The 81,395-nt window shown below is 70.0% G+C and carries 82 protein-coding genes, 2 tRNA genes, 1 other RNA gene and 1 pseudogene; 45 read left to right on the top strand and 41 right to left on the bottom strand.

Features of this window, described 5'->3' with window-relative positions; genetic code table 11:
* Together KXR53_RS31360 and KXR53_RS31355 are read right to left on the bottom strand one after the other, a co-directional pair.
* The coding region (locus KXR53_RS31360) for a hypothetical protein (RefSeq protein WP_437379544.1) at window positions 1–690 on the bottom strand (690 nt) is incomplete at its 3' end.
* A gap of 229 nt (window positions 691–919) precedes the next feature.
* Window positions 920–1,891, bottom strand: a complete 972-nt coding sequence (locus KXR53_RS31355) for a GlxA family transcriptional regulator (protein WP_437379543.1) — start codon at window positions 1,889–1,891, stop codon at window positions 920–922.
* A 186-nt stretch (window positions 1,892–2,077) separates the two neighbouring features.
* Here KXR53_RS31355 and KXR53_RS31350 point away from each other — a divergent pair, with 186 nt between their 5' ends.
* The 3 genes from KXR53_RS31350 to KXR53_RS31340 all read left to right on the top strand — a co-directional run bounded on the left by KXR53_RS31350 (window position 2,078) and on the right by KXR53_RS31340 (window position 4,714).
* Window positions 2,078–2,719 (top strand): HD domain-containing protein, encoded by a 642-nt coding sequence (locus KXR53_RS31350; RefSeq protein ID WP_437379542.1) that lies wholly within the window; start codon window positions 2,078–2,080, stop codon window positions 2,717–2,719.
* 167 nt (window positions 2,720–2,886) lie between these two features.
* Window positions 2,887–3,453, top strand: coding sequence for a helix-turn-helix domain-containing protein (locus tag KXR53_RS31345; RefSeq protein ID WP_437379541.1), 567 nt, complete (start codon window positions 2,887–2,889; stop codon window positions 3,451–3,453).
* Between the two features lie 67 nt (window positions 3,454–3,520).
* On the top strand, window positions 3,521–4,714 hold the full coding sequence (locus KXR53_RS31340) for an MFS transporter (protein WP_437379540.1): 1,194 nt from the start codon (window positions 3,521–3,523) through the stop codon (window positions 4,712–4,714).
* Here KXR53_RS31340 and KXR53_RS31335 read toward each other — a convergent pair.
* The 4 genes from KXR53_RS31335 to KXR53_RS31320 form a co-directional block, all read right to left on the bottom strand.
* Window positions 4,701–5,000 (bottom strand): MoaD/ThiS family protein, encoded by a 300-nt coding sequence (locus tag KXR53_RS31335; protein ID WP_437379539.1) that lies wholly within the window; start codon window positions 4,998–5,000, stop codon window positions 4,701–4,703. The genes KXR53_RS31340 and KXR53_RS31335 overlap by 14 nt on opposite strands.
* 2 nt (window positions 5,001–5,002) lie before the next feature.
* The gene (locus KXR53_RS31330; RefSeq protein WP_437379538.1) at window positions 5,003–6,085 is read right to left on the bottom strand and encodes a WD40/YVTN/BNR-like repeat-containing protein; all 1,083 of its coding nucleotides are present in this window, start codon (window positions 6,083–6,085) and stop codon (window positions 5,003–5,005) included.
* 80 nt (window positions 6,086–6,165) lie between these two features.
* The gene (gene purU, locus KXR53_RS31325) at window positions 6,166–7,020 is read right to left on the bottom strand and encodes a formyltetrahydrofolate deformylase (protein WP_437379537.1); all 855 of its coding nucleotides are present in this window, start codon (window positions 7,018–7,020) and stop codon (window positions 6,166–6,168) included.
* Between the two features lie 130 nt (window positions 7,021–7,150).
* Window positions 7,151–7,561 carry a VOC family protein gene (locus KXR53_RS31320; RefSeq protein WP_437379536.1) on the bottom strand — a complete coding sequence of 137 codons (411 nt, stop codon included), beginning with the start codon at window positions 7,559–7,561 and terminating at the stop codon, window positions 7,151–7,153.
* Window positions 7,562–7,734: 173 nt separating this feature from the next.
* Between KXR53_RS31320 and KXR53_RS31315 the strand changes: the two genes are divergently transcribed.
* From KXR53_RS31315 to KXR53_RS31275, 9 genes are all read left to right on the top strand, one after another.
* A complete protein-coding gene (locus tag KXR53_RS31315; RefSeq protein WP_437379535.1) occupies window positions 7,735–8,940 on the top strand; it encodes a Tm-1-like ATP-binding domain-containing protein in 1,206 nt (401 codons plus the stop codon).
* Between the two features lie 10 nt (window positions 8,941–8,950).
* The gene (locus KXR53_RS31310; protein ID WP_437379534.1) at window positions 8,951–9,781 is read left to right on the top strand and encodes a phosphoenolpyruvate hydrolase family protein; all 831 of its coding nucleotides are present in this window, start codon (window positions 8,951–8,953) and stop codon (window positions 9,779–9,781) included.
* Window positions 9,782–9,804: 23 nt separating this feature from the next.
* Complete coding sequence (locus tag KXR53_RS31305; RefSeq protein WP_437379533.1) at window positions 9,805–10,245, top strand: SRPBCC family protein; 441 nt, start codon at window positions 9,805–9,807, stop codon at window positions 10,243–10,245.
* 3 nt (window positions 10,246–10,248) lie between these two features.
* A complete protein-coding gene (locus tag KXR53_RS31300; RefSeq protein WP_437379532.1) occupies window positions 10,249–11,577 on the top strand; it encodes a YbiU family protein in 1,329 nt (442 codons plus the stop codon).
* A 90-nt stretch (window positions 11,578–11,667) separates the two neighbouring features.
* Complete coding sequence (locus KXR53_RS31295) at window positions 11,668–13,569, top strand: autotransporter domain-containing protein (protein ID WP_437379531.1); 1,902 nt, start codon at window positions 11,668–11,670, stop codon at window positions 13,567–13,569.
* Window positions 13,570–13,775: 206 nt separating this feature from the next.
* Window positions 13,776–13,952 carry a hypothetical protein gene (locus KXR53_RS31290; protein ID WP_437379530.1) on the top strand — a complete coding sequence of 59 codons (177 nt, stop codon included), beginning with the start codon at window positions 13,776–13,778 and terminating at the stop codon, window positions 13,950–13,952.
* A 64-nt stretch (window positions 13,953–14,016) separates the two neighbouring features.
* Window positions 14,017–14,526 (top strand): DUF1643 domain-containing protein, encoded by a 510-nt coding sequence (locus tag KXR53_RS31285; protein ID WP_437379529.1) that lies wholly within the window; start codon window positions 14,017–14,019, stop codon window positions 14,524–14,526.
* Between the two features lie 115 nt (window positions 14,527–14,641).
* Entirely contained in the window at window positions 14,642–15,094 is a 453-nt protein-coding gene (locus KXR53_RS31280; RefSeq protein ID WP_437379528.1) for a hypothetical protein, read from the top strand.
* A 65-nt stretch (window positions 15,095–15,159) separates the two neighbouring features.
* Window positions 15,160–15,471 (top strand): hypothetical protein, encoded by a 312-nt coding sequence (locus tag KXR53_RS31275; RefSeq protein ID WP_437379527.1) that lies wholly within the window; start codon window positions 15,160–15,162, stop codon window positions 15,469–15,471.
* Between the two features lie 70 nt (window positions 15,472–15,541).
* Here KXR53_RS31275 and KXR53_RS31270 read toward each other — a convergent pair.
* The 6 genes from KXR53_RS31270 to KXR53_RS31245 all read right to left on the bottom strand — a co-directional run bounded on the left by KXR53_RS31270 (window position 15,542) and on the right by KXR53_RS31245 (window position 21,759).
* A tRNA-Lys gene (locus KXR53_RS31270) sits at window positions 15,542–15,617 on the bottom strand.
* Window positions 15,618–15,685: 68 nt separating this feature from the next.
* A complete protein-coding gene (mrdA, locus tag KXR53_RS31265; protein WP_437379526.1) occupies window positions 15,686–17,545 on the bottom strand; it encodes a penicillin-binding protein 2 in 1,860 nt (619 codons plus the stop codon).
* A gap of 4 nt (window positions 17,546–17,549) precedes the next feature.
* The gene (gene mreD, locus KXR53_RS31260; protein WP_437379525.1) at window positions 17,550–18,068 is read right to left on the bottom strand and encodes a rod shape-determining protein MreD; all 519 of its coding nucleotides are present in this window, start codon (window positions 18,066–18,068) and stop codon (window positions 17,550–17,552) included.
* Window positions 18,065–18,934 carry a rod shape-determining protein MreC gene (mreC, locus tag KXR53_RS31255; RefSeq protein WP_437379524.1) on the bottom strand — a complete coding sequence of 290 codons (870 nt, stop codon included), beginning with the start codon at window positions 18,932–18,934 and terminating at the stop codon, window positions 18,065–18,067. Before mreC ends, mreD begins: the two co-directional genes overlap by 4 nt.
* Before the next feature lie 96 nt (window positions 18,935–19,030).
* The gene (locus tag KXR53_RS31250) at window positions 19,031–20,068 is read right to left on the bottom strand and encodes a rod shape-determining protein (protein ID WP_026873547.1); all 1,038 of its coding nucleotides are present in this window, start codon (window positions 20,066–20,068) and stop codon (window positions 19,031–19,033) included.
* A gap of 149 nt (window positions 20,069–20,217) precedes the next feature.
* A complete protein-coding gene (locus tag KXR53_RS31245; RefSeq protein WP_437379523.1) occupies window positions 20,218–21,759 on the bottom strand; it encodes a hypothetical protein in 1,542 nt (513 codons plus the stop codon).
* A gap of 229 nt (window positions 21,760–21,988) precedes the next feature.
* Between KXR53_RS31245 and KXR53_RS31240 the strand changes: the two genes are divergently transcribed.
* The 7 genes from KXR53_RS31240 to KXR53_RS31210 all read left to right on the top strand — a co-directional run bounded on the left by KXR53_RS31240 (window position 21,989) and on the right by KXR53_RS31210 (window position 25,978).
* Window positions 21,989–22,543, top strand: coding sequence for a sigma-70 family RNA polymerase sigma factor (locus tag KXR53_RS31240; protein ID WP_437379522.1), 555 nt, complete (start codon window positions 21,989–21,991; stop codon window positions 22,541–22,543).
* Window positions 22,544–22,548: 5 nt separating this feature from the next.
* Window positions 22,549–23,301, top strand: a complete 753-nt coding sequence (locus tag KXR53_RS31235; RefSeq protein WP_437379521.1) for an anti-sigma factor family protein — start codon at window positions 22,549–22,551, stop codon at window positions 23,299–23,301.
* Between the two features lie 25 nt (window positions 23,302–23,326).
* Window positions 23,327–24,043 (top strand): Bax inhibitor-1/YccA family protein, encoded by a 717-nt coding sequence (locus KXR53_RS31230; protein WP_437379520.1) that lies wholly within the window; start codon window positions 23,327–23,329, stop codon window positions 24,041–24,043.
* A gap of 4 nt (window positions 24,044–24,047) precedes the next feature.
* Window positions 24,048–24,578, top strand: coding sequence for a DUF2076 domain-containing protein (locus tag KXR53_RS31225; RefSeq protein WP_437379519.1), 531 nt, complete (start codon window positions 24,048–24,050; stop codon window positions 24,576–24,578).
* Window positions 24,579–24,648: 70 nt separating this feature from the next.
* Window positions 24,649–25,314 (top strand): DedA family protein, encoded by a 666-nt coding sequence (locus KXR53_RS31220; RefSeq protein ID WP_437379518.1) that lies wholly within the window; start codon window positions 24,649–24,651, stop codon window positions 25,312–25,314.
* 13 nt (window positions 25,315–25,327) lie between these two features.
* A complete protein-coding gene (locus KXR53_RS31215; protein WP_437379517.1) occupies window positions 25,328–25,597 on the top strand; it encodes a hypothetical protein in 270 nt (89 codons plus the stop codon).
* A gap of 159 nt (window positions 25,598–25,756) precedes the next feature.
* A complete protein-coding gene (locus tag KXR53_RS31210) occupies window positions 25,757–25,978 on the top strand; it encodes a hypothetical protein (RefSeq protein WP_437379516.1) in 222 nt (73 codons plus the stop codon).
* Between the two features lie 8 nt (window positions 25,979–25,986).
* On the opposite strand, the gene KXR53_RS31205 is transcribed toward KXR53_RS31210, so the two are convergent.
* On the bottom strand, window positions 25,987–26,244 hold the full coding sequence (locus KXR53_RS31205; RefSeq protein WP_437379515.1) for a hypothetical protein: 258 nt from the start codon (window positions 26,242–26,244) through the stop codon (window positions 25,987–25,989).
* 145 nt (window positions 26,245–26,389) lie between these two features.
* Here KXR53_RS31205 and KXR53_RS31200 point away from each other — a divergent pair, with 145 nt between their 5' ends.
* Window positions 26,390–27,760 (top strand): amino acid permease, encoded by a 1,371-nt coding sequence (locus KXR53_RS31200; protein WP_437379514.1) that lies wholly within the window; start codon window positions 26,390–26,392, stop codon window positions 27,758–27,760.
* A 58-nt stretch (window positions 27,761–27,818) separates the two neighbouring features.
* Here the strand turns inward: KXR53_RS31200 and ilvC are convergent, their stop codons facing one another.
* The 6 genes from ilvC to miaA all read right to left on the bottom strand — a co-directional run bounded on the left by ilvC (window position 27,819) and on the right by miaA (window position 33,064).
* Entirely contained in the window at window positions 27,819–28,838 is a 1,020-nt protein-coding gene (gene ilvC / locus KXR53_RS31195) for a ketol-acid reductoisomerase (protein ID WP_437379513.1), read from the bottom strand.
* A 70-nt stretch (window positions 28,839–28,908) separates the two neighbouring features.
* Entirely contained in the window at window positions 28,909–29,319 is a 411-nt protein-coding gene (locus KXR53_RS31190; protein WP_437379512.1) for a type II toxin-antitoxin system VapC family toxin, read from the bottom strand.
* Complete coding sequence (locus tag KXR53_RS31185; RefSeq protein WP_437379511.1) at window positions 29,316–29,549, bottom strand: FitA-like ribbon-helix-helix domain-containing protein; 234 nt, start codon at window positions 29,547–29,549, stop codon at window positions 29,316–29,318. Before KXR53_RS31185 ends, KXR53_RS31190 begins: the two co-directional genes overlap by 4 nt.
* Before the next feature lie 50 nt (window positions 29,550–29,599).
* On the bottom strand, window positions 29,600–30,142 hold the full coding sequence (ilvN, locus tag KXR53_RS31180; RefSeq protein ID WP_437379510.1) for an acetolactate synthase small subunit: 543 nt from the start codon (window positions 30,140–30,142) through the stop codon (window positions 29,600–29,602).
* 77 nt (window positions 30,143–30,219) lie between these two features.
* On the bottom strand, window positions 30,220–31,992 hold the full coding sequence (locus tag KXR53_RS31175) for an acetolactate synthase 3 large subunit (RefSeq protein WP_437379509.1): 1,773 nt from the start codon (window positions 31,990–31,992) through the stop codon (window positions 30,220–30,222).
* Between the two features lie 118 nt (window positions 31,993–32,110).
* Complete coding sequence (gene miaA, locus KXR53_RS31170) at window positions 32,111–33,064, bottom strand: tRNA (adenosine(37)-N6)-dimethylallyltransferase MiaA (protein ID WP_437379508.1); 954 nt, start codon at window positions 33,062–33,064, stop codon at window positions 32,111–32,113.
* A 264-nt stretch (window positions 33,065–33,328) separates the two neighbouring features.
* On the opposite strand from miaA, the gene serB reads away from it, so the two are divergent.
* A complete protein-coding gene (serB, locus tag KXR53_RS31165; protein ID WP_437379507.1) occupies window positions 33,329–34,228 on the top strand; it encodes a phosphoserine phosphatase SerB in 900 nt (299 codons plus the stop codon).
* Window positions 34,229–34,230: 2 nt separating this feature from the next.
* Window positions 34,231–35,769: a murein biosynthesis integral membrane protein MurJ gene (gene murJ / locus KXR53_RS31160; RefSeq protein WP_437379506.1), complete on the top strand. Its 1,539-nt coding sequence runs from the start codon at window positions 34,231–34,233 to the stop codon at window positions 35,767–35,769.
* Window positions 35,770–35,976: 207 nt separating this feature from the next.
* On the opposite strand, the gene KXR53_RS31155 is transcribed toward murJ, so the two are convergent.
* The 3 genes from KXR53_RS31155 to hflK are packed head-to-tail and all read right to left on the bottom strand — an operon-like array spanning window position 35,977 to window position 39,728.
* A complete protein-coding gene (locus KXR53_RS31155; protein WP_437379546.1) occupies window positions 35,977–37,533 on the bottom strand; it encodes a DegQ family serine endoprotease in 1,557 nt (518 codons plus the stop codon).
* A 55-nt stretch (window positions 37,534–37,588) separates the two neighbouring features.
* Window positions 37,589–38,587, bottom strand: a complete 999-nt coding sequence (hflC, locus tag KXR53_RS31150; protein WP_437379505.1) for a protease modulator HflC — start codon at window positions 38,585–38,587, stop codon at window positions 37,589–37,591.
* A 1-nt stretch (window position 38,588) separates the two neighbouring features.
* The gene (hflK, locus tag KXR53_RS31145; protein WP_437379504.1) at window positions 38,589–39,728 is read right to left on the bottom strand and encodes an FtsH protease activity modulator HflK; all 1,140 of its coding nucleotides are present in this window, start codon (window positions 39,726–39,728) and stop codon (window positions 38,589–38,591) included.
* Window positions 39,729–39,844: 116 nt separating this feature from the next.
* Here hflK and apbC point away from each other — a divergent pair, with 116 nt between their 5' ends.
* The gene (gene apbC / locus KXR53_RS31140; RefSeq protein ID WP_437379503.1) at window positions 39,845–40,981 is read left to right on the top strand and encodes an iron-sulfur cluster carrier protein ApbC; all 1,137 of its coding nucleotides are present in this window, start codon (window positions 39,845–39,847) and stop codon (window positions 40,979–40,981) included.
* Between the two features lie 100 nt (window positions 40,982–41,081).
* Entirely contained in the window at window positions 41,082–41,414 is a 333-nt protein-coding gene (locus KXR53_RS31135; protein ID WP_437379502.1) for a hypothetical protein, read from the top strand.
* 32 nt (window positions 41,415–41,446) lie between these two features.
* On the opposite strand, the gene KXR53_RS31130 is transcribed toward KXR53_RS31135, so the two are convergent.
* On the bottom strand, window positions 41,447–45,301 hold the full coding sequence (locus KXR53_RS31130; protein ID WP_437379501.1) for a hypothetical protein: 3,855 nt from the start codon (window positions 45,299–45,301) through the stop codon (window positions 41,447–41,449).
* A gap of 198 nt (window positions 45,302–45,499) precedes the next feature.
* On the opposite strand from KXR53_RS31130, the gene KXR53_RS31125 reads away from it, so the two are divergent.
* Window positions 45,500–46,636 (top strand): hypothetical protein, encoded by a 1,137-nt coding sequence (locus KXR53_RS31125; protein ID WP_437379500.1) that lies wholly within the window; start codon window positions 45,500–45,502, stop codon window positions 46,634–46,636.
* 33 nt (window positions 46,637–46,669) lie between these two features.
* On the opposite strand, the gene thyX is transcribed toward KXR53_RS31125, so the two are convergent.
* The gene (thyX, locus tag KXR53_RS31120) at window positions 46,670–47,611 is read right to left on the bottom strand and encodes an FAD-dependent thymidylate synthase (protein ID WP_437379499.1); all 942 of its coding nucleotides are present in this window, start codon (window positions 47,609–47,611) and stop codon (window positions 46,670–46,672) included.
* A gap of 188 nt (window positions 47,612–47,799) precedes the next feature.
* Here thyX and KXR53_RS31115 point away from each other — a divergent pair, with 188 nt between their 5' ends.
* From KXR53_RS31115 to KXR53_RS31105, 3 genes are all read left to right on the top strand, one after another.
* Window positions 47,800–50,109, top strand: a complete 2,310-nt coding sequence (locus KXR53_RS31115) for a S8 family serine peptidase (protein ID WP_437379498.1) — start codon at window positions 47,800–47,802, stop codon at window positions 50,107–50,109.
* A 9-nt stretch (window positions 50,110–50,118) separates the two neighbouring features.
* Window positions 50,119–50,470, top strand: a transfer-messenger RNA (tmRNA) gene (gene ssrA / locus KXR53_RS31110).
* An 84-nt stretch (window positions 50,471–50,554) separates the two neighbouring features.
* On the top strand, window positions 50,555–51,040 hold the full coding sequence (locus tag KXR53_RS31105; protein WP_437379497.1) for an SspB family protein: 486 nt from the start codon (window positions 50,555–50,557) through the stop codon (window positions 51,038–51,040).
* A 124-nt stretch (window positions 51,041–51,164) separates the two neighbouring features.
* On the opposite strand, the gene KXR53_RS31100 is transcribed toward KXR53_RS31105, so the two are convergent.
* Both KXR53_RS31100 and def read right to left on the bottom strand, forming a co-directional pair.
* Window positions 51,165–51,842, bottom strand: a complete 678-nt coding sequence (locus tag KXR53_RS31100) for a COQ9 family protein (RefSeq protein ID WP_437379496.1) — start codon at window positions 51,840–51,842, stop codon at window positions 51,165–51,167.
* Between the two features lie 11 nt (window positions 51,843–51,853).
* On the bottom strand, window positions 51,854–52,387 hold the full coding sequence (gene def, locus KXR53_RS31095; RefSeq protein ID WP_437379495.1) for a peptide deformylase: 534 nt from the start codon (window positions 52,385–52,387) through the stop codon (window positions 51,854–51,856).
* Window positions 52,388–52,529: 142 nt separating this feature from the next.
* Between def and rpsU the strand changes: the two genes are divergently transcribed.
* Together rpsU and ald are read left to right on the top strand one after the other, a co-directional pair.
* The gene (gene rpsU / locus KXR53_RS31090) at window positions 52,530–52,733 is read left to right on the top strand and encodes a 30S ribosomal protein S21 (RefSeq protein ID WP_026873525.1); all 204 of its coding nucleotides are present in this window, start codon (window positions 52,530–52,532) and stop codon (window positions 52,731–52,733) included.
* Window positions 52,734–52,965: 232 nt separating this feature from the next.
* Window positions 52,966–54,087, top strand: a complete 1,122-nt coding sequence (gene ald / locus KXR53_RS31085; protein WP_437379494.1) for an alanine dehydrogenase — start codon at window positions 52,966–52,968, stop codon at window positions 54,085–54,087.
* A 148-nt stretch (window positions 54,088–54,235) separates the two neighbouring features.
* Here the strand turns inward: ald and KXR53_RS31080 are convergent, their stop codons facing one another.
* The 5 genes from KXR53_RS31080 to KXR53_RS31060 form a co-directional block, all read right to left on the bottom strand.
* Window positions 54,236–55,510 (bottom strand): hydroxyacid-oxoacid transhydrogenase, encoded by a 1,275-nt coding sequence (locus tag KXR53_RS31080; RefSeq protein ID WP_437379493.1) that lies wholly within the window; start codon window positions 55,508–55,510, stop codon window positions 54,236–54,238.
* A gap of 7 nt (window positions 55,511–55,517) precedes the next feature.
* Window positions 55,518–56,480, bottom strand: coding sequence for a nucleoside hydrolase (locus KXR53_RS31075; protein WP_437379492.1), 963 nt, complete (start codon window positions 56,478–56,480; stop codon window positions 55,518–55,520).
* Between the two features lie 68 nt (window positions 56,481–56,548).
* The gene (locus KXR53_RS31070; RefSeq protein ID WP_437379491.1) at window positions 56,549–56,749 is read right to left on the bottom strand and encodes a (2Fe-2S)-binding protein; all 201 of its coding nucleotides are present in this window, start codon (window positions 56,747–56,749) and stop codon (window positions 56,549–56,551) included.
* A gap of 66 nt (window positions 56,750–56,815) precedes the next feature.
* Window positions 56,816–57,442: a CDP-alcohol phosphatidyltransferase family protein gene (locus tag KXR53_RS31065; protein ID WP_437379490.1), complete on the bottom strand. Its 627-nt coding sequence runs from the start codon at window positions 57,440–57,442 to the stop codon at window positions 56,816–56,818.
* Window positions 57,439–58,440 (bottom strand): lysylphosphatidylglycerol synthase domain-containing protein, encoded by a 1,002-nt coding sequence (locus KXR53_RS31060; protein WP_437379489.1) that lies wholly within the window; start codon window positions 58,438–58,440, stop codon window positions 57,439–57,441. Before KXR53_RS31060 ends, KXR53_RS31065 begins: the two co-directional genes overlap by 4 nt.
* Before the next feature lie 245 nt (window positions 58,441–58,685).
* Between KXR53_RS31060 and KXR53_RS31055 the strand changes: the two genes are divergently transcribed.
* The 7 genes from KXR53_RS31055 (at window position 58,686) to KXR53_RS31025 (ending at window position 64,611) form a co-directional block, all read left to right on the top strand.
* The gene (locus tag KXR53_RS31055) at window positions 58,686–59,819 is read left to right on the top strand and encodes an ABC transporter ATP-binding protein (RefSeq protein ID WP_437379488.1); all 1,134 of its coding nucleotides are present in this window, start codon (window positions 58,686–58,688) and stop codon (window positions 59,817–59,819) included.
* On the top strand, window positions 59,819–60,325 hold the full coding sequence (locus KXR53_RS31050; RefSeq protein ID WP_437379487.1) for a DUF2165 family protein: 507 nt from the start codon (window positions 59,819–59,821) through the stop codon (window positions 60,323–60,325). The genes KXR53_RS31055 and KXR53_RS31050 overlap by 1 nt, the downstream gene beginning before the upstream one ends.
* A gap of 128 nt (window positions 60,326–60,453) precedes the next feature.
* Complete coding sequence (locus KXR53_RS31045) at window positions 60,454–61,032, top strand: GNAT family N-acetyltransferase (protein WP_437379486.1); 579 nt, start codon at window positions 60,454–60,456, stop codon at window positions 61,030–61,032.
* Window positions 61,033–61,039: 7 nt separating this feature from the next.
* Window positions 61,040–61,969, top strand: coding sequence for a glutaminase (locus KXR53_RS31040; RefSeq protein ID WP_437379485.1), 930 nt, complete (start codon window positions 61,040–61,042; stop codon window positions 61,967–61,969).
* 7 nt (window positions 61,970–61,976) lie between these two features.
* Window positions 61,977–62,870, top strand: coding sequence for a transcriptional regulator GcvA (gene gcvA / locus KXR53_RS31035; protein ID WP_437379484.1), 894 nt, complete (start codon window positions 61,977–61,979; stop codon window positions 62,868–62,870).
* A gap of 95 nt (window positions 62,871–62,965) precedes the next feature.
* Window positions 62,966–63,436, top strand: coding sequence for a RidA family protein (locus tag KXR53_RS31030; RefSeq protein WP_437379483.1), 471 nt, complete (start codon window positions 62,966–62,968; stop codon window positions 63,434–63,436).
* Window positions 63,437–63,438: 2 nt separating this feature from the next.
* On the top strand, window positions 63,439–64,611 hold the full coding sequence (locus KXR53_RS31025; protein ID WP_437379482.1) for an aminotransferase class V-fold PLP-dependent enzyme: 1,173 nt from the start codon (window positions 63,439–63,441) through the stop codon (window positions 64,609–64,611).
* On the opposite strand, the gene KXR53_RS31020 is transcribed toward KXR53_RS31025, so the two are convergent.
* A complete protein-coding gene (locus KXR53_RS31020) occupies window positions 64,612–66,969 on the bottom strand; it encodes a bifunctional salicylyl-CoA 5-hydroxylase/oxidoreductase (protein ID WP_437379481.1) in 2,358 nt (785 codons plus the stop codon). It abuts the gene before it with no gap.
* A gap of 130 nt (window positions 66,970–67,099) precedes the next feature.
* On the opposite strand from KXR53_RS31020, the gene KXR53_RS31015 reads away from it, so the two are divergent.
* Window positions 67,100–67,660 (top strand): DUF1697 domain-containing protein, encoded by a 561-nt coding sequence (locus KXR53_RS31015; RefSeq protein ID WP_437379480.1) that lies wholly within the window; start codon window positions 67,100–67,102, stop codon window positions 67,658–67,660.
* Here KXR53_RS31015 and KXR53_RS31010 read toward each other — a convergent pair.
* A complete protein-coding gene (locus KXR53_RS31010) occupies window positions 67,632–68,678 on the bottom strand; it encodes a class I SAM-dependent methyltransferase (RefSeq protein ID WP_437379479.1) in 1,047 nt (348 codons plus the stop codon). The genes KXR53_RS31015 and KXR53_RS31010 overlap by 29 nt on opposite strands.
* 167 nt (window positions 68,679–68,845) lie before the next feature.
* Here KXR53_RS31010 and KXR53_RS31005 point away from each other — a divergent pair, with 167 nt between their 5' ends.
* The 4 genes from KXR53_RS31005 (at window position 68,846) to KXR53_RS30990 (ending at window position 71,408) form a co-directional block, all read left to right on the top strand.
* Window positions 68,846–69,886, top strand: a complete 1,041-nt coding sequence (locus KXR53_RS31005; protein WP_437379478.1) for a GlxA family transcriptional regulator — start codon at window positions 68,846–68,848, stop codon at window positions 69,884–69,886.
* 30 nt (window positions 69,887–69,916) lie between these two features.
* On the top strand, window positions 69,917–70,342 hold the full coding sequence (locus tag KXR53_RS31000) for a GFA family protein (protein WP_437379477.1): 426 nt from the start codon (window positions 69,917–69,919) through the stop codon (window positions 70,340–70,342).
* Window positions 70,343–70,489: 147 nt separating this feature from the next.
* Window positions 70,490–70,951: a MarR family winged helix-turn-helix transcriptional regulator gene (locus KXR53_RS30995; protein WP_437379476.1), complete on the top strand. Its 462-nt coding sequence runs from the start codon at window positions 70,490–70,492 to the stop codon at window positions 70,949–70,951.
* Window positions 70,952–71,003: 52 nt separating this feature from the next.
* A complete protein-coding gene (locus KXR53_RS30990; protein ID WP_437379475.1) occupies window positions 71,004–71,408 on the top strand; it encodes a DUF1398 domain-containing protein in 405 nt (134 codons plus the stop codon).
* 183 nt (window positions 71,409–71,591) lie between these two features.
* On the opposite strand, the gene KXR53_RS30985 is transcribed toward KXR53_RS30990, so the two are convergent.
* The gene (locus KXR53_RS30985) at window positions 71,592–72,485 is read right to left on the bottom strand and encodes an arginase family protein (protein ID WP_437379474.1); all 894 of its coding nucleotides are present in this window, start codon (window positions 72,483–72,485) and stop codon (window positions 71,592–71,594) included.
* Window positions 72,486–72,683: 198 nt separating this feature from the next.
* A tRNA-Arg gene (locus tag KXR53_RS30980) sits at window positions 72,684–72,760 on the bottom strand.
* Between the two features lie 107 nt (window positions 72,761–72,867).
* Between KXR53_RS30980 and KXR53_RS30975 the strand changes: the two genes are divergently transcribed.
* From KXR53_RS30975 to dapE, 3 genes are all read left to right on the top strand, one after another.
* Window positions 72,868–73,407, top strand: a complete 540-nt coding sequence (locus KXR53_RS30975) for a DUF4864 domain-containing protein (RefSeq protein ID WP_437379473.1) — start codon at window positions 72,868–72,870, stop codon at window positions 73,405–73,407.
* Between the two features lie 85 nt (window positions 73,408–73,492).
* The gene (gene dapD / locus KXR53_RS30970) at window positions 73,493–74,335 is read left to right on the top strand and encodes a 2,3,4,5-tetrahydropyridine-2,6-dicarboxylate N-succinyltransferase (protein WP_437379472.1); all 843 of its coding nucleotides are present in this window, start codon (window positions 73,493–73,495) and stop codon (window positions 74,333–74,335) included.
* A gap of 17 nt (window positions 74,336–74,352) precedes the next feature.
* Window positions 74,353–75,522 carry a succinyl-diaminopimelate desuccinylase gene (gene dapE / locus KXR53_RS30965; protein WP_437379545.1) on the top strand — a complete coding sequence of 390 codons (1,170 nt, stop codon included), beginning with the start codon at window positions 74,353–74,355 and terminating at the stop codon, window positions 75,520–75,522.
* Window positions 75,523–75,975: 453 nt separating this feature from the next.
* Here the strand turns inward: dapE and truA are convergent, their stop codons facing one another.
* The 6 genes and pseudogenes from truA to KXR53_RS30935 all read right to left on the bottom strand — a co-directional run.
* Window positions 75,976–76,839, bottom strand: a complete 864-nt coding sequence (gene truA / locus KXR53_RS30960; protein ID WP_437379471.1) for a tRNA pseudouridine(38-40) synthase TruA — start codon at window positions 76,837–76,839, stop codon at window positions 75,976–75,978.
* Complete coding sequence (locus KXR53_RS30955) at window positions 76,814–78,052, bottom strand: glycerate kinase family protein (RefSeq protein ID WP_437379470.1); 1,239 nt, start codon at window positions 78,050–78,052, stop codon at window positions 76,814–76,816. The genes truA and KXR53_RS30955 overlap by 26 nt, the downstream gene beginning before the upstream one ends.
* A 19-nt stretch (window positions 78,053–78,071) precedes the next feature.
* Window positions 78,072–79,526, bottom strand: coding sequence for an SLC13 family permease (locus KXR53_RS30950; protein WP_437379469.1), 1,455 nt, complete (start codon window positions 79,524–79,526; stop codon window positions 78,072–78,074).
* A gap of 62 nt (window positions 79,527–79,588) precedes the next feature.
* Window positions 79,589–80,506 (bottom strand): methionyl-tRNA formyltransferase, encoded by a 918-nt coding sequence (fmt, locus tag KXR53_RS30945; RefSeq protein WP_437379468.1) that lies wholly within the window; start codon window positions 80,504–80,506, stop codon window positions 79,589–79,591.
* Between the two features lie 17 nt (window positions 80,507–80,523).
* Window positions 80,524–80,847, bottom strand: a complete 324-nt coding sequence (locus KXR53_RS30940; protein WP_437379467.1) for a YbaB/EbfC family nucleoid-associated protein — start codon at window positions 80,845–80,847, stop codon at window positions 80,524–80,526.
* Window positions 80,844–81,395 (bottom strand): annotated as a pseudogene (locus tag KXR53_RS30935) (DNA polymerase III subunit gamma/tau); the annotation flags it as partial. The gene KXR53_RS30940 and the pseudogene KXR53_RS30935, both read right to left, overlap by 4 nt.

The raw sequence follows: 81,395 nt of genomic DNA, 5'->3' as shown, positions 1-81,395 counted from the left end.
GGATGGCGGGCGGCCGTCTTCGGGCGCGTCCGGCTGTTCAGGCCAGCCGTGTCCTGCCTTGAGATCAGCGGCGACGGTCGTGCCGTCACCGGCCGAGCCGGCGTTGTCGTTGGCCCCGGCGACATCGTCCCAGCCCTGCGGCAGCCGGCCCGGGTCCAGCCGGCGGCCGAGCCAGCGGCAGACCTCCCGCACGAATTCATCGGCCGGCAGGGTGTCGAGCTGCACGTCCAGCACCTCGTCCTCGGTCAGCCTCTCCCAGACCTCGGACCGCAGGCGTTCGGTCTCCTCGGGGTCGACGGCCTCGCCGGCCGCGGCGAGGTCCGCGGCTTCTGCGGCCGCGACCGCCTCGACCACCGCCCGCGCGGCCTGCTCCCGCCGCCGGCGGCGGCGCTCCAGCGCCCCCGACTCTGTGGCCTCGGCCCGGCGGTGCAGGTAGTCGCCGCGGATCCGCTCGGCCATCGCGATCGACAGCCGGATCGAGCGGGACAGGCGCGACTGCATCAGCGGGAAATCGGGCGGCGTCTCCGGCCCCGCCAGAGTCGCCTGCTGCTGCCGCTCGGTCAGCCGCTTGCAGCGGATGTCGATCTCGACCACCTCGCGCAGCTTGTCCAGCGCCCATCCCGTCCAGTTCAGGTCGGGATCGGACCGCCGGGCCTCGCCCGAACCAGCATCGGTCTGCGCCATCTCCATGGAACATATCATGAACAAAACTGCTGGTTAACGCAACTGGCCATCGCGTTCACCGACTCCCGTCCTGCGTCCTCGAGCCGGCGCGGGTGGCGGCAGGCTGGATCGCCGCGCCCCTGCGGGGCTCGCGATGACGGTGAGGGTTTGTGAGGGCGGTTCCCTCGCCACCAATGCGCCCGGATAGTTCCGCAGCAGAGGGGTGAGAAGACGTCCGACGGCAGGCGCGTCGGTGTCAGTCCGCCGGCACCCGGAAGCTGGCGCGGTACTGGGCCGGGGTGACGCCCAGCCGCTTGGCGAAAACGATGCGCATCCGGTCGGCGCTGCCGAAGCCGCAGTCATAGGCCACCGCCTTGAGCGCGCGGTCGCTGCCCTCCAGCAGGTTGCGGGCGGCGTCGACGCGGGCGCGCTCGACGAACTCGTGTGGCGTCACGCCGGTCTCCTGCACGAACAGCCGCGCCAGGTTGCGGCCGCTCATCCCCGCCACCCTGGCCAGGTCCTCGACCGTGAAGCTGGCGCCGATGTGCTGCATGACATGCGCCTGCACCCGGGCGATCGGCGAGTCCGGGTCGGCCGGGGCGGTCAGGAACGGGCTGAACTGGGACTGGCCACCCTGGCGCTGCGCCACCACCACCAGACGCTTCGCCACCGCCAGCGCCACCCGGGCACCGTGATGCTCCGCCACCAGCGCCAGGGCCAGGTCGATGCCGGCGGTGACCCCGGCCGAGGTCACCAGCGCCCCGTCGCGCAGATAGATCCGGTCGTGCTCGACCTGGGCGCGCGGGAACAGCTCGGCCAGGCGCGGCGCGTTCTGCCAATGCGTGGTCACCCGATGGCCGTCCAGCAGCCCGGCATGGCCGAAGGCGAAGGCGCCGGTGCAGATCGATCCGTGCAGTTCCGCCCGCGGGGCGGCCTCGGCCAGCCAGGCGGACAGCAGCGGATCGGGTGGCGCCGTGGGCAGGCCAGGGCCGCCGGCGACCAGCACCATCGAGAATGGCTCCACGGCGTCGGCGAAGCTGCGGTCGGCGAGCATCTGCATGCCGTTCGAGGCGCGCAGCGGCACGGTATCGGCAGCGACCAGCAGCGTCTTGTAACGGTCGCCGCCGTCGATAAAGCCGTTGGCCTCGGCGAAGACGTCGACCGGCCCGGCGACATCCAGCGCCTGCACCCCCGGAAAGATGGCGATCGCGACCGTCCGCACCGACATGTCCCTCCCCTCCGCCCGTCGAGCCATCCCATGCCGGCGGCCCCGCCGCAATGTCCGTTTTGCGCGTGCCATTGTCCGAAAGCGCCGCCCCGGTCGCGTTGAGGGAGGCGGCTTCCGCGACGCACATAGGAGGGGCCGGCGCCGACCGCCGGACCGACATCCCGAAGATCAGAGAAAGGCCGGACCATGACCGAGTCCATCGCCGGCATCCGCATCCCCGACAGCGCCATGGCGCGGGAGATCACCGAGCTGGTGCGCGACACCGAGAGCGAGCTGCTGTTCCACCACTCGACCCGAGTCTACCTGTTCGGCGCCCTGACCGGGCAGCGCAAGGGGCTGAAGTTCGACCCCGAGCTGCTCTATGCCGGCGCGATGTTCCACGACATGGGGCTGACCGATGCTTATGCGAGCCCCGACCTGCGCTTCGAGGTCGACGGCGCCAACGCCGCGCGCGACTTCCTGAAGCGCCACGGCATCCCCGCGGCCGACATCGACCTGGTGTGGGATGCGATCGCGCTGCACACCACGCCGGGCATCCCGGAGCACAAGCACCCGATCGTGGCGCTGGTGACGGCCGGGGTGGAGATGGACGTGCTGGGCCTCGCCTTCCACGACTTCACCCAGGAGCAGCGCCGCCAGGTTATAGACGCCCATCCGCGCGGCCCCGACTTCAAGCACGGCATCATCGAGGCCTTCGCCCACGGCACCATCCGCAAGCCGCAGACCACCTTCGGCAATGTGAAGGCCGACGTGCTGGCGCGGATGGACCCGACCTACAAGCGGGTCGACTTCACCGAGGTGATCCTGAATTCGGATTGGGAGAGCTGAGGCCGCCATTCCCGGCACTGTCATTGCGAGCACAGCGAAGCAATCCAGGGCCGCTCGCCGTGGCCCCTGGATTGCTTCGTCGGCTTCGCCTCCTCGCAATGACGGTGAGGGTCAGCACCATCCCTACCCTGGACAGCCGCGCGCCGGCGGCCCATCTTCAGGGGATCATGACCGCTCCGGGATACAGCATCTGCGCCGCCGACGGGCTCGGCCGGTCGTTGCGGCTGTGGCGCGCGCTGCGGCGGGTGAAGCAGAGCCACGCCGCCGAGCTGCTGCAGGTGTCGCAGGCGATGGTGTCGCGCTGGGAGGCCGGCACGCTGACCCCCGACGCCGAGGAGCAGGCGCGCCTGCGCCGGCTGATGAGCGCCCGCCTCGACAGCGCCGCGGACCACGCCCTGGCCCGGCTCGTCACCGAGGCGCCCGGCAGCATGCATCTGGTCTGCGACCTGACGCACCGGCTGCTGGCGGCGTCGCGCGGGCGCAGCCGCGACTGGAACTTCCGGACGCCGGATCTGCTGGGTGTCTCGCTGTGGCGCTTCGCCACGCCGGAGATCCAGGCCGCCGAGGCCGCCTTGACCGACGAGGGCTGGTTCGAGCCGGAGCCGCCCGAGATCGAGATCGAGACCAGCGCCAATGGCTCCCCCATCGTCCCGATCCGCGAGGGCCGCATGCGCTGGACGCGTCTGCAGCTCTCCGACGGCGCCTTCGTGCGCCTGGCCGAGACCATCGTCTGAATATCTTATTCAGCCGCCCTCCCTCGCGCCTTCGCTAGAATCACGCCGTCCTGAACACGGAGTGATCATGTCGTCCCGCGGATCCTGGCCGGCGATCCTCGTGATCTATGCCGCCGGCGTGATCGCGGCGGCGCAGCTCGGCAAGCTGTCGGCTCTGCTGCCGCCGATGCAGCGCGACCTCGGCCTCGACCTCACCGTCGCGGCGCTGCTGGTTTCGCTGCTCGAGATCGGCGGCGCCACGCTGGGGCTGTTCGCCGGGGTCGTGGTCGGCCGGGTCGGTGCCCGCCGCGCCCTGCTGGCCGGGTTGCTTCTGCTCGCCGTCTCCGCCGCCGGCATGGCCGCGACCTCGGCGGTGGCCGGGCTGTTCCTGTGGCGGATCGTCGAGGCCGCGGCCTATCTCGCCGTGGCGGTCGCGGCGCCGACCCTGACCATCGCCGTCGCCACCCCGGCGCAGCGGGCGACCGCGCTGGCGCTGTGGAGCACCTTCTTCCCGGTCGGCTTCGCCGTCGGCAGCGTTCTGGCCGGCGTCGGCGTGGAGGCCGCGCCCTGGCGCGCGGTGCTGCTGGGCAGCGCGGTCCTGACCGCTGCCCTGCTGCTGCCGGCCTGGCGTCTGCCCACGCCGCCGGGCGCGGCGCCGCGCCGGGCTGCGAACGACGCCACCCGGCCGACCCGGGCGCCGCTCGGGGCCTGGCTGATGGCGGTGGGCTTCGCCTGCTACACCGTGTTCGAGGTCGGCCTCTTGGCGGTGATGCCGGCCTATTTCACCAGCCGGCACGGCGTCTCGGCCTCGGTGGCCGGGCTGATCACCGGCCTGGCCGCCTTCTCCTCGGTGCTGGGCGGCCTCGCCGCCGCCTGGTGGATGCGGCGGGACCGGCCGCTCGGCGGCTTCACCGCCTTCGGCATCACCGTGCCGGCGCTGCTGCTCTTCGCTGTGTTCACCGGGGCTGACGGATCCTGGATCTGGCCGGCCGCGGTCGCCACGCTGCTGAACGCGATCTCCGGCGCCGTGCCGGCCGTGGTCTTCGCCCGCCTGCCGGAGGCGGTGGGTCCGGGCGGCGACATGGCCAATGCCAATGGCCTGCTGGCCCAGGGCGGCGCCTCCGGGTCGCTGCTGGGCCCGCCGCTGCTGGCCGCTGCGGCGAGCCATTGGGGCTGGCCGGCCGCGGCCGGCGCCGGCTTCGCCGCCTCGGCCCTGTGCCTGCTGCTGCTCGGGCTGGCGGTGCGGGGCCACAACGGCGCGGCGGCGGTCAGCCGCCGCTGATGGCCGTGAGGACGATCACCTCCGTCCCCGGCGACAGCGGTGTCTCCAGCGTCGCTCGCCGGCCGCCGACGAAGATGTTGATGTGGCGCCGGATCGCCGGCCGGGTGTCGCGGATGCGGTCGCCCATCCCCGGCCAGCGCTGATTCAGCCCGTCGATCGCCTGGGCCACGGTGCCGGCACGCAGCTCCACCCGCTGCGGCGCGCCCGGGAACAGCATGGTCAGCACTGTCGGCAGCCGCACCACCACGGCCGGCGTCGTCTCCGGCTCGATCCGCAACTCGGCCATGGTTACCGGTCGACCACCAGCGTCTCGACCGACAGGATCGAGGGCAGGTGCTGGGCGACGCAATCCCAGCTCTCGCCCTCATCGGCGCTGGCGAACAGGGCGCCGCCCGAGGTGCCGAAATAGACCCCGGCGGGGTCCAGCCGGTCGGTCGCCATGGCCTGGCGCAGCACACCGAAATAGGCGTTCTCCTGCGGCAGCCCCCGGCGCAGGTCCTGCCAGCTGGCGCCGCCGTCGCGGGTGCGCCAGACCGCGGCCCTGGCGTCCGGCACGTAGCGGCCCTTGATGTCGCCGTTGAGCGGCAGCAGGAACAGCGTCTCCGAATCGCGCGGATGGGCCGCGGCCGGGAAGCCGAAGCTGGAGGGCAGCCCGGCCTCGATGCTCTCCCAGCTGCGGCCGCCGTCGTCGCTGCGGTACATGCCGCAGTGGTTCTGCTGGTACAGCCGGTTCGGCTTGCCGGAGGCCATCACCAGGCAATGCACGCATTGCCCGAATTCCGGATATCTCTGGTCCTCCGGCAGGAAATCGGCGCGGGTGCCGCGGTTGCGGGTCTCCCAGGACTCGCCGCCATCGGCGGTGTGGAACACCCCGGCGGCGGAGATGCCGACCCAGATCTGGTTCGGGTCATCGGGATGCAGCACCAGCGAGTGCAGGATCAGCCCGGCCCCGCCCGGGCTCCACTCCGGCCGGGTCGGGTGGCGTTGCAGTCCCTCGACATGGGTCCAGGACTGACCGCCGTCGTCGCTGGTGAACAGCCCCGCCGGCTGGACACCGGCATAGAGGCGCCCGTTGCGCGAGGCCAGGCTCCACACCGCCTTGATCGGCTCCTGCCCCTCGGCATAGGCCAGCCCCTCGCTGGAATGGGACCAGGTCTCGCCGAGATCGGTCGACTTCCATACCGCCGGGCCGAACCATTCGTTGCCGCCGGCGCCGTAGATCGCGCCGGTCGCCGGGTCGGCGACGACATGGTTCATCGGCCAGGTCTCGCAGAACGGGCCGCGCAGCCGCCACGACCGCCGCGCCGGGTCGCTCTCGGCGATGAAGGCGCCCTTCTTGGTGCCGACCAGGACGAGAACTCGCTCCGCCATTGCGGCCTCCCCCATGACATTTAACTTTATAGTTAAGTTAATGGCAGAGGCAGGCCGCTGTCAAACCGGGCGAGGACCGGTCACTTGAAGACGACGGTCTTGGCGCCGTTCAGCAGCACGCGGTGCTCGGCGTGGTACTTCAGCGCGCGGGCCAGCACCACGCTCTCCACGTCGCGGCCGATGCCGACCAGGTCCTCGGCCGAAGCGGTGTGGTCGACCCGGGTCACGTCCTGGTCGATGATCGGCCCCTCGTCGAGGTCGTCGGTGACGTAGTGCGAGGTGGCGCCGATCAGCTTGACGCCGCGGGCATGGGCCTGGTGGTAGGGCTTGGCGCCCTTGAAGCTGGGCAGGAAGGAGTGGTGGATGTTGATCACCCGCCCCTCCATCCGCCGGCACAGGTCGGAGGACAGCACCTGCATGTAGCGGGCGAGGACGACGAGATCGATCGCCTCCTCCTCCACCAGCTCCATCAGCCGCCGCTCCTGCTGCGCCTTGTTCTCCCGGGTCACCGGCAGGTAGTGGAACGGGATGCCGGCGGCGGCGACCCGCTGATAGCTGTCGCGGTGGTTCGAGACTACGGCCGGGATCTCGAGCGGCAGGGCCCCGATCTGCACCCGGTACAAGAGGTCGTTCAGGCAGTGGTCGAACTTCGACACCATGATCAGGGCGCGGACCTTGCGGTCGGCGTCATGGATCTCCCAGCCCATGCCGTATTCGCTGCCGATCGGGCCGAAGCCTTCGCGCAGCGCGTCGAGGTCGACCGCGCCCTCCACCGCCTCGGCCACCACCCGCATGAAGAAGCGGCCGGTGTCGCGGTCGAAGAACTGCGCGCTCTCGAGGATGTTGAGGCCGGAGCGGAACAGGAAATCCGAGATCCGGGCGACGATGCCGGGAACGTCGGTGCAGGAGAGCTTGAGGATCAGCCGTTTCGCCATGGGTGCCGCGTCGTCTCGCTGGGGCCGGCGGACCGGCCGTGAATCCATGACCGACACCTAGCACGGGAGCGGCCCGCGGCTGAGGCTTGATTGCGACGGCCGGATGCCTGGGGCCGACGCGGGGGCGGGCCTAGGCGGTTTCCCGGTACGGCACCAGGTCCGGCGTGGTCCCGTCCCGGAAGTCGACATGGATGTGGTTGCCGTCCGGGTCGTGGAAATTGACCTGGACCAGACCGCTGCGCGGCGGCCGGCCGAGCTTGGTCTCGATGCCGAGGCCTTTCAGATGGACCAGGAAGTCGTCCAGATCGCCGCTGCTCTGGAAGGCGAAATGCGACAGCTGTACCTGCTCCGGATGCAGCTGTTCCTTCACTTCGACCAGATGCACCACTGCCTGATCGCCGAGATAGAGCCAGGCCCCGGGGAAGGGAAAGTCAGGGCGCGGCCCCGGCTCGAGGCCGAGCGCATCGCGATAGAAGCGGATCAGCCGCTTCATGTCCGCGGTCCAGATGTTGACGTGGTCCAGGCGCGTCAGGCTGGTCATGGGCGCTCTCCCGGCTGGGCTGCCTCGAGTCATTGGCATCAGCATAGACCCGGATTGTCGGACGAAAGAAGACCGAACCTTTCCTCCTCCCTTGCCTCGCGGCCGCCATGGCGCGACAACCGGAGGCAAGAACCGGCGCGGGGACGCCGGCGACCCTCAGGGAAGGATGCGCCATGAAGGCCTATGTCATCGGGACCTGCGACACCAAGGGCCACGAGCTGGCCTATGTGAAGGGGCTGATCGAGGCGCGCGGCGTTCCGGCGGTGCTGGTCGATGTCGGCACCGGACCGAACGGGCCCGGCAAGGGCATTCCCGTCGATGTGACGGCGCGCGAGGTGGCCTTGCATCATCCCGACGGCGCCGACGCGGTGTTCGTCGACGACCGCGGCCGGGCGGTGGCGGCGATGGCCGCGGCGCTGCGCGGCTTCCTGGGCAGCCGGACGGATGTGGCCGGCGCGGTCGGCCTCGGCGGCTCCGGCGGCACCGCGCTGATCACCCCGGCGCTGCGCGACCTGCCAGTCGGGGTGCCGAAGGTCATGGTGTCGACCGTCGCCTCTGGCAATATCGCGCCCTATGTCGGGCCGGCCGACATCATGATGATGTATTCGGTGACCGACGTGGCCGGGATCAACCGCATCTCCCGCGCCGTGCTGGGCAACGCCGCCCACGCCCTGGCCGGGATGGTGGCGCATCCGGCGCCGAGGAGCGACGCCGACAAGCCGGCGTTGGGCCTGACCATGTTCGGCGTCACCACCCCCTGCGTCGAGCAGGTGCGCCAGGCGCTGGAGGGCGAGTACGACTGCCTTGTCTTCCACGCCACCGGCACCGGCGGCAAGTCGATGGAGAAGCTGGTCGATTCCGGCCTGATCGGCAGCGTCGTCGACATCACCACCACCGAAATCTGCGATCTGCTGTTCGGCGGCGTGTTCCCGGCCGGCGAGGACCGGTTCGACAGCATCATCCGCACCCGCGTTCCCTATGTCGCCTCCTGCGGCGCGCTCGACATGGTGAATTTCGGCGCCATGGAGACGGTGCCGGAGCGCTTCCTGAAGCGGAACCTCTACGTCCACAATCCGCAGGTGACGCTGATGCGGACGACGGTGGAGGAGAATGTCGAGATGGGCCGCTGGATCGGCGCCAAGCTGAACCGGATGGACGGGCCGGTCCGCTTCCTGATCCCGGAGGGCGGCGTGTCGCTGCTCGACACGCCGGGCAAGCCGTTCCACGACCCGGCCGCCGACCAGGCACTGTTCCAGGCGTTGGAGGCGACGGTGCAGCAGACCCCGAACCGCCGGCTGGTTCGCCTGCCCCACGCCATCAACGACCCGGAGTTCGCCACCGCGCTGGTGCGCGAGTTCCGCGCCATCGCCGATCATTGAGGACGCCGCCATGACTCGCTTTGCCCGAGCCGACCTCCTGACCAAGTTTCGCCGCATGGTCGAACGGCGCGAGCCGATCGTCGGCGGCGGCGCCGGCACCGGCCTCTCGGCCAAATGCGAGGAGGCCGGCGGCATCGACCTGATCGTGATCTACAATTCCGGCCGCTACCGCATGGCCGGCCGCGGTTCGCTGGCCGGCCTCTTGGCCTATGGCAACGCCAACGAGATCGTGGTCGAGATGGCGCGCGAGGTGCTGCCGGTGGTGAAGCACACCCCGGTGCTGGCCGGGGTCAACGGCACCGACCCGTTCCTGCTGACCGACCATTTCCTGGCCGAGCTGAAGGCGATGGGCTTCGCCGGGGTGCAGAACTTCCCGACCGTCGGGCTGATCGACGGGGTGTTCCGCCAGAATCTGGAGGAGACCGGCATGGGCTATGGCCTCGAGGTCGAGATGATCGCCCGCGCCCATGCCCTGGACCTGCTGACCACGCCCTATGTGTTCTCGGCCGAGCAGGCGGTGGCGATGGCCGAGGCCGGGGCCGACATCATCGTGCCGCATATGGGCCTGACCACCGGCGGCGCGATCGGCGCCGAGACGGCCAGGACGCTGGACGACTGCGTCCGGCTGATCGACGAATGGGCCGAGGCGGCGCTGGCCGTGCGCCCGGATATCATCGTGCTGTGCCATGGCGGGCCGATCGCGATGCCGGAGGACGCGGCTTACGTCCTGCAGCGCTGCAAACATTGCCACGGCTTCTACGGTGCCAGCTCGATGGAGCGGCTGCCGACCGAGCAGGCCCTGACCGCCCAGACCCGCGCCTTCAAGCAGGTCTCGTTCTGACGTCCCAACCAGGAGATGCGAGCATGATCCGAGTGACCACCAGCAGCGTGATCAATGCCCCGGTCGAGACCCTGTGGCAGGCGATCCGGGACTTCAATGGCCTGCCCGACTGGCATCCAGCGATCGCCAGCAGCAAGGTCGAGGATGGCGGCGATCCCGACCGCATCGGCTGCATCCGCAGCATGGAGTTGGCCGGCGGCGGCGGCCTGATCCGCGAGAAGCTGCTGGCGCTCTCCGACGCCGAGCACCGGGTCCGCTATTCGATCCTGGAATCGCCTATGCCGGTCGAGAACTACGTCGCCACGCTGCGCCTGCTGCCGGTCACCGACGGCAACCGCAGCTATGCCGAATGGACCGCCGAGTTCGACGTGTCGGCCGAGAACGAGGCGGCGATGCGCAAGCTGATCGGCCAGGGAGTGTTCCAGGCCGGCTTCGACTCGCTGAAACAGCGCTTCGGCGGCTGAGCCATGACCGAGATCGATGACGCCGCGCAGATCCGCGCGGTGAAGCGGGAGCTGCGCAGCGCGATCGGCGACGTCGCCGGGGTCTGGCGGCGGCTGGAGGATGCGGTCCGGCGCGAGGCCGACGCGATCCGCGAGGCCGACGCCAAGGACCGGTCGCCGGTCCCGGTGGTCCGCTTCGCCGACATCGTCGAGAACAGGGTCTCCGCCGACCAGATGGCGGAGATCCGACGCCGCGGCGCGGCGCTGATCCGCGGCACGGTCGACCGGGACCAGATCACCCGCTGGAACGACGAAGTCGCGGAGTACATCGACGGCAACGGCTATGCCGACCAGAAGGACGACGGCAACCTGCAGAAATATTTCGGCGGGTTGAGCGCCAAGACGCCGCAGATCTTCGCCATCTACTGGTCGCGGCCGCAGGTCGAGGCCCGGCAGCATCCGAACATGGCCGCGGCCCGGCGCTTCATGAACCGGCTCTGGCGGTTCTGCGACACCGGCGACGAGGCGACGGCCGGCCGAATGTTCTTCGACCCGGACCGCGAGGTCACCTATGCCGACCGGGTGCGCCGGCGCCAGCCGGGCGACACCACGCTGGGCCTGTCGCCACATATGGATGGCGGCTCGATCGAGCGCTGGCTCGACCCCGGATACCGCCGCGTTTACCGCCACGTCTTCAGCGGCGACTGGGAGCGGCACGATCCGTTCGACGGCGAGTTCCGGGTCGAGGCGCGCGAGTTCCCGGCGCCGAACACCAGCACCTTCTTCCGCGCCTATCAGGGCTGGCTGGCCCTGACCGGCCAGGGCCGGAACGACGGCACGCTGCAGGTGGTGCCGATGATCAAGCACTCGATCGCCTATCTGCTGCTGCGGCCGTTGCGCGACGACGTGCCGGAGGATCTGATCTGCGGCGCCGCCCGCGGCAAGGCGCAGGCGATCCTGCCGGAATGGCACCAGCCGCTGATCGACGCCAAGATCTCGATTCCCACTGCCGAGCCGGGCGACACGGTGTGGTGGCACCCCGACTGCATCCACGGGGTCGAGGACGAGCATCGCGGCACGAACTATTCCAACGTCATGTTCATCGGCGCCGGCCCGCTCTGCGCCAAGAACGCGGAATACGCGGCCCGGCAGCGGGCCCGCTTCCTGGCCGGCGAGACCCCGCCCGACTTCTCGCCCGAGCATCGCGAGAAGGCCTATCGCGGCCGCGGCACCGAGGCCGACCTGACCGAGCTGGGGCGCCGCCAGTTGGGGCTGGAGCCGTGGCCGGCGGAGGGCCTGCCCCCCGCCCGCGCGGCGCTGATCCGGGAGTGTGCCGCCATTGCCGGACTTTAGGCAGCCTTCTTCCTGTGTGCGGGTGACCGTCAGCGTGTAGCATTGCCGCCCTATCGTCAGAGTCGTCTGACCGATCCGGGGGGATTGCTCATGAAGCGTTGCGTGGCGATGGCGCTGCTGGCCGTCGCGGTTCCGGCTGCGGTGGCCCGGGCCGACGAGCCCTATTCCTCCATCGCCGTGTTCGGCGACAGCCTGAGCGACCGCGGCCGGATCCCGGGGCTGATCCAGCAGCAGAACCCGGCCTTCCCGCTGCGCTTCCCGGTGTCGCCGCCCTATTTCGATGCCCGCTTCTCGAACGGCCCGACCTATGCCGAACGCCTGCCCGGCCTGCTGGGCCTCGACGCCGAGCCGGGCCGCAATTTCGCCGTCGGCGGTGCCGAGACCGACAGCGGCAACATCGCCAACCCGCTGCTGGCGCAGGGCGGCATCACCCTGCCCGGCATCCGCGACCAGATCGACGCCTATACCGGAACCGGCGGCCGCTTCGGCGCCTCCGAGCTGGTGATCCTGTATGGCGGCGCCAACGACTACTTCGCCTGGCTGGGCGGCACGCCGTCGCCGACCGGGCTGCAGGCCGAGGTGGCGCGGACGGTGGGCAACATCGAGGCCGACATCCGCCGGCTGGCCGCGGCCGGGGCAAAGACGATCCTGGTGCCGAACGTGCCGGATCTCGGCGCCACCCCGTCCTTCCGCGGCACCGCCGGCCAGGCGCTGGCCAGCGCCCTGTCCACTGGCCACGCCGAGGCGCTGAACCGGCAGATGGGCGCGCTGGCGCGCGAGCTGGACGTCCAGATCATGGTGGCCGACTTCGCCACCGGCCTCAAGACCGTGCTGGCCGACCCGGCCCGCTTCGGCTTCGGCAACGTCACCGAGGCCTGCGTCGCCAGCGCGACCTCCCTGCCCTCCTATGTCACGCCCGGATCGGTCTGCAGCGATCCGGAGAGCCGGCTGTTCTGGGACGGCGTGCACCCGACCGCGCTGGGGCACCAGTTGCTGGCGCAATATGCCGCCGACACGCTGATGGCGCCCACAACGATCGGCGCGCAGGCCGGGCTCGCCCTGCTGGCCAGCGACAATTTCCTGCGCCGGGCCACGGACGCGATCAGCAGCAGCGACGCGACTGGCAGTCCGATGCTGGCCGGCGCCCCCGACCCTGCGGACCGGCCGGTCGACGGCTTCCTCACCCTGCAGCGCGCCTTCGGCAGCCAGGGCTTCGACCGCGGCGCCACCGGCTTCGACTACGGCGTCACCTCGATCACCGGCGGCGTCACGGTGCGGCCGGTCGATCGGGTGACGTTGGGCGTCGTCGCCGCCTACGACACCGGCGATGCCGATCTCGACCGGGGCTGGGGAACGGTCGACTACAGCTCCGTCCGGATCGGCGCCGTGGCCGGCTATGACGACGGCGCGCTGTTCGGCGGCGCCGGCGTCGCCTACGGCTTCGACAGCTACGAGCTGGAGCGCCGGACCTATGTGCCGCAGCTGCGCGCTTCCGCCGACCCGGACGGCAACAGCCTCAGCGTCTTCGGCCGGGCCGGCTACCGCTTCGCCGTCGACGCCTTCACCTTCGGCCCGATCCTCGGCCTGCGCTATTCGCGGGTGGAGATCGACCGCTATTCCGAATCCGGCGCCCCCGGCCTCGACATGACGGTGGAGGGCCAGACGGCCGAGGCCCTGATCGGCAGCGCCGGGATCGCCGCCGCCGCCCGGTTCGAGGCCGGCACCGCCGTGGTTACGCCGCATCTCGAGCTGACGGTCGAGGGCGACCTGCTGGATGGCGACCGCTCGATCGCCACCGCTCTCGTCACCGTGCCGGATGTCGAGCGCATCCAGAAGGTCGAGGCGTCCGGCGGCGCCTATGGCCGGCTGGCCGGCGGCGTCGCCATCCGGCTGATCCCGGCGGTGACGGCGCAGATCGGCGGCGAGACCACGCTGGGCCGCGACGGCGGCGACGACTATGCCGTGACCGGACGTCTCGCTGTGCGCTTCTGATGCAGCCGAGTCCGTGCGCGTTCTAAGGCTTCGGAGGCATCCTCCGGACTCGACTCGAATGCCGATTTCGACTAGAACAAAACACGAACGCAACCCTGCGAGACACCTTGATGGCCGCGAGACCCGCCGCGTCGATGCCGATGGATTCGCTGCGCCGAATCCCGTTCCTCCCCGCCCGACCCGACATCCGAGGAGCCGCCCGTCCCATGCGACCGATCCGGGATATCCGGTCCGAAGCCGATCTCGAGGAGGCGGTGCGGCGCTGCGAGCTGCGCTGGCGCGCCCTGGAGAAGGGGTTGCGCGAGGATGAGATCGCGGCGCTGCTATCGCTGGGCCTCGACCGGGCGGAGGAGCAGCTTCGCGCCCTCAGCCCGCATGATTGATGAAGGACGGGACGCGGCCGTACGGTTGCGCTAAGACCCTGCCGGTTTCGATCGGAGATCCGGCATGGCCCAGCCCGACCTGTTCATCGACCGCGGCGCCACCTTCAGCGCCTGCCGGCGCTATCGCTATCTGCTGTGGCGGCGCTGGGACCGGTCGGTGCCGCCGGCCAATTTCCTGCTGCTGAATCCGTCCACCGCCGACGAGGTCAAGAACGACCCGACGGTCGAGCGCTGCGAGCGCCGGGCGCGGGCGATGGGCTATGGCGGGCTGATCGTCACCAACGCCTTCGCCCTGCGCTCGACCGACCCGAAGGCGCTCTATGCCGAGGCCGATCCGGTCGGCCCCGGCAATCCGGCGGCGATCGTCGAGGCCGCCCGGGCCGCAGCGCTGGTGGTCTGCGGCTGGGGCCGGCATTGCGATGCCGTGCGCCCCGGCTGGGGCCGCTCCCTGCTGCGGATGCTGATCGAGGCCGGGGCGGTGCCGCACGCCCTCGCCATCACCTCGGACGGTTCGCCCAAGCATCCCCTCTATGTCGGCTACGCCGTGCAGCCGTCGCCGGTGCCCGCCGCCTGAGGAAACGTCTGGACGCCGCCCCCTCGCCTCCCAAAGCGCGCCGTTCTAAGATCGGCGCGATCCGGAGGGATTCCGCCGGGTGTGGCGGTGGCCCCCGGATCGAGCGAGGGAATACATGCTCCAGGCCTCCAGGGACCGACGCCCGCTGTCCAGCCGCGACCCGGACAGCCTGCGCATGCCGGGCCTGGCGGTCGCCCTGCACGCCCTCGGCGTCACCCTGTTCCTCGGCGGGCTTCTGATCGGCGCCGTCCTGGCCGCCCGGCTGTTCGGCGCCGCCGACACGCTCGGGCAGATCTCTGCCCTGATCCCCGACCGGCCGACCGACATGATGGGGATGCCGGACGCCCGCATCGCCGCCCTCGCCGACATGATCGGCGACGGGCCGGGGCTGCGCCGGCAGCTGGAGATCGAGGCCTGGACCATCGGCGGCGGCGCCGTGATCTCCGGGCTGGTGCTGTGGCTGCTCTGCGCCGCCCTGGCCTCGGCGCTGGCGCGGCTGCAGCGGATCGAGGCGGCGCTGCAGCTCGGCCCGGGGCGGCTTCCCCGGCCGGAATTCACGAAGGATTAACGACCCCTGTCCTATGCCCGGCCGAACCGGGCTTCAGCCCCAGCATCGGATCCGGAGATTGACGCATGACCGGAGGCCAGAGCCGCGAACCGCGCTCCGAGATCGCCGAATGGGCCGCCCGCTACCTGGAACGGCTGGATCAGCCCTTCGACGATTGGGAGACCGATTTCTTCCGCCGCGGCTGCAGCTTCCTGTCGCGCCGGATGGTCGCCGGCGCCGCATCGAGCTGGCGTTCCCTGACCCTGCCGCCGGACCGCCGCGACGAGGTCTACTCCGGCCCGCTCGCCGCCCGACCACTGACGGTCGAGGAGATCGCCCGCTTCCGCGACATGCTGCGGCGGATCATGCGGGAGGGAGGAAGGGTCGGCGAGGAATGAGCGGCAGCGCCGGTCACCAGCAAAAAGAAAGGCCCGCCGAAGCGGGCCGTTTTCTTTCCATCGCGCGAACTGGTGGGCGCACTAGGGCTCGAACCTAGGACCCGCTGATTAAGAGTCAGCTGCTCTACCAACTGAGCTATGCGCCCGTTCGCTCGGGACGGGCGGTGATATAGCCAACGCCCCGACCGGTTGCAACCCTTTCTTCACGAAAATCTTAACCTTTGTCCGCGCCCTCCCCCGGCGCGGCCGACAGCAGCCTGCGGCCGGACTCGCGCTGCTGGCATTCCAGCAGGATGTCGCGCGCGATCGGCGCCGCGTATTCGCTGCCGCCGCCGCCATGCTCGACGATCACCGAGCAGGCGTAGCGCGGCGCGCCGACCGGGGCGTAGGCGACGAACCAGGCGTGGTGGCGCTGGTTCCACGGCCAGTTGTCGGGGTTCACCCCGGCGGCACGTTCGGCCATGCTGATGCGGCGGACCTGGCTGGTGCCGCTCTTGCCGCCCATCTCCATGCCCTTCTGCTTGATCTGCGACTTGCGGCCGGTACCGCGGGTCATCACCGCGGCCGTGCCCTCCATCACCACGTCGATATGGGCCTTGGCGAAGCCCATCGACGGGACGTCCGGCGTCTCCGGCATCGCCTCGTCGCCGACCGCCATGACCAGGCGCGGCACCACCGCCTTGCCGCCGTTCACCAGCCGCGCCGTCATGGTGGCGAGCTGCAGCGGCGTCGCCAGCACATAGCCCTGGCCGATGCCGGCGATCAGCGATTCGCCGAGCTGCCAGGAGGTGCCCATCGCGCCCTCCTTCCAGGCCTTGGTCGGCATCAGCCCGGGCCGCTCGTTCGGCAGGTCGACCCCCAGCTTGTGGCCGATGCCGAACTTGTTCGCGCCCTCGGCCAGCCGGTCGATGCCCAGCCGCCGCGCCATCTCGTAGAAATAGACGTCGCAGGACTGGGCCAGCGCGTCGACCACGTTCAGGCTGCCGTGGCCACCGCGTTTCCAGCAATGGAAGCGGTGGTCGCCGAGATTGGTATAGCCGGGGCAGAAGATGCGCTGCTCCGGCGTGGTCACCCCGGCCTCCAGAGCGGTCATCGCCACCGCGATCTTGAAGGTCGACCCTGGCGGGTACTGGCCGTTGATCACCTTGTTGTTGAGGATGCCGTAGGGGTCCTCGACCAGGCGGCGCCAATCGGCCGATCTGATCCCGTTCGGGAACAGGTTGGCGTCGTAGGACGGGTGCGAGGCCATGGCCAGCACGTCGCCGCTGTGCACGTCCATGATCACGGCGGCGGCGCTGAACTCGGTCTTCAGCCGCTCCATGACGTAGCGCTGCAGCTCGAAATCGATGGTCAGCCGCACCTCCCGGCCCGGCTTGCCCTCCTCCCGGTCCAGCTCGCGGATCACCCGGCCGACGGCGTTGACCTCGACCTGGCTCGACCCGGCGACGCCGCGCAGATCGGCCTCGTATTGCCGCTCGATCCCCGACTTGCCGATGCGGAAGCCCGGCAGGCTCAGCACCGGGTCGCCGGTCAGGTCGCCCTCGGCCACGGCGCCGACATAGCCGATGATATGGGCGGTCTCGACCCCGAAGGGATAGCGGCGGGATTCGCCGACCTCGATCGACAGGCCCGGCAGTTCCGGCCCGTTGACGTCGATCCAGGAGACCTGGTCCCAGCTCAGGCTCTCCTTCACCGTCACCGGCACGAAGGCGCGGCGGCGCTTCACGTCTCGGATGATGCGGGCCAGATCGGCCTCGCTCAGCGGCACGCCCTGCGCCAGCCGGCCGAGCACAGCCTGGATGTCCTTCGCCTCCTCCGCCACCAGCACGACCCGGAAGTTCTGGTCGTTGACCGCGAGCGGGACGCCGAAGCGGTCGGTGATCAGGCCGCGCGACGGGGCCAGGAGCCGCATGTTGATGCGGTTCGATTCGGCCAGGACCTTGTAGCGGTCGCTCTCCTCCACCTGCAGGTAGTAGAGCCGCCCGCCCAGAACGCCGAGCAGGCCGAGCTTCAGCCCGCCCAGGGCGAAGGCGCGACGAGTGAAGCCACGGGCGCGGTCGGTGTCGCGCTCCATCGGCCTAGTCCCCCGCCCGCAGGAAGCCGCGATGCACCTGGATGAACAGCCAGGCCAGAGGCGGGAAGACGGCGATGGTCAGGACCAGCCGGACCAAGAGGGGCCGCGGCGGCACGACCGCGAAATCGTACAGGCCAACACCGATCCATTCGATGAGGGTGACCGCGGCCACCAGCACGGCGAAGCCGAACCACAGCACCACGAAGGGCCGCCCGGCCAGGAAGCGGCGCTGGCGCAGCAGCACCCATTGGCACAGCAGCAGGATCGCCGCATGCAGCCCGATCGGCGAATCGGTCAGCACGTCGTGCAGCAGCCCGACCAGGAAGATCAGCCACATCGGCATCAGGTCGGGCCGGTGCACCCCCCAGTAGTAGACCGAGGCCAGCGGCAGGAACGGCGCGATGCTGCTGTAATAGGGCAGATGCGTCGGCGTCACCCCGACCAGCACCAGGATCAGGGTCACGGCCCCGGGGGCGGCGTGGCGCGCGGCGAGGTCGAGCTTGTGCAGCAGGTCCCCGGTCATTGCGCGAAGCCGGGCACCGGCTGCATCGCCATCCCGGGATCGAGCGTGCGGAAATCGACGACCTTGACGTAGGTGATGGCCTCGAGCGGCTCGATCGGCTGGATGCGGACGGCGCTGTCCTGGGCGGCGGCGATGACGCCGACCGGAAGGCCGGCCGGGAACATGCCGCCGCTGCCGGAGGTGACGATCCGGTCGCCGACGCGGATCGACGCGTCCGGCGGCAGGTACAAGAGCCGCGGCCGGTCGGTGTTGTCGCCGCCGACGACGGCGCGCTGCTGGGTGCGCTCCACCACCACCGGGATGCGGGCGTTAAGGTCGGTGATCAGCAGCACCCGGGCGGAATGGTCGCCGGTCTGCACGATCCGGCCGATCAGGCCGCGACCGCCGAGCACCGCCTGGCCGTCGCGGATGCCGTTCGCGGCGCCGAGATTGATCGTCAGGCTGCGCACGAAGGCGCCGCCATTGTCGGCGACGACCCGGGCGGTGAGGAAGGAATGCGCCGAATCCGGCGTGTAGTTCAAAAGGTTGCGCAGGGTCAGGTTCTCGGCCTCGAGCCGGAAGGCGACGTCCTGGTACTGCCGCAGCGTCGCCACCTCCTGCCGCAGCCGGGCGTTCTCGCCGCGGATGTCGGACAGGCTCTGCAGCTCCGTCACCATCCGGGCGACGCTGGCGGCCGGGCGCGACATGGCGTCGAGGATCGGCGCCACGGCGTCGACCACGCGGGCGCGGATGCCGTCGACCAGCACCGCGTCGATCTTGCCGACCATCAAGAGGCTGATCGCGGCGAACAGCAGCAGGCCGAAGGAGAATCGGTGCGCCGCGGCCCTGATCGCCGCGATGCGCGCCACCGGCCTGCTCCGCTGCATCACCCGCATGTCCGTCCGCCGAAGACCGGATTCCCAAAAGGAGCGTACTACCGTTTTTGCAGATCCCCCAGCCTGCGCCGGGCGGATCACGGCATATTAGTACATGTTGATCAGAACGTGCTTGAGCGTCTTCATCTCTTCCAGCGCCCGGCCGGTGCCCAGCGCGACGCAGGACAGCGGGTCGTCGGCGATCGACACCGGCAGACCGGTGGCGTGCCGCAGCACCAGGTCGAGATTGCCCAGCAGCGAGCCGCCGCCGGTCAGGACGATGCCCTTATCGACGATGTCGGCCGCCAGCTCCGGCGCGGTGTGCTCGAGCGCCACCTTCACCGCCTCGACGATCTGGCTGACCGGCTCGGCCAGGCTTTCGGCGATCTGCCGCTCGGAGATCACCAGCTCCTTCGGCACGCCGTTCAGCAGGTCGCGGCCCTTGATCTCCATGTACCGGCCCTCGCCATCCTCCGGCGGGGCGGCGGAGCCGATCTCCTTCTTGATCCGCTCGGACGAGCCCTCGCCGATCAGGAGATTATGGTTGCGGCGGATATAGGCGATGATCGCCTCGTCCATCTTGTCGCCGCCGACCCGGACCGAGCGGGAATAGACGATGCCGCCGAGCGACAGCACCGCGACCTCGGTGGTGCCGCCGCCGATGTCGACCACCATGCTGCCGGTCGGCTCGGTCACCGGCAGGCCGGCGCCGATCGCCGCCGCCATCGGCTCCTCGATCAGATAGACCCGACGGGCGCCGGCGCTCTCGGCCGATTCCTGGATGGCGCGGCGCTCGACCGCGGTCGAGCCCGACGGCACGCAGACGATCACCTCCGGCGCCGCGAAGCTGCGCCGGTTGTGCACCTTGCGGATGAAATGCTTGATCATCTCCTCCGCCACCTCGAAATCGGCGATGACGCCGTCGCGGAGGGGGCGGATGGCGGTGATGTTGCCCGGGGTGCGGCCCAGCATCTGCTTGGCCTCGTCGCCCACCGCCAGGACCTGCTTCTTGCCGCGGATATTGGCGATGGCCACCACCGACGGCTCGTTCAGGACGATGCCACGGCCCTTGACGTAGACCAGCGTGTTCGCCGTGCCCAGGTCGATGGCCATGTCGGCCGAGAGGAAACCGAAGAAGTTGAACATGCGGCCGTGATGTCCTGTCAGCCGGGCTCGGCTGGGTAAGGTCCAGTGCGAGGGGCGGGAACGGCGGGCCGATCCCGCCGCCGCGTTGCTTTAGACCAGCGCGACCCGAGTCTCAAGCGGAGAGTCGGGCCGAATCATGCCGCCGGAAATCACATCCCGCGCTCGGCCATCGCCCCGCTCACGCCGATGTCCCGCGGCGCCGTGCACTGCCCCGGCCGGCGGTACAGGCAGATCTCGCTCGGGCAGCTCTCCAGCTGGTAGCCGGTGCTCGGTGGCATCTGCTCCGGCCGCGCCATGACGTAGTTGAAGGACGGGACCGAGCGCCACAACCGCCGCGTGTCGTCGCCGAACCAGAACACCGGCACGTCGCGATGCAGAGTGGTGTAGCCGGCCAGGTCCGACCATGGCGTCAGCAGGCCCAGGCCGCACAGCGCCTCACGCTCGTGCAGCGCCTGGGTGGCGGCGATGCCGGGCGCGACGCGGGTCCATTCCGGCCCCCAGCGGTCGCTGGCCGACAGCAGTCCCGAGGCGAGCACCCAGGCGGCGCACAGCACCGCCAGCGGCGCCCAGCGCGGCACGCCGCTCCACCTCTCCGCCGCCAGCTCCTTGCCCAGGCGCCGGGCCAGCCGCTCGGTCCCCAGCGCGGCGAGGATCAGCAGGAAGGGCAGCGCCGGCAGGACGAAGCGGTACTCCTTGTGGGCCACCAGGCTGTGCGACAGCACGATCGCCAGCGGCACCGCCACCAGCATCGGCTGGCCGCGCGCCCCCAGCACGATCAGCGCCGCCATCGGCGCCAACCACCATGACCAGATCCGGGCATATTCCTCGAGGTAGAAGCCCGGCGGCATCACGCCGAAGCTGTGGCTCTTCTCCTCGACGATGTTGATCCAGAAGTTCTTCACGACCGACTGGAACGGCCAGCCGAGCGTCACCCAGTCGAGCAGCCCGTTGCACAGCAGCACCGGCCCCAGCCCGGCCAGCAGCATCGGCCGCAGCCGGCCGCGCCAGTCGCCCCGGCTGGCGACCACGGCCGCGGTCGCGATCGCGGGCAGCAGGTGGAAGCGGAAGACGAAGACCAGGCCGAACAGCAGCCCGGCCCAGATCAGCCGCCGGCGGTCGACCGTCTCCGCGGCCCAGGCCAGCCAGCAGGCGATCAGCAGAAGGCTGGTGGCGATCGATTCTGTCAGCGCCGTCGGCGCGTAGTAGACCAGCTCGAACCAGACAATGGCGATGAAGGCCGCGGTCAGCCCGGCCGTCGGGCCGGCGGCGCGCTTGGCCCAGAGGAAGGCGACCGCCGGGATGCTCAGCGACAGCGCCGACCACAGTCCCTTCGACGCGGCGAGATAGGAGGACGGGTCGTCGCTGACCCAGGACACCGCCTTCATCAGCCCGGCCAAAATGCCCGGCAACAGCCAGGAGCGGATGCCCTCGCGATATTCCCAGGGCACGATGCCCTGGCCGAAGGCCAGCCGATGCGCCTGCTCGTAATACTGGAACAGCTCGTCGGCGTGGTGGATGCGCGGGAATGCCAGGGCGAGGATGATGCGCAGCAGCAGCCCGAGGGCGAGCAGCCCGGCCAGGCCGACCAGCCAGCTCGGCCAGCGCTCGATGACGCCGGGCCGGGACGGATAGGGCAGAGCGACTGAAGCTGCGGTGGCGCCGACGGGTCGACCCAGATAGCGATCGGGCATGGAGGGATCGACCGATCGGCGTTGCTCCACAGTGTCGTCGGTCATATCGCTCCGAATCGCAGAGGGAAAAAGAGTGCCGCTGCCTAATAACACCGGCGGCGCGGTTTTCGTCTGAAAAAACCTCAGAAAAATCATCATATCCAGGATCTTGTTGAGAGTTTGTCGGCACATCCGCCGAAAGAAGGGCGCGGCGCGGGATGAAAATCGCCGGCAGCTGCGTATATGGGTCATGAAACGCCGCAAGGACGATTTCGACGTCATCGCCGAGCTGCCGGGGCTGAAGCGCTATGCGCTGGTCCTGACCCGGGATGCTGCCGAAGCCGAGGACCTGCTGCAGGAAACCCTGCTCAAGGCCTACGAGGGGCGGCGCAGCTGGCAGCCGGACCGGGCGCTGCGCCCCTGGCTGTTCGCGATCATGCACAACACCCACGCCTCGCGCCTGCGCGGCCGCCGGGCCGAGGACGCCCGCATCGTCCAGGCGACGCAGCTGGCGCCCGAATCCGGCGCGCCGAGCCAGGACGCCCGGGTCCAGCTGGCCCAGGTGCAGCGGGCGATGCTGGCCCTGCCGGAGGAGCAGCGCGAGGCGTTGCTGCTCGTGGCGGTCGAGGAGTTCCGCTACCAGGAGGCCGCGGCCATCCTCGGCATCCCGATCGGCACTCTGATGTCGCGCCTGGGCCGCGCCCGGGCAGCGCTGCGCGAGATCGTCGGCAGCGGCGCCGGCGATGCGGCGGGCGACCGCGGCACCGACGGACCGACCCCGCCGCGGCTGCGGCTGGTGGAGTGAAGCCCATGACCCAGACCCCGACCGAAGCCGAGATCCAGGCCTATATCGATGGCGAGCTCGACCTGCCCCGCCGGATCGAGATCGAGGCCCATCTCGAAGCGAACCCGCCGGTGGCGGCCCAGGTGATGGCCGATCTGCGCCTGCGCGACGCGCTGCGCCTGGCCTTCGCCGAGGATGCCGGCATCCGCGTCGCCAGCTATGAGAACGCCCGTCTGCTCGGCCGCGCCGTGCGCTGGCGCCGGCTGACCGGCCGGCTGCGCCGGGTCGCCGCGGTGGTGCTGCTGGTCGGCCTCGGCTGGGGCGCCCAGTCGATGCTGGGCGTGACCCGGATCGACAGCGCCTCGGCCACCATCCCGGCCTATGCCGACGAGGCCGGCGACGCCTACCGCACCGTGCTGTACCGCCATCTGGTCGACCCGGCCGAGCCCAAGGGCGGGCTGAAGCCGGAGGACCTGGCCAAGGCGCCGATCACCCTCCCCGACCTGCCGCAGGGCTGGTCGATCCGGTCGATCGAGGTGGTGCCCTGGGATGGCGGCTCGGGCTTCGAGGCGACGATCGACACCGACCGGTTCGGACTGGTGACGCTGTTCGCCGCCGCCACCGACAGCTTCGACGTGCAGGAGCCGCAGGCGCAGCGGGCGAAGGACGTCACCGTTGCCTATTGGCAGGTGGGTCCGTCGGTCTACGCGCTCTGCGCCGATGCCAAGGCGGACGACCTGCTGGTCGCCGCAAACGGCCTGGCCGATACCCTCTACTGAACGCTCACGAAGGAGTGACGACCCCATGAACATGCCGCAATACCAATGGCAGACGACGGCGCGCCCGACGGCCGCCGAGCTCGACGTCGGCCTGCGCCAGCACATGCTGCGCGTCTTCAACTACATGGGCCTGGGCCTGGTCGTGACCGGCCTGGTGGCCTTCCTGGTCGCCAGCACCCCGGCGATCTACATCCCGATCTTCACCACCCCGCTGAAGTGGGTGGTGATGCTGGCGCCGCTGGCCTTCGTCTTCTTCTTCTCGTTCCGCATCCACGCCATCTCCTCCGCCACGGCGCAGACGGTGTTCTGGCTGTTCTGCGCCGCCATGGGCCTGTCGATGGCGGCGATCTTCCTGGTCTTCACCGGGACCAGCATCGCCCGCACCTTCATGATCACCGCGGTGATGTTCGGCGCGATGAGCCTGTACGGCTACACCACCAAGGCCGACCTGTCCCGCTTCGGCTCGTTCCTGATGATGGGCCTGATCGGCATCATCATCGCCAGCCTGGTGAACCTCTTCATCGGCTCGACCGCGCTGCAGTTCATCGTCTCGGTCGCCGGCGTGCTGATCTTCACCGGCCTGACCGCCTGGGACACCCAGCGGATCAAGGAGGAATACGCCGAGCACTACGACAGCGAGAGCCTGAACAAGCTGGCGGTGATGGGCGCGCTGTCGCTGTACCTGAACTTCATCAACATGTTCCAGCTGCTGCTGAACCTGACCGGCGCGCGGGAGGAGTAAGGGCGTGTACGACAACGAGAAGCAGGCCATCGACGACCTCTTCGTGAAGCTGGCGCGAGCCGAGCGCGACGGCGGCCCGCGCGACGCCGGCGCCGAGGATCTGATCCGGCGCCGCCTCGCCGAGCAGCCGGCCGCCGCCTACTACATGGCACAGGTCATCCTGGTGCAGGAGCAGGCGCTGGCGGCGGCACAGCAGCGGATCAACGATCTGGAGCGGCGCGCCGCGCAGCCCGCGGCCGGAGGCTTCCTGGCCGGGCTGTTCGGCGGCGGCCAGCGGCCGCAGCCGGCCCCCTCCGCCCCGTGGGGCCGCCAGGCCCAGCCCGGCTATGGCGCCCCGCACGGCTACGGCCACCGCCCCGCCGGCGGCGGCTTCCTGGCAGGGGCGATGCAGACCGCCATGGGCGTGGCCGGCGGCGTGGTCCTCGGCAATCTGCTGATGGACGCCTTCACGCCCGACGTCGCCCAGGCGGCCGAGGATGCCGCCGGCGACCTGGCGTCCGACGCCGGGTTCGATATGGGCGGCGAGGAGCTCTGAGAGTAAGCTGGGGCCGGAGGCAACGGTGCCTCCGGCCCTCTTTTTTTGACGTGAGCCGATTGGACGTATCGTGGAATCCTTTGTCGCCCAGGTCACGCAGTTCATCACCGACAACCAGGCCTGGGCGGGGCCGATCCTGGCCCTGCTGGCCTTCGGTGAATCCATGGCCGTGCTCGGCCTGTTCGTCCCCTGCACCGCGCTGATGCTGGCGACCGGCGCCCTGGTCGGCGGCGGCATCCTGCATCCCGCGCCGGTGATCCTGTGGTCGATCGCCGGCGCCGTGCTGGGCGACGCCGTCTCCTATTGGCTGGGGCAGAAGCTGGGGCCGAACGCCCGCAACGTCTGGCCGTTCTCGCGCGACAAGGCGATGATCGCCCGCGGCCGGCTGTTCTTCCGCCGCTGGGGCACCGCGTCGATCTTCCTCGGCCGCTTCCTGGGGCCGCTGCGCGCCGTGGTGCCGCTGGTCGCCGGGATCATGCGCATGCGCCAGTCCCGCTTCCAGATCGCCAACATCCTGTCGGCGATCGTCTGGGTTCCCGCCATGCTGGCGCCCGGCTGGCTGGTGGCCCAGGGGGTCGGCGAGCTGGAGGGCATCGGCGAGACCGAATGGATCGTCATGACCGGCGGTCCGCTGCTGGCCGGGGCCCTGACCCTGGCGGTCTTCGCCAAGCTGGCCTCCCGCCGCACCGTCCCGGTGCGCGCCCGGCGCGAGCGCCCCGCCGGCAAGCAGGGCTGAACGGAGAGCCGTCATGGGCCTGAGCGGTGCAAAGCTCCTGATCATCGGCGCGGTGGTCGCGCTCCTGTTCCTGCCGATGCTGCTGCGCCAGGCACGGTCGATCCCCGCGCTGCTGGAGCAGGCGCGCGCCGCCTTCGGCGGTGAGGACGCCGAGACCGCACGCCATCGGCCGCAGGCGGCGGAGCCGGCCCGCCAGCCCCCGCCGCCGGCCAGCTTTGCCGAGCGGCTGGGCCGCGTCATCGGCCGGCTGCTGCAGCGCCTGGGCCTGTTCCGCGCCGGCTGAGCCTGCCGAGGGGATCAGCGACCACTCCTCGCCGGCTCGTCTCCCATTCGGCTGCGACCCGCAGACAGGAACCGCCTCCGGCCCGGTCCCGTTGATCTTTTGGCCGATCCGTCCGGCGCTGCGACACGTTCCGCCGGGCGGGCCGCGGTTGGAGGTCGCATGCAGTCCGCCGCACTACTCCCCCTGATCGGTGCACTCCTGGTGATCGCCGGGGTGGTGTATTCCGCCTTCCAGGGCATCTGGATCGGCCGGTTCAACCGCGAGAAGCGGTCCTTCAGCCTGTGGGGCTTTGGTCTAAGGGCAAACTGGCCGGCGCTGGTGCTGATCGCCCTCGGCGCCATTCTGCTGCTGGCCCCGACCGCCCTGCCTCCTCCCGGCTGATCCGCTGTTCACGCGTCCTGCGTCGCGTCCGATCCGGCGCGGCGGTGGTAGAGGTCGAGCACCATCTCCCGCCCGGCCGGGCCCAGCAGCTCCAGCGCCGCCAGCGGGTGGCGCTGCGGCTCCGGCAGCAGGTCCAGGCGGTTCAGCAGCAGCGCCACCGCGCAGGCGTCGCGCGGCGACATCAGGCGGATATTGTCCGGGTCGGACTGCGCCAGCCCGACCAGCCGGGCGAGATGGGCCATGTCCTCGTCGCTGTAGCTCGGCATATCAGTCTCCCAGAGTGCGGACGGAAATCCTGCAATTGATGTCGCACACGGACCAGAATGCCCCATTCCCGACAAAATCGCGTGTGCCGCTGAGGAAATCAGGCTAGGAGGGCGCGCGTCGGATCCACAAGAAGAAGATCGAACCATGGCCGCAGGACCGGACGGTCGGCTCCACCAGGGCTTGCAGCAACGCCACCTCAGCATGATTGCGATCGGCGGCGTCATCGGCGCCGGCCTGTTCGTCGGCTCCAGCTCGATCATCGGCACGGTCGGGCCGGGCGCCTTCCTGACCTATGCCGTCACCGGCGTGCTGATCATCATGGTGATGCGCATGCTGGGCGAGATGGCGGCGGCCAACCCCTCCACCGGCTCCTTCTCCGACTATGCCCGGCTCGCACTGGGCGACTGGGCCGGCTTCACCGTGGCCTGGCTGTACTGGTACTTCTGGGTGATCGTGGTCGGCTTCGAGGCAGTGGCCGGCGCCGGCCTGCTGCAGAAGTGGCTGCCGGAGGTGCCGCTGTGGGCGGCGTCGCTCGGCCTTCTGCTGCTGATGACCGCGACCAACCTCTACTCCGTCCGCTCCTTCGGCGAGTTCGAGTACTGGTTCGCCGGCATCAAGGTCGCGACCATCGTGGTCTTCCTGGTGCTAGGCACCGTCTATGTGCTGGGGCTGTGGCCCGGCCACAGCATGGATTTCTCGAACCTTTCGCCGGCCGCCGGCTTCCTGCCGAATGGGGTCGGGGCGATCTTCTCCGGCATCGTCGTCGTGGTGTTCTCGATGGTGGGGGCGGAGATCGCGACCATCGCCGCCGCCGAGGCCAAGGACCCGGAGCGTGCGGTGGTGCGCGCCACCCGCTCCGTCGTGGTGCGCATCCTGATCTTCTACATCGGCTCGATCTTCCTGCTGGCCGTGATCCTGCCCTGGGACAGCCTAGCGTCGAAGCAATCGCCTTTCGTCGTCGCCTTCGAGCGGATGGGCATCCCCTGGGCCGGCGACCTGATGAACGCGGTGGTGCTGACTGCCGTGCTGTCCTGCCTGAACTCCGGCCTCTACACCGCCTCGCGCATGCTGTTCGTGCTGGCCGGGCGGCGCGAGGCCCCGGCCGCCCTCACCCGCACCACCGCGGGCGGCGTGCCGGTGCGGGCGATCCTGGCATCGACCGTGATCGGCTATCTCTCGGTGATCGCCGCCTATGTCTCGCCGGACACGGTGTTCCTGTTCCTGCTGAACTCCTCCGGCGCGGTGATCCTGTTCGTCTATCTGCTGATCGCCGTGTCGCAGCTGGTGCTGCGCCCGCGCACCCCGCCGGAGCGGCTGCGGGTGAAGATGTGGCTGTACCCAGGGCTCACCCTCCTCACCATCGCCGGCATGGCGTCGGTGCTGGTGGCGATGGGGTTCCAGGCGGACACCCGGTCGCAGATCGTGCTCAGCCTGGCTTCCGCCGTCGCGGTGGTCGCGGCCTGGCTGCTCCGGCGGGCCGTCCTCGGACGGAGCGTCGCGGCCCCGGCAGAGTAGCCGCGCAATAAAAAGGGCCCCTTTCGGGGCCCTTTCCTTTTCCCGGATCGTGTCGGGATCAGTTCTTGGCCTTGTCGACCAGCTTGTTCTTGGCGATCCACGGCATCATCGCGCGCAGCTTCTCGCCGACCTTCTCGATGTCGTGCTCGGCCTGGCGGCGGCGGGTGGCCTTGAAGCTGGCCTGGCCAACCTTGTTCTCGAGCATCCAGTCGCGGGTGAAGCGGCCGGACTGGATGTCGTCCAGCACGCGCTTCATCTCCTTCTTCGTCTCCTCGGTGATGATCCGTGGGCCGGTGACGTAGTCGCCGTATTCCGCGGTGTTGGAGATCGAGTAGCGCATGTTGGCGATGCCGCCCTCATACATCAGGTCGACGATCAGCTTGACCTCGTGCAGGCACTCGAAATACGCCATCTCCGGCGCGTAGCCGGCCTCGACCAGGGTCTCGTAGCCGGCCATGATCAGCGCGGTCAGGCCGCCGCACAGCACCACCTGCTCGCCGAACAGGTCGGTCTCGCACTCTTCCTTGAAGGTGGTCTCGATGATGCCGGCGCGGCCGCCGCCGATCGCCGAGGCGTAGGACAGGCCGATGTCGAGCGCGGCGCCGGTCGCGTTCTGATGCACCGCGATCAGGCAGGGGACGCCGCCGCCCTTCTGGTATTCCGAGCGCACGGTGTGGCCCGGGCCCTTCGGCGCGACCATGAACACGTCGAGGTCCTTGCGCGGCTCGATCAGGTTGAAGTGGACGTTCAGGCCGTGGGCGAAGGCGATGGCGGCGCCTTCCTTCATGTTCGGCCCCAGGTCGCGGGCGTAGATGTCGGCCTGCAGCTCGTCCGGCGTGCACATCATCAGCACGTCGCCCCAGGCAGCGGCCTCGGCCGGCGACATCACGGTGAAGCCGGCGGCCTCGGCCTTCTTCACCGTCGGGCTCTCCGGGCGCAGGGCGATGCGCACTTCCTTGACGCCGCTGTCGCGCAGATTGGCGGCATGGGCATGGCCCTGGCTGCCATAGCCGACGATCACCACCTTCTTCGACTTGATCAGGTTCACATCCGCGTCGCGGTCGTAATAAACGCGCATCGTACTGGTTCCTTCTTCCTACACCGACGGGCGATCGCGACAGCGGAGGGCGGCCCGTCCAACGCCGATCCTAATCCGCAACCAACAAGAGAGAGGCGTACCGGCTCGCCGAGACCCGATCGGACAGGCCGCGATCGAACGTCGCCAGCCTCCCCTGCTCCCGCTCGGCGAGCGCCAGATAGAAGCAGTCATAGGGCGAGTGATCGAGCTCGTTCGCGATTTCCATCGCCCGCTGCCGCAAGGAGACGACAGGTTCCAACCGCTCCAGCATCCGCGCCGCCAACGCCACCGCGGCGACCGAATCCTCGGCCGAAAGCTCCTGGCGCCGCCGCTTCTTCCAGGCGAGGCTGGCCAGCTCGGCGATGATCAGCTCCGGCGCGATCAGCGGGTCGCCACGCTGAACCACGGCCTCGGCCTCCGCCGTCCCGGGCTCGTCGAAGAGCAGTTTCGCCACCAGGCTCGCATCCGCGATGATCGTCACCGTGCGTCCCGATCCTCCCGGATCAGGTCGACGCTGTCGCTCGTCTGAGTGCGATGGTTGGACTCCCGGAACGCCTTCAGCATCGCGAGCTTCTGGTCAGGCGCGAGCGGCGCCTCCCGGATCAGCAGATCCCGCAGGGTCTGCTCGAGCGAAGTGCCCTCGAAGTCCGCCTTCGCCTTCCAGAGCTCGATGATGCGATCGTCGAGATTGCGAATGATCACCTGGCCCATGCCTTACTCCGCTATCATTTTTGATAGCATCATAGATGATCCACCGAGGATCACAACGCCGAGGCCGACGACTCATTTGCCAGCAGCCCTTCGGGCCCGCGGGCGATGGCAACGACACCGGTCCGGCTGACGTCGACGAGGCCGAGCGGGATCATCAGCTGGATGAAGGCGTTGATCTTCTGGGACGATCCGGTGACCTCGAAGACGAAGCTCTCGGTCGTCGAATCCACGGCCCGGGCCCGGAACACGTCGGCGATACGCAGGCTCTCGATGCGCTTGTCACCGCTGCCGCGGACCTTGACCAGCGCCAGCTCGCGCTCGACCGCCGGGCCCTCCAGCGTCAGGTCGTGCACGCTGTGCACCAGCACCAGCCGGTCGAGCTGGGCCTTGATCTGCTCGATGATCATCGGCGTGCCGGAGGTGACGACGGTGATGCGCGACAGGTTCCGCGCCGCGTCGACCTCGGCCACGGTCAGGCTCTCGATATTGTAGCCGCGGCCGGAGAACAGGCCGATGACGCGGGCCAGCGCGCCCGGCTCGTTGTCCACCAGCACGGCGATGGTATGGGTTGCGATCTGGGTGTGCGGGGTCATGGTGCGATCCGAAGGTCACGAGACGAGAGTCGCGGCCGCCCTCTGGGGCGGCTGCGGCGAAGGGCGTCGTCCGCGCCTTATACGAGCACCATCCCCTCCTCCGAGGTCGGCTTGGCGGCGTGGTCGCTCGGCCCCAGCAGGATCTCGTTGTGGGCAGCACCACCCGGGATCATCGGGAAGCAGTTCTCCATCTTGGAGACCTGCATGTCCACGACCACCGGACCCTTGATCCGCAGCATCTCGCGGATCACGTCATCGGCCTCGCCCATGCAGGTGGCGCGCAGGCCGGTCAGGCCGAAAGCCTCGGCCAGCTTGACGAAATCGGGCAGCGCCTCGGAGTAGCTCTCGGAATAACGCTCGCCGTGCAGCAGCTCCTGCCACTGCCGCACCATGCCCATCCAGAAATTGTTGACGATGAAGATCTTCACCGGCAGCCGGTACTGGGCGATGGTCGACAGCTCCTGGATGTTCATCAGCGTCGAGGCCTCGCCACCGACGTCGATCACCAGCGCCTCGGGATGCGCGATCTGCACCCCGACCGCGGCCGGCAGGCCGTAGCCCATGGTGCCGAGACCGCCCGAGGTCATCCAGCGGTTCGGCTTCTGGAACGGGATCAGCTGCGCCGCCCACATCTGGTGCTGGCCGACCTCGGTGGTGATGTAGACGTCGTCGCGGTCGGCGGTCAGCTCGCCCAGCCGCTTGATCGCGTATTGCGGCTTGATGACCGCCTCGGGCGACCGGTCCTGGCTGAAGTTCAGGCAGTTGCGGGCCTGCCACTGCTTGATCTGGCCCCACCAGGCGGCCAGCGCCTTTTCGCGCGGCTTGTAGCCGCGGCGCTTCCAGACCTCGATCATCGCCCGGATGACCTTGCCGGCGTCGCCGACGATCGGCAGGTCGACATGGACGTTCTTGTTGATCGAGGACGGGTCGATGTCGACATGGATCTTGGTCGACCCCGGCGCGAAGGCGCTGATCTTGCCGGTCACCCGGTCGTCGAAGCGCGAGCCCAGCGCGACCATCAGGTCGGAGCCGTGCATCGCCAGATTGGCCTCGTAGGTGCCATGCATGCCGACCATGCCGAGGAACCGCGGGTCCGAGGCCGGCAGGGCGCCGAGGCCCAGCAGGGTCGAGGTACAGGGGAAGCCGGTCAGCGCGACCAGCTCGCGCAGCGCTGCCGATGCGTCCGGGCCGGAATTGATGATGCCGCCGCCGGTGTACAGGATCGGCCGGTCGGCCTTGGCCATCAGCTCGACCGCCTGCTCGATCAGGTCCGGGTCGGGCTCGGTCCGCGGCCGATAAGTGCGGTGCTCGACATGCTCGGGCGGGGTGTAGAGCCCTTCCGCGAACTGCACGTCCTTCGGCAGATCGATCACCACCGGGCCGGGCCGGCCGCTGCGGGCGACGTAGAACGCCTCATGCAGCGTGCGGGCCACCGCGTTCACGTCCTTCACCAGGTAGTTGTGCTTGGTGCAGGGCCGGGTGATGCCGGTGGTGTCGCATTCCTGGAACGCGTCGTTGCCGATCAGATGGGTCGGCACCTGCCCGGTCAGGCAGACGATGGGAATCGAATCCATCAGCGCGTCGGTCAGGCCGGTGACGGCGTTGGTCGCGCCCGGGCCGGAGGTGACGAGGACGACGCCGACCTTGCCGGTCGAGCGGGCGTAGCCTTCCGCTGCGTGCACCGCCGCCTGCTCGTGCCGGACCAGGATGTGGCGGATCGCGTTCTGCTTGAAGATCGCGTCGTAGATCGGAAGGACAGCACCGCCCGGATATCCGAAGATAACCTCTACGCCCTGGTCCCGAAGGGCACGCAGGACGATTTCGGCTCCGGTCAGCGTTTCTGTCGACATCGCAACCTCAGTGTTGCGGCCCTTCGGCCGCGGGCTCTGTTGCGGCCCCCTCCGGGCCGCGGAGTTCAACGTTGGGGATCAACGAGGGTCGGCAAGCTAGACGGCGGAATCCGAGAGGTCAATCCAGAATGCGAAGAAAAGACAAAGTTTCGGAGGAGTTTTTTTCCGAATATTGCGCACTGACGACATGGCAGCGTTGCACCCTTGCGTTCCCGGCCGGGAGCTGGTGGCGGAACCAGGTGGTCTGGCGCTTGGCCAGGTTACGCGTCGCCTGCTGCGCCCGGGCGATCGCGGTCTCGAGGTCGGTCTCGCCGCGCAGATGCGCCGCCAGCTCCGGCACCCCGACCGCCTTCATCGCCGGCAGCTCCGGGTCGAGATTCAGCGCCAGCAGCGCCCGCACCTCCTCCAGCGCCCCGGCGGCGACCATGGCGCGGAAGCGGCCGTCGCAGGCGGCGTAGAGCACGTCGCGCGGCGGCGCCAGCACGATCCAGTCGAACACCATGCCCGGCGGCGGGCCGGAGCCGGCCTCCTGCTGCCAGTCGGCGAGCGAGCGGTTGGTCGCCACCATCACCTCCCAGGCCCGGATCAGCCGCTGGGTGTCGCCGGGGGCCAGGCGCCGGGCCATCTTCGGGTCCCAGCGCATCAGCTCGGCATGGAACGCCTCGCCGCCCAGGCTGTCATGCAGCTCGGCCGTGGCGCGGCGGATCTCCTCCGGCACCGGCGGGATCGGGCTCAGCCCTTCCGTCAGGGCACGCAGATAGAGGCCGGTGCCGCCGACCACGATCGGCCGCTTGCCGGCCTTCTGCGCCAGCCCGATCTCGGCCAGCGCCATGTCGCACCAGGCGGCGGCGGAGCAGCGCGTCGAGGCCGGCAGCACGCCGTAGAGCCGGTGCGGCGCCCGGGCCAGGTCGACCAGGCCGGGCCGGGCGGTCAGGATCGACAGCTCGGCATAGACCTGCATGCTGTCGGCATTGATCACCACGCCGTCCAGCGCCTCCGCAAGACCCAGCGCCAGCGCCGATTTGCCGCTGGCGGTCGGACCGCCGATGACGATGACGCTCTCCGCCATCATCGAGCCCCGCCAGCTCGTCGCGTTGCCTCTCCCGCGGGGCGGGAGAGGTCGGACGTCCGCCAGGACGTCCGGGTGAGGGCTGGCACAGGCCTCGACAAAATCCCCTCACCCGGAGCCGCTTCGCGTCTCCGACCTCTCCCGCAAGCGGGAGAGGCAACGCAAAGGAGCTGTGCCTGCACAACCACCCCGGCGCCTTTCGCGCATAGACAGGCACCGCCGCGCTGCGGCATATCCGGGGCCCGAGCTTGGGAGCTGCGCCGCGTCATGGATCTCGTCCTCACCCTCACCACCGCCCCGGACCGGCCGGTCCTCGACGATTCCCTGACCCGCCACCTGCGCAACGCGCTGGCGATCGCGGGCGGGACGCCGGGGGCGGTCGACTGGCTGGCCCCCGGCGTCGCCTGCGATATCGCATTCGCCGGGGTCGATGCCAAGGCGGCGCAGGCGGCGGCGCGGCTGTCGCTGGCCGGGCAGCCGGTCGACGCCAATGTCGTGCCGGCCCGGGGCCGCCGCAAGCGCCTGCTGGTCGCCGACATGGACGCCACCATCGTCGAGGGCGAGACGCTGGACGAGCTGGCGGCGCTGGCCGGCGTTGCCGACCGGGTGGTGCCGATCACCGAGCGGGCGATGCGCGGCGAGATCAATTTCCGCGAGGCGGTGGTCGAGCGCGTGGCCCTGCTCGAAGGCCAGCCGCTGTCGATCATCGACCGCGCTTTGGCCGATCTCCGCTACACGCCGGGCGGCCGCACCTTGGTGGCGACGATGCGGGCCAACGGCGCCTATTGCGCCCTGGTCTCCGGCGGCTTCGACGCCTTCACCCGCCCGGTGGCCGCCGCCGTCGGCTTCGACCGGTCGGAGGGCAACCACCTGATCCAGGCCGATGGCCGCCTGACCGGCCGGGTGCGCGAGCCGATCCTGGGCAAGGACGCCAAGCGCAGCTTCCTTCTGGAGATGGCGGCGGAGCGCGGTCTCGGTCTCGACGACGCCATCACCGTCGGCGACGGCGCCAACGACATCCCGATGCTGCAGGCCGCTGGGCTCGGCGTCGGCTTCCGGGCCAAGCCGCTGGTGCGGGAGTCGGTGCCGGTGTCGGTGGCCCATGGCGACCTGACCGCCCTCCTCTACCTGCAAGGCTATCGCGCTTCGGAGTTCGTCCCGGCCTGACGATGTACCGCAAGATCGCCTCCGTCGGCGGGCTGACGCTCGCCAGCCGCGTGCTCGGCCTGGTCCGCGACCAGATCATCGCCGCGGTGCTGGGGGCCGGGCCGGTGGCCGACGCCTTCTTCCTGGCCAACCGGCTGCCGAACCATTTCCGGTCGCTGTTCGCCGAAGGCGCCTTCAACGTCGCCTTCCTGCCGGCCTTCACCACCACGCTGCAGCGCGAGGGCAAGGCCCGGGCGCTGGAGCTGGCGGAGCAGGTGCAGGCGATCCTGCTGGCCGTCCTCCTGGTGGTGCTGGTCGCGGCCCTGGCCGCCATGCCCTGGCTGATCGCGCTGATGGAGCCGGGCAGCGTCCCGGCGGCGCAGACCGACCTGAAGATCGAGCTGACGCGGATCACCTTCCCCTACCTGCTGTTCATGTCGCTGGTGTCGCTGCAGGGCGGCGTGCTGAACGGGCTGGGCCGGTTCGGCGCCGCGGCGGCCGCGCCGATCCTGCTGAACCTGTTCATGATCGGCGCGGTGCTGGGGCTGACGCCGTTCCTGCCCTCCGCCGGGCATGCCCTGGCCTGGGGCGTGTTCTTGTCCGGCATCGCCCAGTTTCTGTATCTGGCATGGGACATGCGGCGGGCCGGGGTCTCGCTGCGGCTGGTATGGCCGCGCCTGTCGCCCGGCGTGCGCCGCTTCTTCCGGGCGTTGGGGCCGGCGACGCTGGGCGCCGGCATGGCCCAGATCAGCGTCTTCGCCGACACCATCATCGCCCAGGCGCTGCCGACCGGCGCCCAGTCCTACCTGAACTATGCCGACCGGCTGAACCAGCTGCCGCTCGGCGTCATCGGCATCGCCGTCGGCACCGTGCTGCTGCCGGAGGTGACGCGTCGCCTGGCCGCCGACGACCACCAGGGCGCGCTGGCCAGCCAGAACCGGGCAATCGAGCTGACCCTGGCCCTCACCCTGCCCTGCGCCGTCGCCTTCCTGGTGGCGGCGGAGCCGATCCTGGCGGCGATGTTCGAGCGCGGCCGCTTCACCGCGGTCGACAGCCACCAGTCGGCCCTGACCCTGACCGCCTATGCCTTCGGCCTGCCGGCCGTGGTGCTGGTGCGCTGCCTCTTGCCCGGCTTCTACGCCCGCGGCGACACGGCGACGCCGGTGAAGATCGCGGTCGCCACGGTGGCGCTGAATGTCGGGCTGAAGATCGCGCTGATGGACACCCTGTCGCAGGTCGGCCTCGCCGTCGGCACCTCGGCCGGGGTGTGGCTGAACATCCTGCTGCTGGCCTGGGTGCTGCACCGCCGCGGTCATTTCAGCCTCGACGCCGCTTCCCGGCGGCGGCTGCCGCGCATGGTGCTGGCCGGGGCGGTGATGGCGGCGGCGCTGTGTGGCCTGCTGGTGCTGGCCGCGCCGGCCCTGGCAGGCCGCTCCGACCTGCTGGCGATCGCTACCGTGCTGGCGGTGCTGGCCGCGGCCGGCCTGATCTACCTCGCCACCCTGTTCGGCCTCGGCGCCCTGCGCCTCGAGGATCTGCGGCGGCTGCGCCGGCGGGGATAGGTCCAGGTAAAGGAAAGGGCGCTGCCAATGAGCAGCGCCCTCAACACGTTCTCCTGCGCGCCCCCTCTATTGTCATCGCCGGGCGGGTCCTCGGGTCAAGCCCGAGAACGGCGATCCAGGGGGCCCCCCGGAGCGGCATCGACATTCCCTGGATGCCCGGGTCAAGCCCGGGCATGGCAGGTAGAGTTGACTGGCCGTACCCCGGTCTCAGCCCGACCCGACCGGCAGGGCGACGAAGCGCAGGTCGCCGCCGCTCTCGACCAGCAGCAGCACCGATTTGCGGCCGCCCTCGCGGGCCTCGGTGACCTTCTTGGCGACGTCGTCCGGGTTGGCCACCTCGGCCTGGCCGACTTCGACGATGACGTCGCCGGGCTTGAGCCCCTTCTCCGCCGCCGGCGACCCGCCGGTGACGTCGGTGACCACCACGCCCTTCTGGTCGTCGGGCAGCGAGTACTGTTTCTTCAGGGCGTCGGTGATCGGCGACAGTGTGAGCCCGAGAGCCGTAAGCGCCTGCGGCTTGCCGCTGTCGCCCTGGCTGTCCGGGGTCGAGGCCAGGAGGCCGGATTCCTCGGCCGCCTCGAGCTCGCCCAGCGTCACCGGCAGGTCCTTGCGGGCGCCCTTGCGCCAGACCGTGATCGACACCTGCTTGTCGACCGGCGTGTCGGCGACCACGCGCGGCAGGCGGCGGCTCTCGGTGATCGGCTTGCCGTCGAATTGCAGGATGACGTCGCCAGTCTCGATCCCGGCCTTGGCCGCCGGGCCCTTGTCGGTCACGCCGGCCACCAGCGCGCCCTCCGGCTTCTCCAGCCCCAGGCTCTCGGCGATCTCCGGCGTCACCGATTGGATCCGGACCCCCAGCCAGCCGCGCTTGGTGCGGCCGAACTGGATGATCTGGTCGATCACGCCGCTGGCCAGCGATGAGGGGATGGCGAAACCGATGCCGACCGACCCGCCCGAAGGCGAGTAGATCGCGGTGTTGATGCCGATCACCTTCCCGTCCATGTTGAACATCGGACCGCCGGAATTGCCGCGGTTGATGGCGGCGTCGGTCTGCAGGAAGTCGTCATAATTCCCGGCACCGATCTCGCGCGACCGGGCCGAGATGATGCCGGCGGTGACGCTGCCGCCGAGGCCGAACGGGTTGCCGATCGCCATCACCCAATCACCGACCCGCATCTGGTCGCTGTCGCCGAACTGGACGAAGGGCAGCGGCTTGTCGGTCTCGACCTTCAGCACCGCCAGGTCGGTCTTGTCGTCGCGGCCGATCAGCTTGGCCGGAAGGCTGGTGTTGTCGTGCAGGACGACGGTGATCTCCTCGGCGTCCTCGATCACATGGTAGTTGGTGACGATGAAGCCATTGGCCCGGACGATGAAGCCGGAGCCGAGCGCCGTGGCGTTGCGGGGCCGCGGCGGGCGGTCGCCCTGGCCGCGCCGGTTGAAGAAGTCGCGGAAGAACTCGTCGAACGGCGACCCCGGCGGGAATTGCGGCATCTCCGGCAGATCCTGGCCGTCCTGGACCTTCTGGGTGGTCGAGATGTTGACCACGGCCGGCACCAGCTTTTCGGCCAGATCGGCGAAGCTGTCGGGCGCCGGCGCGGCGCGGGCGCCGGCCGCCGCCATCAGCATGGCCGCCGCAACCAGCACCGTGGCGGCCCAGCGCAGCAGGGCGGTCTCCCCCACGGCGATCGCGCCGGTCGGGCGGTGGCGGGCAATCGGTCTGGTCACGAACGCTCTCCCTCGCTCAAAGCACGACGCCGGCCCCATACAAGAGCCGGCGTCTGTCATCATACACCCGATCGTGGCGAGATGCGGGCTTCCATCAGCCGGGGCTACCCGGTGCCGCAGGGGCCGGCTCGGGCTGGGCCGGAGCCGGCGCAGGAGCCGCCGGCGCCGGGGCCGGCGGCGCCGAATTGGTGCCGGGCGGGGTCTCCTGGGTCACCGCCGGCACCAGGCCGCGGCCGGTGACGTCGTTGAAGTACTTGAAGAAATCGCCCTTCGGCGACAGCACCAGCGTGGTGCCGGTCGTCCCCAGCGTGTTCTGGTAGGCCTGCAGGCTGCGGTAGAAGGAGAAGAACTGCGGATCGGCGCCGTAGGCCTCGGCCTGGACCCGGATCGCCTCGGCGTCGCCCTGGCCGCGCAGCTCCTGCGCCTTACGCTCCGCCTCGGCCTTCAGGACGGTTACGTCGCGGTCGGCGCGCGACCGGATCTGCAGCGAATATTCCTCGCCCTGGGCGCGGTACTGCGCCGCCTCGCGCTCGCGCTCCGAGCGCATGCGGTCATAGACCGACTGCACCGTGCCCTCCGGCACGTCGGCGCGGACGATGCGGACGTCGACGATCTCGATGCCCAGCGGCTTGGCGTTGGATTCGACCTGATCCCGGATCGACCGCATGATCGGCCCCCGCTGCTCCGACAGCACGTCGAGCTGGGTGTAGTTGCCGAGCACGTTGCGCAGGGCGTTGTTGACGAAGCTGCTGATCCGGGTGCTGGCGATCTGCTCGTTCCGCACCGACTGGAAGAACAGCAGCGGGTCGACGATCCGGTAGCGGGCATAGCTGTCGACGTCGAGCCGGCGCTGGTCGGACAGGATCACCTGCTCGACCGGCGGATCCACGTCCAGCACGCGCTTCTCGTAGAACTGCACGTTCTGGATGATCGGCAGCTTCAGCTTCAGCCCGGGCTCGTCCTCGACCTTCACCACCTCGCCGAACTGCAGCACCAGGGCCTGCTCGTTCTGATCGACGGTGTAGAGGGAATCGGCCAGGACCAGGCCGGCGACGACGATGGCGGCGCCGAGAGCGGCAAGCTTGGCATTCATCTCACTGCCCTCCCCGCTGCGCCGGGGCCGGAGCCGGGCGGTTGATCAGCTCGTTCAGCGGCAGATACGGTAGCACGCCCTGGCCGCCGACGGCGTCGTCGATCATGATCTTGTTCGCACCCTTCAGCACGCTCTCCAGCGTCTCCAGATAGAAGCGCTCGGCCGTGATCGCCGGCGCCGCGCGGTAGGATTGAAGCACCGAGGTGAAGCGCGCCGCGTCACCGCGGGCCCGCGCCACCACCTGCTCGCGATAGGCCTCGGCCTCCTGGCTGATCCGCTCGGCATCGCCGCGGGCCCGGGGCACGATGTCGTTGCGGTAGGTCTCGGCGGCGTTGCGCAGGCGGTCCTGGTCCTGGCGCGCCCGCTGCACGTCGTCGAAGGCGTCGATCACCTGCTGCGGCGGCGCCACCTTCTGCAGCTGCACCTGGTCGATGACCACGCCGATGCCGGGCCGGCCGGGGCTGCCGTAGCTGTCGAGCGTGGCCTGCAGCAGGCGCCGGGCGTCCTGCTCGATCCGGCCGCGCGCCTCGTTCAGCGCCGGCTGGATCTCGGTGTGACCGATCACCTCGCGCATCGCGCTTTCCGCCGCCACCTTCACGGTGGCCCGGGCATCGCGGATATTGAATAGGAACGCGACCGGGTCGGAGATGCGCCACAGCACGACGAAGTCGATGTCGACGATGTTCTCGTCACCGGTCAGCATCTGGCTCTCGTCTGGCACGTCGCGGCCCGCCGCGCGGCCCTCGCCGCTGGTGAAACCGATCTCGATCCGGTTCTGCGTCGTCACCGACGGCTTGGTCACCGTCTCGATCGGCGCCGGCAGGTGGTAGCGCAGGCCAGGCTGCTCGGTCCTGGCATAGGCGCCGAATCGCTGGACCACGCCCAGCTCGTCCGGCTGCACCCGGTAGATGCCGGTCAAGAGCCAGCCGATGATGATGACGACGATCGCGATCAGAATGCCGCGGCCGCCGCCGAAGCCTTTCGGCATGACCTGGCGGAACCGGTCCTGGCCGCGGCGGATCATCTCCTCGATGTCGGCCTGGCTCGGCCCGCCGCGCCCCCAGGGATTCTGTCCGCCGCCCTGCGGTGAGCCGCCCCAGGGGCCGCCGCCGCCACCACCGCCTTGATTACTCCACGGCATCCAAATCCCTTCCCCGTCGACCGCCCTGTCATCCCGGGCGCCGGATGCTATATCTCGGCGCGGCGGGTCGCAAATGCGGAGCCTGTCATATTGGACAATGGGCAGGAAGTTCAACCATGGCAAACGGCCGCGTGACGGTAACCGAAGCCGCAGTGCGCGAGGCGCTGGGCCGCGTGCGGGATGAGGAGCGCGGCGGCGACCTCGTCAGCCTCGGCATGATCTCCGGCCTGACCCTGCGCGAGGGCCACGTGCTGTTCTCGATCGAGGTCGACCCGCAACGCGGTCCGCAGCTGGAGCCGCTGCGCCAGGCCGCAGAGAAGGCCGTGGCGGCGATCCCGGGCGTGCTGTCGGTCACCGCGGTGCTGACCGCCCATCGCGGCCCCGGCCAGGCGGCCCAGACCGCTGCCCCGCCGCCCCGCCCCACCGCCCCGGGTGGGGCACAAAGCCGCAAGCTGCCGGTCGCCGGCGTCGGCGCCATCATCGCCGTCGCCTCGGGCAAGGGTGGCGTCGGCAAGTCGACCACTGCGGTCAACCTCGCCCTCGGCCTCGCCGCCAACGGGCTGAAGGTCGGGCTGCTCGACGCCGACATCTACGGGCCCTCGATGCCGCGGATGACCGGTATCACAGGTAAGCCGAGCTCGCCCGACGGCAAGAGCCTGGACCCGAAGGAGAATTACGGGCTGAAGGTGATGTCGATCGGCTTCCTGATCGACGAGGAGACGCCGATGATCTGGCGCGGCCCGATGGTGCAGTCGGCGCTGTCGCAGATGCTGCGCGACGTCAACTGGGGCACGCTCGACGTGCTGGTGGTCGACATGCCGCCGGGCACCGGCGACGCCCAGCTGACCATGGCGCAGCAGGTGCCGCTGGCCGGCGCGGTGATCGTGTCGACGCCGCAGGACATCGCCCTGCTCGACGCCCGCAAGGGCCTGAACATGTTCCGCAAAGTCGATGTCCCGGTGCTCGGGATCATCGAGAACATGAGCTATTTCTGCTGCCCGAACTGCGGCCACCGCACCGACATCTTCGGCCATGGCGGGGCGCGGGCGGAGGCGGCGAAGCTGGGCTGCGACTTCCTGGGTGAGGTGCCTCTCGACATCGCCATCCGCGAGACCTCGGATTCCGGGCGCCCGATCGTGGTCTCGGCGCCGGACAGCCCGCATGCCGAGGCCTACCGTGCCATCGCCGCGAGGGTGTGGGAGAAGCTGCGCGCCGGCAGCGGCCCGGCCGCCCCCCGGATCGTGATCGAGTGAGCGGCCACAGCGTCACCTCCTCGCCACAAATCGATCCGATAAGAAGCCAAATCGCGGCGCCGGGCAGGACCGGACGCCGGCCCCTCGGAGTGGGAGAGTGATGGGACGCTTCTGCCGGATCGCGGTCCTCGCCGTGCTCGCGGCTGGCTTCGCCGCCGCGGCGCGGGCGCAGGCCCTGCCGGATTCGGTCGAAATCCAGAACCGGCGGAGCGGCACGATCGAGGATCTGCGCGTCTCGCCGGATTTCGAGAGCTCCTGGGGCTACAACCGGCTGCGCACGGCACCGCTGCCGCCCGGCGCCTCCGCCCGGATCCCGACCGACGACCTGCGCGGCGGCTGCTATTTCGACGTCAAAGTCCGCCAGAACGACGGCGCCGAGGCCGAGTATTGGAGCCTCAACCTGTGCAGCCGGCCGGTGATCGACCTGGAGTGACCCAGCCGATCCGGAATTGACTGAACGGACGGTCAGCCATTCCCGCCGGCGCGGCGCCTCTCGTTCCACAGCGGCATCGGATCGGCCGGGGTCGAGGTGCCGACCGGCTTGGCCTGGCCTTCGAGGAACCGACGGATCGCCTCGGCCGTGGCCGGCGTCGTCAGGATCTCGTTGCCGAGCTTCGGCAGCACGTCACGACGGAAGTCCGCGATCTCCTGATGCTGCTGCGGCGTCGTCGCCTGGGCATCGAGATCGTTCAGATACTGCGTCATCGCATGGGCGCCGCCCTCCGGGAACAGCACGCCCTGCCCCTGCTCTGACCATCTCAGGAAGGAGTCGAGCCAGCCGGGGACCGGCAGCTGCTTGAAGGTGCCGTTGGCATCGCTGTAGGTGCGAAGGACCGTCTCGCTCTCCCGCACCGCACTGGAGACCCCGCGCGGTGTCTCCTTCGATTTGCCCGGCGGGTCGATCTTGACCTGGCCCCGGAACTCGAGCGACGCGGCGACCGGGAGGAAGGGCAGGCTGAGCGCCGGCAGCTTCAGGGATGCGGTGAAGCGCGTCGCCTCGGCCACGAAGGAGGCCATCGGTCCGGCCAGCCGGCGGTACATGTTGACCTCGGAGGGCACCCCGCGCACCAGCGGCGTCCTGTCCTGCTCCGTCGAGCGCGGCAGGGCGCCCGTCTCCTCGCCCTGGATTCGGTCAAACTCATCCGCCGCGATTCGGTGCTGGTAAGCGTCGTTGGAGATCGCCCGGTCGGGGTTGGGCACGCTGTCCGGCAGGCCGGGGATGCTTTCGGTCGGATAGAGGTCGTTGAAGATGAAGTCGGCATTCGCCGCATCGCGGTGCCACCGGTAGTCCATGCCGGTCAGGAGATCGACATACTCCTCCGCATATTTGCCGGTGACCGCCGACAGGCGCATGCCGCTGGCGCGGCCGGGCACGTAGGAGACGGCAGTGCTGGGATCGATGCGCTGATCGCCGACCAGGTCCCGGATGGTCGCGAGATCGGGCTCCGAGTCCAGGAGAAGCCGACTGGTCTCGTCGTCCACCACGATCCTGGTCCGCATCGACAGCCGCTCATAGGTGGCCTGCATCTGGTCCCAGGCCTGCCGCGACAGCACGGTGCCTTCGGGGATGATGACCTTGATGTTGTCCTCAGGCCGCCGCTCAGCGCCCAGGCGCGGCACATGCTTCAGCCCGGGGATGAAGTTGGTCCAGAAGCGCGGCCGGACGCCGACCTTCTGCTCCTCCATCAGCTTGGTGAAGGTGATGCCGCCCTCCGGCACGGCCACGAAGGCGTCGACGGGGGCGTCACGCCCGGCGACGGTGCCGAGCAGATCCATCTCGCCCGGGTGGAGCGCCACCGTCTGCGCGTCGGGCAGCATGGCGCCCCAGCTCAGCTCCATCACGCTGCCGGGCAGCTCGTTGCCGTCCGCGTCGCGCGGCGCCCCGACGTCGCGCACGCCCTGCAGCGTCGGCATGAAATCCGCCGAGACCTGGGTCGGATCGGTCGCGAACAGCGCCTGCTGACCGTCCTTCAGCACGGTCGATCCCTTGATCTGGAAGACCGTCTGGTTGGAGGTGGGCAACAGCCCCGCCTCCTTGAGCGTGATGTTGCGGTATTCGTGCGGCCGTTGCGACACCGTCAGCTCGCGGCCCAATGTCAGCCGGAACGGCTTGGTCGACCCCATCACCAGGCTGTCGATGACGGACTGCCCGAGCGCCCTGACGTTCATCTTGGTGCTGATGGCGCCGCCGGCGGAGGCCAGGGTCGGCCGGCCGAACTGCGGCAGGTTATCCTGCGTGACCATGTCCGGGTTGCCGAGGATCCGGACCTGCGCGCCGACGCGGAACTCCGGGATCTTGTTCTGCCAGCCCCACAGCTTGGGAACGTCCGCCTCCTGCCGGATTCCGCCATTCTCCATCAGCATCTCGCGGCGCGCGGCGATCCGGCCCATCATGTCGGGGTGCATGGCGACGTTCTGGACGGTGCCCGGTATTGCCCCCATCGCCGCCGAGATCGCCTCGTTCCGGTTCATGTGGCGGCCTTCGGTCAGCTGCGCCACCAGCTCAGCGCCGCCGAAATTGCTCACCAGATCGTTGCCGAACTGGGCGGTCAGGCCAAGGCGCGACAGGCGCGTGGGTTGCGCTGCCGGGCTCCCGCCATCGGATGCATTGGCCGCGTCGTCGGCCGCGTTGGCGGCATCGTCGGAAGCGTTCGCAGCGTCGTCGGCCGCGTTGACGCCATCGTCCGCGGCGTTGGCGGCGTCGTCGGCCGCGTTGACGGCATCATCGGCGGCATTGACGACGTCGTCGGCCGCGTTGACGGCATCATCGGCGGCATTGACGACGTCGTCGGTTGCGTTGACGGCATCGTCGGCCGCGTTGGCGGCCGGGCTGATCAACCGCTGCACCGGGATCGCGCCCGCCACCGCCCCGGTGACCGGCGCGGTGGCGAGATAGATGCCCTGCGTCTTGGCGGAGTTGAGCAGCTGTTGGCCGCCCTCGTCGGTGAGCAGCTTGCCGTCGAAGGCCAGCCGGGTGGCGTCGGAGGCGATCTGGCCGGCGCCGTTCACCACCTGGCCCGTCGTGGCGCCCGCCGCGGTGGCGACGGACCGCTGCGCCAGGTTCGGCAGCGCGGTGGCGCTGAGCCGCGTGCCCACGGCGGTCGAGACCCGCATTCCGGCCGTGGTGGCGCCGGCGGTGGTGATCGACGACAGCCCGTCGATCGCCGTGTCCTTCAGCGCCGCCATGGCGTGGTCGCCGCTGACGCCCCAGCCGTCACCCTTGTCGCCGTCGAGATTCGCCGCATCCATGCCGAAGCCGATCAGCGAGCTGTGGCCGTCGGCATACATGTCCTCGCCCTGGACCACGGCGCTGATGTCGCCGGCCGCGTCGATCAGCTCGTAGGTGCCGAAGCCTGCGGCGAAGCCGGCCACGACATTGCCGCCGGTGGCCGCCGTGGTGACGATGCCGACGGTCGTCGCCGCGACGACCCGGCCGACCTCGCCGATCGTGTTCCAGGTCTCGTCGCTCTCTGCCATCGCGTCGGCGTGCTCCTGGAACTCCGCCTCGAAGTTGCCCAGGATGGCGTTGACCCTCTGCTCGTACTGCGCCTGCGGCAGCCCGTCGCTCTCCTCCTGCAGCTCCGTCAAAGCGTCGCGCTTGTCCTCCAGGAAACCCCTGAACTCCTCGCCGGCGCTCTCGCCCGGCGTGATCCAGCCCCAGCCCTTGCGGACGAAGCTCTGGTCGTCGAGCTTCTCATTGACCTGCTCCAGATTCGCCTCGACGGAGGAGATCATCTGGTCGAGAGCCGTGTCCCGCGACTGCTGCTGGACCTCGCCGTCGACCTGCGCCAGCGCCTGCTGCGTCTCCAGCGACAACCGGTCGGTGCCGACCGCCCAGCTGTTGAGCGCCTGCAGCTTCGCCTGCTGGTCGGCCGTGAGCTGGAGCTGGCCGTTGGCGTCGAGCTGCACGGTCTGGCGCAGCTCGCCCGCGATCGCCGACTGCACCGCATCCCAGTTGCGCTGGCTGTCGGGTGCGTTCGCGCCGTGCTCCCGGTCGTAGGCGAGCGCCGTGTCGATCACGCCTTCCGTCTGGGCGCTGACCGGCGACGGTCCCTGCTGAAAGTAGATGTCACCGGGGTTGACGTTGTTCGGATCCGGGAACTGCCCGTTGTTGGCGACGCCGTCGGTTCCCACCAGCCGTATCAGCCCGTCGCCGGGCTGCACCTGGCCCGCCGTCTCGTAGCCATGCGATTCGGGCGGGCGCCCCTCGGCCGCCGCGCGGGCCGCCAGGGCCCGCTGCACCGCCGCCTGGAACTCGGCGTCGGTGTTGGGCCGGACCGGGTTGGCGGGACGTTGAGTACGCTCGATCGGCTTCAGCATGACTTCCCGCCGCCTTCGTTGACCGGTCGGGAATCCTAGAAAAATTGCATGACGCCGTTATTTCATTTGTATGACAAAGAAGGACAACTCGTCCTTCATAGGATTTCCATCTCCTCCATCGGCATCTTCACGGAACCGTCATCTTCCTGGAACAGCTCGTCGCTTATGGTGCCGCCGATTGCGATGGGGGAGGCCGGAATGGCGATCGAGGTCGACAAGGACGGGCGTATGGTCAGGGTCGAGAACGGCGTCACGACCCATGTGCCCACCGGGCAGCAGCAGCAATGGCAGGCGGCGGTCCAGGCGGCGATGCAACGGAACGGCATCGACGCGAATGAGGCCTCGAACATGCGGTTCCTGATCGCCGAGGAGGGCGATTCGCAATGGTCGATGTCGGAACAGATCGGCTCGCCCTGGACCGAGATGACCGCCCACAACGAATTCGCGGATGACGACCTGATCCAGATCGGCGAGGCCGTGGCGGTGCCCGCCCCCACGCCTGAAGGCGCCGGGGCCCTGGGGCCCGAGGGCCGGGACGCCTTCGCCCAGAGCATCGAGACCCGCGCCAACCACGCTGCGAACGCGGATGACGGCACCGCGACCGAGCAGTGGAACCAGATCGACGCCGACATTCAGACCTATCTGAACTCGGTGCCGCAGGAGGATTTCGTCCAGGCCACCTTCGACCTGGTCGGCTACGACTATGCCGCCGAGGGCTCCGCCCATGCGCGCACCTTCGTGATCAACAACGCCCTCGACGCGCTGGGCAACGACACGGGTGCGCAGCAGCAGATGGTGGATCAGCTGCTCGGCCAGGAATGGCCGGTCAACGGCGAGGACATCAAGGCCGACGTCACCCAGATCGCACAGGAGCGCGGCCTGCAGACCAACGCCGCGCAGGAGCCCGGTGCGACGCAGACCGATCCGGGGCTGACGGCGATCCAGACGGCCGCCGACAGCGGCGACCGCGCCCAGCTCAGGGCCCAGATCTGGAACTACGTCGGGCAGGTGACCAGCGCCGACAACAGCGCCCAATTCCAGGCGGTTGCCCGGCACGACTGGGGAGACGACTCCGGCGCGGTCATGGAAGAGCTCTACAACGTGGTCGTGCAGAACGTGAACGACCCGGTGCCCGCCATGACCAATCCGGGCGAGGAAAGCCCGGTTCCCGGGAACGTGCAGCAATACCTCAAGAATTATCTCTCGGCCCTGCCCGACTGCACCGTCCAGAACGAGATGGCCGACCGGCTGTCGGGGCAGGAATGGGAGAACAACGAGGCCACCAGGCCGCTGGTCACCGCGGCGCGTGAGGAGTTGGGCATCCCGGAGAACTAGCCGGACCGCAGAGCCGGGCCCGGCTCTGCGGCGTCAAGCCGGGCGGCCCAGCACCGCCATCAGCTCGCGCCATTCGCGCGGGCTGAGGCTGCTGTCCGGCTGCGCCACGGTCTCGCCCGCCAGCAGGCGGCGCAGCACGGCGAGTCCGGGCGCCGAGATCGTCGCCGCGTTCATCCGATAGTCGCGGAACGCCCGGGTGGCGAGCGGGACCCAGCGCTCCATCGCGTCCAGCATCACGTCGGCATAGGCCCGGATCTCATATTGTGCATGAGGATCGGCCCGCAACCTCAGGAAATGCATGAGGTTGTGCAAGTCCGTCTTCCAGTACCACTGGGTGTAGGTGTTGAGCGTCAGGTTCATCCGCGCCAGCTCGCGCGCCAGCCCCTGGCGGTTCGGATCGACCGGCTCGGTCCCGTCGATCTCCTCGTTCAGCATCCAGGCATAGTCGCGCCAGCAGCGCTCGGCATCCTCGCGCAGCATGTCGAGCACCCGCGACGCCTCCTCCCCCTCCAGCACCGCGTCGCGGCCCTGGCGGTTGTTGCGCGACTGCGCCGCCAGATGCTCCGGCGCCGGCAGGTAAAACTCCCGGTCGAGGATCGAGTAGCGGGCGGAATATTCGTTCACATTGGCGGTGCGATGCCGGATCCACTGCCGGGCCACGAAGATCGGCAGCTTCACGTGGAACTTGATCTCGCACATCTCGAAGGGCGTGGTGTGCCAGTGCCGCATCAGATAGCGGATCAGCCCTTCATCCTCCGACACCTTCTTGGTGCCGCGGCCATAGGAGACGCGCGCCGCCTGCACCACCGCCGAATCGTCGCCCATGTAGTCGATCACCCGGACGAAGCCGTGGTCGAGCACGGGCAGCGGCTCGAACAGGATCTCCTCCAACGCCGGCACGGTGGCGCGGCGGGTGGCGAAGGTGGCGGCGCGAATCTGGTCCAGCTCGGCACGCTGGTCGGCGGTGATCGTCATGGGGTCAGGTTTCTGTCTGAGATTCTAGAGATAGTGTAGCCGCGCCAGATTTCGGGACAAGGGCTGGTGTGGGCACAGGAGCCGGAGCCAAGCCACCGGATCTCGCAAGCCTAGGACGATTGCCACGCGAGCCGGACGTATTTCCTGCTATGTTCCTGGCGTCTGATTTCATAGCGGGATATTTCTTCATGCCGGCTCCGACCGATCCGCTTTACGCCCAGCAATGGCATCTCACCGGCGCCTGGGGCATCCATCCCGGCAATATCTGGGACGACTATACCGGCGCCGGCGTGGTCGTCGCCGTGCACGACCAGGGCATCGATTTCAGCCACGCCGACCTGAACGGCAACATCGACACCGCGCACAGCTTCAATGCCTATACCGGTGGTGCGGGCGGCGCGCCGGTGACGACCGACGACAACCACGGCACCGCCGTCGCCGGCATCATCGCCGCCGAGTGCAACGGCACGGGCGTCGTCGGCATCGCCTATGGCGCGACGCTGCTGTCCTATTACGACCCGCTGTACTTCAACACGCTGCAGACCGCGGCGGTGAACGCGCGCAACCATGCCGCGGCCGAGGCCGACGTGCTCAACAACAGCTGGGGCTTCGGCAACGCCTTCTTCGACGATCCGAATTCCGCCTTCCTCGATAATTTCGGCAGTACCGCCTGGGCCGCCGCCCGCACCGCCACCATCAACGCGGCCGCGAACGGGCGGGACGGGCTGGGCACGATCATCGTCCAGTCCGCCGGCAACGCCCATGAGCGCGGCGACGACACCAACCTGCACAGCTTCCAGAACAACCGCTGGACCATCACCGTCGGCGCCACCGATGCGGATGGCAGCATCTCCGACTACTCGACGCCCGGCGCCACGATCCTGGTCGGGGCGCCGGGCAGCCCATCCGCCGGCACCATCGTCACCACCGACCGGGCCGGCGCCGCCGGCTATGCCGCGGGGGACGACACCACCGACTTCAGCGGCACCTCGGCCGCGGCGCCGATGGTGTCCGGCATCGTCGCCCTGATGCTCGACGCCAACCCGAATCTCGGCTGGCGCGACGTGCAGGAGATCCTGGCCTACACCGCCCGTTCCGCCGCCCCTGGCGCGACCGACGATCAGACCAACGGCGCCACCAACTGGAACGGCGGCGGCCTGACGGTCAGCCACGAGATCGGCTTCGGCCTGGTCGACGCCCACGCCGCGGTGCGCCTGGCCGAGAGCTGGGGCGGCCCCGCACACACCAGCGCCAACGAGATCAGCGTCTCCGCCTCGGCTTCGCCGGGCCTAGCCATTCCGGACGGCAGCTCGACCGGCGTGACCACCACCCTGACCATCGCCACCGGCATCGAGATCGACCGGGTCGAGGTGACGCTGAACATCAGCCACACCTGGATCGGCGACCTGGTGATCGTCCTGACCTCGCCGGACGGCACCAACAGCATCCTCGTGAACCGCCCTGGGCTGAGCGAGAACGCCGCCGACGGTTCGAGCCAGGACAACATCAACTTCACCTTCGGCACCGTCCAGCACTGGGGCGAGAGCGGCCAGGGCACCTGGACGCTGGCCATCCGCGACCTGGTCAGCGGCGACACCGGAATCCTGAATTCCTGGAGCCTGCGCCTTTACGGCGATGCCGCCAGCGCGAACGACACCTATGTCTACACCGACGAATTCGCCACGCTCGGCACCGACGCGGCGCGCCGGACCCTGACCGACGGCAGCGGGGCGGACACGATCAACGGCGCCGCCCTGACCGGCACCGCGGTGATCAACCTCCTCAGCGGCGCCGCCACCATCGCCGGCCGCGCCATCGCCTTCGCCGCTGGCACGGTGATCGAGAATGCGATCACCGGCGACGGCAACGACCAGCTCAACGGCGGCGGCGGCGTCAACCAGCTGAGCGGCGGCCGGGGCGACGACGTGCTTCGCGGCGGCGCCGGCGCCGACATGCTGAACGGCGGCGCCGGCAGCGATCTCGTCAGCTACTACACCAGCTCGGTCGGCGTCGTGGCCAATCTGGCCACCGGCACGGGCAGCGGCGGCGATGCCCAGGGCGACACCTATTCCGGCATCGAGAACGTCAACGGCTCGAAGGGCGCCGATACCCTGACCGGCAACGGCGGCGCCAATGTCCTGAACGGCCTGGCCGGGAAAGATGTGCTGACCGGCGGCGCCGGCGCCGACCGGTTCGCGTTCGCTGTCCCCGGGGACAGCGTGGTCGGCGCCAATTCCGACCGGATCACCGATTTCAGCCGGTCCCAGGGCGACAAGATCGACCTGTCCTCGATCGACGCCGTCGGCACCATTGGCGGCGACCAGGCCTTCAGCTTCATCGGCATGGCCTTGTACGGCCACCACGCGGGCGAGCTGCGCTTCGCCCAGTTCGACGGCGCCACCACCATCGCCGGCGACATCAATGGCGACGGTGTCTCCGACCTCCACATCCGCCTGACCGGGACGATCGGGCTGATCGCCGCCGATTTCGTGCTGTGACCGGGCTAGCCCCTTCCCTCCGCGGCGGCGAATGCCTATCTTACGGGCGTCGGGCAACCGACTATGACGATAAACGCCTTTTGGAATAGGCACAGCGGACCCGGGGGCAGTACCCGGCGCCTCCACCAAATCTCCGGCGTTGGACGGAGCGCGGGGGCGAAACAGGATCGACGCGTGTAGTAAAGAAAAGGTTTTCGTCCGGCATGGTTCCGCCGTTATCGGGCCATAGCAATAGTTGCCAACGACAACTTTGCTGAGGTTCGCGCGGCTGCGTAAGCAGCTTAGCGTCCTCACCTAAATCCCTCGGCGGCTAGCCCCGTCGAGGTGGGGTCAGGGGCACCCAGCAACAGAACGCCCCGTTTCCATTTCCGGAATGTCGGACTTGGGCGGCTCCGGGCCGCGCGTCTCCCTTTTCAACCCGCCGGCCCCGGTCTAGTGTGATCGGATGGACGACGAACTTCGATACGACCGCATGGTCGAATCCGCCCTTCGTGGCGTGGTCAGGGAAGCTTTGGCGCAGGTGGCCGAGAAGGGCCTGCCGGGCGACCATCACTTCTACCTGACCTTCGTGACCAATCATCGCGGGGTCACGATTCCGGACTATCTGCGGCAGAAGTACCCGCAGGAGATGACGATCGTCCTGCAGCACCAGTTCTTCGGGCTCGAGGTCTGCGAGGACCGGTTCTCGGTCTCGCTCAGCTTCTCCAGCAAGACCGAGCGCCTGGTGATCCCGCTGGCCGCGATCACCACCTTCGCCGACCCGTCGGTCAACTTCGCCCTGCAGTTCCAGTCCGCCCGGGAACCCGGCGAGGAGGATGCCGCCGCCGAGGAGGCCGCGGCAGAGCCGGCCGAGGCCGCCAAGGCCCCGGCCGAGGCAGCGCCGGGCGACGGCGCCAAGGTCGTGGCGCTGGACGCCTTCCGGAAGAAGTAAGTCGTAGCAACCTATAAGGCTGTCATGCCCGGGCTTGACCCCCGGGCATCCAGGAATATCGATGCCGCTCTGGGTGGTCCCTGGATCGCCGGGTCAAGCCCGGCGATGACAACGAGTCTTTGGCCTAACCAGCCGCCGCTCCCCGGCCCTCGCGCAGCCGGGCGGCGAGCCGGAACGGCGCTTCGGCGAGATCGCCGAGCCGCTTCAGCCCGGAAATCTGGCGGCCGAAGGCCAGCACCTCGCCGATCCGGCGCTCAAGGAACGCGCGCGTCGTCTCCTGCCCTTCGGAACGGTCGTCGAGCCAGACCAGCAGCGTCGAGGCGTAGACCCCGGCCAGGAGCCCGCGCTTGGAGTAGTAGTTGATGTCGGTCGAACGGTCGCCGGCCGCCCGCCACATCGCGTCGACGGTGCGGTGCAGCTGGTGCAGGCCGCGGCGCGACAGCGGGCGCAGCACCCGCCGCGCCAGGTCGCGGCGGACTGCGTCGCGATAGGGCAGCAGGACGTCGAGCCGGGCCATGACCGCCTGGGCGATCTTCTCGCGCACCCGCACGCCCTCGAAGGCCTCGCCCTGTTCCGTCAGCCGCTCCAGCATCGCGCGGTCGGCCCAGTCGTGCAGATGTTCCGCCAGCTCGGCGATTCCGCCGGGGAACAGGGTGGCGGCCTCGTCGAGGCCGAATCCCGCATCCTCGGCGCCGAGGCGCAGGGCCTGCCGGGTCCAGCCGTCGAAGGCGACATGCGGCAGGACGGCCAGCAGCAGGGCGTCGCGCTCGGCCGTCCGGTCCTTCGGCGTCAGGTCTGTCATGGGTGCATCCCTCAAGCTCTGTCGGCGAGATGGCGGGCCTCGGCGTCGACCGCGAGGTCCCCGAGATCGCGCAGCCGGTCGAGATACAGCACGCCGTCGAGATGATCGACCTCGTGCTGCACCACGCGGGCGTGCAGCCCCTCGGCCTCGCGCTCGATCAGTCTGCCGTCGAGGCCGAGGCCGCGGTAGCCGATCCGCCGCCAGCGCGGCACCAGGCCCCGGAAGCCGGGGATCGACAGGCAGCCCTCGAGCCCCAGCGCCTTGTCCTCGACCAGCGGCACGATCTCCGGATTGATCAGCACCGTCGGCTCCTCCGGCGCCGGCGGCTCCCCCTCCTCCTGCCGCCCCGGCGGCACCTCGAACACGATCAGCCGCAGCGGCTGATAGACCTGCGGCGCGGCCAGGCCGATTCCCGGTGCGTCGCGCATCGTCTCGATCATGTCGGCGGCCAGGCGCGCGATCTCCGGATCGGCCGGATCCGCCACCGGGTCGGCGATGCGGCGCAGGACCGGATGGCCCATGCCGACGATCTTCAACAGCGTCAAAATCCTGCCTCCTGGCTAGCCGGGCTGACGGCCGAACCTGATTTGCCCTGACTTGGCAAGCAAAAAGTCGCGTGATACAAGACACGCCCCACTGAGACCTGCACCGGGATCACCCCGGCTGTGAAAGGAGCGATGGCAGAACGTGCAAGTCCATGTCCGTGACAACAACGTCGATCAGGCGCTGCGCGCGCTGAAAAAGAAGATGCAGCGCGAGGGCATCTTCCGGGAGATGAAGCTTCGTCGCAACTACGAGAAGCCCTCCGAAAAGCGCGCCCGTGAGCAGGCCGAAGCCGTGCGCCGCGCCCGCAAGATGCTGCGCAAGCGGCTCGAACGCGAAGGCTTCTGACGACGCCCCGTCCGCGGCCACCGCGGACGGCAGAGTGCCCACCGCGGCCTCGCCGCGGACGACAGAACGGATTTGCCGGACCGCCGGGGGCATCGCCTCGCGGCGGTTTTGTCGTTGGCCCCCAACAGGCGGCTTCGGCTCGACAGGTGATGTCATTCCCCGCGAGCTTGCTGTAGGAATCGGGTAGGCGCCGCCCGCAGGGCGGCCGCCGGTCACGAAACCCGGGGGAAACATGCTCATCGGCGTGCCGAAGGAAATCAAAACCCACGAGTACCGTGTCGGCCTGACCCCGAGCTCCGTCCGCGAGCTGGTCCATCACGGTCACAGCGTCATCGTCGAGACCAATGCCGGCGCCGGGATCGATTTCGGCGACGACCGCTACCGCGCCGCGGGGGCGGAGATCGTGTCCACCGCCCAGGAGATCTTCGAGCGCGCCGAGATGGTGGTGAAGGTCAAGGAGCCGCAGCCGGACGAATGCCGCATGCTGCGCCGCGGCCAGGTGCTGTTCACCTATCTGCATCTGGCGCCGGACCCGCGCCAGACCGAGCTCCTGATGAAGTCCGCCGCGGTCGCCATCGCCTACGAGACGGTCACCGATTCGCGCGGCGGCCTGCCGCTGCTGGCGCCGATGAGCGAGGTGGCCGGCCGGATGTCGATCCAGTGCGGCGCCCATTGCCTGGAGAAGATCCAGGGCGGCCGGGGCATGCTGCTGGGCGGCGTGCCGGGCGTGCCGGCGGCCAAGGTGGTGGTGCTGGGCGGCGGCGTGGTCGGCACCAACGCCGCGCGCATGGCGATGGGGCTGGAGGCCAGCGTCACGGTGATCGACAAGTCGCTGCAGCGGCTGAAGGAGCTGGACCTGCAGTTCGGCGCCGAGTTGAACACCGTCTTCTCCACCGTCGACGCGATCGAGGAGCATGTCACCAGCGCCGATCTCGTGATCGGCGCGGTGCTGGTGCCGGGCGCCGCGGCGCCGCGGCTGGTGACCCGCGCCATGGTGGCGAAGATGAAGCCGGGCTCGGTCGTGGTCGACGTCGCCATCGACCAGGGCGGCTGCTTCGAGACCTCGCGCCCGACCACCCACGACAACCCGACCTATGTGGTCGACGGGGTGGTGCATTACTGCGTCTCGAACATGCCGGGCGGCGTGGCCCGGACCTCGACCGTGGCGCTGAACAACGCCACCCTGCCCTTCGCCCTGGCGCTGGCCGACAAGGGCTACCGCCGCGCCTGCCTGGACGACCCGCATCTGCGCGAGGGGCTGAACGTCCATTCCGGCCAGGTCACCAACAAGCCGGTGGCCGAGGCCCTGGGCCTGAACTACGTTCCGGCCGAGGTGGTGCTGCGCGCCGCGTGATACCAACGGCCGCAACACTTAACCCGTCATGGCGAGCCCCGGAGGGGCGTGGCCATCCAGGCGGCACCGCCCCTCCTGGATGGCCACGGCGCTCCGCGCCTCGCCATGACGAATGAGGCTGGAGGGTTGATCCTAAAGCCCGCCGGCATCACCAGTTCGCCATCGACTCCCGCAGGATGCGCTCGAGATCGGCGGGCCCGACCGGCTTGGGCGCGCCGACCAGGAGCCGCTGCTGCTTCAGCGCGCCCTCGACCAGGGCCGGGATGTCGGCCTCGTCATAGCCGAGCTCGGCGATGCCGCGCGGAGCGCCGACCTGGCGCATCAGGGCGGTCAGCGCATCCGGCAGGCTGTCCGGCCCCGGATCGCTGACCGGTCGCCCGGTCAATAGCTCCGCCGCCCGGATGTGCTTCTCCGGCGCCGCGTCATAGGTGAAGCGGAATGACGCCGGCGAGGTGACGATCACGGAATAGCCATGCGGCACGAAGGCGTGGTCGCGGCTGTATCCGGCGGCGTGGAAGACGTGCTTCAGCCCGGCGATCGGATACGCGCAGGCGTGCGGGATGTGCACGCCGGCTGTGCCGAAGCCGATCCCGGCCATGGTCGCGGCCAGCATCATCGTGCCGCGCGCCTCCAGGTCGTCGCCGTCCGCCACCGCCCGGGCCAGGTACCGGCCGCCGAATTCGATCGCCTGCAGCGACCAGACATCGGCCACCGGGTTGCTGCCCTGATAGGGCGGCCGCTCGTCCGGCGTGGCCGGGCGCGGCCGGGCGTCGAAGGGCTTGGAGATGTAGGATTCGACGGCGTGGCAGACCACGTCGAGCCCGGCCGAGGCGGTGACGCCGGCCGGGGTGGTGCGCGCCAGCTCCGGATCCACCAGGGCCAGCGCCGGCCGGATATGGCGGTGCGAGATCCCGGTCTTCACCTTCAGATCGGGGATGTCGAGGATGGCGACGGTCGTCGCCTCCGACCCCGAGCCCGATGTGGTCGGCACCGCGATCAGCGGGAACAGCGGTCCCGGCGGCTTGCGGCCGCCGCCGATCGGCGGGTTGACGTAATCCATGATCGCGCCGCCATGGCGCTTGATCAGGTTGGCCACCTTGGCGGTGTCGATGGTCGACCCGCCGCCGAGGGCGACGAAGCCGTCGACCTCCGCCGCCATCGCGACCTCGGCGGCGAGCTCCAGCGATTCCAGCGTCGGCTCGACCGCGATGCCCTCGAACCGGGTCACGCCGATGCCGCTGCGCTGGATGATGCCGATCACCCGGTCGACCAGCTTGAACTCGTGCAGCGCCGGGTCGGCGACCAGCAGCACCCGGGAGACGCCGAGGCGCTTCAGCTCCCAGCCCAGCTCCTCGACCGCGCCGGCGCCGAATTTCAGCGGTGCCGCCTCGATGGTGAAGACGCTTTCCAGGACCTCGGTCACGGCCGCCTCACAGCCGCCGCAGCGCCTGGTAGATCAGCTCGAAGAAGCCGTCGGCGTCGATGTCGCGCAGCACGCGGCAGTTCTTCGGCCTGTCCTCGCCGCGGCCCCATTTCTCGGCCATGCCCCACCAGTCGACCACGGTCATGCCCAGCGTGTGCTCGCCCGCCAGCTCGACCGCGACATGGCAGTCGCGGCCGCGGAACAGCTCCGGCTGCAGCAGATAGGCGATGACGCAGGGGTCGTGCAGCGGGCCTCCGGCTGTGCCGTAGCGGTCCATGTCGAAGCGCTCGTAGAAATCCAGCATGCCGACCACGCTCTTCGCCACCGGCGTGTCGAGCGCCGCCACCTTGTCGAGCCAGGCGCGGGAGATCAGCGCCTTGTGGGTGACGTCGAGCGGCACCATGGTCAGCTTGATGCCGCTGGTCAGCACCACATGGGCGGCGTGCGGGTCGACATAGATGTTGAACTCGGCCGCCGGGGTGGTGTTGCCGCCCTCGAAGAAGCCGCCGCCCATGAACACGATCTCGCGGATGCGCGGTACGATCTTCGGCTCGCGGATCAGGGCCGAGGCGATGTTGGTCAGCGGCCCGAGCGGGCACAGGGTGTAGGTGCCCTCCGGCGCCGCCATGATCGTGTCGATGATCCAGTCGACCGCATGGCCCGGCACCGGCCTGGTCACGGGATGGGGCAGGCCGGAGCCGTCGAGGCCGGTCTTGCCATGCACCGCCTCGGCCGTGACCAGGGGCCGCACCAGCGGGCGGATCGAGCCGGCGACCACCGGGATATCGGTGCGCCCGGCCAGCTCGCACAGCTTCAGCGCGTTGGCGGTGGTCAGGTGCAGCGGCACATTGCCGGCCACCGTGGTGATGCCGGCGATCTCCAGCTCCGGCGAGGCGATCGCCAGCAGGATGGCGATGGCGTCGTCCTGGCCCGGATCGGTGTCGATGATGATGCGCCCGGTCTCAGCCACCCTGGCCTCCCTTTTCGAACTCTAGGGAGGCTGGCTAGCACCGCGACAGCGCCAGGTACAGAGGCGGCTTACTCGGCGGCGAGGAGGACCGGCGCGTCGTCCTGCTCGCGGTTGGCCTCATTCACCATCTGCCGGATGGCGGTGACGCATTTGCCGCAGCGCGGCGCGCAGCCGAGCCCGGCATAGACCTGCCCCGCGTTTTTAGCTCCTGATTCGACGGCACACCGGATCTGAGTGTCGTTCAGGGCGTTGCAGATGCAGATGTACATGCGTCGGCGGCTCCGGTGTGGTCCGCCGGATTTAGATGAGACTGCGAATGAGTGTCAATAGGCGCTCTATCCTGCCCCGGTCTCCGCCCGTGCGGCGCGAAGGCGCACCGCGGTCAGGATGGCGAAGAACGGCCCGCCGATCGCCGCGCCGATCAGGATGTAGGGGAACAGCCCGAACCAGGCCGCCGGCGCGAACAGGTAGAGCGCGTCGTCGAAGTCGAAGCCGAGAATGCCGACATAGGCCTTGGTCTCGACCGCGCCCGCCGCCTCCAGCCGCGTCGACAGGATCGAGGCCAGCAGCACCCCGGCGCTCGCCAGGAGGCCGAGCAGCGGACCGATCTCGCCCAGCCAGCCGGTACGCAGCCCGATGCCGATCGCCAGGAACATCAGCGCGTTGACCGCGAGATCGCAAAGCGTGTCGTAGACATGGCCGAAGCGCGAGGAGCTGTTGCCGAGCCGCGCCAGCTCGCCATCCGCCCGGTCGAGCAGACAGGAGACCAGCCAGATCACCCCGCCCCAGAGGGTCCAGCGCGCGTCGCCGACGGCGAAGGCGGCGCAGCTGGCGAGGCCGGTGACGAGGCGCCCGGTGGTCAGATGGTTCGGCGTGACCCGGGTGCCGACCAGGGGCCGCACCATGATCCGGGTCAGGCGATGGGTCCAGGAGGTGTGGGGCTGGGTGTAGATCGACTTCATGCCTGCTCGCGCGCAACCTCCGGCGTCCGCAGCAGGCGCCGGCCTTCAATGAGGTACCAGATCAGGAGGGCCGGGGCATGCAGCAGCAGCTCGCGGATGCGCTTGACCAGCGCCACCGAGAGGGCGAGCTCCGGCGGCAGGCCGAACATCACGCCCAGCGCCAGCAGGCTGCCGTCCTGGACGCCGAGCGCCCCCGGCACCAGGAAGGCGGCGGTGCGTACCGCCTGGCCCAGGCTTTCCATCACCAGGGCCTCGGCGAAGCCGATGTCGGCGCCCAGCACCTGCAGGGCCAGCCAGACCTCGCCGGCGCCGAACAACCAGGCCGCCAGATGCCAGGCCCCCGACAGCGCCATCGCCCGGCGGTCGCGGTAGATCGCCATCATCGTGTCGTGCAGCCCGGCCAGCGACCCCAGCGCCGGCCAGTCGAACTGCCGGGCGATCCGGCCCAGCAGCTGCTCGAACAGCCGGAACATGCCCCAGCGCTGCACCAGCACGAAGGCGACGCCGGTCAGGACCGCGACCATCAGGCCGAGCCCGCCCCAGCGCAGCATGTCGCCGCTGCCGATCAGCAGCAGCACCACGAGACCGATGGCGAAGAAGACGATCTGGCTCAGGAATTCGAAGGTAAGGTCGACCAGCATCCCAGCGCCGGCCGGGACCGTACCGGCGCCGTGCAGCGCCAGCACGCGGGCGCCGAGCACATTGCCGCCGACCTGGGCCACCGGCAGCACCGCATTGGCCGATTCCCGCACCAGCCGCGCCCAGACGAAGATGCCGGGCCCGGCCGACCACAGCGGCCGCATGGCAGCGCGCCAGCCCAGCGCCGAGCAGGCCAAGGGCAGAAAATGGAAGGCAATCACCAGCAGGATGCCGCCGCTGGCGCCCAGCAGCAGCCGCAGCACCGCCTCGGCGTTCTGGGAGGCGACCAGCCCGATGACGCCGCACAGCCCGGCGAGCCCGACCAGGGCGGTGGCGAGCTTGATGGCGCGGCGGGTCACGATGCGGCGCCGGTCCTGGCGAGCGGGATAGGATCTTGGATCGGCATGCCGCGGCGGCTCCTCTCGGGCGGGCGGATTAAGGGGACAGGCCGCGCCCGTGTCAATCGATTGCGAGGCTGGCGGCCCGGACGTCCGGATCAGAATCGTGCAAACATCAGACGATTTGGCGCGGCCCGTTCCAAAATGCTGGCCTCCGCCGCCCGTGCTGGATATGGTGCGGACAAAGTTTGCGCAGTGGAGGAAACATGGCTGGCGTTACGCTCCGTGGCATTCGTAAGTCGTTCGGCGACCTCGAGATCATCAAGGGCGTCGATCTCGACATCCGCGACCGCGAATTCGTCGTCTTCGTCGGTCCGTCGGGCTGCGGCAAGTCGACCCTGCTGCGGCTGATCGCCGGCCTCGAGGACATCACCGCCGGCGACCTCGCCATCGAGGGCCAGCGGGTCAACGACCTGCCCCCGGCCGAACGCGGCATCGCGATGGTGTTCCAGAGCTACGCGCTCTACCCCCACATGACGGTCTACGAGAACATGGCCTTCGGCCTGAAGCTCGCCAAGACCAGCAAGGCCGAGATCGAGCGCAAGGTCGGCGACGCCGCCCGCATCCTGCAGCTCGAGCATCTCCTGAAGCGCAAGCCGAAGGAGCTGTCGGGCGGCCAGCGCCAGCGCGTCGCCATCGGCCGCGCCATCGTGCGCAACCCGAAGGTGTTCCTGTTCGACGAGCCGCTGTCGAACCTGGACGCTGCCCTGCGTGTGCAGATGCGGATCGAGATCGCCCGCCTGCACAACGACCTGAACGCGACCATGATCTACGTCACCCACGACCAGGTCGAGGCGATGACGCTGGCCGATAAGATCGTGGTGCTGAACGCCGGCGTGATCGAGCAGGTGGGCTCGCCGCTCGAGCTGTACCACCACCCGGACAACCTGTTCGTCGCGGGCTTCATCGGCAGCCCGAAGATGAACTTCATCGAGACCGAGATCACCGCGGCCAACGGCGCCAATGCGACGGTCAAGCTGCCGGGCGCCGGCTCCGTCACCGTGCCGGTGCAGCCGGGCCGGGCCAAGGCCGGCGACAAGGTCACGCTCGGCATCCGGCCGGAGCACATGAACGAGAGCGGCACCGGCGCCGCCGCCATCCCCGGCCAGGTGCTGGTGGTCGAGCGGCTGGGCGGTGAGACCTATCTCTACGTCAAGACCGAGGTCGGCATGCTGACCGTGCAGGCCGACGGCGACAGCCGGGTCAAGACCAACGACCAGATCAAGATCGGCTTCGCGGCCGAGACCTGCCATCTGTTCGATGCCCAGGGCCAGGCCCTGCAGCGGGCGGAGCGGCACCCGATGGCCGATATCGGCCGCGAGCCGGCGATGGCCCATTGATGCTGACCGCCAGGGTCTTCAAGATCCTGGCGACAGCCGGCATTGCCCTGTTCTTCACCCTGGTCGCGGTCGGCAACCTGACCGACTACGGGCCCAACTTCGCCTTCGTCCAGCATGTGCTGGCGATGGACACCACCTTCCGGTCGCCCGCCCTGATGTGGCGGGCGATCGACGTTCCGTGGGCCCACCATCTCGTCTACGCCCTGATCATCATCTGGCAGATGGCCACCGCAGTCGTCTGCTGGGTCGGTGCCGTCAGCATGGCGCTGCGCTGGGATGCGCCCGCCGCCGTCTTCGCCCGGGCCAAGGCGCCGGCGCTGGCTGGTGTCGGCATGGGCTTCCTGCTCTACGCCTTCGGCTTCGTCGCCATCGGCGGCGAATGGTTCGCCATGTGGCAGTCGAAGGAGTGGAACGGCCAGCCGGCCGCGCATCTGTTCCTGACCGTCACCGGCCTCGTCCTGCTGTTCCTGAACCAGAGGGACGAGGAGCTGCCGTACGATCTCTGAGTTGCGGCACAGGACCCTTTGACCGTCCGCCGTGATCGGGTACAGGTTCTTGACCCGTTCGTAGCGCCGATGCCGTCCATGACCCCTTCCCTTCCCCGACACGGCGGGATCGCCGCCCCCGGCGCGGCATGAGCGACGACCATCCCTTCCCCGCAGCCGGGCCGGCCGCCGTCGCGCTGAAGCTGGCGGATCAGCGCATCGCCGATGCCGTCGACCCGTCGATCGGCCTCAACGCGCTCAGGATCGAGGACCTGCCGATCATCGCCCGCTGGCTGGAGCTGCCGCATGTCATGCGCTGGTGGGGCGACCCGGAGGAGGAGCTGGCGCAGATCGCCGCCCATCTGGTCGAGCCGAACATCGCCCCGTTCTTAGCGCAGGAGGGCAGCCGGCCGATCGGCTACATGCATGTCTACCACGCCAACCCCGACCCGTTCTGGGCCGCGCATGAGCTGCCGCGCGAGACCTTCGGCATCGATCTGTTCCTGGGCGAGACCGACGTGATCGGCCGCGGCATGGGCACCCGGCTGATCCGGCTGGTGCTGCGCCGCCTGCTGGCCCTGCCGGAGACGGCGCGGGTGCAGGTCGACCCGGCCCCGGCCAACGCCGCCGCGATCCGCGCCTATGAGAAGGCCGGGTTCCGGCGCCGCGGCCCGATCGACACGCCCGACGGCGCCGCCCTGTACATGACGATCGACCGGGCGGGCTGAGCCGGGAATGCCGGATCTGAGCGAGATCGTCGGCGGGATCGCCGACGCCATGGCGCGGGAGCAGCGGCGCGGCGAGGTCGCCGGCTACATCCCGGAGCTGGCGAAGGTCGATATCGGCCAGTTCGGCATCGCGGTATCCACCCTGGACGGCGGCTTCCACAGCGCCGGCGACGCCGAGGTGCCGTTCTCGATCCAGAGCATCTCCAAGGTCTTCACCCTGACCCTGGCGCTCGGCGCCGTCGGCGACGCGCTGTGGCGGCGGGTGGGGCGCGAGCCGTCGGGCAACGCCTTCAACTCGATCGTCCAGCTCGAACACGAGGAGGGCGTGCCGCGGAATCCCTTCATCAACGCCGGCGCGCTGGTGGTGACCGATGTGGTCCTGGCCGGGCACCAGCCGCGCGAGGCGATCGGCTCGATCCTGCGCTTCGTCCGCGGGCTGGCCGACGACGAGAGCATCGCCATCGACGAGACGGTGGCGCGGTCGGAGGCCGGGACCGCGTTCCGCAACATGGCGCTGGCCGCCTATATGAAGTCCTTCGGCAACCTGATGCATCCGGTGGAGCTGACGCTCGGCGTCTATGTCCATCAATGCGCCATCGCCATGACCTGCCGCCAGCTCGCCACCGCCGGGCTGTTCCTGGCCGATGGCGGCGGCCGATCCTCGACCGGGCATCGCGTGGTGTCGCCGGAGCGGGCGCGGCGGATCAACGCCCTGATGCTGACCTGCGGCCATTACGACGGCTCCGGCGACTTCGCCTTCCGCGTCGGCCTGCCGGGCAAGAGCGGCGTCGGCGGCGGCATCCTGGCGATCGTGCCGGGCCGCGCCTCGGTGGCCGTCTGGTCGCCCGGGTTGAACCAGCACGGCAACTCGCTGCTCGGCACCCTGGCGCTGGAGCGGCTGGCCAAGGTGATGGGCTGGTCGGTCTTCGGGCCGTGAGGCGACGATGCCGCGGCGCCTGCCCTCCCTGCCTGCCCTGCGCGCCTTCGAGGCGGCCGGCCGGCATCTGAGCTTCCGCCGCGCCGCCGAGGAGCTGCTGGTGACGCCGAGCGCGATCAGCCACCACGTGCAGCGGCTGGAGCGCGAGCTCGGCACCGCCCTGTTCCGGCGCAAGACCCGTGCCATCGTCCTGACCCCGGCGGGCGAGCGCTATCTCGACGGCGTGCGCCGCGCCTTCGACCTGCTGGAGGAGGAGACGCGCGCCGTCCGGACGCCGGGGCGGGCGCTGCTGCGGGTCAGCCTGCTCGCCTCCTTCGCCACCCATTGGCTGGTGCCGCGCCTGCCCCGCTTCGCCGCCGCGCATCCGGAGATCGAGCTGCGGCTGGAGCCGTCCAACGCCCTGGCGGACGTCAAGGGCGGCGAGGCCGACCTGGCGATCCGCTACGGCACCGGCGGCTGGCCGGAGGTCGAGGCGATGCTGCTGCTGGCCGACCGGATCGCCCCGGTGGTCAGCCCGGAGCTGCTGCGGCGCGGCCCGCCGATCGCGCGCCCGGCCGACCTTCTGCACCACACCCTGCTGCTGTCCTACGCCCGCGAGCCGATCGAATGGCCGGCCTGGTCGGCGGCGCACGGTTTCGAGCTGGCACGCGCCCGCACCCTGATGCTGCACGACTACAACATCGTGCTGGAGGCGGCGCTGGCCGGCCAGGGCGTGGCCATGGGCCGGCATGCGCTGATCGGCGACAGGCTGCGCAGCGGCGCGCTGGTCGAGCCGCTGGGCGGCCCGCCCTTCGCCCCGCCCGGCCTCGGCTATTGGCTGGTGACCCGGCCGGGCCCCCTGCCCCCGCCCGTCGCCGCCTTCGCCGACTGGATCCGCGGCGAGGCGGCTGCCGCCTCATAGGTGAATCCAAGTCACTCATAGGACGAAAACTTCGCGTTCGTCGGTGGCGCCCGGCGGCGTCTAGCATCCGGCCATCCTCACGACAGGACCGGACCATGCCGAAGACCATCGCCGAAGCCGTCGCCGCCCTGGGCCATGACCTGCCCGAGGCCCCCGCGCCGGCCGCCAACTACGTGCCTTATGTCCAGGCCGGCAACCTGCTGTTCGTCTCCGGCCAGATCTCGCAGGACCGCAACGGCCCCGCCTATCTCGGCCATCTCGGCGACACCGTCTCGCTGGAGGACGGGCAGAAGGCCGCACAGCTCTGCGCCCTTGCCATCCTGGCCCAGGTCGCGGCCGCGACCGGCGGCGAGCTCTCCCGCATCCGCCGCGTCGTCCGGCTCGGCGTCTTCGTCGCCTCGGCGCCCGGCTTCACCCAGCAGCCGCAGGTTGGCAACGGCGCCTCGGACCTGATCGCCGCGGTGTTCGGTGACAAGGGCAGGCACGCCCGCGCCGCGGTCGGGGTGGCCGCATTGCCGCGCGGCGTCGCGGTCGAGGTCGACGCCGTCGTCGAGCTCGAGGACTGACCATGGACGTGGCACGGCTGCGGGCCGAGACGCCGGGCATCGACCGGATGCTGCACTTCAACCATGCCGGCGGCTCGCTGCCGCCGGCGCCGGTGCTGGACGCGGTCCTGGCCCATCTGCAGCGCGAGGCGGTGTCCGGCCCGATCGAGGCCGGGCTGGCGGCAGCACCAGCCTTGGAGGAGGCGCGCGCCGAGGCCGCCGCCCTGGTCGGCGCCGCGCCGCGCGAGATCGCTTTCACCGGCAGCGCCACCCAGGGCTGGGGCCTGGCCTTCGCCGGCCTTCCCCTGTCCGCCGGCGACCGCATCCTGGTCGGCCGCCAGGAATGGGGCGGCAACCTGACCACCATGCAGCGCGCCGCCGCCCGCACCGGCGCGGCGATCGAGGTGATCCCCTGCGACGAGACCGGCCGGGCCTCGCCCGAAGCCCTCGCCGCGATGATCGACGGCCGCGTCACGCTGGTGTCGCTGACCTGGATCGGCGCCAATGGCGGGCTGATCAACCCGGCCGCCGAGATCGGTCGCGTCGCCCGCGCCGCCGGCGTGCCCTACTTCCTCGACGCCTCCCAGGCGATCGGCCAGATCCCGATCGACATCGCGGCGCTGGGCTGCGACGTGCTGATCGCGCCCGGCCGCAAGCATCTGCGCGGTCCGCGCGGCACCGGGCTGCTCTATGTCCGGCAGGGCTTCCTCGACCGGCTCGACCCGCCCTATCACGACGCCCGCACCGCGGCCTGGACGCCGGACGGCGCCCGGCTGCAGGACAGCGCCCTGCGCTTCGAGGCCGGCGATTTCCCGATGGCGCTGCGGCTCGGCCTCGGCGCCGCGATCCGCTATGCCCGCGCCATCGGCATCGACGCCATCCGTGCCCGCCTCGACGCGCTGGCGCAGGGGCTGCGCGCCCGGCTGGCGAGGATCCCGGGCGTGACCGTCCACGACCTCGGCGTCGAGCGCGCCGCCTTGGTGTCCTTCGCCGTCGCGGGGATCGAGCCGGCGGAGCTGCGCCGGCGCCTGGCGGCCGAGGGGATCACCATCGCCATCAACGGCGTGGCCTACACGCCGCTCGACATGACTGCGCGGGGCCTGGGCGACATCTGCCGCGCCGCCGTCTCCTACCTGCACACGGAGGAAGAGCTGGACCGCCTGGCCGACGCCGTGGCCGCCGCGGCCCGCAGCTGATCAGCGGGCGTGCCGGCGCGGCCGGGCCTTGATCTGCAGCTCGGTCTGCTTCTCAGCCTGTCGCCCCAGCTCGCGGAAGGCCTGGTCGCGGCCGGGCCAGTATTGCTGCGGCCAGGACTGGCTGCGGACGCCGTACCAGGCCTCGGCCTGGCGGACGAAGGTCGGGTTCCACAGATGCGGCCGGGCGAGCGCCACCAGGTCGGCGCGGCGGGTGTGCAGGATGGTGTTGATCTGGCCAGGCTCGGTGATAGCGCCGACCGCCATGGTCGCCATCTTCGGCACGTTGCGGATCGCCTCGGCGAACTGGACCTGGAACATGCGGCCATAGACCGGCCTTTGGTCCGGCACGGTCTGGCCGGCGGAGACGTCGATCAGGTCGCAGCCGGCGTCGCGGAAGGCCTCGGCGATGGCGAAGACGTCGGCCTCGCTTATGCCCCCCTCCTTCCAGTCCGTGGCGGAGATGCGCACCGACATCGGCCTGCCTTCCGGCCACACCGCCCGCATCGCCCGGAACACCTCCAAGGGGTAGCGCAGCCGGTTCTCGATCGGCCCGCCGTATCCGTCCGTCCGCCGGTTGGTCAGCGGCGACAGGAAGGAGGCGAAGAGATAGCCATGGGCGCAGTGCAGCTCGAGATGATCGAAGCCGGCGCGGGCGGCGCGTTCGGCCGCCTGCACGAAATCCGCCTTGATCCGCTCCATCTCGGCGCGGTCGATCTCCTTCGGCACCGGGCTCACGCCCTCGATCCAGGGCACCGGCGAGGCCGAGATCACCGGCCAGTTGTCCTCCGGATCGGCGATCGGGTGGTCCGGATTCTCCCAGCCGAGCTGGGTCGACCCCTTGCGCCCGGAATGGCCGAGCTGCATGGCGATCTTCGTGTCGCTGTGGGCGTGCACGAAATCGACCAGCCGCGTCCACTGCGCCTCATGCGCATCGGTCCACAGGCCGGCGCAGCCCAGGCTGATCCGGGCGTCCGGCGACGGGCAGGTCATCTCGACGAACATCAGCCCCATGCCGCCGAGGGCATGCGAGGCGTAGTGCACGAAGTGCCAATCCGTCAGGTTGCCGTCGCGGTCGGCCGAATACTGCGCCATCGGCGACATCACCACCCGGTTCTTCAGTTCCATTCCGCGCAGGCGGAAGCGGGTGAACATCGGCGTCGGCCGGGTGGCGCGGTAGTCGTCGCCGGTCTCGCGCCACAGCCGCTCGTAGAAGGCGTCGTCGGCCCGGCGCACGAAGTCCGGGTCGCGGATGCGCAGGTTATCGTAGGTGATCGACTTGGCCCGGCACATCACCACCATGGCGAACTGCATCGGATCCATGTCGAAGGAGCGGTTCATGTGCTCGAACCAGGCCAGCGACACGTCGGCATTGTGCTGGGTGACCTGGCACGGCGTGCGGCGCGCCTTGTCGTAGGCGGCGAAGGCCTGCTCCACGCTGGTCTCGGCATGGGCCACGACGGCATCGGCCAGGGCGATGGCGCATTCCATCGCCAGCTTGGTGCCGGAGCCGATAGAGAAATGCGCCGAGGCCTTGGCGTCGCCCAGCAGCACGATGTTCCGGTGCCACCAGCGCTCGCAGAAGATCCGCGGAAAGCGCCGCCACATCGACCGGTTGAGCAGCAGCGGATGACCCTGCAGCTCCTCGGCGAAGATCGCGGCCAGCCTGTCGCGCGAGCCCTCCTCATCCGCCTCGGTGAAGCCGTGGCCCTGCCAGCAGGCCTCGTCCATCTCGAACACCCAGGTCGAGCGGCCTCCCTCGCCCTGAGTTGCTTCATACTGATAGGTGTGGGCGCAGATCACGCCGTGCTCGGTCTGGCGGAAGAAGTAGTTGAACTCGCTCATCGGCCGGGTCGAGCCCATCCAGCAGAAGCGGTTGGCCTTGAGCGAGACCTCGGGCCGGAAGGCGTCGCGGAAATGCTCGCGGATCGCCGAGTTGATGCCGTCCGCGGCGACGATGATGTCCGAATCCGCGAAGCGCCGGTCCAGCGTCGCCGGGTCGATCCGCTCGGAGAAGGACAGCTCGACCCCGACCTCGCGGCAGCGCCCCTGCAGAATCTGCAGCAGGGTCATCCGTGAGGTGCCGCAGAAGCCGTTGCCGGCGCAGCGGATGGTCTCGCCCTTATAGTGGATCGCGACGTCGTCCCAATAGGCGAAGCGCTCGCGAATCCGCTCGTAGGATTCCGGGTCACGCGACAGGAACTCGTCCAGCGTGTCGTCGGAGAAGACGACGCCGAAGCCGAAGGTGTCGTCGGCGCGGTTCTGCTCGTGCACTTCGACATGCCAGTCCGGCCGCGCCTTCTTGGCCAGAAGCGCGAAGTACAGGCCCCCCGGACCGCCGCCGATGACCGTGATCCGCATCCCGTCCGTCTCCCGTCCCGGGCCGGACGCGCGATCCCCGGCCCTGTTCCGGAAGAGTACGGCGGATTGTTTTAGGCTTAAAGTATTTTCTGACCTGCAGCGGATCGGCTCGGCACCGTATGATCCCGGTATGACCAGCTGGATCGCCCTGCTCCGCGCCGTCAATGTCGGCGGCCATGCGCCGATCGCGATGGCCGGCCTGCGCGCGCTGGCAGCGGAGCTCGGCTTCGCCGAGCCGCGCACGCTGCTGCAGACCGGCAATCTCGCCTTCCAGGGCGACGGCCGCCCAGCCGAGGAGCTGGAGCGGGCGCTGGAGGACGCACTCGCGCAGCGCTTCGGCCTGCGCACCGACGTCTTCGTCCGCAGCGCCGCCGACTGGGCCGCCGTGATCGCACGGAACCCGTTTCCCGACGAGGCGGAGAGCGACCCGAGCCATCTCGTCCTCCTGCCGCTGAAGCAGGCGCCGGACGAAGCCGCCGTCGCCGCGCTGCAGGCCGGCATCGCGGGGCGGGAACAGGTGCGCGCCGACGGCCGGCACGTCTATGTCGCCTATCCGGACGGCATCGGCCGTTCGAAGCTGACCATGGCGGTGATCGAGCGGACGCTCGGCACCCGCGGCACCGGCCGCAACTGGAACACCGTGCTCAAGCTCGCCGACCTGCTCAGGGCCGGGCCTCGAGCACCATGTTGAAGGGCGTCTCGGCCGCGCGGCGGATGCGTGAGAACCCGCCCTCGCGGACGACCTCGGCCAGGCGTCTCTCCCCCGCCTGCGCACCGAGCGCCGCGCCGACCTCCTGGTTCAGGGACGCGGGCACGCAGACGCTGGCCGAGAACGCATAGAAGATGCGCCCGACCCGGTTGAGGTTCTCGGCCAGACTGTCGCCGGCCATCGGCTCGACCAGCATGAGCGTGCCGTCGCTCTTCAGGGTCCTGCGCGCATGCGCCGCCGCGCCGACGGGATCGCCCATGTCGTGGAGCGCGTCGAACAGGGTGACCAGATCGTAGTCATTGCCCTGGTAGTCCTGCGCGCGCGCCACCTCGAAACGCACATTGCCGAGGCCGCCGGCAAGTTCGCGTGCATGGGCGATGGAGGCCTCGTGGAAGTCGATGCCGACGAACTCCGAGTTCGGGAACGCCTGGGCCATGATCAGGGTCGAGGCACCGTGTCCGCAGCCCACATCGGCCACCTTGGCGCCGCGATCGAGCTTGGCGACGACGCCGTCGAGCGCCGGCAGCCACTCCGTCAGCAGATGCGCCTTGTAGCCGGGCCGGAAGAACCGCTCCACCCCGCAGAACAGGCAATTGCAGTGCTCGCCCCAGCCCACGCCCTTGCCGTTCCTGAAGGCCTCCGTGAGCTTCGGCTCGTCGGCGAACACGGCGGCGAGCGAATAGAAGCCGCCCGTCATGTTCACGGTGCTGTCCTCGTCCGCGAACACGGCCGCCTGCTCGGGCGACAGGGTGAAGGTTCCCGCTCCGCCGTCATAGGTGACGAAGCCGGATGCCGCCTGCGCCGAGAGCCATTCGCGCACATAGCGTTCGTGCGTGCCGGTCTTCCCGGCGAGCTCGGCCGGCGTGAGCGCACCGCCGGCGAGCGCGCGAAACAGCCCGAGCTTGTCGCCGATGAGCACGAGCGCGGCATTGGCCGCCGCGCCCATCTCGTTCACCATCGTTCCCAGCAGGGATTCGAGCTTGGCCGTGTCCAGTTGCATGGCGCCGATCCTCTCAACCTTTCGGGCGGCAGCGCTGTTGCCGCCGGTGCCGGGAGGACTTAGCCTCTGGCGCCGCGCCGGCGTGAGAGGCAGAATGGCCGTCACCGGGCCATTTGAGCCACGCTCGTGCCGCGATGTCTTCCAAGCCCATCCATGTGAGCGTGGTCGTGTTTCGCGAATGCGATCCGTCGATCGTCTACGGCGTCTACGACACGCTGTGGGCGGCGGGCTGGCTGTGGGACGCGCTCAAGGGACAACGCGCCGGCGAGCGTCTGTTCGAGCCGCGTCTGGTCACCGCCGAGCCGGGCCCCCTGCAGCTCGTCACCGGCGTCAGCATCCTGCCGCAGGACACGATTGCCGACGTGCCGCGCACCGACATCGTCTTCGTGCCGAACGTCATGGCGGAGCGGATGGAGAGCGTGCGCGCGCTCGACCGCCGGCTGATCGGGTGGATCAGGGACATGCACGCGCAGGGCGCGCAGCTCTACGCCGCCTGCGGCGGCTCGCTGGTGCTGGCGGAGGCCGGCCTGCTCGACGGCGGGGAGGCCACCACGCACTGGAGCTATGTCCCCCTCTTTCGCCGGATGTTCCCGAACGTGACCGTGCGCGAGGAGCGTATCCTCGTGCAGAGCGGCCCCGGCCACAGCCTGGTGTGCTCGGGGGGAGCGTCGTCCTGGCAGGATCTGGCCCTTCTGCTCATCGCCAGGCATGCCGGAACCGAGGAGGCGATCCGCATCTCGAAGCTGTTCCTCTACCAGTGGCACCGCGACGGCCAGCTGCCTTACGCGTCGATGATCGCCAATGTCGACCACCGCGACGCCGTGATCCTGCGCTGCCAGACCTGGCTTGCGCAGAATTACGAGCGCCTCGACATCGTCGCCGAGCTGGTCCGCCAATCGGGCCTGCCGAAGCGCACCTTCGATCGCCGGTTCAGGGCGGCGACCGGCTATTCGCCGCTGGCCTATATCCAGGCCTTGCGCATCGAGGAGGCCAAGCAGCTGCTGGAGACGGGCGCGGCGCCGGTCGAAGCCATTGCCCGCGAGGTCGGGTATGAGGACGCGGCGTCGTTCCGCAGGCTCTTCCGGCGCCTCGCGGGCATGCCGCCGGGCCGCTACCGGCGCAAGTTCAGGGTGCCGGACATCGTCGGGCATGCGCTTCCGAAGCCCGGCTCTCAGCCGCGGATCGTGGAGCCGGAGCCTGCGCCCTGACTCGGTCTCGACGCCATTGAGGAGGGCAGCGTGCTGTCAAAGCCCATCACCGGCCGATGCTTCTGCGGCGCCGTCCGCTTCCGGTTCGACCAGCCGCCCGTCGCCACCCGCGCCTGCTGGTGCCGCGACTGCCAGTACCTGTCCTCCGGCAACGCCTCGATCAACGCGATCTTCCGGACCGAGGGCTTCTCGCTGACGGGCGAGGTCGCCGAATACGTCAGCCGGGCGGACAGCGGCAACATCATGCGCCGCCGCTTCTGCCCGAAATGCGGCACGCCGCTGTTCAGCGAGGCGTCGGACCGGCCCGACATGATGGTGGTCCGGGCGGGCGCCCTGGACGACCCGGAGATCGCCCGCCCCGCCAGCGTGATCTGGACCGCCTCGGCCCCACGCTGGGGCCATGTCGATCCGGACCTGCCGAGCTGTGCGGGACAGCCGGGGCCGGTATCGGGCTGAAGGCCCCCCTACGCCGGTAGTTGCCAGCAGCCCGCCGGCGTCCCGCCAGGCCTCGAACCCGCCACTGCTGGCGGACCATATCGGCCCGACGAAATGGTTGACTAGGAAACGATCATCAGATAGTTTCCTAGTCAACAGGATGGATCGATGTCTCGCAAACAGAAGCCGATCAGCACGCTGGAGAGCCATCTCGGCTACTGGCTCCGCTACGTGTCGAACCAGGTCTCGCACGCCTTCGCCATGAAGGTTCAGGCGCGCGGCGTGACCGTCGCGGAGTGGGTGGTGATGCGCGAGCTTTACGACGTGAGGCTCAGGCCAAGCGCACTCGCCGACCGGCTCGGCATGACCCGTGGCGCCATTTCCAAGCTGGCCGACAGGCTGGTCGCCAAAAGGTTGATCACACGCGAGGCGGCGGAAAGCGACCGCCGTTCGCAGGAGCTGGCGCTGACGCCCGAAGGCCACGCGCTGGTGCCGGAGCTCGCCGCCCTGGCTGACGAAAATGACGAGACGTTCTTTGGACATCTCGATCCGCCGACGCGCGAAACGATCGAAGCGACGATGAAAGAGATCGTCCGACGACGAGGGCTGAAGGCCGTTCCCGTGGACTAGGCCAAACCGCCGCGGCCGGCGACCACCGCCTCAACAACGAAAGGAGAAGCACATGGACGCCCATGTGAAGGAAGTCGTGCGTGAACTGACCAGGGCCTCTGACGAGGAGCGGATCACGTTTCCTGAAGTGGTCAAGGCGCTGATGGCTGCAGGGGTCGAACGCTATCACGCCGACCTCATGGCCGGAACGAAGACGTATTACATACCGGATGGCAGCTTCGAGGTCACGCAAGGTCTTGCCTTCGCCCCTGCGGCCGGGCTGTTCTCGGCCGAGGGCGTCGAGCAGGCGGTGCGCGCCATCCAGCGACAGGAGATCAAGTTCCGCGCCTTCTGCGAACGCATCACCGCCGCGGGCTGCGTCGGCTACTTCGTCAGCCTGGCGGGCCGCCGCGCGGTCTACTATGGCCGCACGATCGATACCCATGTCGAGTGGTTCCCGGGCACACACCGGCCATGAATGACCTGCCCGTGAAGTGGACTGTTCCGTAAAGCCAACCCGTCATTACGAGCCCCGAAGGGGCGTGGCGATCCAGGCGGCACCAGCCCCTGGATCGCCACACCGGCTTCGTCGCGATGACGATTTAGCCAGGAATGCGGTTTCGCTTGACTTGCTGGTGGCCGGATCGTGTGGTTCGCGATGTCATGGCGCCGCCGTTCCGAGGGCTGCGGCCAGCACATCGGCCAACCCGCGGCCGGCGCTGCCGTCCTCGTCGAGGCGCGGATTGTAGATGGCGACCTCGAGGCCGACCGCCTTTCCGCTCGCCAGGATGATGCGGAGCGCAGCCCCGAGCTCGTCCCACGACAGGCCGCCCGGCACGCGAAAATCGACCGCCGGCATGATGGCGTCGTCGAGACAGTCGGCGTCGAGATGGATGAAGAAGCCGTCCAGCTCCGCCCGCATCAGGTGGTCGACCGCGGCGCGGGCGGCGTTTTCCACGCCCATGCTGCGCACATCGTAGAGATCGTGGGCGCGGAGCTCCGGGGGCAAAGGCTGGCTGCCGAATTCGGCTTGGTCTTCGTGATCGCGAAAGGCGAACGCGACGGTGTCCTCGGCCCGGACCAGCGGAGAGCGGCCCTCGAGGTTGGTCAGCAGCGCCGGCCCGTACCCGGTGACGAAGGCCAGGTCCATGGACGCGCCCTCGCCGTTGGGGTCCGCCTCGGGCTGGAAGAAGTCGGCATTGCCGTCGATGAAGAACAGGCCATAGCGGCCGCGCCGCCGCAACGCGAGCATCGAGCCCAACAGGATCGTGCAGTCGCCGCCCAGCACCACCGGAAACTCGTCCGCGTCCAGCACCTCCCCCACGGCGTCGGCGAGCTTGGGCGACCATGCCGCGATCGCCTTGGCGTTCAGGGTCCGGGTTTCGGGGTCGGGCATCGGATCCTTCGGCGGCACGGCCAGCCGCCCGGCGCGGCGCGCCGGGATGCGCTCCGCAAGGCCCAGCTCGAGGAGCCGGTCGGGCAAGCCCTCCACGCCGTTGGTCGCCAGACCCAGCGTGGACGGTGCTTCGAGGATTGCATAGCGGCGGGTCGGCATCGGGAGGCTCCAGCCGTTGTGGGCTGGAACATGCGCGATGTCGGGATGGTTCCTCGCCAGCGAACCGATCGGGAGGTGTGTGCCAGCTCTGCGAGGGCGCCCAACCTCCACGATGAAGGCAGTCGACCGTCAGGGTCGCAACCCGGACAGGACCTTCTGATCGATGAGGATGAAGAAGCAGCTATCTCAGCGAGATAGTGGCGCGCCCGAGAAGATTCGAACTCCTAACCTTCTGATCCGTAGTCAGATGCTCTATCCAATTGAGCTACGGGCGCGTTCTGCGGGGCGTCTCGTCGGCGCCCCGTCGTCAGGCGGGCGGAACCTAGTCGATGCCCGGCCCCGATTGCAAGCCCATTTTCATCGATCCGACACGAAACGAGGCATGCGGCCGCCGCATGGGCCGAGCCCCCTGCCCTGCGCCCGCTTTCCGGCCCGCTTCGGCAGCGCCATCTCATCTCCAGGGATGGTCGTCCGGGAGGGCGTCATGGGGCTGGTCTGCGACGTGGTCGGGCGCGTTCTTGCCCTCTTCCTCCTGATCGCGATGCCCGCATTCGCGCAGGCGCCGGCCGGCGATGCCGACCGCACCGCGATCGTCGGCGTGATCCGGAAGCAGCTCGACGCCTTCCAGGGCGACCGTGCGGCGGAGGCCTTCGGCTACGCCTCGCCCGGCATCCAGCGCATGTTCGGCACGCCTGACAATTTCATGGCCATGGTGCGGCAGGGCTATCAGCCGGTCTACCGGCCGCGCTCGGTCGATTTCCGCGAGCTGGTCACGACCGGCGGCCGGATCGTGCAGAAGGTGCTGTTCGTGGGGCCGGACGGGGTGCCGGTGATCGCCGAATACTTCATGGAGCGGCAGCCCGACGGCAGCTGGCGAATCGACGGCTGCCGACTGGACCGCAGCGGCGACCGGTCGGCATGATGCTCAGGCCGAGGGTGGCGTTGACAAGCCGGACGGGGGCGCCCCATCGTGCGGGCCCGACACCTGAGATTGCCGAATTCCCGCCATGACCGACACCGCGCTGAAGACTGCCATCGAACAGGCCTGGGCCGGCCGAGACAGCCTGACCCCGGCCACCACGGGCCCGGCCCGCGACGCCATCGAGGCGGCGCTGGAAGGCCTCGATTCCGGCCTTCTGCGCGTGGCCGAGAAGATCGACGGGCAGTGGCAGGTCCATCAGTGGCTGAAGATGGCGGTGCTGCTGTCCTTCCGCATCACCGACAGCAAGGTGGTGCCGGGCGGTCCCGACGGCGCGGTCTGGTACGACAAGGTGGCGCCGAAGACGCTGGGCTGGGGCGAGAACCGCTTCCGCGAGGCCGGGTTCCGCAGCGTGCCGGGCGCGGTCGTCCGTCGCTCCGCCTACATCGCGCCGGGCGTGGTGCTGATGCCGAGCTTCGTCAATGTCGGCGCCCGGGTCGAGAGCGGCACCATGGTCGACACCTGGGCCACCGTCGGCTCCTGCGCCCAGATCGGCAAGAACTGCCACCTGTCGGGCGGCGTCGGCATCGGCGGCGTGCTGGAGCCGTTGCAGGCCAACCCCGTGATCATCGAGGATGACTGCTTCATCGGCGCCCGCTCCGAGGTGGTCGAGGGCGTGATCGTTGAGCGCGGCTCGGTGCTGTCGATGGGCGTGTTCCTGAGCGCCACCACCAAGATCGTCGACCGCGAGACCGGAACCGTCACCTACGGCCGGGTGCCGGCCTATTCGGTGGTGGTGCCGGGGTCGATGCCCGGCAAGCCGCTGGCCGACGGCACGCCCGGCCCGTCGCTGGCCTGCGCCGTGATCGTCAAGCGGGTCGACGAGCGCACCCGCGCCAAGACCTCGATCAACGAGCTGCTGCGCGACTGACCCTCTCCATGGCGACCATGACCGCGCCCGACCCGATCGCGCTGACCCAGGCCCTGATCCGCTGCCCCAGCGTCACCCCGGCCGATGCCGGGGCGCTGGCGGTGCTGGAGGCGGCGCTGGCGCCGCTGGGCTTCCGCTGCGAGCGGATGCGGTTCGAGGCGCCGGGCACGGCGCCGATCGACAACCTTTACGCCCGGATCGGCAGCGGCCGGCCGCATCTCTGCTTCGCCGGCCACACCGATGTGGTGCCGCCGGGAGACGAGTCCCGCTGGCGCTTCCCGCCCTTCGAGGGGCGGATCGCCGAGGGAAGGATCTGGGGTCGCGGCGCCTGCGACATGAAGAGCGCGGTCGCCGCCTTCGCCGCCGCGGCCGGGCGCTTCCTGGCCGCGCGCGGGCCGGATTTCGGCGGCTCGATCAGCCTGCTGATCACCGGCGACGAGGAGGCCGATGCGGTCAACGGCACGGTCAAGATGCTGCAGGCCCTGTCGGCGCGCGGCGAGGCGATCGATGCCTGCATCGTCGGCGAGCCGAGCAGCAGCGAGGTGGTCGGCGACACCATGAAGATCGGCCGCCGCGGCAGCCTGACCGGCCGGCTGACCGTGCGCGGCGTGCAGGGCCATGTCGCCTATCCGCACAAGGCCGACAACCCCCTGCCCCGGCTGGTGCGGATGCTGGCGGCGCTGAGCCCGAGGGGCTCGGGGCCGGAGATCGACGAGGGCAGCGCCCATTTCGACCCGTCAACGCTGGCCATCACCACCATCGATGTCGGCAATCCGGCCGCCAATGTGATCCCGGCCGAGGGCCGCGCCACCTTCAACATCCGGTTCAACGACCGGCACACGGCGGAGAGCCTGGGCGCCTGGCTGCGCCAGCGCTTCGATGCGGTCGGCGGCGATTACGCGCTGGAACTGCACAGCGGCGCCGACAGTTTCCTGACCGCGCCGGGCGAGCTGACCGGGCGGGTCGCCGGCGCGGTCGAGCGGGTGACGGGCCGCCAACCGGCCTTCAGCACCTCCGGCGGCACCTCCGACGCCCGCTTCGTCAAGGATTACGCGCCGGTGGTCGAGCTCGGCCTGGTCAACGCCACCATCCACAAGACCGACGAGAACGTCCCGGTCGAGGACATCGAGACGCTGGCCCGGATCTACCAGGCGGTGCTCGAGGACAGCTTACCGGAGAAGGGCTGACGCCATGGCGGTGTCTTCGGCCGACATCATCCGCGGTGTCTGGGGCGCCTGGCGCCTGGCCCGGCGCGATGTCGGCGGCATGGCCATGTTCGACATCTCGCCGGATGGGGCGGCGAAGAGCTTCGTCGCCGGGGCGCTGGCGTTCCCGCTCTACCTGATCGCCCAGTTCCTGTTCCTGGGCGACAGATGGTCCCTGCTGCTGCAGCCGCTGCCGCTGGCCGTGCAGTCGCTCGGCTTCGTCGCCGGCTGGGCGCTGATGCCGGCGGCGCTGACCTGGATCCTGCCCTGGCTCGACCGCGGCCGGCGCCTGCCCGAAGCCATCGTCGCCTATAACTGGGCGGCGCTGCTGATCATGCTGGCCCAGTTCGTGCGCATCATCCTCGACGCCGTCGGCCTGTTCCCCGGGGCGCTTGGCGTCTTCGTCGCCATCGCCGTCGCCGTCGCCTGCTACCTCTACGAGGGATTCGTGCTGCGCACCGCGGTCGACGTCGACGTGCCGATCGCGGCGGGGCTGGTGGTGTTCGACGCGCTGGCCTCCGAGTTGCTGGCCGGCTGGGTCGATCTGGTCGCCAAATCCTCCCTGTAGCGCACCCACAGGAAGCACAGGCCGTCCGGCGGCGCGGTGGCGCCGGCGGCGGAGCGGTCGCGTGCCGCCAGCACCTCGGCGACCCAGCCGGGCGGGCGCTTGCCCTCGCCCACCAGCTTCAGCGTGCCGGTGATGTTGCGGATCTGGTGGTGCAGGAAGGACCGCGCCTCGGCCTCGATCTCGATCGCCTCGCCACGGCGGGTCACGTCGAGCCGGTCGAGCGTCCGCATCGGCGACTTGGCCTGGCATTCGGCGGCGCGGAAGCTGGTGAAGTCGTGATGCCCGACCAAATGCTGCGCCGCCTCGTGCATCGCCGCGGCGTCGAGCGGCCGCGCCACCTGCCAGGCCCGCCCGGCCTCCAGCGCCAGGGGAGCGCGGCGGTTGACGATGCGGTAGCGATAGGCGCGCATGATCGCCCAGGTGCGGGCGTCGAAGGCGTCGTCCACCGGCTCCGCCACCAGAATCGCGACCGGGAGCGGCTTCAGGTGGAAATTGACGGCGTCGCGCACCGTGCCGGGGTCGGTCGGGCGGGCGATGTCGACATGCGCCACCTGCCCCGCCGCATGCACCCCGGCATCGGTGCGGCCGGCGGCGGTGATCCGCACCTCCTCGCCGCAGAAGCGGAAGATCGCCTCCTCGATCGCCTGCTGCACCGACAGGCCATGGGCCTGCCGTTGCCAGCCGACGAAGGGCCGTCCGTCATATTCAATGGTGAGCTTGTACCGCGCCATGCGGCGCACCATAGCGGCCCCGGCGGGAAGCGCCAGTGCCGGTCATCGTGCCGGTCATCGCCAGCACCATGCGCAGCGCCTGCTCCGCCGCGTCGGCGACCAGCCGCGGCGCTTCGGCCAGCGCCTCCGCCAGCGAGCACGGGCGCTTCAGGATGCTGAAATAGGCGTCGATCCCAGCGGCGAGGTTGAGATGGGCGTCCGGCCCGACCGTGCCGGCCAGCGCGATCACCGGCAGGCCGTAGCGCTTGGCCCGGCGGGCGATCTCCGACGGCACTTTGCCGAAGGGGGTCTGGCCGTCGAGGCTGCCCTCCGCGGTCAGCACCAGATCGGCCCGGCGCAGCAGCGCGTCGATGTCGATATAGCGCATGACGATGTCGTAGCGCGGGTGCAGCACGGCGCCGAGCAAAGCGTGCAGCCCGGCGCCGAGCCCGCCCGAGGCGCCGCTGCCCGGCATGCCGCGCAGCTCGATGCCGAGGTCGCGCCGCACCGCCACGGCATAGGTCTCCAGCGCCTGCTCCAGCGCCTCGACCGCCGCTGGGGTCGCGCCCTTCTGCGGCCCGAAGACGCGGCTGACGCCGCGCGGCCCGAGTAGCTGGTTGTGCCAGTTCAGCGCCACGTCGATCCGCACCCGGCCCAGCCGCGGGTCGCGGCCGGCGAGGTCGATCCGCCGCAGCCCCGCGAGGGCGCCGCCACCGGCACCGATCTCGGCCCCGTCGCCGTCCAGGAGCCGGATACCGAGTGCCTGGGCCATGCCCGCGCCGCCGTCATTGATGCCGGAATCGCCGCAGCCGACCAGGATGCGCCGCGCGCCGGCGTCGAGCGCGGCCCGGATCAACTCGCCGACGCCGCGGCTGGTGGTGCGCAGCGGATCGCGCGCGTCCGGCGGCACCAGGCGCAGCCCGGCCGCGGAGGCCATCTCCAGCACCGCGATGCGGCTGCGGCCGCCGAGGAAGCCGAACTGCGCCTCGACCGGCTGTCCCACCGGCCCGGTGACCGTGACCCGGTGCAGGCGGCCGCCAGTCAGGGCCACCAGGGTCTCGGTGAAACCCTCGCCGCCATCGACCATCGGCGCCGACAGGATCTCGGCCTGCGGCAGCGCGGCATGGACGCCGCGGGCCATGCAGTCGATCACCTCGGCCACGCCCAGCCCCTCCTTGAATCCGGACGGGGCCAGCAGGACGCGAATCGGTCGGTTCGATCGAGTGATCATCATGTCGTCCTCGAAGTGCGGGTCAGAGGGGGAAGCGGCCGAAGCCCAGCGCCGGCCAGATGGCCAGGGCGAAGAGCAGCAGCAGCGCGAACAGCATCGGCAGCAGCGCCAGGGAGAGACGGAGAAGATCGGCCGGGCCGTAGCCCTGGCCCTCGCCGGCCAGGCCGAACATCGCCACCGGCTTGGCGCTGGCCATCAGCGTCTGGCAGAAGCCGGTGGCGGCGACGACGAGCAGCCCGGCGCCCGCGGGGTCGAGCCCCAGCCCGGCCGCCCCGGCCAGGACCGGCGGCAGCAGCACCGAGACCCGGGCCGTGCGCGACTGCACCACGAGATGCAGCAGGAGGCCGATCGCCGCGAGCCCGGCGCAGGCCAGCACCGGGGCCATGCCGCCGAGCCTTTCGAGCGCGCCGCCGACCATCCGGCCGCTGACGCCGGACGCGGTCAGCCCGTCGGCGATGGCGATGGTCGCCGCCATGAACAGGATCAGCGGCCATTCCACCGCCTTCAGCCCATCGCGCAGCCCGCCGCCGCCCAGGGCCGGCAGGGTCAGCAGCAACGCCCCGGCCAACGCGATCAGCGTGTCGTCGACGCCGTGCAGCGGCGCGGTGAACCAGCCGAGCACGACCAGGGCCGTGATCGCGCCCGCAGGTGCCGCGGAGCGCTCGGGCGCCGCGGCCATCGCCGCCGGCGCCGCCAGCGGGGTGCGGCGGTCCTCGGGTGTCAGGAACAGCAGCAGGATCGCCTCGATCGCCAGCGCGGTGCTGGCCAGGGCGAAGGGCAGGCCCAGCAGCGCCCAATCGAGGAAGCCGATCGGCCGGTCGGTCCAGCGCCCGATCATCTCCGCCGCCAGCAGATGGGCGCCGGCGCCGGTCAGCGAGGCGAAGGCGGAGAGCAGGATCGCGGTCGGGAACAGGAGAGCCAGGGCGCGCCGCAGGCGGGGATTGGTCGTGGCGCCGGTCAGCGCCGCGTGGACTGGGATCATCAGCGCGGCGCGGCCCGAGGTCGACGGCACGACGAAGGCGGTCGCCAGCATCACGAGGCCGAGGCCGTGGAACAGCGTGCGCGGTGTGCGGGCGCGCGCCGCGACCAGCCGGGCCAGGCGGTCGGCCAGCCCCGCCCGCTTCAGCGCATCCGCCAGAATAAAGGCGGCGATCAGCAGCCAGACGAGATCGTTGCCGAGCGCCGCGAACACCGGATCCGGCGTCGGGAAGACCCAGAGGGCCATGCCGAGTGCCGCGAGCAGCGCCACCAGCGTGTCGTCCAGCCGGGTCAGCCCCCAGCCGATGATGGCGAGGCTGAACAGGATCAGGGCGGCGCGGGCCGGCCGGTCGAGCGACGACGCCAGGCCAAGCTCGACCGCGACCGGCAGCAGGACCGCCAACAGCAGGGCGAGAACCGTCCGCGGCGCGGGTAGGCTCAGGCGGCCTGGCGCGAGGGGCGGCGCGAGGGGCAGCGCGAGGGTCTGTCGGGCAGGCACCGTTGTCTCCGGATCATGTTACGTTTCCGTGACAACGGCGGGCTTGGGATCTTATTCCGCGGCTAGCTCAAGATTGTTCCGGCCGGGATCGGGAAGCCGTTCAGCAGGTCGCGCGCCGGCACCGGCGCTTTGCCCGGGCGCTGCAGCCGAAGGAGCCGGATCGCGCCGCGGCCGCAGGCGACTGTCAGCTTGTCGTCCAGCACCGTGCCGGGCGCGCCGGAGCCTTCGGTCGGCGCGGCGGCAAGGACCTTGATGCGCTCCCCGGCATATTCGAACCAGGCGCCGGGCTTCGGCGTCAGCGCCCGCACCTGGCGGTCGACGGCGGCGGCATCAGCCCAGTCGATGCGGCCGTCCTCCGGCCCGATCTTGGCGGCGTAGGTGACGCCCGCCTCCGGCTGCGGCGTCTCCACCGCCGTGCCCGCGGCCACCGCTTCCAGCGCCGGCACGATCAGCTTGGCGCCGAGCGCGGCGAGGGTGTCGTGCAGCTCCGGCGTCGTCATCTCCGGGCCGATCGGGACGCGCTTCATCAGCAGCATCGGGCCGGTGTCCAGCCCGGCCTCCATGCGCATGATGGTGACGCCGGTCTCGGTGTCGCCTTCCAGGATGGCGCGGTGGATCGGCGCCGCGCCGCGCCAGCGCGGCAGCAGCGAGGCGTGGATGTTGCAGCAGCCGAGCCGCGGCGCATCGAGCACCGGCTGCGGCAGGATCAGCCCATAGGCCGCGACCACCGCGGCGTCGAGGCCCAGCGACGCGAACTCCGCCTGCGCCTCCGGGGTGCGCAGCGTCTTGGGGTGGCGGACCGGCAGGCCGCGCTCCTCCGCCACGCGCTGCACCGGCGAGGGCTGCAGCTTGTAGCCGCGGCCGGCCGGGCGCGGCGGCTGGGTGTAGACGGCCGCGATCTCATGCCCGGCATCGAGCAGCGCGAGCAGCGCGGGCACCGCGAAATCCGGCGTGCCCATATAGGCGAGGCGGAGGGGCATGGGGGAGACGAGACGTCTCAGAACGGCAGCTTCATCCCCGGCGGCAGCTTCAGCCCGCCCATCAGCTTCTGGGTCTCTTCCTGCACCGCGGCCTCGACCTTGCCCTTGGCATCGTTGAAGGCGGCGACGACCAGGTCCTCCAGCACCTCGATCTCGGACGGGTCGGCCAGCTTCGGGTCGATCTTGAGCGAGCGCAGCTCGCCCTTGCCGTTCAGCACCACCGAGACCATGCCGGCGCCGGCCTGGCCCGGAACCTCGATCTCCGCCAGGCGCGACTGCATCTCGGCCATCTTGGCCTGCATCTCTTGCGCCTGCTTCATCATCTGTCCGAGATTCTTCATGCCTCTCGCGGCTCCTCTTCATCGGTGGCTTCGGGGCCGGGCATCGGCTCGGCGCCCGGCGCGGCCGCCTCGTCCTGCCCCAGCGGCCCATCTTGGTCCAAAGGATTACGCAGGTCGCGGATCACCGCGCCCGGGAAGGCGGCCATCACCGCCTTGACCAGCGGATGCTCGGCGGCCTGGGCCAGCGCGTTCTCGCGGTCGGTCCGCGCCTGCTGGCTCAGCGTCGGCGCGCCTTCGGCGCCGGAGACGCTGACCACCCAGCGCTCGCCGGTCCAGTCGCGCAGCGCGGTGCCCAGGCGGTTGGCCAGGTCCGGCGGCGCCGATTCATGCGGCCGGAACTCCAGCCGCCCCGGCTCGAAATGCACGAGATGCACCGCGCTGAACAGCTGGCCGTGCAGCACCACGTCGCGATGGAAGGCGATCTCCACTAGCTCCTGGAAGCTCTTCGGGTCGGCCCGCAGCGCCGGCTTGGCCGCCGGCGCGGCCGCAGTTGCGACGGGGGCTGGCGCCGGGGCGACGGCAGGCGCGGCCGGCGCCGGGTCGGCCGG

The sequence above is a fragment of the Inquilinus limosus genome, assembly GCF_051487185.1.
GTDB classification, from domain to species: domain Bacteria; phylum Pseudomonadota; class Alphaproteobacteria; order DSM-16000; family Inquilinaceae; genus Inquilinus; species Inquilinus limosus_F.
The sequence above is the reverse complement of the archived record's forward strand: the minus strand, read 5'-3'. Positions and strand labels throughout refer to the sequence as shown.

Bases quoted from the DNA above. Each gene is read 5' to 3' on its own strand.
- KXR53_RS31355 (WP_437379543.1), bottom strand. From the start codon at position 1,891: ATGTCGGTGCGGACGGTCGCGATCGCCATCTTTCCGGGGGTGCAGGCG.
- KXR53_RS31350 (WP_437379542.1), top strand. From the start codon at position 2,078: ATGACCGAGTCCATCGCCGGCATCCGCATCCCCGACAGCGCCATGGCG.
- KXR53_RS31345 (WP_437379541.1), top strand. From the start codon at position 2,887: ATGACCGCTCCGGGATACAGCATCTGCGCCGCCGACGGGCTCGGCCGG.
- KXR53_RS31340 (WP_437379540.1), top strand. From the start codon at position 3,521: ATGTCGTCCCGCGGATCCTGGCCGGCGATCCTCGTGATCTATGCCGCC.
- KXR53_RS31335 (WP_437379539.1), bottom strand. From the start codon at position 5,000: ATGGCCGAGTTGCGGATCGAGCCGGAGACGACGCCGGCCGTGGTGGTG.
- KXR53_RS31330 (WP_437379538.1), bottom strand. From the start codon at position 6,085: ATGGCGGAGCGAGTTCTCGTCCTGGTCGGCACCAAGAAGGGCGCCTTC.
- purU (WP_437379537.1), bottom strand. From the start codon at position 7,020: ATGGCGAAACGGCTGATCCTCAAGCTCTCCTGCACCGACGTTCCCGGC.
- KXR53_RS31320 (WP_437379536.1), bottom strand. From the start codon at position 7,561: ATGACCAGCCTGACGCGCCTGGACCACGTCAACATCTGGACCGCGGAC.
- KXR53_RS31315 (WP_437379535.1), top strand. From the start codon at position 7,735: ATGAAGGCCTATGTCATCGGGACCTGCGACACCAAGGGCCACGAGCTG.
- KXR53_RS31310 (WP_437379534.1), top strand. From the start codon at position 8,951: ATGACTCGCTTTGCCCGAGCCGACCTCCTGACCAAGTTTCGCCGCATG.
- KXR53_RS31305 (WP_437379533.1), top strand. From the start codon at position 9,805: ATGATCCGAGTGACCACCAGCAGCGTGATCAATGCCCCGGTCGAGACC.
- KXR53_RS31300 (WP_437379532.1), top strand. From the start codon at position 10,249: ATGACCGAGATCGATGACGCCGCGCAGATCCGCGCGGTGAAGCGGGAG.
- KXR53_RS31295 (WP_437379531.1), top strand. From the start codon at position 11,668: ATGAAGCGTTGCGTGGCGATGGCGCTGCTGGCCGTCGCGGTTCCGGCT.
- KXR53_RS31290 (WP_437379530.1), top strand. From the start codon at position 13,776: ATGCGACCGATCCGGGATATCCGGTCCGAAGCCGATCTCGAGGAGGCG.
- KXR53_RS31285 (WP_437379529.1), top strand. From the start codon at position 14,017: ATGGCCCAGCCCGACCTGTTCATCGACCGCGGCGCCACCTTCAGCGCC.
- KXR53_RS31280 (WP_437379528.1), top strand. From the start codon at position 14,642: ATGCTCCAGGCCTCCAGGGACCGACGCCCGCTGTCCAGCCGCGACCCG.
- KXR53_RS31275 (WP_437379527.1), top strand. From the start codon at position 15,160: ATGACCGGAGGCCAGAGCCGCGAACCGCGCTCCGAGATCGCCGAATGG.
- mrdA (WP_437379526.1), bottom strand. From the start codon at position 17,545: ATGGAGCGCGACACCGACCGCGCCCGTGGCTTCACTCGTCGCGCCTTC.
- mreD (WP_437379525.1), bottom strand. From the start codon at position 18,068: ATGACCGGGGACCTGCTGCACAAGCTCGACCTCGCCGCGCGCCACGCC.
- mreC (WP_437379524.1), bottom strand. From the start codon at position 18,934: ATGCAGCGGAGCAGGCCGGTGGCGCGCATCGCGGCGATCAGGGCCGCG.
- KXR53_RS31250 (WP_026873547.1), bottom strand. From the start codon at position 20,068: ATGTTCAACTTCTTCGGTTTCCTCTCGGCCGACATGGCCATCGACCTG.
- KXR53_RS31245 (WP_437379523.1), bottom strand. From the start codon at position 21,759: ATGCCCGATCGCTATCTGGGTCGACCCGTCGGCGCCACCGCAGCTTCA.
- KXR53_RS31240 (WP_437379522.1), top strand. From the start codon at position 21,989: ATGAAACGCCGCAAGGACGATTTCGACGTCATCGCCGAGCTGCCGGGG.
- KXR53_RS31235 (WP_437379521.1), top strand. From the start codon at position 22,549: ATGACCCAGACCCCGACCGAAGCCGAGATCCAGGCCTATATCGATGGC.
- KXR53_RS31230 (WP_437379520.1), top strand. From the start codon at position 23,327: ATGAACATGCCGCAATACCAATGGCAGACGACGGCGCGCCCGACGGCC.
- KXR53_RS31215 (WP_437379517.1), top strand. From the start codon at position 25,328: ATGGGCCTGAGCGGTGCAAAGCTCCTGATCATCGGCGCGGTGGTCGCG.
- KXR53_RS31210 (WP_437379516.1), top strand. From the start codon at position 25,757: ATGCAGTCCGCCGCACTACTCCCCCTGATCGGTGCACTCCTGGTGATC.
- KXR53_RS31205 (WP_437379515.1), bottom strand. From the start codon at position 26,244: ATGCCGAGCTACAGCGACGAGGACATGGCCCATCTCGCCCGGCTGGTC.
- KXR53_RS31200 (WP_437379514.1), top strand. From the start codon at position 26,390: ATGGCCGCAGGACCGGACGGTCGGCTCCACCAGGGCTTGCAGCAACGC.
- ilvC (WP_437379513.1), bottom strand. From the start codon at position 28,838: ATGCGCGTTTATTACGACCGCGACGCGGATGTGAACCTGATCAAGTCG.
- KXR53_RS31185 (WP_437379511.1), bottom strand. From the start codon at position 29,549: ATGGGCCAGGTGATCATTCGCAATCTCGACGATCGCATCATCGAGCTC.
- ilvN (WP_437379510.1), bottom strand. From the start codon at position 30,142: ATGACCCCGCACACCCAGATCGCAACCCATACCATCGCCGTGCTGGTG.
- KXR53_RS31175 (WP_437379509.1), bottom strand. From the start codon at position 31,992: ATGTCGACAGAAACGCTGACCGGAGCCGAAATCGTCCTGCGTGCCCTT.
- miaA (WP_437379508.1), bottom strand. From the start codon at position 33,064: ATGATGGCGGAGAGCGTCATCGTCATCGGCGGTCCGACCGCCAGCGGC.
- serB (WP_437379507.1), top strand. From the start codon at position 33,329: ATGGATCTCGTCCTCACCCTCACCACCGCCCCGGACCGGCCGGTCCTC.
- murJ (WP_437379506.1), top strand. From the start codon at position 34,231: ATGTACCGCAAGATCGCCTCCGTCGGCGGGCTGACGCTCGCCAGCCGC.
- KXR53_RS31155 (WP_437379546.1), bottom strand. From the start codon at position 37,533: ATGGGGCCGGCGTCGTGCTTTGAGCGAGGGAGAGCGTTCGTGACCAGA.
- hflC (WP_437379505.1), bottom strand. From the start codon at position 38,587: ATGAATGCCAAGCTTGCCGCTCTCGGCGCCGCCATCGTCGTCGCCGGC.
- hflK (WP_437379504.1), bottom strand. From the start codon at position 39,728: ATGCCGTGGAGTAATCAAGGCGGTGGTGGCGGCGGCGGCCCCTGGGGC.
- apbC (WP_437379503.1), top strand. From the start codon at position 39,845: ATGGCAAACGGCCGCGTGACGGTAACCGAAGCCGCAGTGCGCGAGGCG.
- KXR53_RS31135 (WP_437379502.1), top strand. From the start codon at position 41,082: ATGGGACGCTTCTGCCGGATCGCGGTCCTCGCCGTGCTCGCGGCTGGC.
- KXR53_RS31130 (WP_437379501.1), bottom strand. From the start codon at position 45,301: ATGCTGAAGCCGATCGAGCGTACTCAACGTCCCGCCAACCCGGTCCGG.
- KXR53_RS31125 (WP_437379500.1), top strand. From the start codon at position 45,500: ATGGCGATCGAGGTCGACAAGGACGGGCGTATGGTCAGGGTCGAGAAC.
- thyX (WP_437379499.1), bottom strand. From the start codon at position 47,611: ATGACGATCACCGCCGACCAGCGTGCCGAGCTGGACCAGATTCGCGCC.
- KXR53_RS31115 (WP_437379498.1), top strand. From the start codon at position 47,800: ATGCCGGCTCCGACCGATCCGCTTTACGCCCAGCAATGGCATCTCACC.
- KXR53_RS31105 (WP_437379497.1), top strand. From the start codon at position 50,555: ATGGACGACGAACTTCGATACGACCGCATGGTCGAATCCGCCCTTCGT.
- KXR53_RS31100 (WP_437379496.1), bottom strand. From the start codon at position 51,842: ATGACAGACCTGACGCCGAAGGACCGGACGGCCGAGCGCGACGCCCTG.
- ald (WP_437379494.1), top strand. From the start codon at position 52,966: ATGCTCATCGGCGTGCCGAAGGAAATCAAAACCCACGAGTACCGTGTC.
- KXR53_RS31070 (WP_437379491.1), bottom strand. From the start codon at position 56,749: ATGTACATCTGCATCTGCAACGCCCTGAACGACACTCAGATCCGGTGT.
- KXR53_RS31065 (WP_437379490.1), bottom strand. From the start codon at position 57,442: ATGAAGTCGATCTACACCCAGCCCCACACCTCCTGGACCCATCGCCTG.
- KXR53_RS31055 (WP_437379488.1), top strand. From the start codon at position 58,686: ATGGCTGGCGTTACGCTCCGTGGCATTCGTAAGTCGTTCGGCGACCTC.
- KXR53_RS31050 (WP_437379487.1), top strand. From the start codon at position 59,819: ATGCTGACCGCCAGGGTCTTCAAGATCCTGGCGACAGCCGGCATTGCC.
- KXR53_RS31045 (WP_437379486.1), top strand. From the start codon at position 60,454: ATGAGCGACGACCATCCCTTCCCCGCAGCCGGGCCGGCCGCCGTCGCG.
- KXR53_RS31040 (WP_437379485.1), top strand. From the start codon at position 61,040: ATGCCGGATCTGAGCGAGATCGTCGGCGGGATCGCCGACGCCATGGCG.
- gcvA (WP_437379484.1), top strand. From the start codon at position 61,977: ATGCCGCGGCGCCTGCCCTCCCTGCCTGCCCTGCGCGCCTTCGAGGCG.
- KXR53_RS31030 (WP_437379483.1), top strand. From the start codon at position 62,966: ATGCCGAAGACCATCGCCGAAGCCGTCGCCGCCCTGGGCCATGACCTG.
- KXR53_RS31025 (WP_437379482.1), top strand. From the start codon at position 63,439: ATGGACGTGGCACGGCTGCGGGCCGAGACGCCGGGCATCGACCGGATG.
- KXR53_RS31020 (WP_437379481.1), bottom strand. From the start codon at position 66,969: ATGCGGATCACGGTCATCGGCGGCGGTCCGGGGGGCCTGTACTTCGCG.
- KXR53_RS31015 (WP_437379480.1), top strand. From the start codon at position 67,100: ATGACCAGCTGGATCGCCCTGCTCCGCGCCGTCAATGTCGGCGGCCAT.
- KXR53_RS31010 (WP_437379479.1), bottom strand. From the start codon at position 68,678: ATGCAACTGGACACGGCCAAGCTCGAATCCCTGCTGGGAACGATGGTG.
- KXR53_RS30995 (WP_437379476.1), top strand. From the start codon at position 70,490: ATGTCTCGCAAACAGAAGCCGATCAGCACGCTGGAGAGCCATCTCGGC.
- KXR53_RS30990 (WP_437379475.1), top strand. From the start codon at position 71,004: ATGGACGCCCATGTGAAGGAAGTCGTGCGTGAACTGACCAGGGCCTCT.
- KXR53_RS30985 (WP_437379474.1), bottom strand. From the start codon at position 72,485: ATGCCGACCCGCCGCTATGCAATCCTCGAAGCACCGTCCACGCTGGGT.
- KXR53_RS30975 (WP_437379473.1), top strand. From the start codon at position 72,868: ATGCGGCCGCCGCATGGGCCGAGCCCCCTGCCCTGCGCCCGCTTTCCG.
- dapD (WP_437379472.1), top strand. From the start codon at position 73,493: ATGACCGACACCGCGCTGAAGACTGCCATCGAACAGGCCTGGGCCGGC.
- dapE (WP_437379545.1), top strand. From the start codon at position 74,353: ATGACCGCGCCCGACCCGATCGCGCTGACCCAGGCCCTGATCCGCTGC.
- truA (WP_437379471.1), bottom strand. From the start codon at position 76,839: ATGGCGCGGTACAAGCTCACCATTGAATATGACGGACGGCCCTTCGTC.
- KXR53_RS30955 (WP_437379470.1), bottom strand. From the start codon at position 78,052: ATGATGATCACTCGATCGAACCGACCGATTCGCGTCCTGCTGGCCCCG.
- fmt (WP_437379468.1), bottom strand. From the start codon at position 80,506: ATGCCCCTCCGCCTCGCCTATATGGGCACGCCGGATTTCGCGGTGCCC.
- KXR53_RS30940 (WP_437379467.1), bottom strand. From the start codon at position 80,847: ATGAAGAATCTCGGACAGATGATGAAGCAGGCGCAAGAGATGCAGGCC.